The sequence below is a fragment of the Actinomycetospora aurantiaca genome (assembly GCF_037401875.1).
GTDB classification, from domain to species: Bacteria; Actinomycetota; Actinomycetes; order Mycobacteriales; family Pseudonocardiaceae; genus Actinomycetospora; species Actinomycetospora aurantiaca.
The window spans coordinates 794,773-908,018 of sequence record NZ_JBBEGN010000001.1 but is presented as its reverse complement, the minus strand read 5'-3'; the positions used below and the strand labels follow the sequence as shown (position 1 = coordinate 908,018).

Genomic DNA, 113,246 nt, shown 5'->3' with positions numbered 1-113,246 from the left:
GGACCCGTGGCGCAGGACCTGCCACAGCGTGAAGTCCTGCAGGTTGTACGGCCCGATCTTCTCCTGGCTGGACTGCACCGGGGCGTCCTCGGTCGCCGGCACCAGCTCCGGGGTGATCTCGGTGTCCAGCACCGACTGCAGGACCTCGCCGACCTCGTCGTCGAACTGCTCCGAGGAGATCACCCAGCGGATCAGGTGCTGCACGAGCGTCTTCGGCACCCCGCCGTTGACGTTGTAGTGCGACATCTGGTCGCCGACGCCGTACGTGGACCAGCCCAGGGCGATCTCCGAGAGGTCCCCGGTGCCCAGGACGATCCCGTTCCGCTGGTTCGCGGCCCGGAACAGGTAGTCGGTGCGCAGCCCGGCCTGGACGTTCTCGAAGGTGACGTCGTAGACGGGCTCGCCGGAGGAGAACGGGTGGTCCAGGTTCGCCAGCATCAGGCGGGCGGTCTCGGTGATGTCGATCTCGGCGAACGTCACGCCGAGGGCCTCGCACAGCCGCTGCGCGTTGCCCTTGGTGCGCTCGCCGGTGGCGAAGCCGGGCAGGGTGAAGGCCAGGATGTCGCTGCGCGGACGCCCCGCCCGGTCGAGCGCGCGGGCCGCGACGATCAGGGCGTGCGTGGAGTCCAGCCCGCCGGACACACCGATGACGATCTTCGGCTGGCCGATCGCGCGGAGCCGCTGCTCCAACCCGGACACCTGGATCGAGTAGGCCTCGTAGCAGTCCTGCGCGAGCCGCGAGGGGTCGGCGGGCACGAACGGGAATCGCTCGACCTCCCGCCGCAGGCCCAGGTCGCCGTCCGGCGGGTCGAGGGTGAACTCGATGGTGCGCCACCGGTCCAGCCGCTCCGCGTGGTGGCGCCGGTTGTCGTCGAACGTGCCCATCCGCAGCCGCTCGGAGGCCAGCAGGTCGAGATCGACGTCGGCGACGCAGTGCCGCTGGCCGTCCGGGAACCGCTCGGTGTCGGCGAGCAGCCGGCCGTTCTCGTGGATCGAGGTCTGGCCGTCCCAGGCGAGGTCGGTGGTCGACTCGCCCTCGCCGGCGGCGGCGTAGACGTACGCGGCGGCGCACCGCGCCGAGGAGGACTGCGTGAGCAGCTGCCGGTCGTCCGCGCGGGCCACGGTGATCGGGCTGCCGGACAGGTTCGCCAGCACGGTGGCGCCGGCCAGGGCGGCCTCGGCGCTCGGCGGGACCGGGACGAACATGTCCTCGCAGATCTCCGCGTGCAGCACGAGGCCGGGCACGTCGGTGGCGGCGAAGAGGAGGTCCGGCCCGAACGGGACGTCGGCGCCCTGCAGCCGGATCGTGCCGTGCTGGTCGTCGCCCGCGGCGGCCTGCCGGCGCTCGTAGAACTCGCGGTAGGTGGGCAGGTACGACTTCGGCGCCACCCCCAGGACCCGCCCCCGGTGGACCACGACCGCGCAGTTGTACATGCGGTGCCGGTGGCGCAGCGGGGCCCCGACGACGAGCACCGGGGTGAGACCGGCGGTGCGCTCCACCAGGTCGGCCAGCGCGGTCTCGACGGCGTCGAGCAGCGTGTCCTGCAGCAGGAGGTCCTCGATCGAGTACCCGGAGAGCGTCAGCTCCGGGAACACGACCAGCGCCGCGCCCTCGTCGTGGCAGGTGTGCGCCATCTCCACGACGGCGTCGGCGTTGGCGGGCGGGTCGGCCAGGGACGTGCGCAGCGTCGCGGCCGCCACCCGCGCGAAGCCGTGGCGGTAGGCGTTCGTGAAGTCGTACGAGCCGATCGCGGACACGGGCCCTCCCGGTGATCACTGCGCGTGCGACCGCAGTGTGCCCGACCGGTCCGACATCGACGCCCGTGATCGAACGGGACCGGACCGGGGCCCCGACTCCCCGGCCCGGCGCGGGGTCAGCGGCGCTTCGCGGGACGCCGACGTCGCGTGCCGTAGCCCGCCATCACGTCGAACACGCCCAGCACGCGCTCGAACGCACGTCCGGCCCTACGCAACCTGCTCATCGCGGATCTGCCCTTCCATGACGACGTCGGTGCGGCGCCGACGGTCGCAGACTCACATCCGTGTGAAGCGGACGGGGGGTCAGACCCAGGCCATCGCGCGGCGGTGGGTCCAGTACTCGTCGGAGGGCCGGGCGAGCGCGGCCAGGTCCTCGAGCTCGGCGTCGGACAGGGAGACCGGGGCGAGGTTCGCGGCGAGCTGCGCCGGGCCGGCCGCCCCGGAGAGCACGACGTCGACGAACGGCTGCGCCGCGATCGCGGCGAGCGCCACCGCGTCCGGGCCGACCCCGTGGGTGGCGGCGACCCGGGACAGCGTCGCGGGCGGGTCGACGACGAGCCGGCCGTTGGCCACGCCCTCCTTGACCAGCACCAGCACCCCGTCGTCGTGAGCCGCCGTCAGCGCCGGCCCGACCGAGGTCTCCAGCAGGTTCCACGTCGACTGCACCGCGGTGAACAGCGGTGCGCCGCCGACCCGCAGGGCGAGGCCGCGGCGCACCGCGTCGGCCTGGTCGGGACCCGACGTCGAGAACCCGAGCCGGATCCCGTCGTCGCGCAGGTCCCCGAGCGCGTCGAGCAGCGCACGGTCGTCGAACAGCGGGGAGTCCGTGGTCAGCGAGTGCACCTGGTAGAGGTCGGGCGGGCCGAGCACGTCGCGGGTCTCCGCCCACTGCGTGCGGAAGTGCCCGAGCGTGTGCTCCTTGACCTCGTGCACCTCCGCGTCCGGGTCCCAGTCCGCGGTGTAGCGGTAGCCCCACTTGCTCGAGACGCGGCACTCCCGACGACGGGTCGGGTGCGCCGCGAACCACGTGCCGAGGAACTCCTCCGCGCGGCCGTAGGAACGGGCGGCGTCGAAGGACCGGATCCCGGCGTCCCACGCGGCGTCGAGCGTGGCGTGCGCGAGCGTGCGCAGCTCCTCGACCGACCGGTGCACGCCGTCGCGGCCGAGGTTGACGTAGGTCGGCCGGCCGAGCGCGGCGAGGCCCAGCGCGAACTCACCCATCGCCTCATCGTATCCATCGGTGCTGGTCAGGGCCGCCACGGCACGATGTCGGGGGGCACGTCTAGACTCGCGGCCAACGCCCGGGCGGGTGTCGACGTCGAGGCCCCTGACGGGTCACCGTCGTACACCCCCGGTCGCGATCGAGGAGTCCCGCCCGGAGGAGAACGAGCTGTGAAGTCCACCGTCGAGCACCTGTCGCCGACGCGCGTCCGTCTCGCCGTCGAGGTGCCGTTCGACGAGCTCAAGCCGACCTTCGACCAGGCGTACAAGAAGATCGCCGGACAGGTCCGCATCCCCGGCTTCCGCCCGGGGAAGGCTCCCGCCCGCATCCTCGACCAGCGCCTCGGCCGGGGTGTCGTGCTCGAGGAGGTCGTCAACACCGCCGTGCCGCAGAAGTACGGCGAGGCGGTCGGCGAGAACGAGCTCAACCCGCTGGGGCAGCCGGAGATCGAGGTCACCTCGATCGACGACGGCGACAAGATCGCCTTCACCGCCGAGGTCGACGTCCGGCCGACCATCGAGCTGCCGGAGTTCTCGACGATCTCGGTGTCGGTCGACTCGGCCGAGGTCACCGACGAGGACGTGGACGACCAGCTGAAGGGTCTGCAGGCGCGCTTCGGCACGCTGTCCGGGGTCCAGCGCCCCGCGCAGGACGACGACTTCGTGGTCATCGACCTCTCGGCCACCGTCGACGGCGAGGCCCTCGAGGAGGCCCAGGCCTCCGGCATGAGCCACCAGGTCGGCTCCGGCCAGCTGATCGAGGGGCTCGACGAGGCCCTCGTCGGGATGTCCGCCGACGACACCAAGACCTTCACGACGAAGCTCGTCGCGGGCGACCACGCCGGCGAGGAGGCCGAGGTCACGGTCACCGTCTCGCAGGTCAAGGAGCGTCAGCTCCCCGAGGCCGACGACGAGTTCGCCCAGCTGGCGAGCGAGTTCGACACCCTCGACGAGCTCAAGGCCGACCTGCGCGAGCGCCACGGCCGGGTCAAGAAGATGGAGCAGGCCGGGCAGGCGCGGGACAAGGTGCTCGAGGCGCTGCTCGAGGCCGCCGACATCCCCGCCCCCGAGGGCGTCGTCGCCTCCGAGGTCGAGGTGCGCGCCCACGAGGCCGTGCACGAGTTCGACCACGACGAGGCCGCGCTCACCAAGTACGTCGAGTCCCAGGGGCAGACCCGCGAGGAGTTCGACGCCGAGCTGCGCACCACGGCCGAGCAGGCCGTGAAGACCCAGCTGCTGCTGGACGAGATCGCCGAGAAGGGCGAGGTCCAGGTCGACCAGCAGGAGCTGATGGAGCGCATCTTCATGCAGGCCCAGCGCTTCGGCATCAGCCCCGAGCAGTACATCCAGCAGGCCCAGGAGGCCAACCAGCTGGGTGCGATCTTCGCCGACGTGCGCCGCGGCAAGGCGCTGGCGTCGGTGGTGCAGGCCGCGACGGTCCTCGGCCCCGACGGCGAGGAGGTCGACCTCTCCGAGCTGTTCGGCACCGCCACGCCGGAGGACGGCGAGGAGGCGGCCGAGGTCGCCGACGAGACCGCGACGGTCGCGTCCGGCACCGACGAGGACTCCGACGCCGTCGTCGTCGAGGGCGCCGAGGCCGACGAGACCGCCGACGCCTCCGCGCCGAAGGCCTGAGTCCCCGCGTCCGGTCCCGGGCGCGTGTGCCCACAGCGAACACGCGCCCGTGACGGACGATCGCGGCCGCCGCGATCGTTAGTGTCGTCAGCAGCGCTGCGTCAGAACCCCAACACCCAAGGAAAGCAGGGACAGGTGAGCCAGCACCTCTCCGACCCGTCCGGGGCGGTCATGCGGTCCGCCGGCGGGTCGATGACGCTCAACGACTCGGTCTACGAGCGCCTCCTGCGGGAACGGATCATCGTTCTCGGCCAGGAGGTCAACGACTCGATCGCGAACCAGATCTCCGCCCAGCTCCTCCTGCTGTCCGCGGAGGACCCGAACACCGACATCACGCTCTACATCAACTCGCCGGGCGGCTCCGTCTCGGCGGGCATGGCGATCTACGACACCATGCAGTGGATCGAGCCCGACGTCTCCACCGTGGCCATGGGCCTCGCGGCCTCCATGGGGCAGTTCCTGCTCTCGGCGGGTGCCCCGGGCAAGCGGCTGGCCCTGCCGCACGCGCAGATCATGATGCACCAGCCCTCCGGCGGCCTCGGCGGCACGGAAACCGACATCACGATCCGCGCGGAGTCGCTGCGCAAGCTCAAGCGCCAGCTCGCCGAGCTGATCGCCGAGCACACCGGGCAGACCTTCGAGCAGATCACGGCCGACTCCGACCGCGACCGCTGGTTCGACCCGTACGAGGCGCAGGAGTACGGCTTCATCGACCACGTCGTCACCCGGGCGAGCGAGACCCGCTCGAACGGCAACGGCACCAGCGCCTGAGGAGACGCACCATGAGTGAGCTTCACGTTCCGGGTGGGCGTGCCGCGGCGTCGCCGGAGGCCCGCTACATCCTGCCGTCGTTCGTCGAGCGGACGAGCTACGGCGTGAAGGAGTCGAACCCCTACAACAAGCTCTTCGAGGAACGCATCATCTTCCTCGGGGTGCAGATCGACGACGCGTCCGCGAACGACGTCATGGCGCAGTTGCTGTTCCTGGAGTCCAACGACCCGGACCGCGACATCACCATGTACATCAACTCGCCGGGCGGCTCGTTCACCGCGCTCATGGCGATCTACGACACCATGCAGTACGTCCGGCCGGACATCGCGACGGTCTGCCTCGGGCAGGCCGCCTCGGCGGCGGCGGTCGTGCTGGCGGCCGGTGCGCCGGGCAAGCGCCTGGCGGTGCCGAACGCGCGGGTGATGATCCACCAGCCGGCCACCGAGGGCTTCTACGGGCAGGCCTCCGACCTGGAGATCCAGGCCAACGAGATCACCCGCATGCGCCGGCTGCTCGAGACGACGCTCGCGAACCACACCAACCGCACCGCGGAGCAGGTTCGCGACGACATCGAGCGCGACAAGATCCTCACGGCCGACGAGGCCAAGGACTACGGGATCATCGACGACGTCGTGGCCAGCCGGAAGCTCTCGGCGAACCGGTAGCCGCCCGCGGTGGGTGGTCGTCCCCGACCGCCCACCGCGTCGCCCGGCCGGGACGGCGCGTCGTCGCCCCGTCCGGCGGTACGACCAGCAGGATCGCCGCACCCCGAAGCCTCCCGCCCCGGCGGATCCGACGGGTACGGTCAATCACGACAGCGCGCACCGTCCGGGTGCGCCGGATGGGACACGAGGTCTGCTGCGATGGCACGCATCGGTGACGGCGGGGACCTGCTGAAGTGCTCGTTCTGCGGGAAGAGCCAGAAGCAGGTCAAGAAGCTCATCGCCGGCCCCGGCGTGTACATCTGCGACGAGTGCATCGACCTCTGCAACGAGATCATCGAGGAGGAGCTCGCCGAGGCCGGTGAGGTCAAGCTCGACGAGCTCCCGAAGCCCACCGAGATCCACGAGTTCCTCGACCAGTACGTCATCGGTCAGGACGACACGAAGAAGACGCTCTCGGTCGCCGTCTACAACCACTACAAGCGGGTGCAGGCGGGGGAGAAGAACCGGGAGAACTCCCGGGCGGACGACACCGTCGAGCTGGCGAAGTCGAACATCCTCATGCTCGGCCCGACCGGGTGCGGGAAGACCTACCTCGCGCAGACGCTCGCGAAGCTGCTGAACGTCCCGTTCGCGATCGCCGACGCCACGGCGCTCACCGAGGCCGGCTACGTCGGCGAGGACGTCGAGAACATCCTGCTGAAGCTGATCCAGGCCGCGGACTACGACGTCAAGCGCGCCGAGACCGGCATCATCTACATCGACGAGGTCGACAAGATCGCGCGGAAGTCGGAGAACCCGTCGATCACGCGCGACGTCTCCGGCGAGGGCGTCCAGCAGGCCCTCCTGAAGATCCTCGAGGGCACGACGGCGAGCGTGCCCCCGCAGGGCGGGCGCAAGCACCCGCACCAGGAGTTCATCCAGATCGACACGACGAACGTCCTGTTCATCGTGGCCGGGGCCTTCGCGGGCCTCGAGAAGATCATCGCAGAGCGGGTCGGCAAGGGCGGTCTCGGCTTCGGCGCGGACATCCGGTCGAAGGCCGAGATGGAGTCCGCGGAGTCCTTCGCCGACACCATGCCCGAGGACCTGATCAAGTTCGGCCTGATCCCCGAGTTCATCGGCCGCGTGCCGGTGATGGCGTCGGTGTCGAACCTCGACAAGCCCAGCCTGGTGCAGATCCTCACCGAGCCGCGCAACGCGCTCGTGAAGCAGTACCAGAAGCTGTTCGAGATGGACGGGGTCGAGCTCGAGTTCTCCCCGGAGGCCCTCGAGGCGATCGCCGACCAGGCCATCCTGCGCGGTACCGGCGCGCGCGGCCTGCGGGCGATCATGGAAGAGGTCCTCAACCCCGTCATGTACGACATCCCCAGCCGCGACGACGTCGCGAAGGTGGTCGTCACCGAGCAGACGGTCAAGGACAACGTCAACCCGACGATCGTCCCGCGCCAGCCGTCCCGGCGGGAGCGCCGCGACAAGTCGGCCTGAGCCGCACCGCCCCGAATCCCACGAGCGGGCCGTTCGTCACCTTCTTGCGTGACGGGCGGCCCGTTCGTCGTTGCGGGAGGTCACTCTCCTCCGCCGAGTGCGACGTGGCGCAGGTTCCGGGGCCGTTCGGCATGCCTCATGTCGCACTCGGGTGCGAGGGGCGGGCCGGTGCCGTGGGCCGCCTCGCCGAGTGCGACATGGCGCAGGTTCCCGGGCCGTTCGGCATGCCTCATGTCGCACTCGGGTGCGAGGGCGGCCTCGCCTACAGGTGCGGGTACGTCCGCGACGACGACGCCGGGCCGAACGGCAGCGTCGTCGGCGCGACGTGCTGGCCCAGGAACGCGATGACCTGCGGCAGGATCGTGGCGTAGTACGAGCCGGTGTGGCCGCCGGGGCTGATCCGCGAGTACTGCGGGCGGGCCAGCTCGACGTAGCGACGCACGGCCGGGGCGAACGCGTCGCGGTCGCCGCACCACATCCCCGTCGGGGTGCCGGCGAGCTCCGGGTAGAAGCGCAGCGGGTCGTTCGCCGCCCAGTCGGCGGGCCCGGCGAACGGCCGCCGCACGGCCACCGCCCAGTCGAGGAACAGGCCCGGCGACATCGCCGCGACCGCCTTGACCGGGGCCTGCCGCTGCGCCCGCGCCCGCGCGTACATCAGCGCGCCGGCCCCGCCCATCGACACGCCGCTCGCGAGGACCGGGACGCCCGCGGTGTCGCGGGCCATGCCGCGCTCGCCCAGCCAGACCGGCAGCTCGTCGAGCAGCATCCGCATCGGGTCGTCGCCGAGGCGGAACGGGTGCCAGTAGTTGTCCCCGCCGTCCAGGGCGGCCACGGCGAAGCGCGGCACCCCGGAGGCCCACGCGGTGCCGAGGGCACGGCGCATGCCGGGGTCGCCCCACCAGAGGGCGTTGCCGCCGAGGCCGTGCAGGCCGACCGCCACCGGCAGCGTGGTGCGGTCGACGCCGGCCGGCGAGGTGATCACGAGGCGCACCGAGCGGTTCCGGGCGCCTGAGGTCTCCCACTCCACGGTGGACACGGCGTCGGGTGCGCGGGGCGGGCGCGGGGCCGCGGGGACGCGCTGGGGGATGGGCGCCGGGGTGCCGAACGCGCCCGCCAGTGCCGTGGCCCCGGCGGCCAGGGCTCCCGCCCCGACGACCGCGCCACCCCCGGCGAGGAGCCGACGACGGCTCAGCCGCTGCTGCCCCGACACACCTCTCCCCTCGCCCGGACCCGTCGTCACGACGCGGTATCGGTCCCGGCGCCGGACGGTGTTACCCAGGATCCCCGTCGACCCCGGTGACGCGGGAGGCGCCAGCGTAGATGTTCATCGACCGTCCACGCAGGAAGCCGACCAGCGTCATGCCCGCGTCCTCGGCCATCTCGGCCGCGAGCGACGACGGTGCCGACACCGCGGCCAGCGCGGGGATCCCGGCCATGACGGCCTTCTGGGTCAGCTCGAACGACGCCCGGCCCGAGACCATCAGCACCGTACCGGCGGCCGGCACCGCCCCCGAGAGCAGGGCGTGCCCGACGACCTTGTCCACCGCGTTGTGCCGGCCCACGTCCTCGCGCACGGCGAGCAGCGTGCCGTCGGCGCGGAACAGCCCGGCACCGTGCAGCCCGCCGGTCGAGTCGAACACCTTCTGGGCGGCCCGGAGGGAGTCGGGGAGGGAGAACAGGACCTCGGCGGGGATCGAGACCGGGTCGTCGGCGGGGGAGAAGGCGGTGCGGGTCCGGACGGCGTCCAGCGACGCCTTGCCGCACACCCCGCAGCTGGAGGTCGTGTAGAAGCGTCGCTCCACCGAGTCGTCGGGCGGGGCGACGCCGGGTGCCAGGGCGAGGTCGAGGACGTTGTAGGTGTTCCGGCCGGTGTCGTCGACGGAGTCGCAGTAGCGGGCCGTGGCGATGTCGTCCGCCGAGGTGATGACGCCCTCGGTGAGCAGGAAACCGTGGGCGAGCTCGACGTCGTGGCCCGGGGTCCGCATCGTCACCGCCAGCGGCTTCCCGTCGATGCGGATCTCCAGCGGTTCCTCGGCGGCCAGGGCGTCCGGTCGCCGGGACACGCCCTGCTCGCGCACGCGCACGACCGGACGACGCACCGTCACTCGGCCCACGGTGACCACCTCGCTCGCACTCGCTCGAATGGTGGGACTCGGACAGCGGTGACATAGTCGCCCGGTCACACGCCCGTCACACACGGTTGCGCCCGTAGGAGGACACGATGGGTTTCCTCGACCGCTCCGCCATCGTCGCACCGCCGGGCTGGAGTCGCTGGCTCGTCCCGCCGGCGGCCCTGGCCGTCCACCTCGCGATCGGGCAGGCCTACGCGTGGAGCGTGCTCAAGACCGGGCTCGGGAACGGCCTCGGGCTCTCGGGCACCGTGACCGCGCTCCCGTTCCAGCTCGCCATCATCATGCTGGGGCTCTCCGCCGCCATCGTGGGCACCACCGTGGAGCGCCGCGGGCCCCGGTGGGCGATGTTCATGTCCACGATCTTCTTCTCCGCGGGCTTCCTGGTCTCCGCCCTCGGCCTCGCGCTCGGGCAGTACTGGCTCGTCGTGGTGGGCTACGGCGCGCTCGGCGGCATCGGCCTGGGCATCGGCTACATCTCCCCGGTCTCGACCCTCATGAAGTGGTTCGCGGACCGGCCGGGCATGGCCACCGGCATCGCGATCATGGGCTTCGGCGGCGGGGCGCTGATCGCGTCGCCGATCGAGACGAACCTGCTCGCGGCCTTCGGCACGTCCTCCGGCGGGCTCGCCTCGACGTTCGCCGTGATGGGCGTCGGCTACGCGATCTTCATGTCGGTGGGCTGGCTGCTGGTCCGGGTGCCCGCGGACGACTGGACCCCGCCGAACGCCCCGCAGCAGGCCGCGCAGGCCGTCCGGGACGACCTCGCGGTCTCCGCGCAGACCGCGGTCAAGCTCCCGCAGTTCTGGCTGCTCTGGATCATCCTGTGCTTCAACGTGACGGCCGGGATCGGCCTGCTGGAGCGCGCGAACGACATCTACAAGGACTTCTTCGCGACGACGGGTCCGGCGCAGCTGGTCGCCGGGGCCGCCGCGGCGTTCGTGTCGATCCTGTCGCTGGCCAACATGCTGGGCCGGTTCATCTGGTCCTCGACGTCCGACGTGGTGGGCCGCAAGAACATCTACCGGCTCTACCTCGGGGTCGGCGCCCTGCTCTACCTGGTGATCCTCACGCTCGGCGAGGGCAACAAGGTCGTCTTCCTGATCGCCTCGCTGCTCATCCTGTCGTTCTACGGCGCCGGCTTCGCGACGATCCCCGCGTACCTGAAGGACCTCTTCGGCACCTACCAGGTCGGCGCGATCCACGGCCGGCTCCTGACGGCTTGGTCGGCGGCCGGCGTGCTCGGCCCGCTGGTGGTCAACGCGATCGTCGACGCCCGCAGTGACGTCCAGGGCCCCGCCAAGTACAGCGTGTCCTTCACGATCATGATCGCCCTGCTCGTGGTCGGCTTCATCGCCAACGAGCTCGTCCGGCCGGTCGACCCGAAGCACTACGTGGACAGCACCGAGACCCCGGTGCGGGAGGAGGCGGCGCGATGAGCCAGGCGACGAGCGGCGGCCGGACCGTACTCACGGTCGTGGCGTGGCTGTGGGTGCTGATCCCGTTCCTGTACGGGGTGTGGCAGCTGGTGATCAAGCTCCCCGCCCTGTTCTGACGCGGTGCCGCCGGGGTCGAGCTCCGCTGCGCTCCGTCTCCCGGTCGTAGGATCGAGGGCGATGCGCTACGAGCCCGACACCTTCGACACCGACGCCGCGGGCGACACCGACGCGGACGAACTCGCCCAGCTCCTCGCGGCCGCGGGGGGCGACACGACGGCGGGCGGTGGCGCCCTGGCGGACGCGATGGTCCGCACCGGGCCCGACCCGGACGCCGTGCCCGCCGCCGAGCACGACACCGCCGAGGACCTCGCGGCGCTGCGCGAGGTCGAGGCCGAGCTCGACCGGCGCTGGCCGGAGACGCGCATCGCGCCGTCGCTCGACCGGATCCGGGCCCTCTGCGACGTGCTGGGCGAGCCGCAGCGCTCCTACCCGATCGTGCACATCGCCGGGACCAACGGCAAGTCGTCGGTCACGCGCATGATCGACGCGCTGCTGACCCGCATCGGGCCGCGCACCGGCCGCTACACCAGCCCGCACCTGCAGCGCGTCACCGAGCGGATCGCCCTCGACGGGCACCCGATCTCCGCCCGGCGCTACATGGAGACCTGGCAGGAGATCGCGCCGTTCGTCGGGGTGGTCGACCGCGCCCGCGATGCGGTGGACGGCGTGCACTGCTCGAAGTTCGAGGTCCTGACGGCGATGGCGTTCGCGGCCTTCGCCGACGCCCCGGTCGACGTCGCGGTCGTCGAGACCGGCCTGGGCGGGTCGTGGGACGCGACCAACGTCGCGGACGGCGCGGTCGCCGCCATCACCCCGATCGGGCTGGACCACCAGGACTACCTGGGCTCGGACCTCGCCGGGATCGCGCGGGAGAAGGCCGGGATCATCAAGCCGGGCTCGGTGGCGCTGCTCGCGCAGCAGACCCCGGAGGTGGCCCAGGTGCTGCTCGAGCGCGCCGTGGAGGTCGACGCGGAGGTCGCCCGCTCCGGGGTCGAGTTCGGGGTGCTGGAGCGGTCGGTGGCGGTCGGGGGCCAGCAGCTGCGGCTGCAGGGCCTCGCCGGCGAGTACGACGACATCTACCTGCCGCTGTTCGGCGAGCACCAGGCCGGCAACGCCGCGCTGGCCCTCGCGGCGGTCGAGGCGTTCTTCGGGGCGGGGTCCTCGCGCAAGCTCGACCTCGAGGCGGTGCGCGACGCCTTCGCGGCCGTGCGCGTGCCCGGGCGGCTGGAGCGGCTGCGGTCGGCCCCGACGGTGGTGGTCGACGCGGCGCACAACCCGCACGGCGCGGCGGCGGCCGCGGCCGCGGTGAAGGAGGAGTTCTCGTTCCGGCGCCTCGTCGGCGTCGTCGCCGTCATGGCCGACAAGGACGCCGACGGGATCCTGGCCGCGCTCGAACCGATCCTCGACGAGATCGTGGTGACGGGCATGTCCTCGCCGCGGGCGATGGACCCCGACGAGCTGGGCGCGCTCGCCGTCGGGCGGTTCGGCTCGGAGCGGGTCGTGGTGGAGACGCGGATGGACGCCGCGCTCGAGACCGCGATCTCGATGTCCGAGGAGGTCTCCGACGACGGGGCCACCGCGGGCGGCGGGGTGCTCGTCATCGGTTCGGTGGTCGCGGCCGGCGAGGCGCGCACCCTGCTCGGGCGGGAGCCGTCGTGACCTCGGCGGAGGAGGAACCGGTCCGCCCGCCCGACCCGCGACGCGCCTTCCGCGGCCCGGCGTCCGCGTGCCTGGTCCTGGAGGCCATCGCGGTGCCGCTGGTGCTGCCGGTGATGAACTACGTAGAGGGCGGGATCACCGCGCCCAAGCTCGTGCTCGTCGTCGTGCTGACCGTCGGCATGGTCGTGGGCTGCGTCGTGATCCTGAAGCCGTGGGGGCTGCGCTTCGCCGTCGGGCTGCAGGTCCTGATGCTGCTCGGGTGGGTGCTCTCGCCGTCGCTCGGGCTCCTGGGGCTGATCTTCTGCCTGGTCTGGGGCCTGATGCTCTGGATGCGCCGCGAGGTGATTCGTCGGCAGGAGGCCTGGTTCGCCTCGCAGTGAGCTGCCATGGTATGGCGATGGGCTCCGACAACCGCGCCCGCCGCGCGCAGCGCTCGCGGGACAAGACACGGGAGAGCCGGCGTGCGCGCCGGACGTCGATCGACGTCGACGAGATCGACCTGGACGCGGGCGACCTGCTCGAGGAACGCATCGCGCCGCGCTGAGCCCGGCTCGACCCGCACCGGAGCGTGCGTCCCGGGTCTCAGTAGGCTCCTCCCGGTCCCCGAGGAATCGTGAACGGAGAGGAGCGCCGTGTCCGACGAGCGCACCCTGGTGCTGGTGAAGCCGGACGGCGTGCAGCGCGGTCTGATCGGTGAGGTCATCTCGCGCATCGAGCGCAAGGGGCTGCGGCTGGTCTCGCTGGAGCTGAAGAACGTCGAGCGGTCCGTGGCCGAGCAGCACTACGCGGAGCACGCGGAGCGGCCGTTCTTCGGCGAGCTGATCGAGTTCATCACCTCCGGCCCGGTGGCGGCGATGGTCGTCGAGGGCCCGCGCGCGATCGCGGCGTTCCGGCAGATCGCCGGCGGTACCGACCCGGTGGAGAAGGCGACGCCCGGCTCGCTGCGCGGCGACCTGGCGCTGGAGACGGGGTCGAACATCGTGCACGGCTCGGACTCCGCGGAGTCGGCCGAGCGCGAGATCAAGCTCTGGTTCGGCTGAGGGACTGGGGGAGGGGCCGGTGCACCCGGCCCCTTACCCTGGAGAACCATGTCCCTCGATGTCACGACCGCTCCGGAGTCGGTGTACGACCGGCTCGAGCCACTGCTGCCGCGGGTGCGCAAGCCCGTGCAGTACGTCGGCGGTGAGCGCAACGCGACGGTGACGCCGTGGGCGGACGCCGAGGTCCACTGGGCGCTCTGCTACCCGGACGCGTACGAGGTCGGGCTGCCGAACCAAGGCCTCATGATCCTCTACGAGGTCCTCAACGAGCGCGCGGACGCGCTGGCCGAGCGCACCTACGCCGTCTGGCCCGACCTCGCGGCCCTGATGCGCGAGCACGACGTCCCGCAGTTCACCGTCGACGCGCACCGTCCGGTCGCGGCGTTCGACGTCCTCGGGGTCTCGTTCGCGACGGAGCTCGGCTACACGAACCTGCTGGAGATCCTCGATCTCGCGGGCATCCCGCTGCACGCCGCGCAGCGCACCGCCGAGCACCCCTTCGTGCTCGCCGGCGGGCACGCGGCGTTCAACCCGGAGCCGATCGCGGACTTCGTCGACCTGGTCGCGCTCGGGGACGGCGAGGAGGTCGTCGGCGACATCACCGACGTCGTCAAGGCGGCCAAGGCCGAGGGCCTGTCGCGGTACGCGACGCTGGAACGGCTCGCCGGGGTGCCCGGGGTCTACGTCCCCGGCCTCTACGCGGTCGACTACCACGACGACGGGTCCATCGCGGCCGTGCGCCCGACCTCCCCGGCCGCGCCCGAGCGGATCCACAAGCGCACCACCAGCGACCTGGACGACTGGCCCTACCCGCGCAAGCCGCTGGTGCCGATGGCCGAGACCGTCCACGAGCGGATGAGCGTCGAGATCTTCCGGGGGTGCACCCGCGGCTGCCGCTTCTGCCAGGCCGGGATGATCACCCGGCCGGTGCGCGAGCGGTCCAAGAAGGGCGTCTCGGAGATGGTCGAGGCGGGCCTGGAGGCCTCCGGCTACTCCGAGGTCGGTCTGCTGTCGCTCTCCAGCGCGGACCACTCGGAGATCGGCGAGATCGCCAAGGGCCTCGCCGACCGCTACGAGGGCACCGGCACCGGCCTCTCGCTGCCCTCCACCCGCGTGGACGCGTTCAACGTCGACCTCGCCGAGGAGCTCACCCGCTCCGGGCGCCGCTCCGGGCTCACGTTCGCCCCGGAGGGCGGATCCGAACGGCTCCGCCGCGTGATCAACAAGATGGTCTCCGAGGAGGAGCTCATCCGCACCGTCGCCACCGCCTACGAGCACGGCTGGCGGCAGGTGAAGCTGTACTTCATGTGCGGGCTCCCGACCGAGACCGACGAGGACGTCCTGCAGATCGCCGCCATGGCGCACGAGGTCGTCCGCACCGGGCGCAAGGCGGCCGGGCGCGGGGACGTCCGGGCCACCGTGTCGATCGGCGCCTTCGTGCCGAAGCCGCACACCCCGTTCCAGTGGGCGGCGCAGACCGCGCCGGAGGTCGTCGACTCCCGGTTGCGACAGCTGCGCGAGGCGATCAACTCCGACCGGTCGCTGGGCCGCAACGTCGGCCTGCGCTACCACGACGGGCAGCCCTCACTGATCGAGGGACTGCTCTCCCGCGGCGACCGCCGGGTCGGCGCCGTGATCGAGGCGGTCTGGCGCGACGGCGGGCACTTCGACGGCTGGAGCGAGTACTTCTCCTTCGAGCGCTGGGAGTCCGCGGCGGCCCAGGAGCTGCCCCCGCGTGGCGTGGACCTCGCCTGGTTCACCACCCGCGAGCGCGACCAGCACGAGGTCCTGCCCTGGGACCACCTCGACTCCGGCCTGGACCGCGGCTGGCTCTGGGACGACTGGCAGGACGCGCTGGACTCCCGGGAGCAGGACGACTGCCGTTGGACGCCGTGCTTCGACTGCGGCGTCTGCCCGCAGATGGGCACCGAGATCCAGATCGGCCCGACGGCGGGCGACATGGTCGCGACCGGTCGGATGCTGTCGCTGACGCCGGTCGAGCACCGGACGTCGACGCCGGTGCACAACCCGCGGCTCTCGCCATGAGCTACCAGGGTCAGGCCGCGCACCCGTCCGCGCCGACGGTGGCCAAGGTCCGGATGCGCTTCGCCAAGCGCGGCCGGGCCCGGTTCAGCTCCCACCGCGACGTGGCGCGCGCCATGGAGTGGGCGCTGCGCCGTGCCGGGGTGCCGGTCTCGCTCTCCCAGGGCTTCAGCCCGCACCCGCGGCTGTCGTGGATCGGGGCCGCCCCCACCGGGGCGGCCAGCGAGGCCGAGTTCGTCGAGATCGGGCTGACGGCCGAGCTCGCGCCCGAGGACCTGGCGCGCGAGGTCGACGCCGTACTGCCGGAGGGCGTCGTCGTCCTCGACGTGGTCCGCGCGGGGCCCGGGGCGCTCGCGGACCGGATCGACGGCAGCGCATGGCGCATCGAGATGCCCGGGGTCGCCCCGGACGACCTCCGCGCCGCCGTCGCGGCCGTCCTCGCCCGCGAGGTCGTCGAGGTCGAGCGGATGACCAAGAACGGTCCGCGGACCCTGGACGTCCGGGCGGCGCTGGTCGACATCGGCGTCGTCCAGGACGTCATGGAAGCGGGCGCCGAGCGTCACCCGAACGATGACCGAACGGCGGATGACACGCGATCGACACGCCCGACCGCGATCACCGACCGCCGAACGCATGCGCGCTCGGCGGTGTGTGGGACACTGTCGGCGGTCGTACGGCACACCACGCCGGCTGTACGACCCGACGACGTGGTGAGCGCACTGCGGACCGTCGCCGGGCTGGAGCCGCCCGTCCCCGTCATGGCGACGAGGACGGCGCAGGGCCGGCTCGACGACACCGGAGCGCTGCTCGACCCGCTCGAGGCGGACCGCGACCCGACCGGTCGCTGACCCGCACCGGGCGGCACGTCCCGAGATCTCCGTGGCCGCCCGAGCTGTGGTGGACGGTCATCCAGGCGAGACCACGCGATGCCCTCGTGTGGCCGCGACCGCGAGGTCGCGCCCGGGGGCCGAAGGAGTTGCATGACCGAGAACGAGGCCCTCCCCGAGGCGTCCACCGCGTCGGAACCGACCCCGGGGTCGGGTCGCCCCGACGAGGCCGCCCTGGCCGCGCTTCCCGACAAGCTGCGGGTCCACGCGCTGGCGAGGCTGGTCGGTTCGTCCAGCCGTGAGGTGCTCGCGGTGCTCGCCCGCCTCGAGGTGGCCGCCCGCAGCGCCCAGTCCAGCGTTGACCGCCCGACCGTCTCGCGGGTGGTGGAGTACTTCTTCCCGAGCGCGACGCCGCCCGAGGAGCCGGCCGCCGCGGAGGAGCCCCCGGCGCTCCCGGACCTCCCGGTCATGCCCGACACCGCGGAGTCCGTGAACTCCCTGGACGGGTCGGACACCCAGGACACCACCGACACCACCGCCGCGGAGGCGCCGGTGACGGGCGCGATCTCGTCCGCCCCGGCCGCGCTCTTCCTGGCCCCGGACGTCACCACGCCCGCGGCGCCCGGCGGCGGGGAGGAGGGCGAGCCCACCGGTGGCGGCCGGCGTCGGCGCCGGGGCAGCCGGTCGTCCGGCGTGGTCACCCCGGACCGCACCGAGACCCCCGAGGAGCAGACCGCTCCGGCCGCCGACGAGGCGTCCGACGACGAGACCTCGGACACGTCCGGCCCGGCCACCGACGGCACCGACTCCGACGGTGACGACGAGTCCGGCCGCCGGCGCCGCCGTCGGGGCCGCCGCGGTCGTGGCCGCGGCCGGGGCGGGGACGACGGGCCCGACGACGAGTCGACCGACGACGACGCGTCGTCGGACGAGTCCGAGGACGCCGAGGACCAGACCTCCGAGGAGTCGGACGACGACTCCGACGACTCCGCCGACGACTCCGCGGAGTCCGGGTCCGGCTCGTCCCGTCGGCGTCGTCGGCGTCGCCGGCGCGGGTCGGACGACTCCGGCGACGCGTCCTCGACGCCGGACGACCCACCGAACACCGTCACCCACGTCCGCGAGAAGACCGAGCCGAAGCGCTCCAGCGACGACGAGGTCAAGGGCGTCAAGGGCTCGACCCGCCTCGAGGCGAAGCGCCAGCGGCGCCGCGACGGCCGCGAGGCCGGCCGCCGCCGTCCGTCGATCCTCTCCGAGTCGGAGTTCCTGGCCCGCCGCGAGGCCGTCGAGCGGACCATGGTCGTGCGCCAGCAGGCGGACCGCAGCCAGATCGGCGTCCTCGAGGACGGCGTGCTGGTCGAGCACTTCGTGGCGGGCATCGGGCAGAACTCGATGGTCGGCAACGTCTACCTCGGCCGCGTGCAGAACGTGCTGCCCTCGATGGAGGCGGCCTTCGTCGACATCGGGCGCGGCCGCAACGCGGTGCTCTACGCCGGCGAGGTCAACTGGGACGCCGCGGGGCTGGACGGCAAGCAGCGCAAGATCGAGCACGCGCTGTCGTCCGGCGACTCCGTGCTGGTGCAGGTCACCAAGGACCCGGTCGGCCACAAGGGCGCGCGCCTGACCACCCAGATCAGCCTGCCCGGCCGCTTCCTGGTCTACGTCCCCGGCGGCGGCGCCACCGGCATCAGCCGCAAGCTGCCCGAGCCGGAGCGCAAGCGCCTCAAGGACATCCTCAAGCGCATCGTCCCCGACGAGGCCGGGGTCATCATCCGCACCGCCGCGGAGGGGATCGAGGAGGCCGAGCTCGACGCCGACGTGCGCCGGCTCGCCGCGCAGTGGGAGGTCATCTCGAGCACCGGCCAGGACGCGGCCGAGGGCAAGGGCAAGAACAAGCCCAAGGTGCCCTCGCTCGTGCACGAGGAGCCGGACCTGCTGATCCGCGTCGTGCGCGACATGTTCAACGAGGACTTCTCGTCGCTGGTGATCTCCGGCGAGCAGGCCTGGGAGACCCTCGAGGGCTACATCTCGCACGTGGCGCCCGACCTCGTGCCCCGCCTGTCCCGCCACACCGGCCCCGAGGACGTGTTCGCCGCGTACCGCATCGACGAGCAGCTGGTGAAGGCGCTGGACCGCAAGGTCTGGCTGCCCTCCGGCGGCACCCTGGTGATCGACCGCACCGAGGCGATGACCGTGGTCGACGTCAACACCGGCAAGTTCACCGGCTCCGGGGGCAACCTCGAGGAGACGGTGACCCGCAACAATCTCGAGGCCGCCGAGGAGGTCGTGCGCCAGCTCCGGCTGCGCGACATCGGCGGCATGATCGTCATCGACTTCATCGACATGGTGCTGGAGTCGAACCGGGACCTCGTGCTGCGCCGGCTCACGGAGTGCCTCGGCCGCGACCGCACCCGCCACCAGGTCGCCGAGGTGACCTCGCTGGGCCTGGTGCAGATGACCCGCAAGCGCGTCGGGCAGGGCCTGCTGGACGAGTTCTCCACGGTCTGCGAGCACTGCAAGGGCCGGGGCGTCATCGTGTCCACCGAGCCGGTGATCGGCACGAACGGCGGCCACCAGCACGACACCGGGCGGGGCTCGACGAACGGCGCGTCCGCCGGCTCATCGAGCGGGTCGTCGAACGGGTCGTCGAACGGCTCCTCCGAGAGCTCCTCGAACGGCTCGTCCGGGTCGGGTCGCCGGCGTGGCCGCGGCCGGCGCGGCGCGTCGTCCGAGGGCGGCTCGCCGACGACGGTGACCGAGACCGCGAACGGCGTCGCCGGGCACGTCCCGAGCCCCGCCGAGTTCGCCGCCCGCCGCCCCGCGGAGACGGAGGAGGCCGCGGAGACCGAGGCTCCGGAGGTGGTGCTGGAGGCCGACCTCGCGGACGAGTCGACCGGCACGACCGAGCCGTCGGCCGCGGGGCCCGACCCGGCCGGGCCGGCCGCGGACGCGACGGCGGCCGAGGCCGAGGAGCCCGAGGTGGCCCTGGAGGTCGACCAGGCCAGGGAGTCGGAGGAGTCGGAGGAGTCGGAGGAGTCGGAGGAGTCGGAGGAGTCCGGGGAGGCCGAGGAGCCGGCCCCGGGGACGTCCGACGCCACGGTCGACGCGGCCGAGGACGCCGAGGAGACGGCCGCCGAGGCCGGCGAGGAGTCCGAGGTGGCCCTCGAGGCCGACCTGGCCGAGGAGTCCCCCGGGACGCCCGCGCCGGCGCCGGTGTCCGAGGAGCCCGACCAGCCCTTCATCACCGGACGCATCGGGGCGATGGTGGCGCCGACGCCCGTGGCCGAGCCGGACCCCGGCGACTCCGGAGCGCCCGAGGCGGCCGCACCCGCCGTCGGGAACGCGGAGCCGACGCCCAGGCGGCGCCGGCGCACCGCGTCGCGGCCGGCCGGCCCGCCGGTCGGGGCCGTCGGGAACTGACCCCGTCGCCCGTCGTCGGGAAGGCGGCGGGTATCGTGGAACGAGCAGTGCCGGGGTGGACCACGCCGGCACACGGTGAGGCGCCCCGATCGGGGCGCGCCTCCCGAACCAGACCGAACGTCCAGCACGACAGGAGCCTGCGTCCGAGATGTACGCGATCGTGAAGACCGGCGGCAAGCAGTACAAGGTCGCGGTCGGCGACGTCCTCGACGTGGAGCTGCTGGACGGCGACTCGGTCGACCTGCAGCCCGTGCTCGTGGTCGACGGGTCGACCGTGCTGTCCTCCGCCGACGACCTCGCCAAGGTCTCGATCACCGGGAGCATCCGCGGTGAGGCGAAGGGCCCGAAGATCAGGATCATGAAGTACAAGAACAAGACCGGCTACAAGCGGCGCGTCGGCCACCGCCAGCGCTACAGCCAGGTCGAGATCACCGGCATCTCGAAGTAGGGGAGCGGAACACATGGCTCACAAGAAGGGTGCATCCAGCTCCCGCAACGGTCGCGACTCCAACGCCCAGCGGCTCGGGGTCAAGCGCTTCGGCGGTCAGGTCGTGAAGGCCGGCGAGATCCTCGTCCGCCAGCGCGGCACCAAGTTCCACCCCGGCGTCGGCGTCGGCCGCGGCGGGGACGACACGCTGTTCGCCCTGATCCCGGGGGCTGTCACCTTCGGCACCAAGGCCGGGCGCAAGAACGTCAACATCGTGCCGGTCGAGGCCTGAGCCTCTTCCAGCAGCACAGCAGGCGAGGGGCGGGCCCGGTCGGGTCCGCCCCTTCGTCTGTGTCGAGGAAGGATCCACCATGGCGCGGTTCGTCGACCGCGTGACCCTGCACGTGACCGCCGGCTCCGGCGGGCACGGATGCACCTCGGTCCGTCGGGAGAAGTTCGTGCCGCTCGGCGGCCCGGACGGCGGCAACGGCGGGGGAGGCGGGGACGTCGTGCTCGTCGCCGACCCCGGCGTGCACACCCTCCTGGACTTCCACCACCGCCCGCACGCGGTCGCCGGCAACGGGCGGCCCGGCCAGGGCTCCTTCCGCAACGGCGCGAACGCCGACGACGTGGAGCTCGCCGTCCCCGAGGGCACCGTCGTGATGTCGCCCGACGGCGAGGTGCTCGGCGACCTCAGCGCCCCCGGCATGCGCTACGTCGCCGCCGAAGGTGGTCGCGGCGGGCTCGGCAACGCCGCCCTCGCGAGTCCGGCCCGCAAGGCGCCCGGCTTCGCGCTGCTCGGCGAACCGGGGGAGTCGCGTGACCTCGTGCTCGAGCTCCGCTCGATGGCCGACGTCGGGTTGCTCGGCTTCCCGTCGGCGGGCAAGTCGTCGCTGGTGAGCGCGCTGTCGGCGGCGAGACCGAAGATCGCGGACTATCCGTTCACCACGCTGACCCCGCACCTCGGGGTGGTCAGTGCGGGGGAGTCGACGTTCACGGTGGCCGACGTCCCGGGGCTCATCCCGGGGGCGTCCGGCGGCAAGGGGCTCGGCCTGGACTTCCTGCGGCACATCGAGCGGTGCTCGGTGCTGGTGCACGTCGTGGACTGCGCGACCTTCGAGACCGACCGCGACCCGGTCTCCGACATCCGGGCGCTCGAGGCCGAGCTGGCCGCCTACACCCCGGCCCTGGGCACGGACCTCTCCGAGCGGCCCCGCATCGTCGCCCTGAACAAGATGGACGTCCCGGACGCCGCCGATCTCGCCGAGCTGGTCCGTCCCGACGTCGAGGAGTTCGGGTGGCCGGTCGTGGAGATCTCGACCGCGGCCCACACCGGGCTGCGGGAGCTGACCTTTCTGATGGCCGGTGCGGTGTCCGAGGCCCGGGCGTCGGCGCTGGTCACGGTGCCGCCGCGGGTGGTGCTGCGGCCCAAGGCGGTCGACGACACCGGGTTCACGGTCGCGGCCGATCCCACGGTCGACGCGGACGAGGGCCCGGCGTGGGTCGTCCGCGGTGAGAAGCCCGAGCGGTGGGTGCGCCAGACCGACTTCAGCAACGACGAGGCCGTCGGCTACCTGGCCGACCGGCTCGCCAAGCTCGGTGTCGAGGAGGCCCTGGCCGAGGCCGGGGCGTCCGCGGGCGACATGGTGACGATCGGCGTGCACACCTTCGACTGGGAGCCGTCGACCCCGGCCGGCATCGCCGCCCTCGGCGGGCACGTCCGGGGCACGGACGTCCGGGTGGACGGCGCGGGCCGCGTGGACCGGGTGTCGGCGGCCGAGCGCAAGGCCGCGCGGGGTGAACGCCGCCGGCACCGCGACGACGCGGAACTCGGTGTCCCGTCCTGGGTCGACGGCGGAGACTCCTACGGGTGGGACGAGGAGTGATCCCGGGGGCGAGCACCGGGGCCCGCGCGACCGTGCAGGGCGCGCGGCGGCTCGTCGTCAAGATCGGGTCGTCGTCGTTGACGAGCGTCTCCGGCGGGCTCGAGGTCTCGCGGCTGGACGCCCTGGTGGACGCGGTCGCGGGCCGGGCCGCCGCCGGCACGCAGGTGATCCTGGTGTCCTCCGGCGCGATCGCGGCCGGGCTCGCCCCGCTCGGCCTGACCCGCCGCCCCCGGGACCTCGCGACCCAGCAGGCTGCCGCCTCGGTCGGGCAGCTGCACCTCACGCGGGCCTACGCCGATGCGTTCGCCCGGCACGACCGCGTCGTCGGGCAGGTCCTGCTCACCAGCCACGACGTCGTCCGCCGGGCGCCCTACCGGAACGCCCAGCGCACCTTCGAGCGCCTCCTCGGACTCGGGGTGGTGCCGGTGGTCAACGAGAACGACACCGTGGCCACGGACGAGATCCGCTTCGGCGACAACGACCGGCTCGCCGCCCTCGTCGCGCACATCGTCGGGGCGGAGGCGCTGGTGCTGCTCTCCGACGTCGACGGCGTGTACGACGACGACCCCCGCCTGCCCGGGGCGGCCATGCTCGACGAGGTGCACGGGATGGCCGACCTCGCCGCCGTGCGCGTCGCCCGGCCGGGCGCGGCGTCGGTCGGTACCGGTGGCATGGCCTCCAAGCTCGCGGCGGCCGACCTGGCCTCGGGTGCCGGCGTGCCGGTGCTCGTCGCGGGGGCGGCGGACGCGGCGCGGGCGCTGACGAGCGGGGAGGTCGGCACGGTGTTCGCCCCGACCGGCCCGCGGCTCTCGGCGCGCCGGTTCTGGTTGCGCCACATGGCCGGGTCGCGCGGGCGGCTCCACCTCGACGACGGGGCGGTGCGGGCGGTGGCCTCCGGCCCGGCGGCGAAGCGGCGGTCGTTGCTGGCGGCGGGGATCACCGGGTCCGACGGCGACTTCGAGGCCGGTGACGTCGTGGAGCTGGTGGGGCCGCACGGAGAGACGGTCGCCCGCGGCGTGGTGGCGTTCGACGCCGAGGAGATGCCGGAGCTCGTCGGCCGCAAGACCCGGGACCTGGCCCCGGAGTTCCGGCGGGAGGTCGTGCACGCCGACGACCTCGTGCCGGTCGGTCGGCGTCCGGCGCCGGTCTGAGGTCGCCGCCCCTCCGGTGTGTCAGCAATGGACCGTTGCTGACACCTGACGTCCGAGATGCGCCATTCACACATCACGGGCGGTCCGCCTCCGATGCGCGAGTGGCGCCGTTCGTGCACCTGACGTCAGCAACGGACCATTGCTGACGCACCGCCCGAGCCGACCCTCCAGGCGAGATCGGCATACTGGTCCGATGAGCACTCCCGCCGACATCGTCACCGACTGCGGCGAGCGGGCGGCCGCCGCCGCACCGGCGATGGCGGCGGCGGGCGAGGCGCAGATCGCCGCGGCGCTGCGCGGGATGGCCGACCTGCTCGTGTCGAAGGCGCCCACCCTCGCCGTCGCGAACACGGCCGACCTCGCCGCCGCCCGGGACGCGGGGATGACGGGGGCGCTGCTCGACCGGCTGCGCCTCGACGAGGACCGGCTCGCGGCGATGGCCGAGTCGCTGCGCGGCCTCGCCGAGGTCCCCGTGCCGCCGCGGGACACCGTCGTCGAGGAACGGCCGGACGGGCTGCGCCTGATCGAGCGCCGGCGGCCCGTCGGCGTGATCGGGGCGAACTTCGAGGCGCGACCGAACGTGGTTGTCGACGTCGCGTCGCAGCTGGTGAAGTCGCGCAACGCGGGGGTCCTGCGCACCGGCGGCGCGGCGCTGGCGTCGGCGAGTGCGCTGATGGCCGACGTGGTCGGGCCGGCGCTGGCCGCGGCCGGGCTGCCGGCGGACGCGGTGACGCTGGTGGGCGACGCGAGTCGCGAGTGCGCGGTCGAGCTGGTCCGCCGTCCCGGGCTGATCCCGCTGGTGATCCTGCGCGGCTCCGGGGAGACGACGCGGGCGCTCGGACTCGAGGCCGCGCAGCACGGCGTGCGCACCCTCGCCCACGCCGACGGCGGCGGCGTGCTCTACGTGGACCGCGCGGCCGACCCGGAGCTGGCCGCGAAGCTCGTGACGGAGTCGGTGGACCGGCTCGGCGTCTGCAACCGGCTGAACCTGCTCCTGGTCGACGCGCCGCAGTGGGACGCCGTGACGCCGATCCTGGTCAAGCTGCTCGCCGACGCCGGCGTGACCGCCTCGATGCCGCCCCACGACCACGCCCTGGGCCACGAGTGGGCCCTCGACGACGGGCACGAGGCGACGGTGACCCTCGCCCCCGCACAGGGCCCGGCGGACGCGGCTGCGATCGCCAACCGGGAGACCTCCGGGCTCGCCGCGACCGTGGTCACCGCCGACGAGGCCGCCGCCCGGACCTTCCTCGACACCTACGCCGGCACCGGCGCCTTCTGGAACGCCACCACGCGGCTGCTGGACGGCTTCAAGCTGCGCCGCGTGCCCGAGACCGGCATCAACGTGGACCACGTGCCCGGCCCACGCGGCCCGGTGGTCTTCACCGACCTGGTGCTGCGGCAGTTCGTGGTGGTCCCGGCCTCGACCGCCGTCGGGCTCGGCTAGGGAACACGACGTCCCGCCCGTGCGTTGAGGGAACCGTGCACGGGAGAGGTACGTACCTGGTGCGACGGCGGGTCATCGACCTGTGCCGTCGGATGAGTAGTGGGTGTCGACGCTGACGCGTCCACCCACCCGTCGTCATCCGTGAAGGAACTCCCGTTGTCTCTCGTCGTCCGCGCCGCCCGTGCCTGGAAGGCCCCGCGCGTGTTCGCCCTGCTCACCCTCGCCGGGCTCGTCCTCGGCGCCGTCCTCGGCATCGTCGCCCGCGTCACCGGCGCCGAGTGGCTCGCCGGGACCCTCGACACCATCGGCACGCTGTTCACGAACCTGCTGCAGTTCACGGTCGCCCCGCTGGTCTTCCTCGCGATCGTGGTCGGCATCGTCAGCCTCCGCGACCTCGGCGGCGGGCGGACCGCGGCCCGGCTCGGCGGCCGCACCGTCGCCTGGTTCGCGGGGACGTCGCTGATCGCGGTCCTCATCGGGCTCGCGATCGGCCTGGTGTTCCAGCCGGGCCAGGGCCTCTCGCTCACCGCCGACCCGGCCGACGTCGCGGAGGTCGACGCGAGGACCACCGGGTCGTGGAGTGCCTTCCTCACCGACCTGGTGCCCTCGAACCCGGTCGCCGCCTTCGCCGAGAACAACGTCCTGCAGGTGGTGGTGGCCGCGCTGCTCGTCGGGGCCGCCGCCTACGCGCTGGGCGAGAAGGCACAGCCCTTCGTGACGTTCTCCCGGTCGGCCTTCGAGGTGGTGCTCACGGTCATCCGCGGCATCATCGTGCTCGCGCCGGTCGGCGTGCTGGGTCTGATCGGCAACGCCTTCGCCACCTACGGGACCGGTGTGGTCGGCTCCCTGCTCGGGTTGATCGGCACGGTCTACCTCGGCTGCGCCCTGGTGCTGTTCGTCGTGTACCCGGTGCTGCTGCGCGTCGTCGCCGGGATCGGCCCGCGCCGCTTCTTCGGGGTCACGTGGCCGACGCTGCAGTTCGCGTTCGTGTCCCGTTCCTCGGGCGCGTCGCTGCCGTTCTCCCGCCAGGCCGCGATCGACCTGGGCGTCGAGCGCAACTACGCGGGCTTCGCCGTACCGCTGGGGTCCACGACCAAGATGGACGGCTGCGCGGCGGTCTACCCCGCGCTCGCGACGATCTTCGTCGCGCACCTGGCCGGCTTCCCGCTCGGGGTCTGGCAGTACGTCGTGATCGTCGGCGTGGCGGTCTTCGGGGCGCTCGCCACCGCGGGCACCACCGGGTGGTTCACGATGCTCACGCTGACCCTGGCCGCGGTGGGCATGCCGCCGCAGCTCATCGCGGCCGGCATCGCCGTGATCATCGGCATCGACCCGATCATGGACATGATGCGGACGGCGACGAACGTCGCCGGCCAGGTCGCGGTGCCGACCCTGGTGGCGGCGCAGGAGGGGCTGCTCGAGCGGGAGACCGACCGCGAGCAGACCGACCGCGAGCAGACCGACGAGCCGGTGTCGCAGCCCGCCTGACAACGGTGGGGCACGGCCGGGCACCGAGGTGCCCGGCCGCTCCCCCCGACGGCCGCGGCCGGACGACGCCGACCGCTCGGGTGACGGCCCGTCCCCCCTCGCACCGTCGGGGACAGGGATACCGAGAAGATCGGGTTGCTCGCCACCGGCCGCGAAAAGGTCGACACGAAGCCGCGTCCGACCAGGTATTTCTCCCGCGCCGCGAGGGAAGATGAGCAGCATGGGGGAGCAGGGACCGAGGTCGCGGCAAGGGGAACCGGGCCGGCGGCCGGCGCCGGTCGAGCGCAACGGGTCGCCGCGCCGCGAACTGGCGTACTGGCTGCGCGCAACGCTGAGCGAGCACGGCGAGCCGACCCTGGACACGATCCAGCGGCGGTTCCCCGACGACGTCCGCCTGAGTCGCTCGGCGCTCGCGAAGGCCCTGCGGGGCGAGACGTTCGCCGACCTCCCCCTCGTCCGCGCCGTCCTCCGGGCGGCCGAGGTCGGCGACGACGACCTCGCCGCGTGGAGCGCGTACTGGCGCCACCTCCACGACCTCGAGATCCGCCGCCGGCAGGGCGAGGAGGTCACCGCCGACCCGCCGCCGTGGGCCACCGTCCCGGAGACGGCCGACGCCCCCGCCGGGGTCGCCGGACCCGCACCCGCCTCGTCCCGACGACGGGTACCGGTCGCCCTCGTCGCGGTGGTGTCGCTGCTGCTGGGGGCGGCGCTGGCCCTGGGCGTCGTGGCCCTGGTGAACCGCCCGGGACCGACGGAGCCGGCGGCCGCGACGGTCCTCGACCCCGTCACCTCGGCCGTGCCGAAGACCTTCCGGCTCGCCGGCAACTACAACGGCCTGCCCGAGAGCACGCTGCTGTGGGCTACCACGTTCGACCCCGGCACCGGCCGGTTCTTCCCGCAGGACAAGCCCTGCGTCACCCGCACCGACGAGACGTTCGACTGCGGGCAGTACTACCTCGGTCGGCAGTTCGACCCGGACACCGACCCCTACCGCATCGACCTGTTCGTCGCCGACGCCGGCGCGAGCAACGCGCTCCTGCAGTACCAGATCGACAAGGGCGGACCGGACGGCCCGAATCCCGGGCTCGCGGCCCTGCCGGTCGGCGCCACCGTGATCGGTTCGCGGCTCTACCGGCGTTCGTGACGGCGGGTCACGCGCGGCGGCGGAAGCGCGCGGTCGCCCCGGCGAGGGCCGCGGCCAGGCCGGTGACACCCGCCGTCAGGAAGAGGTAGGAACCGAGCCAGACGTGCTTGGAGAGCTCGTAGTAGCCGTCGCCCGCGACCGCCAGGGTGACGATGCCGAGCCCGAGCACGGCAGTGGCACCCGCGACGCGGACGAGGCCGACGACCAGCGGGTCGCCGCGGCGGACGCGGGGGAGCAGGGTGGCGGCGGCCGCCCCGAGGGCCGCGACGAGGAGGGCGAGCGGCAGCCACCCGAGCGGGATCGCGTCGAGCCACCGGACGAGCAGCGTGGTCTGCGGGCCCGCCTCCGGGTAGACCGTCCGGCCCTCGAAGTGCTCCGGCGCGGTCCCGCGGGGTTCCGACGGCAGGTAGGTCAGCTGGGGCCGCAGCGTCGCGGTGAGGCCGCGGCCGACCATCGTCGCGAAGGCCTCCGGGTGCTCGAGCAGCAGCGACCGGGCGGTCGACCGGGCCTCGTCCGGGCGGTCGCCGACGGCGGTGGCCCACCCGGGGATCCCCATCCCGCCGGCGACGTAGAAGCCCTCGCCGGAGTGGGCGGCGGCGTCCGGCGGGAGCCCGACGGCGGGCACGACGACCTCCGGCCCGACCTCCGGCATCACCGCGGTGAACAGCAGGTTGTGCGCGTTGACGGCGGCGTAGCTGCGGTCCTGGCCCTCGAGCGCGGCGCTCACCGGGGAGGCGGCCCCGGCGAGCAGGGCGAGGGCGACGAGCGGGCCGGCGAGCCGCCACACCCGCCGTCGGGACCGGGAGCGCACGACGACGAGCGCGGCGGCGGCCGCCGCGACCAGCCCGATCGGGACGAAGCCGGGTTTCGCGGTCGCTCCCGCCAGCCCGCCGAGCCCGATCAGCGCGAGCGCGACGAGGCGTTGCGTGCGGTGCTCGGGGCGGGTGCCGACGACCACCAGCAGGCCCACGAGCAGCGCGGTGACCGCGACCAGCGCGGTCGGCTCCGCGTAGAGCGAGACCAGGAAGCGCGACCACCACGACACGCCGAGCAGCCCGACGAGCGGGACCACCACGAGCGCCACGCGCCACGGCCGGACGGTGGCCAGCGTGGCGGCGCCGATCCCGACCGCGAGCGCCACGATCCCCGCCAGCAGCCACGCGTAGGACGTCAGCGACCAGACCCCGGGGCCGTCCGGCACGACGAGTCGCAGCAGGAACGCGGACGACGTCGGCGCGGCGGTGCACGGGTCCGCGCCGGTGGTGAAGGACGTGACGACGACGCCGCGCCAGAGCGAGAACCCCGACGGGGTGTCCGGGGTCAGCCCGGCGGTGCAGAACAGCCGGTACGCGTCGCCGTTGTCGCCCACGCCGATGAGGCCCCCGCCGAGCCCGGGCACGGTGACGAGCCCGATCCGCAGGGCGAGCGCGAGCACCGTCGCGAGCGCCGCCGAGCACCCGACGGCCACGGGGACCACGACGGCGCGCGGGATCGCCAGGACGGCGTCGTGGAGATCGCCCGCGGCGGTGCGGAGGCCGTGGCGGAGCGCAGCGCCCCGCCGGCCCCGGGCGGGGAGAGTCGTGAGGTCGATCCCCCGACCGTACGAAACGCTCTCAGATGTCACTCATCCGGGTCACCCGCCGCGCGTGTCGGTCAGAGGACGACGCCGCGGTCGCGCACGCGGTCCCACACCTCGACGGGCAGGTCGACCCAGGTGAAGACGTCCTCCACGCCCGCGAACCGCCCCGCCGCCTGCCGGGCCTGGACGATGCGCCCGGCCTGCTCCGGGGAGAGGTCGCACACCGACGCCAGCGCCGGTGCGGGTGCGGAGTTCAGGTCGACCAGCCCGCCGTCGTCGTAGTCCCGGGGTTGGTCGGGCCGGCCGATCCGCAGCTCCCGCGCCAGCAGCGGGTCCTCGGCGACGATCCGCCGCGCCTCCTGGCGGCGCTGCCGGGCCGCGAGGGCCCGCGTGACGGCGGGGTCGGGTCCGGAGGGCGGGGCCGGTCGGGCCGGCGCGTGCCGGCCGTAGACCTGTCCCCGGACGACGACGAGCGCGACGAGGCCGCCGAAGAACAGCCCGGTGAGGAGGACCGTCGCGATGGCGTCCAGGGGGCCGGTCCGCCTCCCCGCCGCGTCCACCGGCGCGAGGGTCACCAGGGTGAACATGGTGACCGTCAGGACGGCCACCGCCCCGGCCAGCCAGAGGTGCGCCCGGCGTCGGGACACCGCCGCCGCCGCGCCGAAGGGGATCACCGCCAGCACCCCGAAGCTCAGCAGGTGGACGAGGAACCACCAGCCGCCGCGGGTGAACCAGTTCCCGCGCGTCGGAGCGTCCGGGGTGCTCATACTGCTCATACCTTGTCCCGCAGCACCCGCTTGAGCAGCTTGCCGGACTGGTTGCGGGGCAGCTCCTCGATCAGGTGCACCGCCTTCGGCACCTTGAACTTCGCGAGCCGCGCCTTCGCGTGCTCGATGAGCTGCGCGGTGTCGAAGGCCGCGTCGGGCTCGCGGAGCACGACGAACGCCGTCACCGCCTCGATCCAGCGCTCGTCCGGGGTGCCGATGACCGCGACCTCGGCGACCGCCTCGTGGGTGTACAGCGCGTCCTCGACCTCCCGGGAGGCCACCAGGATGCCGCCGGTGTTGATGACGTCCTTGATCCGGTCGACGACGGTGATGTAGCCCTGCTCGTCGATCCGGACCAGGTCCCCGGAGTGGAACCAGCCGTCGGAGAACGCCTCGGCGGTCTCCTCGGGCTTGTCCCAGTAGCCCTCGCAGAGCTGCGGGGACCGGTAGACGACCTCGCCGGCCTCGCCCGGCCCGACGTCGTCACCCTGGTCGTCGATCACCCGCAGCTCGACGAACAGCACCGGGCGCCCGCACGAGTCGGGACGCTCGTCGTGCTCCTCGGGCTGCAGCACGGTGGCGAGCGGGCCGATCTCGGACTGCCCGAAGCAGTTGTAGACGCCGAGCTCGGGCAGCCGCTCGCGCAGCCGGGCGAGGATCGGGCCGGGCATGATCGACGCGCCGTAGAATGCCTTGCGCAGGGTCGTGAGGTCGCGGGTGCCGAAGTCGGCGTGGTTCACCAGCGGCACCCACACCGTGGGGGCGAGGAACATCGCGCCGATCCGGTCGGCCTCGACCCGGCGGAGGATCTCCGGGACGTCGGGCGCCTCCATCAGGTGGTTCGTCGCCCCGACCGCCAGGTACGGCAGCATGAACAGCTGCATCCCGGCCGAGTGGTAGAGCGGCATCGCGTGCAGCGGCTCGTCGTGCTCGCTCATCGACAGCGCGTGAATGCCCGAGACGTACTCGTGCACGAGACCGCGGTGGGTCATCATCGCGCCCTTGGGCCTCGACGTGGTGCCGCTGGTGTAGAGCAGCTGGACCAGGTCGGTGTCCTCGACGGTGACGTCGAGCTCGGGCACCTCGCCCGTGCGAGCGGCGTCGAGCAGGCTGCCGGGGGCGTCGCGCATCGGGACGACCTGGTCGGGCCGCTGGGCGAGCGCCTCGACGTTCCCGGCGAGCGCGGGGTCGACGACGAGCACCTTCGAGCCGGACTGGTCGAGCAGGTAGGCGAGCTCCTCACCCGTGAGCGCGTAGTTGATCGGCACGTGGACCGCGCCGATCCGGGCCGCGCCCAGGAAGCTCAGCAGGTAGGCGTCGGAGTTCCGGCCGTACGTCGCGACCCGGTCGCCCTGCGCCACGCCGAGCGAGCGCAGCCACCCGGCGGTGCGGCTGGTCGCCTCGTCGAGCTCGCGGTAGGTCCAGGAGCGGTCGGCGAAGAGCAGCGCCGTGCGGTCGGGCGTGCGGCGGGCGCTGCGGCGCAGGACGCCGTCGACGGTGTTCGCGCGGGTGTCCACTTCGTCCCCTGTCCAGAGCCGGTCGGTGTCGTCACTCTCGCCGAGTGATCGGGTCCCGTCCAGGTGCCTCGCGCTGCGAGTGCCGCGTCAGGCAGGTCCGCCGGGCGCGGGACCTGCATCACGTCGCACTCGGCGGGCCGACACCAGCCCGCCCGCCGCGGCCAGCAGAGTCCCTCCGCTGACGACGAGCGCGTACGACCCGAGCCACACGTGCTTCGCGAGCTCGCAGTACCCGTCGCCCAGCACCGCCACGACGACGACGCCGACGCCGGTGACGGCGAGCAGCGCCGAGACGCGGGCGAGGCCGGACGCGGTCGGCGCGAGGCGGCGCCGTGCCGCGGGGAGGAGGGTCAGGGCCCCTGCCAGCAGCGCCAGGGCGACGACCGTCGGCGGTACCCACCGACCGGGCAGCCCGTCGAGGTAGACGAAGGTCGGGCCCATCGTCTGGGACCCCTCGGGGACCGGCGGCACGTCCGCGACCACCCCGTCGACGGTGCGCGCACCGCCGGTGGCGGAGGCCAAGTACGGGATCTGCGGACGCAGGGTGGCGACGAGGCCGCGGTGCACCATCCGGGCGAGCACCCTCGGGTGCTCGGCGACGAACCGGACGGCGTCCGCCCGCAGCTCGTCGGGCCGGTCGCCGACCGTCGCCTGCCAGTCCGGCACGCTGCGCCCGCCGTCGAGATAGAAGTGCTGGCCGGACTGCCCCCACGCCTCCGGTCGCAGCCCGAGCGGCCCGGTGGCGGACGGGCCGGCCTCGGGAAGCACCGCCGTGAACGCGAGGTTGTGGGCGTTGACCCACGCGTACGCCTCGTCCTGGGCCCGCAGCGAGGACAGGACCGGCAGGACCGAGACCGCGACGACCAGCCCGGCGGCCAGGATCCCCGGCGCGCGGCGTCGCCACGGCGCCGTACCGACCGTGACCAGCAGGCACGCGACGACGACGGCGGCGCCGACGGGCAGGAAGCCCGGCTTGGCGGTCGTCGCCACGACCCCGCCGAGAGCGACCAGGGCGAGGGCGATCACGCGGGCGCCGCGGTCGGCGGGGCGGGTGACCGCCAGGGCCAGCAGCCCCCAGGCCGCCCACACCGTCCCGAGGAGCCCGGCCGGTTCGCTGAACGCCGAGACCAGGAACCGCGACCACCACGGCACGAGCAGCAGCGGCGCCGCCGGGATGCCGACCACGGCGGACGCGACGAGCCATCGGGCGCGACCGGCCGTGGCCGCGAACGTCGCGGCACCGGCCCCGACGGCCAGCAGGGCGACGTAGGCCGCGGCGAGCCACTCGAGGGTGAAGCGCGTGGAGCCGTCCGGGGCGACCGGGGTGGGGTCCAGGGCGGTCGCGATCGTGACGGTCGCCTGCAGCACGAGGCCGGCCGAGGTGGTCGGGGCGTCGCGCGTGCAGCCTGGTCCTCCGGTCCGGTACTCCGTGATCGCCACCCCGTGTCCGGGCGCGGTCCCGTCGGTGGTGTCGGGGACGAGCTGCGCGACGCAGGTGAGCCGGACGGTGTCGCCGTTGTCCGCCGCGCCGATCGCGTCCCCGCCGATCAGACCGAGGCGCAGCGTCAGCAGGACCCCGAGCAGCAGCGCGACCGCGACCGCGGCGAGCAGGCGCGCGCCGACCGCCGGGGAGGGACGTTCCGCGACGTCGGGCGGCGGGCCGAGGACGCCCGGAGCCGTCGGCGCGCCCCGTGCGGTCATGCGTCCCCCGGGTGTTCCTCGCAGACTCCGGACGGCCCGGCCGGCGATGCGGCGTCAGCCTGCCAGACGGGACGCCCGACTCAGTTCGTGGTGGGAACGTCAGGTGCACAGGCGCGGCCGCATCTGGTCGGGCGTCTTGTCACGGGCCGCGTCCCCTGCCCCGACGTCCCGTCGTGGGGACTCACAGCGACAGGACGGCGCAGCGGGCGACGCAAGTCCCGACACGGCGATCGACACCCGCTGGGCCCTCCGGAGGTGTTCCAAGAGGGTGAAGCGTCTACGACGGACGCAACGCATGAGGCCTTTCCCGCGAGAAGAGATCGACGACCAACGAGATCGGGGGCTCGCATGCACGACGACCGAGACGACGTGATACCCAGGTTGGACGACGACGGCCTCGCGGTCGTCGAACTCCTCGAGCTGCGCATGATGACGAGCGACGTCGACCGCGAACGGTCCGGCGAGGTGCGCGCGCGCAAGCTCGAGACACGAGGTGAGACCGCCAACCGGCTCGCTTCGCTCCTGTCCTCATCCGTCGCTGGTGCCTCGAGCTGGCGTCTGGAGCTGGCGGAAAGCCTGCGGGACACGACCACCACGACGGCGGCGCGTGAGGTCCTGGCGCAGTGTGGTGCACAGGCCTGCGATCACATCAAGGGTCGAGAGAACGCGCTGTGCGTCCTGGTCGCCCTCGCGACGAGCTCGCCGTGGCCGGACGGGCTGAAGTGGGTGCCCGCCTCGCGCACCCGGGTCCTCCAGGATGTCGCGTCCGAGCTCGACGACGCGGGACAGGACGACGTCGAGGAGATCGAGCGCGAGCTCGGCAAGCTGCTCCGGACGATCAAGCGGGATCAGGTCCGGTGGGGACGCGTGGCCGCTGCAGGCGCTGCGGGGATCGTCCTCGGCGCCGTGACGATGGGCTACGCGGCTCCGGCGGTGGGTGCAGCGCTCGGCGGAGCGATGGGGCTGAGTGGAGCCGCGGCGACGTCGGCCGGACTCGCCGCACTCGGCGGTGGCTCGCTGGCCGCGGGCGGGTTCGGCATGGCAGGCGGTGCCGCCTTCGTTGCGGGAGCAGGAGGCGTGCTCGGCGCGGGGCTGGGAGCCGGCGGCATGCGCATCGCGGGGTGCCCGACTCAGTCGCCCGTCCAGGACGTCGTTCGCGCAGAACTCCTGGCCAAGCTGTTGTTCGACCAGGGTCGTGCCGACGACGAGGCTCTGCGCAGGGTCGTCCTCGTCATGGAGCAGAAGCTCGTCGAGGTCCAGGAGAAGGTCGTCCTCCTCGCCCAGCAGGTGCGAGAACTCGACGAGGAGAAGCGTGGGCTCCAGGAGGAGATCGACCGTCTGCGTCGGGCCGACGACGAGGACCCTGACGGCAGGACGGCGGCGGACCTGGACGACGAGCTTCGTCGTGTGGGCCGGCATCGCGCCGAGAAGCGGACGGTGGCGCAGGAACTGGCTCTGCTGATCGTGGTCATCAAGGCGGCGCTCCGGCGTCTTCGCCGTCGGCTCCCGGGTGAGGGGGAATGAGGGTGACTCGTGAGGACACTGCGATGGTCCTCGATACACAGCGACGCAGGCTGGCCGAACTCGAGGGCGCTGTCGACGCGGTCCTGGCGGGGAGGGCGGTGGAACTCGGTTCAGCGCCTGCGGCGGTCTCCTACGACGGAATCGTCGCCGCTGCGCGCACGCTGCGGTCGGACCGCTGCTGGGAGGGCCTGCTGCCCCTGCCGGACTGCTCGCGTCTCGAGTGGACCCCCGAGGACCTGGCCGTCGCGGGTCTGGCCGGTGCCGTCGGTTTCGCGGCGGCGTGGTTCGACGCGCCGATCGAGGGAGCGGTGCGGGATCGCCTGAAGAAGGTTGCTGACACCGATCTGATCAAGCAGTGGGAACGGGAAGCCAAGCTGCCGATCGACTACATGGGCAAGGGCTTCGGTGGGCCCAACCACCGGGTGCGCAGCGCCGGTCACGACCTTCTCCGTGCGGCCTCGGGCCTACGTCAGATCAAGCGGGGCGAATTCGAGGGCGTCCGGTGGCGGAGCGGCCAGCGGATCAGGGAGGTGATCCCGCGCGGTCCGGGCGTCGCGTCCACGGCGGAGGCCCTCCTGCTCTGGAGCAAGCATCTCGTGACCGACGCGGTGACGGATCGGAGCATTCCGCTTCCCGGATGGACCTATCTCAACGAGCTGCCCTGGGAGGGAGCGCAGACATTCGCCCGCTACGTCTACATGGGAGAGCGGGACGGTGCACCCGGTCTCACGCTGCGTACCGCCGCACTCCAGCCGTTACCGGTGCTTGCGGTGGAGACCATCGTGCGGGTGCACCTCCACGCGCGTGCCGTCCATGAGCGTGGGACGCCTGCTCTGCTGCCGGCGGAGAGGTCACTCCGCGACGAGATGCTCCTCGCCGGACACGCCCTCACTGCGGCGGGCTCCCTCGGGCGCGCTCTTGCTACTGCCTACACGACGAGCGGTCCACTGGCGCTGAGACACGTCAACGTGCCGTGCCTCGTGCGTACCGGCCGGCTCGCGCACCACGTGGTGAAGGCCCGTCGCGACGAGCCCGTCCCGGAGTGGTCGGAACTCGTCGCACGGCTCGAGAAGCCGTGGCGGTCCGATCTCGTGACCGACATCGACATGGCAGCGCGACGCGACTCCGAACGCTAGTTCGTGGTGGTCAGCGTAAACGGCAGCACCGCGGGGGCGCCCGCCCGGCGCAGGAGCATCGCAGCGACCGTGAGGGTCCAGCCGGAGTCCGACACGTCGTCGATCAGGAGGATCGGTCCGGACGACAGGTCGAGGCTGCTCGGCACCGACAGGCGCCGGTACACCTCGGCGAGACGCTGGGCGGAGTTCGGCGGCTCGGGCTCGCTGTCGTCCTCGGGGTCGGAGTAGACCGGGGGAGCGCTGTCGGCGAGCGCCCCGAGCAGCGGGAGCCGACCGATCGAGGCGATGCGCTGGGCGAAGCTCTCGACCAGCGCCGGCCGCGTCCGGCTCGGCAGCCACACGATCCCGGTCGGCCGCTCCGACCAGCCCCAGCCCTTGAGGACCTGGACGGCGGCGTCGACCACCGCGTCGGGCACGAGGTCGTCGGAGCGCAGGAGCGGACGCAGCCGCGGGCCCCACCCGACGTCGGTGAGCCGCCCGATGGCCCGGCCCTCCTCGGCGGCCTCCTCGGGCTTGATCTTGCCCTTGAGTGGCACGTCGAGGGCGTCCATCCCGCTCGGCCACTGCTTGCGCGGCGCGAGCGGCACGCCCGGGCGGTCGAGCACCTCCTGGGCCTGCACCCGGACGTCCTCCCCGACGGTCGGGTCGTAGTGCTGCCCGGTGCAGTTGTCGCAGCGCCCGCACGGCGCCGCACCCGGGTCGTCGAGCTGGCGGCGCAGGAACTCCATCCGGCAGCCCGCGGTGTCGATGTAGTCGAGCATCGCCTGCTGCTCGGCGCGCCGCGCCTTCGCGAGCCCGGTGTAGCGCGCCCCGTCGTACTCCCAGGGCTGCCCGGTCGCTTCCCAGCCGCCCTTGACCCGCTTCACCGCACCGTCGGTGTCGAGGACCTTGAGCATCATCTCCAGACGCCCGCGCGAGAGCTCGACGCGCGGCTCGAGGGCGGCGGTCGACATCGGCCGGCCCGCGTCGCCCAGCACCGAGAGCGCCACCCGCACCTGCGGTTCCCCCGGGAAGGCCAGCGAGGCGAAGTAGGCCCAGATGTCGCGGTCCTCCGGCCCCGGCAGCAGCAGCACCTCGGCGCGCTCGACGCCACGGCCGGCACGCCCGATCTGCTGGTAGTAGGCCACGGGGGACTGCGGCGCCCCGAGGTGGACGACGAACCCGAGGTCGGGCTTGTCGAACCCCATGCCGAGCGCGCTCGTCGCGACGAGAGCCTTGACCCGGTTGGCCAGCAGGTCGTCCTCGGCGCGCTCGCGGTCGGCCGGGTCGGTCTTGCCGGTGTAGGCCGCGACGGCGTGCCCGCGCTCGCGCAGGAACGCCGCCAGCTCGTCGGCCGCACTGACCGTCAGCGTGTAGACGATGCCCGACCCCGGCAGCTCGTCCAGGTGCTGCGCGAGCCACGCGAACCGGTCGGCGCCCCTGGGCAGCGGCAGGACGTTCAGCCGCAGGGACTCGCGGTCGAGCTCCCCGCGCAGGACGAGGGCCCCGTCACCCTGACCGGACACCCCAAGCTGGTCGGCGACGTCGGTGGTCACGCGGTCGTTCGCCGTGGCCGTGGTCGCCAGGACCGGCACGCCCTCGGGCAGCTCGGAGATGAGGGTGCGCAGCCGGCGGTAGTCGGGCCGGAAGTCGTGCCCCCAGTCGGAGATGCAGTGCGCCTCGTCGACCACGAGCAGCCCCGCCGTCCGCGAGAGCTCGGGGAGCACCTGGTCACGGAACTCCGGGTTGTTCAACCGCTCCGGGCTGACCAGCAGCACGTCGACCTGGCCGGCGCGGACCTCGCCGTAGACGGCCCCCCAGTCGTCCGTGTTCGCCGAGTTCACCGTCACCGCGCGGATGCCGGCCCGCTCGGCCGCCTCGATCTGGTTGCGCATCAGCGCGAGCAGGGGGCTGACGATCACCGTCGGGCCCTTCCCGCGCGCCCGCAGCAGCGCCGTGGCCACGAAGTAGACCGCGGACTTGCCCCACCCGGTGCGCTGCACCACCAGCGCGCGCCGACCGTGCGCGACCAGCGCCTCGATCGCCCGCCACTGGTCCTCACGCAGCGCGGCGTCCGGCCCCGCCAGGCGCTGCAGGGTGGCCTCGGCGTCGGCCCGCAGGTCGGTCGCAACCGTCATGGACCCACGAAAGCACAGGGGTCCGACACCGTGGGGCGGCGCGGGGTGATCCGCCGGGACCGGTTCACCGAGTGCGACGTGAGGCAGATCCCGAGCCGCCCCGACCTGCACCACGTCGCACTCGGCGCACCACCCCGAGACCGCGGCGCCCTCACGTCGGGTGTTCCGCCCCGCCTCCTTCTTAGGTTAGGTTGCCCTTACTTCGATCGGGAGGGCAGCTGTGCCGGACTGGACCGTGATCACCGACGAGGCCGCGCTGCGCGAGGTCGTCGCGGAGCCGCCCCGGGCGATCGCCGAGAAGGCGATCGACCGCGTCGACGACGAGACGGCGCGCTTCCTCGCGGCGTCGCCGTTCTTCCTGCTCGCGACGACGGCGGCCGACGGCTCCGTGGACGTCTCGCCCCGCGGGGACCCGCCGGGCTCGGTGATCGTGCTCGAGGAGGGCCGCTGCATCGCGTTCGGCGACCGCAAGGGGAACCGCCGGCTCGACTCGCTGCGCAACGTCCTGCAGCGCCCGCAGGTCGGGATGCTGTTCCTGGTGCCGGGCAGCAACGACACGCTGCGCGTCAACGGCACCGCGCAGATCGTGCGCGACCCGCCGTTCGCCCACCGCCTCGCGGTCGGCCGGTCGGTGCCCGACCTCGCCGTCGTCGTCGAGATCGACGAGCTGTTCCTGCACTGCGCGAAGGCGTTCCTGCGCTCCACGCTGTGGGATCCGCAGAGCTGGCCCGACACCGCCGACGTCCCGTCCGCAGGCCGGATGGCCCGCAGCCAGTTCGGCACGAAGGTGCCCGCCGGGGTCATCGACGCCGCGCTGCGCGTCGGCAACCGTTTCACGAAGTACTGAGCCCGATGACGACGAACCCGACCGTCCCGGACGCCGGCGTCGACGACCGCCGCGCCATCTCCGCGCTGGTGTTCGGGCACATGGCCGCCCAGACCCTGGCCGCGGCGGTCCGCCTGGGTGTCCCCGACCGCCTCGACGACACCGGTCGTCCCGCGGGCGACGTGGCGGGCGACCTCGGCACCGACCCGGCCGCCACCCTGCGGCTGCTGCGCGCCCTCGCCGCCCTGGGGCTGGCGGGCGAGCCGGAGCCCGGGATCTTCGCCGCCACCGCCCGCGGCGCGCTCCTGCGCCGCGACCGTCCGGACTCGCTCGCGGCCTTCGTCGAGATGTTCCTCGACCCGGCGATGGTCGCGGCCTGGGCGAAGCTCGACGACAGCGTGCGCACCGGGCGCACCACCTTCGACGAGGTCTTCGGCGTCGACTTCTTCGGCCACCTCGCGGCGCACCCGCACCTCTCGCGCACCTTCAACGCCTCGATGCGCCAGGCGACGGCGGCGGTGTCCGCGGTGCTGCCGGGTGCCGTCGACCTCCGTCGCTTCGACTCGCTCATGGACGTCGGCGGTGGCGACGGGACCCTGCTCGCGTCGATCCTGGCCGGCCACCCGCACCTGCGCGGCGTGCTGTTCGACTCCGCGGCCGGCGCGGCGGAGTCCGCGATCGCGCTGGCGGACTTCCCGTACCGGGTGGAGGTCGTCACCGGCGACTTCTTCGTCGGCGTGCCCGGTGGCTGCGAGGCCTATCTCATGAAGAGCATCGTCCACGACTGGGACGACGCCGCCGTGACGACGATCCTGCGCCACCTGCACGCGGTCGTGCCCGACCACGGCCGGCTGTTCGTCGTGGAACCGGTCCTACCGGGCACCGCGGACGGGTCCGCGCACCCGATCACCTACCTGTCCGACCTGAACATGATGGTCAACGTGGGTGGGCGGGAGCGCACGGAAGAGGAGTTCCGCGCGCTGCTCGCGGCGGGCGGGTTCGAGCTCGTGAGCGCCGAGCCGCTCCCCGCGCCCGCCGTCTTCACCGTGCTGGAGGCGGCCCCGACGTGAGCCGGCGCCGCCGCATCCCGGGACAAGGCGACGATCAACGGGCAGGATGCGGTGCGTGGGCAGCGACTCGACCGGACGGGCGACACTCTTCGACTCGGTCGACGACGTCGTCGCCAGGCTGGCGGGCGTCGGGTACCTCGCCTCCACGGCGGTCGCGACGACCGTGTTCCTGGCCGACCGTCTGGGCAAGCCGCTGCTGGTGGAGGGCCCGGCCGGCGTCGGGAAGACCGAGCTGGCGCGGGCGGTCGCCGAGGCGACGGGCTCCGGGCTGGTGCGGCTGCAGTGCTACGAGGGGATCGACGAGGCCCGCGCCCTCTACGAGTGGAACCACGCCAAGCAGCTGCTGCGCATCCAGGCCAGCCAGGGGCAGGCGTGGGACGAGGCCCGCGACGACGTCTTCTCCGAGGAGTTCCTGCTCACCCGCCCGCTGCTCACCGCGATCCGGCGAGACGAGCCGACGGTGCTGCTGGTCGACGAGACCGACAAGGCCGACGTCGAGGTCGAGGGCCTGCTGCTCGAGGTGCTCGGGGACTTCCAGGTCACCGTGCCCGAGCTCGGGACCATCACGGCCACCCAGCGGCCCTTCACGCTGCTCACCTCGAACGCGACCCGCGAGCTCTCCGAGGCCCTCAAGCGCCGCTGCCTGTTCCTGCACCTCGACTTCCCCGACGCCGAGCTCGAGCGGCGGATCGTCGCGGCGCGCGTCCCGCAGCTGCCCGAGGCGCTCGCGGAGGAGCTCGTGCGCATCGTCGGCGTGCTGCGGGGGCTGGAGCTGCGCAAGGCGCCGTCGGTGTCCGAGACGATCGACTGGGCGCGCACCGTGGTCGCGCTCGGCCTCGACACCGTGGACGACGACGCGGTGCGGGCCAGCCTCAACGTGGTCCTCAAGCACCGCGCCGACCTCGTGAAGGCGTCCGCGGAACTGCGGCTGAACTGATGTCCGGCCTCCCCGCGCACCTCGTCGACTTCGTCCAGGCGCTGCGCGCCCACCACGTCGACGTCGGCCCGGGCGAGACCGTCGACGCCGCGGCGGTGGTGGCCGAGCTGGACCTGCTCCGGCGCGAGCAGCTGCGCGAGGGGCTCGCCGCGGCCCTGCTGCGCCGCAGCGGCCAGCGCCAGACCTTCGACGCGCTGTTCGAGCTGTGGTTCCCGCTCGGGCAGGGGGCGGCGCTGGGGGAGGTCGCGCTGCCCTACAGCGACGACGGGTCGGTCGACGTCGACGCCCTGCGTGACCTGCTCGCCCAGCTGCTCACCGACGGCGACACCGCCGCGCTGTCCGAGCTCGCCCGCGCGGTGGTCGACGGGCTGGGCGCCCTCGGCGCCGGCCAGGGCCCCGCGTCGGGCGGGGGTGGGGGACGGGACGGGCAGGGGACGCCCGCCGGGTTCTCCTCCTACCAGGCCCTGAACCGCGTCAAGCCCGAGACGCTGCTGGCGCGCGTGCTCGCCGAGCTGCGCACCCGACGTCAGGAGGCCGACGCGGACAGCCCCTTCGCCGAGGAGGTCGCGCGCCGCGAGACCCGCGCGCGCATCGCCGGGTTCCGACGCCTCGTGCAGGCCGAGACGACGCGGCGCGGCAGCGAGATCCGCGGCCGCGAGGCGGCGGCGCGCACCGGCGTGCGGCGTCAGGCCGAGCAGACGGACTTCCTCTCCGCGGGCGCGGACACCCTCGCCGACCTGCGACGACGGGTCGCGCCGCTGGGCCGCCACCTCGCCACCCGCCTCGCCGCCCGCCGTCGCCGGGCCCACCGCGGGGCGATCGACATGCGCCGCACGCTGCGCCGGTCGATGTCCACCGGCGGGGTGCCGGTGAACCTCGTGCACCGCCGCCCGCGTCCGGGGCGACCGGAGCTGGTGCTGCTCTGCGACGTCTCCGGCTCCGTGGCCGGGTTCAGCCACTTCACGATGATGCTGGTCCAGGCGCTGCGCGAGCAGTTCTCCCGCATCCGGATCTTCTGCTTCGTCGACGGGTGCGTGGAGGTCACCGACCTGTTCACCCCCGGCGCCGACCTGGGCGGCATCCTCACCGAGGTGCACTCGCGGCGCGGACTGGTCGCGTGGAGCGGGCACTCCGACTACGGCCGGGCCTTCGAGCGGTTCGCCGAGCGCTGGCCGGACGCGGTCACCTCGCGCAGCGCCCTACTGGTCCTCGGCGACGCCCGGACCAACCACCAGGACCCCGGGCTGGGGGTGCTCGCCACCGTCGTCGGGAAGGCCCGCCACGCGCACTGGTTGAATCCCGAACCGCAGCGGCAGTGGGGAACCGGCGACTCGGCCGCGCCGGAGTACGCCCGGGTGCTGCCGATGCACGAGTGCCGCACGGCCGCGCAGCTGGCGGGCGTCGTCGGCGGCCTGTTGCCGGTGTGAACCGAAGGGAGCGGTGACGATGCGCGTCGGCGTCATGGGCGGCACGTTCGACCCGATCCACCACGGCCACCTGGTGGCCGCGAGCGAGGCCGCCCTGCGCTTCGACCTCGACGAGGTCGTGTTCGTGCCGACCGGGCAGCCCTGGCAGAAGTCGAAGACCGACGTCACCGCGGCCGAGGACCGCTACCTGATGACGGTGGTGGCGACGGCGTCGAACCCGCGTTTCACGGTCAGTCGCGTCGACGTCGACCGCGACGGCCCGACCTACACCGTCGACACCCTGCGCGACCTCGCCGCGATCTTCCCCGACGACGAGCTGTACTTCATCACCGGCGCGGACGCCCTGGAGCAGATCCTCTCCTGGCACCGCGCGCACGAGATGTTCGAGCTCGCGCACTTCGTCGGCGTCACCCGGCCCGGTTTCGAGCTGGTCTCCGACCACCTGCCCCGCGGCGCGGTCACCGTGATCGAGGTGCCGGCGATGGCGATCTCGTCGACCGACTGCCGCGCGCGCGTCGGGAAGGGCGAACCGGTCTGGTACCTCGTGCCGGACGGCGTGGTGCAGTACATCGCCAAGCGCGGGCTCTATCGCGACGGCGGCTCCCCGTCCCGGTTGGAGCACCTCGGGTGAGCGTGCAGCAGCCGGAGCTCGTCGTGGCCGACGCGGAGGCGTGGCGGGCCTGGCTGGGGGTGAACCACGACGACCCGGTCGGGGTGTGGCTGGTGCTGGCCAAGAAGGCCGGACTGGCGGTCCCGGAGCCGGAGACGACGCTGACCTACGCGCAGGCCCTCGACGAGGCGCTGTGCTTCGGCTGGATCGACGGGCAGGCGAAGCGGCGGGACGACCTCACCTCGTTCCAGCGCTTCACCCCGCGCCGGGCGCGCTCGCCGTGGTCGGCGCGCAACGTCTCCCACGTCGCGCGGCTCGCCGACGAGGGCCGGATGCACGCGGCCGGGCTGGCCGAGGTGGAGCGGGCGAAGACCGACGGCCGGTGGGACGCCGCCTACGCGGGCCCGGCGAGCGCGACGGTGCCCGACGACCTCGCGGTCGCGCTCGCGGCCTCGCCCTCCGCCGGGAGCATGTTCGAGTCCCTGAGCAGTCAGAACCGGTACGCGATCCTCCACCGGCTCGGGCAGCTCAAGACCACCCGGACCCGCGACCGGCGGGTGGCCGAGTACGTGGCGATGCTCGAGCGCGGCGAGACGATCTACCCCCAGCGCTGACCGAACGCCAGCACGGACGCGGTGAAGCCGTGGAGGTGGTTCCGCGCGGCCACCGGGCCGATCTCGCCGTCGGCGAAGAAGCCGGCGACGTGCGGTGCGAGGCCCCGCCGGATCGCCCGGACGTCGTGCGACGGCCCGCCGTGCGCGGACCCCTCCTCGCCGAACATCACGCGACCCCGGCCGGTGCACGAGAACAGCAGCGCGCCGCCGGTCGGGGCGTCCTCGGCCGCGAGCGTCATGAGGGCGTCGAGGTCCTCGCCGGCGGTCGTGGCGTCGCGCACGTGGAACCGGACGCTGCGCCCGACCTCCACGACGTCGCCGACGGTGACCGTCCCGGCCTCCTCGTCGGCGCCCATCACCCCGCGGATCAGGAAGTCGCCCCGGCCGTGGGCGTCGGCGTACTCGTCCATGGCGATGCCCAGGTGCAGGCCCCGCATCACCAGCTCGGCGTCGTCCTGGTCGAGCTCGCGCAGGATCTCCTCCAGCTTGCGGTAGGCCGGCATCCCGGCGAGGCCGGTCAGCTCGGAGCCCGACGAGCCGGTGACGGTCATCGTCGGGCCGATCGGACGGCAGCCCTGGCTGACGAGCGTGCGCACCGCCACGTCGCCGCCGAGCAGCACCCCGACCGCCCCGCGCTCGTGCACCTCGCCGTCGAGGAACAGCCGGGCCCCACCGGGCCCCGGGCGGGCGGGGCCGAGGGCCGAGGTGCCGACCGGCGCCGTCGCGAGCCCGCCGACCAGCGGCAACCCGGGCAGTGCCTGGCCGGACTGTTCGACGAAGCCCTGGGCGGGGAAGGTGAACGGGTCGGCCAGGATCACCGCGACCGCGTCGTCCTCGGCCGGCACCGGCATCCCGCCGATCGAGATGCCGCCCTCGTGGCGGGCGGCCTGCAGGTGGAACGGCGTGACCCGCACCCCCGGCAGCGACGCCGCCCACACCGACACCGCGGGGGCGTCCTCCACCCCGCGACCGTCGCCGATCACCCCGGACGCCCGGCACCCGAGCGTCGTGGTCGCTCCGGCGATCTGCATGGCCTGCCGACCGACGTCGGCGGCGACGTCCGGGTCGGGGTGCGCGACGAACACCGACATCAGGTCGGGCCGGCGGCCGTGCAGCGGGGCCGTGGCGGCCGCGACCGCGGCCTCCGCGGCGGCCTCCAGGTCGGGGCCCTGGGCGAGCCCGTCCCCGAACGCGGAGGTCTGCGTCGTCGCGGCGTCGTGCATGTCCGGAGTATGAACGCCGCCACCGACAACCAAACCCGGGCGACGGTAGGCTGCTCCTCGATGGCCGCCACCGATCACGCGCGTCGCCTGGCCGAGGTCGCGGCCCTGGCCGCCGCCGACAAGCTCGCCCACGACGTGGTCGCGATCGACGTCTCCGAACGGCTCCCGCTCACCGACTGCTTCGTCATCGCCTCCGCGCCGAACGAGCGCCAGGTGCAGGCGGTCGTCGACAGCGTCGAGGAGAAGCTGCGCGACTCCGACGTCAAGCCGGTGCGGCGCGAGGGCACGCAGGAGGCCCGCTGGGTGCTGCTCGACTTCGGGGACGTGGTGGTGCACGTGTTCCACTCCGACGAGCGCGACTTCTACGGCCTGGAGCGGCTCTGGAAGGACTGCCCGCACCTCGAGCTGCCCGCCGAGGTCTCGCTGCCCCGCTCCGCGGAGTGATCGACCGCATCGTCCTGCTCCGGCACGGGCGCACCGCCTTCAACGCCGAGCGCCGGATGCAGGGTCGTCTCGACCCGCCCCTGGACGGGACCGGACAGGCGCAGGCCGCGGCCGTGACGCCCGCGGTCACGGAGCTCGCGCCCGCCGTCGTCGTCAGCTCCGACCAGCAGCGCGCGTGGCAGACCGCCCTGGCCGCGACCGAGGGGCTGGACCTCGAGCCGCGGAAGGAGCCGCGCCTGCGCGAGACCGACGTCGGGGGCTGGCAGGGCCTCGTCGACGACGAGGTGGAGGCGGCCTGGCCGGGCGGGCTCGACGCCTGGCGGGACGACCCGCACCACCGCCCGCCGGACGGCGAGTCCCGGTACGACGCCTCGCTGCGGGCGGTGCCGGTGCTGCACGAGCTCGCCGACGCCGACCTCACGGGGTCGGCGCTGGTGGTGGCGCACGGCGGCGTGATCATCGCGATGACCTTCGGGTTCCTGGGGCTGCCGGTCGAGCACTGGGGCGCGTTCGGTGCCCTCGGGAACTGCCGCACGGCGGTGCTGGAGCGCCGCCTCGGTCGCTGGCGCCTGGCGCGCTGGGGCGCCGCGGCGTGAGCGTGCTGGTGCTGGGGGACTCGCTGAGCTTCCACGGCCCACGCACCGCCCACCCCGTCGACGAGCCGCGGCTGTGGCCGCACGTCGCCGCCGCGTGCCTCGGCGTGCGCGCGGACTTGCACGTGGGGCTCGGGTGGACCGCCCGGCACGCGTGGACCGCGGTGCGCACCGACCCCCGGGTGTGGGCGTCCGTGCGCACGGCGGACGCGCTCGTACTGGGCATCGGCGGCATGGACTCGCTGCCCTCGCCGCTGCCGACCGCGGTGCGCGAGCTGATCCCGGTGCTGCGTCCGCCCTCGCTGGCGGCGCGGGCGCGGCGGCTGTACCGCTCCCGCCACGCGGGGCTCGTGCGGGCGACCGGCGGGCGCCCGACGGCGCTGCCCCCGGCGGAGACGGTGCGGTGCCTGGAGGAGATCCGGGTGGCGGTGACGACGTTGCGCCCGCACGCGCCCGTGGTGCTGCTGCTGCCGGCGGTGCACCGGTCGGGCCTGTACGGCGGGGTGCACTCCGGGCGGTCGGCGCACGCGGCGGCGATGCGGGCGTGGGCCGCCGTCTCCGGGGTCGTGGCGCTGGAGGTCGCACCGCTGGTGGCCGAGCACGTGCTCGGCGGGCACGGCAACCCCGACGGCATCCATTGGGGCTGGCCGGCCCATCGGCTGGTCGGGGAGGCGGTGGCCGGGCTGCTCCGGGCGGGGGAGCCGGTTGTCCCCAGTGGCAGTGCCGACGTGGGTTGTCCCCAGGGCAGGGCGCTGACCTGGGAGGACGCGGTGTCGCGGCCCTAGCGTCGGTCGGGTGATCTCCGATCCCCGGTCGCGGCTGCGGTCCGTCGTTCCCGACGACGGGTCCGTGCGGCAGGGCTGGCCGACCGCGCCCACCGGGACACCGGGGGCCGGGCTGGTGTACGAGGAGCCGGAGCCCCGGGAACCGCCGTCGCCTCCCGTGTCGGGTAGCGCGTGGGACCGGCCGCGGGGGCCCGGACGCTGGCTGCCGGCGTCGTGGGTGGGAGCCCGCTGGGATCCGGGGGCCCGCGGCGCCGTGGCCCTGGCCGCGGTGGTGGTGCTCGCGGCCGTGGTGGCGGTCGTCGTGGTGTTCTCCGGGCGGCCGGTGGCCGAACCGGTGCCGGCGCTGCCCGAGGTGGCGGGTGCCGCCTCGTCACCGGAGGTGGCGCCGCCGGCCGGGCCGGTCGTGGTGCACGTGGCGGGGAAGGTCCGCCGGCCGGGCCTGGTCACGCTGCCCGACGGGGCGCGCGTGGGGGAGGCGGTCGACAGGGCGGGCGGGCCGCTGCCGAAGGTCGACCTGACGCCGCTGAACCTGGCGGCCCGGGTGGTGGACGGCCAGCAGATCGTGGTGGGGGTGGCCGCCGCGCCGGCGCCCGGTCCGGCCGCGGCTCCGGGCGGAGCGCCCGCCCCGGCCGGTGACGGGAAGGTCGACCTCAACGCGGCCACGCTGGAGCAGCTCGACGGGTTGCCGGGGGTCGGGCCGGTCACCGCGAAGAAGATCCTGGACTGGCGCACGCAGAACGGGCGCTTCTCCGCGGTCGAGCAGCTGCGGGAGATCCCCGGGATCGGCGAGGCCCGGTTCGGGACGCTGCGTGAACTGGTGCGGGTGTGACCCCGGACCCCGAGCGGCCCCGGCTCGACGCCCGGCTCGTGCCCGCGGCGCTCGCGGCGTGGGCGGCGGCGCTGGTCGCGCTCGGGCTCGGGTGGGGGCCGGGCGCGGTGGTGGTCGTCGTGGCCCTGGTCGCGGTGGGGGTGGGCGTGCTGCGGCGGGACCGTCGCTGGGCTGCGGGGGTGCTGGCGGCCGGCGCGTGCGCGGCGGCCGTGGGTGGGCTGTCGTCCTCGGCGGCCTGGCAGGTCGCCGACCACCCGCTGCGCGCCGCGGCGGCCTCCGGTTCGGCGGCCACGCTCACGGTGGTCCTCACCGACGACCCGGCGCCGGTGCGCTCGAGCGGCCTCGGCGGTCCGAGGGTGGTGGTCCGGGCAGACCTGGTGTCGGCGCAGGGCGGCGGCGGGCGGTGGGTGGGCGAGGGCGACGTCGTCCTGCTCGCGCCGGCCGAGGGGTGGGTGGGACTGCTGCCCGGGCAGCGGGCGACGGCGAGCGGGGCGCTCGCGGCGTCCACCCGGGGCGATCTCACCGTCGCGGTGCTGCGCACCCGTGGTGCGCCGCGGGAGGTGACCCCGCCGCCGGGCGTGCAGGTGGCGGCGGGCGACCTGCGCGCCGGGCTGCGCGACGCTGCCCGGGCCGTGCTCGACGACGACCCGGCCGGCCTCCTGCCGGGCCTGGTCGTGGGCGACACCTCCGGGGTCGCGCCGGACCTCGCGGACGACTTCCGGACGGCGGGTCTCACCCACCTGACGGCCGTCAGCGGCGCCAACGTGGCCTACGTGCTGGGTGCGGTCCTCCTGCTGGTCCGCCTGGCCCGGCTCGGCCCGCGGACGGCGGCGGTGCTGGGACTGGTCGCCCTGGTCGGGTTCGTGGTCCTCGCGCGGCCCTCGCCGAGCGTGCTGCGGGCGGGTGCGATGGGAGCCGTGGTCGTCCTGGCGCTGGCCCTGGGACGGCGGCGGTCGGTGCTGCCCGCGCTCGCCGCGACGGTCGTCGTCCTGCTGCTCGTCGACCCGGCCCTCGCCGTCGACGCCGGGTTCGCGCTCTCCGTGCTGGCCACCGGCGCGCTGGTGCTGCTCGCCCCGCCGCTCGTGGCGCGGATGCGGGAGCGCGGGGTGCCGCCGGGGATCGCGGAGGCCCTCGCGGTGCCGGTGGCCGCGCACGTGGTCACGGCGCCGGTGGTGGCCGGGCTGTCGGGGGAGGTCAGCCTCGTCGCCGTGCTGGCCAACCTGCTGGTGGCCCCGGTCGTCGCCCCGGCGACCGTGCTGGGGGTGCTCGCCGCGGTGCTCGCGCCGTGGTGGACCGGGGGTGCGCACGCCGCGGTGTGGCTCGCGGGCCCCGAGGTGTCGTGGCTGGTGTGGGTGGCGCGGCGCTGCGCCGGGGTCGACGGGGCGACCGTGAGCTGGCCGGGCGGCACGGTGGGCGGGCTCGCACTGGCCGGGCTGGTGGTGCTGGGTGCGGTCGCGCTGCGGTGGCGGCGGGTCCGGCTGGTGGCCCTCGCGGCGGCGGTCGGGCTGCTCCTGGTGTTCGTCCCGACCCGAATCGTCCCGGTCGGCTGGCCGCCACCGGGCTGGGCGGTGGTGGCGTGCGACGTCGGGCAGGGTGACGCGCTCGTGCTCGCGACCGGGGAGCCCGGGCGGGCGGTGCTGATCGACGCGGGACCGGACCCGGGGCCGGTCGACCGCTGCCTCGCGCGCCTGGGCGTGCGCTCGCTTGCGCTCGTCGTGCTCTCGCACCTGCACGTCGACCACGTCGGCGGGCTCGCCGGTGCCCTGCGGGGGCGCCCGACCGGGGCGGTCGCGGTGGGTCCCGTGCGCGAGCCGCTCGACACGTTCGCCCAGGTCCAGGGGCGGGTCCGGGCCGCGGGAGCACCCGTCGTCGGGATGGAGCGGGGAGTGGTGCTGCGGTGGCCGGGGCTCGCGCTGGAGGTGCTCGGGCCGGTGCACCCGAGCACGCACGTCGACGGGGAGGACGGGTCGGAGGTGAACGACACGTCGTTGGTGCTGCGCGCGACGACACCGCTCGGCCGGGTGCTGCTGCCCGGCGACGCGGAGCGGTCGTCGCAGGACGCGCTGCTCGCGTCCGGGACGGACCTGCGCGCCGAGGTGCTCAAGGTGCCCCACCACGGGTCGCGGTCGTCGCTGCCCGGGTTCCTGGTGGCCCCCGGCTCGCGGTTGGCCCTGGTCAGCGTCGGGCGGGGCAACAGCTACGGGCACCCGAACCCGTCGATCACGGGCCTGCTCGCCGGGACGGGTGCGCTGGTGCGCCGCACCGACGAGAGCGGGGACCTCGCGCTCGTCCCGGGGTCGCGGGGCCCGGCGGTGGTCGCGCGGGGCGACCCGCTGCCGGACCCGCGACGCCGTTAGAGGCCGAGCGCCTCGCGGACGGCCTTCGACGTGGACGGCACGGTCGCCTTCGGCCCCACCTGGTGCTCGATGGCGTCCAGGGTCTTGAGGCCGTCGCCGGTGATGAGCAGGACCGTGTCGGCGTCCGGGTCGAGCTGCCCGGACTCGACGAGCTTCTTCGCGTTCGCGACGGTCACGCCGCCGGCGGTCTCGGCGAAGATGCCCTCGGTGCGGGCGAGCAGCCGGATGCCGTCGCGGACCTCGTCGTCGGTGACGTCGGTGACCGCGCCGCCGGTCCGGCGGACCGTGTCGAGCACGTAGGGGCCGTCGGCCGGGTTCCCGATCGCGAGCGAGCGGGCGATGGTGTCCGGGCGCTGCGGCCGGACGACGTCGGTGCCCTCGCGGAACGCGGTCGACACGGGGGAGCAGCCGGCCGCCTGCGCGCCGAAGATTCGCCAGTCGGCCTCGTCGACCAGCCCGAGCGAGACGAGCTCGCCGTACGCCTTGTCGATCTTCGTGAGCTGCGAGCCGGAGGCCACCGGGATCACGGTCTGCGCGGGGATGCGCCACCCGAGCTGTTCGGAGATCTCGTAGCCCAGGCTCTTCGAGCCCTCCGCGTAGTACGGGCGGACGTTGACGTTGACGAACGCCCAGTCCTCCTGCTCGAAGGCGAGCTCGGTGGCCAGCCGGTTCACGTCGTCGTAGGTGCCCTCGACGGCGAGCAGGTTCGTGTCGTACACGGCGGTCATGAGGACCTTGGCCCGCTCCAGCGAGGAGGGGATGAGCACGACCGACTCCCATCCGGCGCGGGCGGCGGCCGCGGCGGTGGCGTTCGCGAGGTTCCCGGTGGACGGGCAGGCCAGCACGGTGAAGCCGAGCTCCCGGGCGGCGGCGAGCGCCACGGCGACGACGCGGTCCTTGAAGGAGTGCGTCGGGTTGCCGGTGTCGTCCTTGACCCAGAGGTTCCGGATGCCGAGCTCGGCGCCGAGCCGGTCGGCGCGGATCAGGCGCGTGAAGCCCGGGTCCATGTTGGGGTGGTCCTCGACGGTGGTGGGCACCGGGAGGAGCTTCTTGTAGCGCCAGATCGACTTCGGGCCGCGCTCGATCTCCTCCCGGGTGACCGCCGGGAAGTCGTACGCGATCTCCAGGGGCCCGAAACACTGCGGACAGGCGAACTCGGGGGCGAGCGGAGTGCGGTGTCCGCAGGCGCGACACGACAGGGCGGACGCCGGGCCGAGGTCGTAGCCGGTCGCCGCCTGGGCGGGCGCAGTCACAGTCATGGAAGAGTGTTCTCCTCATCTTCCCCGCCGTGCGGCGGGTCGGAATTGGCACCGGTCTTGCGCACAGGAATGCGCCGCCGGTTGCCGGGGTGTCGTCGGGCCGTTCCCTCTACCCCTCTGGATGAGCCGTATTCGGTTGTCGGCGTCTCCGGGGCGGGGCCCGCGATCGCGCTACGGGCACGTTACGGCACCCGGAGCACGGACGGCCACCGGTGGACACGTTGCCCACGCCACGCTGTCGGTGCCCGGTGCGAGGATGGGGACGTGCCACCCCGCGCTCGGAGCAAGCCGGCGGACGAGCTCGCCCCGGTCCGGCTCGTCGTCGGAGACGAGGGCCTGCTCGTGGAACGGGCCGTGTCGACGGCGATCGCCGCGGCCGGCCGTCAGGACCCGGACGTCGAGGTCCGCACCCTGAAGGCGAACGAGATCACCGCGGGCGTGCTCGCCGAGCTGGTCAGCCCGTCGCTGTTCGCGGAGTCGCGGGTGGTGATCCTCGAGGCGGCGCAGGACGCGAACGCCGAGGTCACCACGGTGCTCGTCGAGTACGCGAAGGCACCGACCGACGGGGTCGCGCTCGTCGTCGTGCACCCCGGGGGCGCGAAGGGCAAGGCGCTGGTCGACGGGTTGAAGAAGGCCGGCGCGGCGGTCACCGAGGCGGCGAAGTTCAAGCCCTGGGAGAACGACCGGCGGGCCGACTTCGTGCGCACCGAGGTCCGCCAGGCCGGCGGCGGTATCACCGGCGAGGCGCTGTCGCTGCTCATGGAGGCGGTGGGCGCCGACCTGCGCGAGCTCGCCGCCGCGGCCTCGCAGCTGGTCAGCGACTCGGGCGGCCAGGTCGACGCCGACGACGTGCGCCGGTTCCACCGCGGGCGCGCCGACGTCACCGGCTTCGCGGTCGCCGAGAAGGCCGTCTCGGGCGACCGGGCGGGTGCGCTGGAGGCCCTGCGCTACGCCCTCGACACCGGGGTGCCGCACGTCCTGGTGGCCGACGCCCTGGCCGACGCGGTCCGCACGATCGCGCGCGTGTCCGCCGCCGGCCGTGGCGACCCGGGCGCGCTGGCGTCGCGGTTGAGGATGCCGCCGTTCAAGGTCAAGAAGGCGATGGGCCAGGCCCGCGGCTGGGACGCGCCCGGCCTCACGCGGGCGATGGCGCTGGTCGCGGACGTGAACGCCGACGTCAAGGGCGTCGCGGCCGACCCGTCGTACGCCCTCGAGCGGGCGACCGTGGAGCTGGCGGGCCTCGCCGGGCAGGCCCGCCGCCGCTGAGTGCCACGCCACGCAGGTCCCGGCGCCCCGGGACCTGCGCCATGTCGCACTCGCGGACGTCGCTCGGTCGGCCCGGCCCGCCAGAGCGACACCTCGCAGGTTCGGACGCCTCGGAACCTGCGCCATGTCGCACTCGCGTAAGCGCACGACACCGACCCGGCCCCGGACACACGACGACGGGCGCCCCCGAAATTCGGGGACGCCCGTCGTCGGGAAGAGCCTCAGGCCGGGGTCTTGCCCGCCTTCGCGTCCACCGTGAACGCGGCCGCGCGGTGCGCCATGCGCGACTTCTTGTTCGCGGCCTGGTTCTTGTGGATGACGCCCTTGCTCACGGCCTTGTCGAGCAGGCGCGCGGCGTGGCGGCGGCGCTCGTCGGCCGCGGCGGCGTCGCCGGACTCGACGGTCTCGCGGTAGCGACGGATCGCGGTCTTGATCTCCGACTTGGTCGCCTTGTTCCGCTGACGAGCTTCCTCGTTCTTGCGGTTACGCTTGACCTGCTGCTTGATGTTCGCCACGGGGCTTTCGAACCTCTTGATCGCTGGGGTGTCTTCGTGCGGGCGCGCACCTGGGCGTCCAGCCCGCACGGCGCAGTGGCGTCCAGGTTACCAATCGCCCTCGCCCGCCAGGACCGTCGGGGTCTCGTGGGACGATGGAGCAGCACCCGGCCCGACAGGAAGGCGAGACCTCGTTGACCGAGACCACCACCCAGCAGTCGACCGACAAGGCCGGCAGGCCGGGCACCGTGGGCTACGCCGACGAGACGTTCACGCCCCCGGACCGGATCCGCAACTTCTGCATCATCGCGCACATCGACCACGGCAAGTCCACCCTGGCCGACCGGATGCTGCAGCTCACCGGCGTGCTCGGTGACCGGGCCTACCGCGCGCAGTACCTCGACCGCATGGACATCGAGCGCGAGCGCGGCATCACCATCAAGGCGCAGAACGTCCGCCTGCCCTGGTACGCCGCCGGCCCCGACGGCGAGATGCGCGACCACGTGCTGCACCTCATCGACACCCCGGGCCACGTCGACTTCACCTACGAGGTGAGCCGCTCGCTGGCCGCGTGCGAGGGCGCGATCCTGCTGGTCGACGCCGCCCAGGGCATCGAGGCGCAGACCCTGGCGAACCTGTACCTGGCGCTCGACCACGACCTCGAGATCATCCCGATCCTCAACAAGATCGACCTCCCGGCCGCGGAGCCGGACCGGTACGCCGCCGAGATCGCCCACCTCATCGGCTGCGAGCCCGACGACGTCCTGCGCATCTCCGCCAAGACCGGCGACGGCGTCGGGGCGGTGCTCGACGAGGTCGTGCGGCGCGTGCCCGCCCCCGTCGGCGACGCCGACGCTCCCGCCCGGGCCATGATCTTCGACTCGGTCTACGACACCTACCGCGGCGTGGTCACCTACATCCGCGTGGTCGACGGCAAGATCACTCCGCGCGAGCGCATCCGCATGATGAGCACGAACGCCGTCCACGAGCTGCTCGAGGTCGGCATCATCTCGCCGGACCAGAAGCCGTCGCAGGGGCTCGGGGTCGGCGAGGTCGGCTACCTGATGACCGGCGTGAAGGACGTCCGCCAGTCCCGCGTCGGCGACACCGTCACCACCGAGCGCAAGGGCGCCCAGCAGGCCCTCGGGGGCTACCAGGACCCGCAGCCCATGGTCTTCTCCGGGCTCTATCCGATCGACGGCAGCGACTACCCGTTGCTGCGCGACGCCCTGGACAAGCTGCGCCTCAACGACGCCGCGCTCTCCTACGAGCCGGAGACGTCGGCGGCGCTGGGCTTCGGGTTCCGCTGCGGCTTCCTCGGCCTGCTGCACCTGGAGATCACCCGCGACCGCCTCGAGCGCGAGTACGGCCTGGACCTCATCTCCACCGCGCCGAACACCGTCTACCGGGTCGAACTCGACGACGGCGGCGAGGTCGAGGTCACCAACCCCGCGGAGTGGCCCGAGGGCAAGGTCGGCGCCGTCTACGAGCCGATCACGAAGGTCTCGGTGCTCGCACCCGCCGACTTCGTGGGCGCGATCATGGAGCTCTGCCAGTCGCGCCGCGGCTCGCTCGAGGGCATGGACTACCTGTCCGACAGCCGCGTCGAGCTGCGCTACACGATGCCGCTGGCCGAGATCATCTTCGACTTCTTCGACGTGCTGAAGTCCAAGACCCGCGGCTACGCCTCGCTGAACTACGAGCCGGCGGGGGAGCAGCCCGCCGACCTGGTGAAGGTCGACATCCTGCTGCAGGGCGAACCGGTCGACGCGTTCTCCGCGGTCGTGCACAAGGACGCCGCGTACGCCTACGGCAACTCGATGGCCGGCAAGCTGCGCGAGCTGATCCCTCGCCAGCAGTTCGAGGTGCCGATCCAGGCCGCCATCGGGTCGCGGATCATCGCCCGCGAGACCATCCGGGCGATCCGCAAGGACGTCCTCTCCAAGTGCTACGGCGGCGACATCACCCGCAAGCGCAAGCTGCTGGAGAAGCAGAAGGAGGGCAAGAAGCGGATGAAGACGATCGGCCGGGTCGACGTCCCGCAGGAGGCCTTCGTCGCCGCGCTGTCCACCGACCAGAACGCCGTCGACAAGGCCAAGTCCGGCAAGAAGTGACGCAGCCCCCGCCGTCGGTAACGCCCTTCCCGACGGCGGGTCGGTGCCGGTCGCGTAGAGTGGCGATCGAGGTGCCGAGCTGTCGGCCTGGGATGGACCGCGCGTGTGTCGGGTCCGCGGACAGCTCTCACCGTCCGACGATTCCCCTCTGCGAAAGAGTTCTGTGACCGACGCTGCTGTCCTGTCCGATGCTGATCTTCCTCTGGACCCCTTCCTGACCGACGAGGTCGGGTCCACCGACGACGAGCCCGCCAACGGCTTCGCCAAGCTGGGGCTCGACGAGCGCCTGCTGGCCACGCTGGTCGAGCAGGGCTTCGCCACGCCCACGCCGATCCAGACCGAGACGATCCCGCTGCTGCTCGACGGCCGCGACGTCCTCGGCCTGGCGCAGACCGGCACGGGCAAGACGGCCGCGTTCGCGCTGCCGCTGCTGTCCCGCCTCGACGCGAGCGTGCGCGCCCCGCAGGCGCTGATCCTCACCCCGACCCGCGAGCTCGCGATCCAGGTCGCGGAGGCCGTCGAGTCGTTCTCGGCCGCCCTGCCGCACGTGCACGTGGTGCAGCTCTACGGCGGCGCCCCGTACGGCCCGCAGCTGTCGGGCCTGCGCCGCGGCGCCCAGATCGTCGTCGGGACGCCGGGTCGCGTCGCCGACCACCTCGAGAAGGGCACCCTCGACCTCACCGACGTCGGGTACTTCGTGCTCGACGAGGCCGACGAGATGCTCAACATGGGCTTCCTCGAGGAGGTCGAGAACATCTTCGGCCTGCTCCCGGCCGACCGTCAGGTGGCCCTGTTCTCGGCGACCATGCCGGCGGCGATCCGCGAGGTCAGCCGCAAGCACCTGAACGCGCCCGCCGAGGTGTCGATCAAGGGCAAGACGACGACGGCGGCGAACACCCGCCAGCGCTACGTCGTCGTCCCGGAGCGGCAGAAGGCCGACGCTCTGGCCCGCATCCTGCAGGTCGAGGACTTCGACGCCGCCCTGGTGTTCGTCCGCACGCGGCAGAACACCACCGACGTCACCGAGGCCCTCAACCGGCGCGGGTTCGCGTCCGTCGCGATCTCCGGGGACCTGTCGCAGGCGCAGCGCGAGAAGACGATCGCCGACCTGCGCTCCGGGAAGATCGACGTCCTGGTCGCCACCGACGTCGCCGCCCGCGGGCTCGACGTCGAGCGCATCAGCCTCGTCGTGAACCACGACCTGCCGACCGACCCCGAGTCCTACGTGCACCGCATCGGGCGCACCGGGCGCGCGGGCCGCTCCGGCGAGGCGATCTCGTTCGTCACCCGCGGCCAGATCCGGCTGATGCGGGCGATCGAGAACACCACCCGGCAGAAGGCCGAGGAGATGTCGGTGCCGGGCACCGACGAGGTCAACGCCCGTCGTCGGGCCCGCTTCGCCGAGCGCATCACCTCCGCGCTCGAGGGGCAGGACGACGGCGGCGACGGCATCGAGGTCTTCCGTCGGGTGATCGACGAGTACGTCGCGGAGCACGACGTCGACCCGCTGGCGCTCGCCGCGGCCCTGGCCAAGATGGTCCAGGGCGGCAAGCCGCTGCTGGTCGAGGACCTGCCGGCCCCGCCGGCCCGCGGGGAGAAGCGGCCCCGCGAGGACAAGCCGGGTCGCGGGCAGGGCAAGCGCCCGACGTCGGCGCCGTCGTGGACGGTCGGCTCCGGCACGGACACCTACCGCATCGAGGTCGGGCACAACCAGCGCGTGAAGCCCGGCGCGATCGTGGGGGCCATCGCCAACGAGGCGGGCCTCGACTCGGCGCACATCGGCCACATCGACATCCGCACCGACCACACGCTGGTCGAGCTGCCCGCCGACGTGCCCGGTGCCGTCGTCAAGCGGCTCCAGCGTGCCCGGGTCGCCGGGCGTCCGATGGGCCTGCGTCGCGCCTCCGAGGCGGGCGGCTCCAGCTCCGGCCCCCGCCCCGACAAGCGCGGCCCGCGCCGGGAGCGGCCGACCCGCTAGCCCTGTTTCGACCGAAGGGCCCCTCCGCTCGAGTAGATCGAGCGGAGGGGCCCTTCGGTCGTTCCGGCTCCGGACCGCCGGGATGTGCGAGTGGCGCCGTTCTGACGTCAGACGTCAGCGATGGACCATTGCTGACCCGGAGGCACGACGGCCCGACCGCACCACATCGGGTGGCCGCACCCCGACCACGCGCCTACCGTCGATGACATGGGGCGCTCGGTCGTGATCGTCGGTGGCGGACCACGCGGGACCGGTGTGCTGGAGCGGATCGTCGCCGGCGCGCCCGGCCACGGGATCGACGCGGAGCACCCGCTCGACGTCCACGTCGTCGATCCCTACCCGGCCGGCGCGGGACGCATCTGGCGCTCGAAGCAGTCCGAGCTGCTGTGGATGAACTCCATGGCCGCCGACGTGACGATGTGGACCGACGACTCGGTCGTCTGCACCGGCCCGATCGTCCCCGGTCCGAGCCTGTACGAGTGGGCCGAGCTGACCCGGGACGCGCGCGCGGAGCCCGACGGCCGGGTCGGCGAGGAGGTCCGAGCGCTGCGCCCCGACACCTTCCCCACGCGCCAGCTGCAGAGCCACTACCTCGCCGACACCCTGCAGCGCGTCCTCGACGCCGCGCCCCCCGGTGTCCGCATCCACCTCCACGAGCAGCGGGCGGCGGGGCTCGACGACGGCGACGCCCGCCGGGTCCGCCTGGAGGACGGCGAGGTCCTCGACGCGGACGCCGTGATCCTCGCGTCCGGTCACCTGGACGCCGCCCCGACCGACGACGAGGCCGCGCTCGTGCGCTGCTCGCAGCGGCTCGGGCTGCGCTACTTCCCGCCGGAGCAGACCACCGACTCCGACCTGGACGCCATCCCGCCGGGCGAGACGGTCGTCGCACGTGGGATGGGCCTGGCGTTCATCGACCTCATGGTGCTGCTCTACGAGGGGCGCGGCGGCCGCTTCGAGGAGGACCCCGACGGTCCCGACGACGGGTCCGGGCGCGGCCGGCTGCGGTACGTCCCGTCCGGGCGCGAGGTGTTCCTGCACGTCGGGTCCGGGCGCGGGGTGCCCTACCACGCGAAGACCGAGTACGGGCTGATCGGCCCGCGCCCGCCGCTGCCGCGGTTCTTCGGCCCGGAGCAGGTCGACGAGCTCGCGAGTCGGCAGGGCGGGGCGAGCCTGCGCGACGACGCCTGGCCGCTGATCGCCAAGGAGGCCGGCTGGGGCTGGTACCACGAGCTCTTCCACGGCCACCCGGACCGCGTGGCCGGCGACTGGGACACCTTCGCCGCGGCCTACGCGGGCCTCGACTGGTACTCCGCGGAGCGCGAGCGGCTGGTGGAGCGCCACGTCCCCGACGAGGCCGACCGCCTCGACTTCGAGCAGCTCGACCGACCGCTCGACGGGATCCGGACCGACTCGGAGACCCTGCAGAAGTTCCTGCGCGGCTACATCAGCGACGACCTCGCCCGGCACGTCGACCCGGCCCACACCGAGGAGCTGGGCGCGTTCACCGCGCTGCTGACGGCGTTCATGATGTCGGTCGAGCTGGCGAGCCGGGGCGGGCTGACCGCGAAGTCCCGGGCCCGCGACCTGAACTGGTGGCAGAATCTGTTCTCGTCGATGGCCAGCGGCCCGCCCGGTCCGCGGCTGCGGCAGCTGCTCGCGCTGAACCGGGACGGGTTCGTGACGTTCCTCGGGGCGGGCGTCAGCGTGGAGATCGACGAGAGCCGGGAGGCCTTCGTCGCGATCAGCGCCGCGCTGGACGCCCCGCCGACGGTCGCGACCACGTTCGTCGACGCGCGCCTGGCCTCGCCCAGTGTGCGCCGCAGCTCGGACCCGATGCTCCGATCGCTGATGCGCGCCGGACTCCTCGACGAGGAGACGCTGAGCTGGAACGCGTGCACCCGGGGCGACGACTACTCCGGCGTCGTGGAGCACTCCACCGGGCTGATCCCGGTGAGCGCCGCGGACTACCGCGTGCTCACCGGGCCGGGGTACGACGAGCCCGCCGACCGGCTCTTCGCGATCGGACCGCACACGACGGTGCGGCTGCCGGGCGCGTTCACCCGGCCGAACACCAACAACCTGAGCTTCCGCGCCAACGACGCGCTGGCTCAGGCCGTCCTGGCCACCGTCGCGGGCGGCTGAGCGGTCGCCGCGTCGCGGACCCGGGCCCGCTCGCGCAGGCGCTCCAGGGTCTGTGACAGCAGCCGGGAGACGTGCATCTGCGAGATCCCGAGCTTCTCCGCGATCTCGGACTGCGTCTTCTCGTGGATGAAGCGCAGCACGAGGATCGTCCGCTCGCGCTCGGGCAGCGTGCCGACCAGGTCCCGCACGAGCGCTCGTGACTCCACGTGCGCGAGGTCCGGGTCGTCGTGGCCGAGGACGTCGGAGACGGTGGTGTCCGTGCCCTGGCTCAACGTCGAGTCCAGCGAGTCCGGGCGGTACGAGTGGTGGGCCGAGATCGCCTCGATGACCTCCTCGCGGTCGATCCCGAGGTGCTCGGCGAGCTCGGTGGCCGTGGGGGCGCGGCCCAGCTGCTGGCCGAGTGTGGTGGACGCGGTGCCGACCTGCAGGTAGCGGTCCTTCACCCCGCGCGGGGTGCGAATCGCCCAGGCGGCGTCGCGGAAGTGGCGCCGGACCTCGCCCATCATGGTGGGGACGGCATACGACAGGAAGTCGCGCCCCTGGTCGGGGTCGAAGCGCCGCAGGGCGTGCAGCAGACCGATGGCCGCCACCTGCTCGAGGTCGTCGACGGACTCGCCGCGCCGGGAGAAGCGCCGCGCGATGTTGCGGGCGACCGGCCGGAAGGCGTCGGTCAGCTCCGCGGTCAACTGGTCGCGACGGGGATCGTCGGCGGCCAGGGAGGCGAGTTCCTCGAGCTGGGGGGCGTACTGGTCGTAGGCAGAAGTGCGTTCGGACACGGGCAGACCTCGCAGACGCACGCGAGCGTTTCCGTCTGGCTGCGGGGTGAACCACGACGGGGGAGCAGACGGGACACGTCACGTGCGTCCCGGACAGGGACTGTCGGCTCAACCCCTCACGACCGGGGTGCCCCGGACGCCAAACGTGAAACCTGGCCCGACGGCGAGTGGCCCCACCCGCCGTCGGGAACGCGGTCAGCGGGTGAAGACGATCTTGCCGGCGGTCTCGCCCTCGAGCATCGACCGGAAGCCCTCGGCGGCCTCCGTCATCGGCAGTTCCTGCCCGATCTCGGGGGAGATGCCGGTGGTGGCGACGAAGTCGAGCAGGTCGCGCAGCTCGTCCAGGGTGCCCATGGTGGAACCGACGAGGTTCTTCTGCAGGAAGAACATCTGGGCGAGCTCGGCGGGCGGCTGGTTGCCGGAGGTGGCGCCGGAGCAGACGATCGTGCCGCCGGGCACCAGCGAGCGCACCGAGTGCTTCCAGGTGGCCTCGCCGACGGTCTCGAAGACCGCCTGGACCTTGCCGGGGAGCTTCGCGTTCGACTCGAAGACCTGGTGGGCGCCCAGGCGCAGCGCCAGCTCGCGCTTCTCCTCGGAGCGTCCGGTCACCCACACCTGCATGCCGGCCGCGCGGCCGAGGGCGATCAGGGCGGTCGAGACGCCGCCGGAGGCGCCCTGCACCAGCATGGTCTGGCCGCCCCGCAGGCCGGACTTGGTGAACAGCATCCGGTAGGCGGTCAGCCAGGCCGTGCCCATGACCGCGCCCGCGACCGCCGTCATGCCCTCGGGCCGGGGGAGGGCGTTGCGCTTCGGGACGACCACGTAGTCGCCGAAGCTGCCCTGCGCCCACTCGGTGAGCATCTTGCGCGCCGGGTCGAGCGTCTCGTCGCCCTTCCAGTCCGGGTCGCCCATCAGCGAGTGCAGGACGACCGGGGTCCCGTCGTCGAGCGTGCCGGCGCCGTCGCAGCCCAGGATCATCGGGAACTGGTCGGGCTTGATGCCGACGCCGCGCAGCGTCCACAGGTCGTGCATGTTGAGGCTCGCGGCCTCGACCTTGACCCGGACCCATCCGTCGGGGACCTCGGGGTCGGGACGCTCACCCACGACGAGGGCGGCGAGCGGGTCGTCGGCGTTGGGCTCGGAGGCGTAGACGGCGAACATGGCCCGAACCTATCGGGGCGCGTCTCCCGGTGCCCGCTACTGTGGCGGGCGTGCTCCGCGCGGTCGCGACCTGGTGGGACGGCGTCGAGCTGTGGCTGACCCAGCTCGACTTCACGCTGCAGGTGATCATCGTGATCGGCGTGGTCGGCCCCGCCTGCTGGGCGCTCGCCGCGCTGGTGGACACCCTGGTCGAGCGCACGGTCGCCTGGCGCCTCGCGGCGATCGAGCGGCGCGGCGGCTCGGACGGGTAGATGGACCGCCGCTACGCCCGCCTCTGGGTCTCGGGCACCCTCGTCGCACTGATCGTCCTGGTCATCGTCCTCAACGTGCGCTGAGCGGTCACGACGACGGGGTCGCTGACGCCGCCCAGCGCGGCGTCCGCTTCTCCGCGAACGCCGCCATGCCCTCCTGGCCCTCGTCGGAGGCGAAGAACTCCGCGGAGAGCGCCAGCATCGCGTCGAGGTCCTCGCCCATGTCGTCGGAGGGGGTACGCCGCAGCATGGCCTTCGTCGCCGCCAGCGCGGACGGGGCGCCGAGGGTGAGCATGTCGACGTAGCGGTCGACGGTGCCGTCCAGCTCGCCGGGGTCGACGGCGGCGTTGAGCAGGCCGACGGCGGCCGCGCGGTCGGCGTCGAACACCTCGCCGGTGAGCATCAGCTCGTGCGCGGCGCGGGGGAGCAGGCGCGGCAGCACCGTCACCGAGATGACGGCGGGAACGACGCCGATGCGCACCTCGCTGAACGCGAACGTCGCGCCCTTCGCCTCGCCGCCCGCGCGGGACGCGACCGCGATGTCGCAGGCCGCCACGAGCCCGACGCCGCCCGCCCGCGCCGGCCCCGCGAGCCGGGCCACGACCGGTTTCGGCGAGTCCCACAGCATCTGCAGGATCGCCGGGAACTCGCGGACACCCTGGTCGCCCGACCCGGCCCCGCGCGACTCCCGCAGGTCCATGCCGGAGCAGAACACGGGGCCGGTGTGGGTCAGCACGACCACCCGGACCGCGTCGTCGGCTAGCGCCGCCTCCAGGTGGCCGCGCAGCTCGCGGCGCAGCTGGGCCGACAGCGCGTTGCGGTTGGCCGGCGAGTCCAGGGTGACGGTGGCGCGGCCCGCGGAGACGTCGAGGTGCACGAGGTCGGTCACGACCCCGCACCGTAGCTAGCGCACGACCCCCGCGCGCATCGCCAGCGCGACCATCTGGGCGCGGTCGCCGGTGCCGAGCTTGCGGCCGATGCGCGACAGGTGCGACTTCACGGTCAGGGCGGACAGCCCCAGCTCGGTCCCGATCTCGGAGTTCGAGTGGCCGTCGGCGACCTGCTGGAGCACCTGCACCTCGCGCTGGGAGAGCTCCCGCGGGGCGCCGTCCACCGCGGCGACGCGGGTGCCCGAGCCGGTCAGCGGGGTGACCGTCGGGTCCGGCTCCACCACACGGCAGATGCCCGACGACGACGTCAGGTACGCGAGCGCCCCGGCGGTGAAGGCGGCCTGGGCCGCGGTGTGGTCGTCCGGGCCGACCGCGACGGTGCGCCAGCCGTCGGCCCGCAGCTCGGCGAGCAGCCCGAGCGCCCCGCCGTCGGGAAGGGAGAGGTCCACGACGGCGAGCTCGCACGGCGGCCCGGAGAAGGCGCGACGGCGGGCGTCGTCGGCCGAGGAGGCCTCGTGGACGGTGCCGGCGCCGGCCTCGGCGAGCGAGCGGGCGAGGGACTCGCGGCGCCGGTCGTCGCCGTCGACGACGAGCACCGACAGGCGCACGCCGCTCTCCGGGAAGGGCTGCGGGGCCGGGGCGAACAGCGAGCCCGGCACCGTGCGCTCCGAGAGCGGCGCCCGGGCGGCCGGGATCGACGCCCGACGGGTGTCACCCGAGGGAGCGGCAGCCTCCGGACGGACGAAGGACTGGTGATCGATGAGCGGGAACACACCACTCCATCGGCGGACCCTCGATCGGGCTTGAGCGGCCCGGGTCGAGAGCTCGACGGGGGCGGACACGGGGCGTCCGCACCGACCGGGCGCACTCGGGGGCCGGACTCACTCGTTCAGTGCAGGGGTGCTCGCGGTGCGCCTGCCGCCGGGCCCCGGAGCTGCAGTGCGCTGCACCACACGGCCCAGTAGGGCCTGTGACTCAGCTCACGCTACAGCTCGATCGGTGGCCCTCGCCACGCGCGATTGCCGTCGGTCCTGAGCGGTGATGGGGTCGGTCGGGTGCCTCGGAGAATCCGCTTCAACGCGTTCGACATGAACTGTGTCGCCCACCAGTCGCCCGGCCTGTGGCGGCACCCGGCCGACCGCTCGGCGGACTACAAGGACATCCGCTACTGGACGGGGCTCGCGCAGCTCCTCGAGCGCGGGGTCTTCGACGGCATCTTCGTCGCCGACGTGCTCGGCACCTACGACGTGTACGGCGGCACGGACACCGCCGCCGTGCGGCAGGCGGCGCAGATCCCGGTGAACGACCCGATGATGCTGGTGTCGGCGATGGCCGCCGTCACCGAGCACCTCGGCTTCGGCGTCACCGCCGCGACCGGCTTCGAGCACCCCTACCCCTTCGCTCGCCGCGCCTCCACGCTGGACCACCTCACCGACGGCCGGTTCGGGTGGAACGTCGTCACCGGCTACCTGCCCGCGGCGGCGCGGGCGATGGGCGAGGCGGACCAGCTGCCCCACGACCAGCGCTACGACCACGCCGACGAGTACCTCGAGGTCCTCTACCGGCTGTGGGAGGGCTCGTGGGAGGACGACGCCGTCGTCCGGGACGCCGAGCGCGGGGTGTTCACCGACCCGGAGAAGATCCACCACGTCCACCACCACGGGACGTACTTCGACGTCGACGGCGTGCACCTGTGCGAGCCGTCGCCGCAGCGCACACCGGTGATCTACCAGGCGGGGGCGTCGCCGCGCGGGCAGCGCTTCGCGGCCGAGAACGCGGAGGCGATCTTCACCGGGGCGCCGACGAAGGAGGGCCTCGCCCGGACGGTCTCCGACATCCGCAAGCAGCTCGCCGACGTCGGCCGCGACCCCTACAGCGCGAAGATCTACACGATGCTGACGGTCATCACCGACGAGACGTCCGAGGCCGCGCACGCCAAGCACGCCGAGCTCGCCTCGTACTCCAGCGACGAGGGCGCCCTCGTGTTCATGTCCGGGTGGATGGGGGTCGACCTCTCGCGCTACGACCTGGACGACCCGATCGGCGAGGTCGAGTCCAACGCCATCCAGTCCGCGGTCGCCTCGTTCCAGCAGGCCGACCCGTCGGGGAAGGAGTGGACCGTCCGCGACATCGCCCGCTGGGGCGGGATCGGCGGCATGGGCCCGCGGGTGGTCGGGTCGCCGACCGAGGTGGCCGACGAGCTGCAGAGCTGGGTCGAGGAGACCGACGTCGACGGGTTCAACCTGCCGTACGCGGTGACCCCGGGGACGTTCTCCGACGTGGTGGAGCACCTGGTGCCCGAGCTCCAGCGCCGCGGGGTGTACCCGACGTCGTACGAGCCCGGGACGCTGCGCCGGAAGCTCTTCGGCCGCGGCGACCGCCTGCCCGACGAGCACCGCGGGGCGTCGTACCGGCGCCGCTGAGATTCCTTCCCGACGGCGGGTGCCCGCCCATGATCATGTCGACGGGACCGTCATGGCTGTCCGGGAGATCGACATCGGCCATGAGCGTCCCGCCGACATGATCATGAAGGCGCGGGAGGCGCAGGAACGCCGGGTGCGCCGGCGCTCAGGAGGCGCCTACGACCCCGCGATCGGCGTAGGGGCGGGCCGGGTCGACGACTCGAGCACCACGTCGTGGCGCGTCCCGCCGACGCCGATCGTCACCGTTTCCGCCCGCGGGGCGTACCCGGACGCGGAGCAGATGAGCAGGGCCGTCCCGGGGCGGGCGCGGAGGGTGAAGGCTCCCTCCGAGTCGGTGCGCGCCCGCCCGATCTGGGTGCCGCCGGAGTCGGTCGCGGTCAGCGTGGCGCCGACCGGGCGGCCGTCGGCGGTGCTCACGCGGCCGGTGAGGACGGCGGCCGCCCCGGTGTCGCCGCCGCGCGGGCCGCCCGGACCCGCCGTCGAGAATGCGCCTTCCGTGTCACTGGACGACAGCATGGCCGCAGTGCTGACACCGGAGGGAGCCGTCGTCGGGGCTTCCGACACGGTCGGTGCGGGCAGCGCGAGCGTGGCCGGGTCGCCCTCGGCCGGCTCGACCGCGTCCTGGCCGTGCACGTACTTGGCGCCGCGGAACAGCGAGGCAACGGCGCCGACCAGCGACACCGCGATCGCGACGGCGAACACCACGACCAGGCCGTCGTGGAAGGCGCCGGTGACGAGGTCCGGGAAGAACTGCTTCCCGACGAGGGTCGCGGCGTTCTCGGGCGGGAGCGCGCCGAGCACCGTGGGTCCGAGGATCTCCGCCATCGGGTTGTAGCCCAGGAAGGCGGCGAACAGGGTGCCGACCGGGGGCAGGGCGGCCACCTGCTCGGCCACCGGGGCCGGGACGTTCTGCGCCGTGAGCCCGCCGAGCAGCGCCGTGGGCATGGACGAGGCGAGCCCGGCGATGAGCATCGAGAAGAAGATGCCGATGGACAGGGCCATGCCGGAGTTCTGCAGCGTCGACATCATGCCGCTGCCGGCGCCGCGCTGGTCGGCGGGCAGCGAGTTCATGATCCCGGTCATGTTCGGGGAGATGAACAGACCCGAGCCGATGCCGTTGACCAGCAGGATCGCCGCGAACCACCAGTAGCTGAAGTCGGTCGGCAGGATCAGCAGCCCGACGAAGGTCAGCGCCACGATCACCAGCCCGCCGGTGGCGAACAGCCGGGCGCCGAAGCGGTCCGAGAGCACGCCGGAGATGGGCGCGGAGACGAGGAAGCCGATCGTCAGGGGCAGCATGTAGATCGCGGACCACAGCGGCGTCTGCTCGTACTCGTAGCCGTGCAGCGGCAGCCAGATGCCCTGCAGCCAGATGATCAGCATGAACTGCAGGCCGCCGCGGGAGAGCGCGCTCATCAGGGTCGCGACGAGGCCGAACGTGAACGCCCGGATGCGGAACAGCTCCAGGTGGAACATCGGCTGGGTCACCCGGGTCTCGACCACGCAGAAGATCGCCAGCACGACGACACCGCCGATCAGGCAGCCGAGGACGAACGGGTTCGTCCAGCCCTCGGCGTGACCGCCGTAGGGCTGGATCGCGTAGATGACGCCGACGAGCAGCAGGATCAGGCCGAGGCCGAACGTCAGGTTGCCCCACCAGTCGATCTTGTGTTCCCGACGACCGGCGGGGTCGCGCAGGGTCTTGTACGCCCAGATCGTGCCGAGCACGCCGAACGGGACGCTCACCCAGAAGACCAGGCGCCAGTCGACCTCGGAGAGCACGCCGCCGACCAGCAGGCCGATGAACGAGCCGCCGATGGCCGCCACCGAGTTCGTCCCGATCGCGAAGCCGCGGCGCTCGGCGGGGAACGCGTCGGTGAGGATCGCGGTCGCGTTGGCCATGAGCATCGCGCCGCCCACGCCCTGCACCACGCGGATGAGGATCAGCCACAGGGCGCCGGCGCCCCCGGAGAACGGGTCGAGGGCCAGCGCGACCGAGGCGACCGTGAACACGGCGAAGCCCGCGTTGTAGATCCTCGCGCGGCCGTACATGTCGCCGAAGCGGCCCAGCGTGACCACCAGCACCGCGGTGACCAGCATGTAGCCCATGATCATCCACAGCAGGTAGCTGATGTTGCCGGGCTCGAGCGGGTTGATGCCGATGCCCCGGAAGATCGCCGGCAGCGAGATCAGGACGATCGACGAGTTCATCGTTGCCATGAGCACGCCGAGCGTGGTGTTCGACAGGGCGAGCCACTTGTACCCGGGGTGGTCCGGGTGGGCGCGGGAGGTGGGCGCGGCCGGAGCGACGGTCGTCATGGGCGGTCCCGGGATCGTTAGGGAGAGCAAGGGAACCGTTGCATTGTGCACCTATACGCGGCCGGGGGCACCTGTGACGTGCGACCGCGGTTGGGTCTAGCTTGACGGTGCAACTGTTTGCTCGGGAAACGGAGTTCTCGTGAAGATCGGGATGGCCGTGCTGCGGCTCGTCGTGGGCCTGCTGTTCGTCGGGCACGGCATGCAGAAGCTCGCCGGCTGGTTCGGCGGCGGCGGGGTGCAGGGCACGGCGCAGGGATTCGAGGGCATGGGCATCCGGCCGGGCCGGGACAACGCGATCGCCGCCGGCGTCTCCGAGGCGGGCGGGGGAGCCCTGCTCGCGGCCGGCCTCGCGACGCCGCTGGCCGCGACGATGATCTCGGGCGCGATGGGCTCGGCGGTCTACCACGTGCACAAGGACAACGGCCCGTGGGTGACGCAGGGCGGCTGGGAGTACAACGCCGTGCTCACCTCGGTGGTCTTCGCGGTCGCGGCGGCGGGCCCGGGGGAGCTGTCGCTGGACCACGCGCTGGGCATCGAGCGCTCCGGCCCCGCGATCGCCCTGGCCGCGATCGGCGCCGGGCTGCTCGGGTCGGCCGGCGTGGCGGCGCGGGCGAAGGCGCTGGCCTAGGGTCCGGCGAGGCCCGTCGTCGATTCCCGCGGGAGGGAACGTGCAGCTGTTCGACCTGACCGGCACCGTCGCCGTCGTCACCGGGGGCACCCGCGGGATCGGGCTGATGATCGGCCGCGGACTGCTGGACGCCGGCGCGAAGGTCTACATCAGCTCGCGCAAGGCCGCGGCCGGCGACGACGCGGTCGGCGAGCTGGCGCCGCACGGCGACGTGGTCTCGATCCCCGCGGACGTCTCCACCGAGGCGGAGTGCGTCCGCCTCGCGCAGGAGGTGGGGGACCGCGAGTCCGCGGTGCACGTGCTGGTCAACAACGCCGGCGCCACCTGGGGCGCCCCGCTGGAGGAGTTCCCCGCCGAGGCCTGGGACAAGGTGCTCGACCTCAACCTCAAGGCGCCGTTCTTCCTCACCCGGGCGTTCCTGCCGCTCCTTGAGGCAGCGGGCACGCCCGGGCGGACCGCCTCGGTGATCAACGTCGGCAGCATCGACGGGCTGCGGGTCACCCCGCTGCCGACCTACCCGTACTCGGCGAGCAAGGCCGGCGTGCACCAGCTGACCCGGGTCCTGGCCGCCGAGCTCGGCCCGCGGAACGTCCGCGTCAACGCGATCGCCCCGGGGCCGTTCGAGTCGAAGATGATGGCGCAGACGCTGGCCGAGCGCGGCGACGAGATCGCGGCGAACTCCGTGCTGGGCCGCATCGGGGAGCCGGACGACATGGCCGGCGCCGCGGTCTTCCTCGCGTCCCGGGCCAGTGCCTACGTCACGGGGGCCGTCCTGCCGGTCGACGGCGGAATCTGGGCCGCGCACTGAGGAGCGCTGCCTCCAGTTCGAGCGAAGGGCACCTTCGGTCGGCTAGATGGGCCGTGGGTGCCCACCGCCATCCCGGCCCTCGCCGGGCGAAGGGGCCCCTCGCTCGATCTGTGCGACCGAAGGGACCCTTCGCCCAGCAGCGGGTCGGCCGACCGGCGGGCACCCTGGACGTGTGGGAGCGGCGACGACCTACCGCGAGGTCCTGGCGCAACCGGGGCTCCGCGGGCTGTACGCGATCGGGTTCGCGGCGCGGCTCCCGCTCACCGCGACCGGGGTGGTGCTCACCCTGCACGTCGCCGTCGGGCTCGACCGCGGGTTCGCGGCCGCGGGACTCGTCGGCGGTGCGGTCACGCTCGGCACCGCCGTCGGCGCGCCGGGGCTGGGGCGGCTGATCGACCGGTTCGGTCTCCGGCCGGTCCTGCTGCTCTGCGGCCTCTCGGAGGTCGTGTTCTGGTCCCTGGCCCCGTTCCTCGACGTCGTCGTGCTCACGGTGACCGCGTTCGTCGCGGGCGCGCTCGCCCTGCCCGCCTTCTCGGTCGTCCGGCAGTCGCTCGGCGCCGTGGTGTCGGAGGACCGGCGCCGTCCGGCCTTCGCGTTGGACGCGATGTCGGCCGAGGTGTCGTTCATCGTCGGCCCGGCCCTCGGGACGGGGGCCGTGCTCGCCCTGCCCCCGACGACCGCGCTGTGGCTGGTGGGCGCGGGCTTCGTCCTCGCGACCGCGGCCCTCTGGGGGTTGGACCCGCCGACGCGCGGCGACGGGCAGCCGCCGGGGGAGGAGGCGCCGTCGATGCGCCACTGGCTCGGCGCGCCGATGGTCGTCGCGCTGCTCGGCGCGGTCGCGGCGGTCCTGCTCCTCTCCGCCACCGAGCTCGCGGTCGTCGCGGCGCTGACGGCCCGCGGGGAGACGGGGTGGTTCGCGCTGGCGAACACGGTCTGGTGCCTCACGTCGCTGGTCGGCGGCTTCCTCTACGGGGTCGCGGCGCGCCCGCCCGCGCTCCCGACGCTGCTCGCGGCCCTCGCGGTGGGCACCGTCCCGGTCGCCTTCGGCGGGCCGTGGTGGCTGGTCACCGTGCTCGTCGTCCCCGCGGGAGCGTTCTGCGCGCCGGCCCTCTCGTCGGCGGCCGAGGCGGTCGGGCGGCTGGCGCCCGACGGGGCGCGCGGGGTCGCGACGGGCCTGCACGGCTCGGCGATCATGCTCGGCGCCGCGCTCGCCCAACCGCTGACCGGGCTGCTGATCGACCGGGTGTCCCCGACGGCGGCCCTGCTCGCCGCGGTCGGCATCTGCCTGCTCGCCGCGGCGGGCGCCGCCGTCGGGCTGCGGTCCGAGCGTCAGACCGCGTCGCCGTAGATCCGCTCGACAGTCATCGTCATCAGGACGCGGCGGTCGGCGACCATCGTCGCGCGGTAGTCGTCCCAGTCGGGGTGCTCGCCCGCGGCGGCGCGGTAGTAGGCGACGAGGGCCTCGACCTCGGGGCCGTGCGGGTCCGTGCCGGGCCCGGTCAGCGTCACCGGGCCCTCGGCGGTGGCCCAGGAGCGGCCGTCGGGCGCCGTCACCTCGACCGCCGCCCGCGGGTCACGGCGGAGGTTGGCCGTCTTGGCCCTGCCCTCGGTCATCGAGACCTGCAGCGTGCCGGCCGCGTCGTCGTAGAACGGCTGGACGGGGGAGAGCTGGGGGAGCCCGTCGCGCTTGATCGTGGCGAGGACGCCGAGACGGCTGGCGGCGAGGAGGGCGCGGTGGTCGGCCATGGGGCCGATCCTGCCGGTTCCGCGGATCGTCGGAACGGGCAATCCTCCCGGTCATGCCCCTCCTCGACCGCGAGCGCTGCGACACGCTGGTGCTGGCCGCCCTCGAGTCGGCCGCCCGCAACGGCGACGAGATCCTCGACCACCTCGGACGCACCACCGGACGGCTGCCCACCCCCTCGGTCCGTCAGGTGTACACGACGCTGCACCGGTTGGAACGGAACCGGCTGATCGCCCGAGCGAGCGGTGACGGGCGGCGTCGTCGCCTCACCGACACGGGCCGCCGGGTGCTGCGCGCCCGGGTGTCCGCGGCCCAGGCGTACGGGTCGGCGTTGAAGGTCCTCACCGCCTCCTGACCCCGTTCCCGACGGCGGGTCGCGCGCGTCGAGTGCGGCGTGAGGCAGCTTCGCGGGCTCCCTTTCCTGCGTGGTGTCACTCTCGCTGCAGGTGCCCCCGGCCGACCGCGTGCGGGCCGCAACGGGGCCTCGCGGAGGCGCGAGAGGTCACAGCGAACCGTGTCCTCCGGACGCGGTCTCCGGGCTGTCGTCCTCGAGCGACGGTGCGCGACGCGACGCCCGTGGTGGGCAGGGCGGCCGGTTCGGGCCGTGTGCGCGGCGCAGCGCCCGTGGTCGGGGGGGGAGACCGGATCGGCCCGTGTGCACCGAGTGCGACATGAGGCAGCTTCGCGGGCTCTGTTTCCTGCGTGCTGTCACTCTCGCCGCGGGTGGTTCCCGCTCAGGGCCTCGTCGAGCGTCCGGAAGACGTAGCTCGGAGGAGCGGTCGGGTCCGGTGTCCACGCCGGCGGCCCCGGAGCGCGCTCGCTCGGCGCCACGCTCTCCGGCCCGTACTCGAAGAGCCACCACAGCGTGTCCCACGGGTCGCGGAGGCGGGCGAGGCGCTGCCCGCCGTGGAAGGGCGTGGGCTCGGTGATCACCTCGGCGCCCCGCGACCGGGCCAGCGCCACCGGGCCGTCCAGGTCCGCCAGGTACACCTGCAGCAACGCCGGCACCGATCCCCAGTGCGGCTTCGTGTCGGCGAGCATGATCGTCGAATCGCCCACCCGCACCTCGGCGTGGATGAGGAGGCCGTCCGCGTCCGGGGTCCGGGCCGCCGCGGTCTCGACCCCGCCGAACACCTCGCCCAGGAACCGGATGTACCCGTCCGCTCCACGAACCAGGACGAACGGGTTCACCGTGCCGTAGCCGGGTGGGAGCGCGGTGCCGGTGAGGAGGCTCATGAGCCCAGCCTCCCGCCCGACCCGGCCACCTCCTGTCCTGCTGGGTGATCACATCGATCTTGACCGGGTCCGGTCGGGGTGGTTCTGTCCCAGGTATGGCACCCGGGGGCACGCTCGTCACGCGCGAGCACGTCGACCTGTGCCGCGTCTGCTCCTCCGCCTGTCGCTGAGCGCGCGCCCGGCCGGCCACGCCGCGGGAGTCACCCCGAGTCGGGTTCTCCGCCCCGTGTCGACGGCCGACGGCCCGCACGCCCGCGGCCCCGCTGAGCACGGCACCTCGCCGTCCGCGCCGCGCACCTCCAGGTCGACCCCTCCCTGAGCACTCTCCTTCCCACGTCCCGGAGACACCTGTGCCCTTCACCCCTCGTGGCGCCGCCGTCGCCACGTTCCTGACGCATCTCGACGCCGTCGTCCAGCGCGAGGTGTCGGCCGTCGACGCCGGCGCCGGGCGCTGGGAGATCGAGGCCGAGCGCATCGCGGCCGAGGTCGCCGGCTCGCTCGCACTCCTGCGCACCGAGCTCCAGCGCCACCGCACCGCCTTCGCCGAGTAACCACCACCACCCGACGTCAGGAAGGCATCACCATGACCGGTCTGGGCGACCTTCCCGAAGTTCGTCCTGGGTTTCCTCGCGGTCGCGGCGCTCGGGACGATCGGGTTCTTCTCCGGCGCCGACAAGACGAGCCTCGGCAACCTGTCCAAGTGGGCGTTCCTGCTCTGTTTCGCCGGGGTGGCGCTGAACTTCGACCTGCGGGCAGGTCCCGCAGCGGTTGGCGCCCGCTGATCGTGGCGGTCGCGGGTCTCGTCGTCGTCGCCGCCTGCTCGCTGGGGCTCGTCCTGATCGCCTCGCCCGCGCTCGGGGCCGCGCCGTGACCTGCCCGGCGGCACTGGTCCGTGTGGGTCACCCGCGTCACGTCGGTGGCCGACACGGACGGGTCATGGCAGGCTCATCACCCGTGACCGCTGCCGCCGATGTGCGCCTCGTGGCCCGCCGCCACGTGGACTTCGGCCGCGTGTACAGCTGCGCCTGTCTCTCCTCCTGACACCCCCGCCCGACCTGCCGTCCCGTTCACGGACGGCAGGTCGAACGCGGGTGGGACGCGCCCGGATCACCCCGTCAGCCGACCCCGCCACCTCCGCGCGGGGCCTCCTCAGGAGAACCACCACCCGTGACCCGTCATAGTCGGCGCACCCTGCCTGCCGTCGCCATCGCCCTGCTCGCCGCGCTGCTGGTGCTCTCCGGCTGCTCCCGCGCGCAGGAGTCCTCCACCACGCCCGCCGCGGACGCCGGCCCCGCCCCGGAGCTGCGCCTCGGCTACTTCCCGAACATCACGCACGCCGGCGCCCTGATCGGCGTGCAGAACGGGCTCTTCGCCCAGCAGCTCGGCCAGACCAAGCTGTCGACGCAGACCTTCAACGCCGGGCCGGAGGAGACCAGCGCCCTCTTCGGCAACTCGATCGACCTCGGGTTCATCGGCTCCGGGCCCGCGATCAACGCCTACAAGCAGAACCCCGAGGGCGTGCGCGTCATCGCTGGCGCGACGTCGGGTGGGGCCCAGCTGGTCGTCCGCCCGGGCATCACGAACCCGCAGCAGCTGCTCGGGAAGAAGATCGCCACCCCGCAGCTCGCGAACACCCAGGACATCGCGCTGAAGAAGTGGCTCAAGGACAACAACCTGCCGGCCGGCACCGGCCCGGGTGCCGTCGAGGTCGTCAACATCGACAACGCCCGCGCGCTCGACGCGTACAGGACCGGTCAGCTCGACGGCGGGTGGCTCCCGGAGCCGTTCGCGTCGCGCTTCGTGCTCGAGGGCGGCGCCACGGCGCTGCTCGACGAGAAGACCCTGTGGCCGAACGGGCAGTTCCCGACGACGGTCGTCATCGCACGCACCGACTACGTGTCCCAGCACCCGAGCACCGTCGCCGCGTTCCTCAAGGGCCTCGTCGCCGCCGAGGACCTCGCGCGGACCGACCCGAACGCCGCCAAGACCGCCGCGAACGCCGGACTCGGCGCCGCGGGCAGCAAGCCGCTCGCGCAGAACGTGCTCGACCGCGCGTGGGACGACGTGCAGCTCAACCCCGACCCCCTGGCGGGCACCTTCCCGACCCTGGCGCAGAACGCCGTCGCGGCCGGGACGGCGCAGTCGGCCACCGACGTCAAGGGCCTCTTCGCCCTCGGCCCGCTCAACGAAGCGCTGCAGGCCGCCGGACGACCGACCGTCGACCCGGCCGGTCTCGACACCAAGTAGTCCTTCCTCGAGGAGCATCACCATGACCGCCACGCTCGAGCGCTCCGCGCCAGGGCCGCGCACCGGTCCCCCCGTCCTGGACGTCAAGGGGGTCTCGAAGGTCTTCGGCACCGGGAACGACGCCGTCGTCGCCCTCGACGGCGTCGACCTCTCGGTCGCGTCGGGGGAGTTCGTCTGCCTGCTCGGGGCCTCGGGGTGCGGCAAGTCGACGCTGCTCAACCTGGTCGCGGGCCTCGACCGGCCGACGAGCGGCACGGTCGAGACGTCCGCGGCACGGCCGGCGGTGATGTTCCAGGAGGCGGCGCTGCTGCCGTGGCTCACGGCGGGGAAGAACGTCGAGCTTCCGCTGCGTCTGTCCGGTGTCGGCCGGTCGGCACGGCGGGAGCGCGCCCACGAGCTGCTCGCCCTCGTGCGGCTGGAGGGTCAGGCGGACAAGCGTCCGCACGAGCTGTCCGGCGGCATGCGGCAGCGCGTCGCGCTGGCGCGCGCCCTGGCGGCCGCGACCGGGCTGGGGGAGGGCGGCACGACCCGCCACGAGCCCGGCGTCCTGCTCATGGACGAGCCGTTCGGCGCGCTCGACGCCATCACGCGCGACGTCCTGCAGGCCGAGCTGCTGCGGGTGTGGGAGGCGACCGGCACGACCGTGCTGTTCGTGACCCACGACGTGCGTGAGTCGGTCCGCCTCGCCGAGCGGGTCGTCCTGCTCTCGTCGCGGCCCGGCCGGGTCGTCCGGGAGTGGGCCACCGCCTCGGACAGCGACCCCGAGGAGCTGCACGGGGACATCACCGGTGAGCTCCGCGAGGTGATCTCGGCCCATGCCCGCTGACACGACCACCGACGAACAACGGCCGGGCACACCCGACGACGCCGCCGAGGTCGGACGGGGTCTGGATGCCCTCGACACCCCCACCGAGCAGCGCACCCCGCTGTGGAAGCGGCTGCTCACCGGAATCGTGCCGCCGATCGTCGCTGTGGTGCTGTTCGTCGTCGTCTGGCAGATCCTGTGGGCCTCGGCGATCTGGCCGGAGTTCAAACTGCCCTCGCCGGAATCGGTGTTCGGCACCATCGGCACCGACATCGCCGACGGCCGGGCGCTCGCGATCGTCTGGACGTCGATCAGCCGCGCCGTCCTCGGCTTCCTGCTCGCCGTGGTGATCGCGACCCCGATCGGCCTGCTCGTCGCGACCGTGCCGTTGGTGCGGTCGGCGATCGGACCGATCCTCACCGGCCTGCAGAACCTGCCGTCGGTGGCGTGGGTGCCCGCAGCGGTGCTCTGGTTCGGCCTGAACGACCAGACGATCTACTTCGTGGTCCTCATGGGCGCCGTTCCCTCGATCGCGAACGGGCTGGTCTCGGGCATCGACCAGGTGCCGCCGCTGCTGCCGCGGGTCGGGTTCGCGATGGGCGCCAGCCGCTCCCAGTCCGCGCGACTGATCATGCTGCCCGCCGCACTGCCGGGCTTCCTCGGCGGACTCAAGCAGGGCTGGGCCTTCTCCTGGCGGTCGCTGATGGCGGCGGAGATCATCGCCACGTCGCCGAGTCTGGGCTTCGGTCTCGGGGCGTACCTCAACGAGGGGCAGTCCCTGTCGGACATGCCGTCGGTGATCGCGGCGATCCTCCTGATCCTCGTCGTCGGGATCGGGGTCGAACTGCTCTTCTTCCGACCGGCCGAGCTGCGCGTCCTGCGGGCGCGGGGCCTGGCGACGGGGCCGTGAGCACGGTGACGGGCCTGACCCGGCGACGGCACGTGGACCACGGGTGGGTGGGCAGCGCGCTCTGTCGCTGACGGCACCGGAGAGTCCGTCCCCCTGACGAGGAGCCGTCGTGTCCACCATCGTCCACCCGTCCTCCGTGCCCTGCGCCGGTGGCGCCACCGTCTGGTTGACCGGCCTGCCCAGCGCCGGGAAGTCCACCGTCGCGATCGGCGTCGCGGAGCAGCTGCGGGTCGAGCGCTGCGGCGTCGAGGTCCTCGACGGGGACGTCATCCGCACCAACCTCTCCAAGGGCCTCGGCTACAGCCGCGAGGACCGGGCGGTCAACATCCGCCGCATCGGCTTCGTGTCCGGCCTGCTGGCCCGCAACGGGGTGGTGGTGCTGGTGGCCTCCATCGCGCCGCACGCCGACGTCCGCGACCAGGTCCGCGCCGACCACGACGACCTCGGCGTCCCCTACGTCGAGGTGCACCTCTCGACCCCGGTGGAGGTCACCGCGCAGCGGGACGTCAAGGGCCTCTACGCCAAGCACCGTGCGGGCGAGATCACCGGGCTGACCGGCGTCGACGACGCCTACGAGGTCCCTCGGGACCCGGACCTCGTCCTGCCCACCCACGAGCAGACGGTGCAGGAGTCGGTGACCGCCCTGCTCGACCACCTGGCCGGGCGGGGAATCCTGTCGCGCGAACCCGACCGCCAGACGAAGGAGTCCGCGTGAGCCACCTCGACCCCACCGGTGCCCCGCTGCCCGACGGCGCGGCCGCCGCCGTCGTCGTGCCCCCGCCGGACGGCCGGCCCGGCACGTGGGCGGGGGCGCCCTGCGCGCTGCGCCACGACGGCGCGGTGTACCTCGCCTACCGGCTGCGCCGGCCCGAGGGCGAGGGCCGGGGCTACGCCAACGTGGTGGCGCGCTCGGCGGACGGCGTGTCCTTCGAGGTCCTCGCGATCGTCGAGAAGGAGCGCTTCGGGGCGGAGTCGCTGGAGCGTCCGGCGCTCGTCGTGACGCCGGCCGGGCGCTGGCGGCTCTACGTCAGCTGTGCGACGCCCGGCACGAAGCACTGGTGGGTCGAGCTGCTCGAGGCCGACACCCCGGAGGGCCTCGCGACCGCGCCGTCGGTGACGGTGCTGCCCGGCTCGGACTCCCTCGCCGTCAAGGACCCCGTGGTGCAGTCGCACGGCGGGCTCTGGCACCTGTGGGCGTCGGTCCACCCGCTCGACGACCCGGACGCCACCGACCGCATGACCACCGAGCACGCCACGAGCCCCGACGGCGTCGTCTGGACCTGGCAGGGCACCGCGCTGGCGCCGCGGCCGGGGCAGTGGGACGCCCGCGGCGTGCGGGTCTCCACCGTCGTCGACCTCGGCGACCGGCTCGTCGCTCTCTACGACGGCCGCGCGAGCGCGGGGGAGAACTGGGAGGAGCGGACCGGGGTCGCCGTCGCGGCCGACGGCTTCGGGCGTTTCCGGGCGGAGGGCGACGGTCCTGCCGCGGAGGCGGACTCGCCCGGCCGGGGGCTGCGCTACGTCCACGTGCTGCCGCTGCCCGGCGGGGACTACCGGCTGTACTACGAGGCCACCCGCTCCGACGGGGCGCACGAGCTGCGCACCGAGCTCGTCCCCTCGCTCGTGGGGGTCACGTAGTGGCCCTGCCGGACTTCCTGCTCCTCGGCGCCCCGAAGTGCGGCACGTCCGCGCTGCACAAGGCCCTGCAGAGCCACCCGCAGCTGTTCCTGCCCGAGGTCAAGGAGCCGAAGTTCTTCCTGACCGACGGGCCGCCGCCCACCAGCGGCGGCGGGCCGGGCGACATACCGACGTGGGACGAGCACGTCTGGCGCCGGGAGGACTACGAGGCGCTGTTCGACCCCGCCCCAGCCGGTGCGCTGACCGGCGAGGGCACCGTCTTCTACCTCTACGACACCGAGGCGCAGCGGCGGATCGCAGAGGCGGTGCCGCGGGCGAAGCTCATCGCGGTGCTGCGCGACCCCGTGGAGCGGGCGCACTCGAACTGGTCGCACCTGCGCGACGCCGGCCTCGAGCCGGAGACCGACTTCCTCACGGCGTGCCGACTCGAACCCGAGCGCCGGGCGGCGGGGTGGGCGCACTTCTGGCACTACGTGGCCGCCGGCCGCTACGGCGAGCAGGTCGAGGCGCTCTACTCGCGGTTCGACCCGGAGCAGGTGCTGCTGCTGCGCTACCGCTCCCTGCGGGACTCGCCGATCTGCACGGCCGACCGCGTCTGCGCGTTCCTGGGTGTGGAGACCGGCGTGGTCCGCGGGGTGCCGCGCCACCACGTGCGTCCCGACGTGCACGGACGCTCGTCCGGGCTCTCCGCGGAGGGGCGGGCGGCGGCGCTGGAGTGGTTCGCCGACGACGTGGCGCACCTCGAGAAGCTGACGGGCTGGGACCTCACCGACTGGCGGCGGTGATGCCCGACCTCCGGTGGTTCCTCGCCCGGGAGCGCACGGTGCTGTCGCGGCTGCGGTTCTCGCTGGCGTTCTCGCTGGCCGCGATCGCGATCGCCGTGCTGGTTCCACCGCAGGTCCCGACGCCGGTCGTCGTCGTGTCGGGCGGACTCTGCGCGCTGGCCGGCCTCGCCACCGCCGTCTCGACCTTCCGGTCCTGACGGCGGGTCGGGCACGATCATGACGATCACTCCGTCCGACACCCAGGAGTCAGCCGTGCCGCGTCCGTACGCCAGTGGAGTCGTCGCCGCCCCCGTCGAGAAGGTCTGGGCCCAGCTGCGCGCCTTCAACGACCTGCCCTCGTGGCACCCGGCCCTGAGTCACAGCGAGCTCGTCGAGGGCGTCGACGGGCAGGTCGGGGCGGTGCGCCGGCTGACCATGGCGGCCGGCGGGGACCCGTTCGACGAGCGGCTGATCGCCCTCGACGACACCAGCCGCACCCTCACCTACACCTTCGCCGGCGCGAACCCGTTCGGGGTGCGCCGCTACCTGTCGACGGTGCGGGTCTGTCCGGTCACCGACACCGGCGAGACCTTCGTCGAGTGGTGGGCGGAGTACGACGCCGACGCGGGCCAGGAGGAGGAGCTGAACCGGACGTTCGCCGACGGCGTGTTCGGTACCGGCATCCGGGAGCTGCGCGAGGCGCTCGCCTGACGGCAGGTCACACGAGCGGCGGCCCCGGTGGATCGCCCGGTTCGTGGCGCAGGGGCGGTCCGACGGCGGTGCGGGCCCCCGGCGTGCGGCCGTGGCCCCACCCGAGGGCGGCGCGGTAGCTGCCGAGCGGCACGTCGTCCTCGGCAGGGGGCTCGGGCAGCGGGGTCCGGTCGGGTGCCACGAACAGGGCGTCGACCGGGCACCAGGCCTCGCACATGAAGCAGGTCTGGCAGTCACCCTGTCGCGCGATCACCGGGACCTCGCCCGGCACGCGGTCGAAGACGTCCGTGGGACACACGTCGACGCAGCGGTCGCAGCCGATGCACCGGGTCGGGGACAGCAGCTCGATCACGCGGCGGCCCCGATCGCGGCCGCCGACCGGGTCCACACGGCGTCGAGGCCGCCCACCTCGAGGCGGTGCTGCCAGGCGGGGTCGCTGCCCGGGCGGTCCTCGCGCTTGTGCATGCCGCGCGACTCCTCCCGGGCCAGCGCCGCGGTGTACATCCAGCGCGCGACCGCCGTCATCGCCGCCGCCTCCCGGACCCGCCACGACCCGCCGTCGAGACCCTCCCGGACGGAGTCCCACACGGCGTCGAGCCGGTCCAGCGCCGGGCGCAGCCGGTCGGCATGGCGCATCAGGTTCTTGTCGTACGGGAGCACCTCGGCCTGGACGGCCGCGACGACGTCCCGCGCGGCGGTCCGCCCGGTCCCCACCGTGCCCGCACCCGCCGTCGGGACGGGCCGGGGACCGGCGAGGGCGTGCGCGGCCGCGGCCCGCCCGGCCCAGCTGCCGGAGGACAGCGCCCAGGCGGCGTTGTGGCTGCCGCCGCCGGTGAAGCCGCCGCAGATGTACTCCCGGCTCGCGGCGTCGCCCGCCGCGTACAGCCCCGGCACGCCGGTGTCGCAGTGCGGGGACTCGAGCGCGATCCCGCCGGTGCCGCGGACCGTGCCCTCGGCGATCAGCGTGACCGGGAAGAGGTCGTGGAACGGGTCGATGCCGGCCCGGTCGAACGGCAGGAAGAAGTTCGGCTGCCCGCGGCGCATGGCGGCCTGCTCGACGGGCCCGGCGTGGTCGAGGCGGCAGAGCACCGGCTCCGTGAGCAGCGTCCGCGCGATCACCGACCGTCCCCGGGTGCTGCCCGCGCCCTCGAGCACCGAGCCGTCGGCGCGGTAGAACGTGGCGTAGCTGTAGTACGCGGTCTTCGTGACGGAGCCGTGCGCGGCCGCGATGGCGTAGGCGTTGGAGAACTCCATGCCCGAGAGGTGCGCGCCGACCTCGACGGCCGCGAGTGCGCCGTCGCCGGTGTCGACATCGCAGCCGAGGGCCCCGCTGGCGAACGCGCAGCCGCCGGTCGCGAGGACCACCGCCCCCGCCCGCACGCGGTAGTCGACCCCTTCCTGACGGCGGGTGCCCGCGGCTCCGGCGACGGTCCCGTCAGCGGCGGTGAGCAGTTCGGTGAGCGGGGAGTGGTCGAGGATCCGCACGCCGGCGCGGCGGACCAGCGTGCGCATCCGCCGCATGTACTCCGGGCCCTGGACTCCCCGGCGGACCTCGCGGCCCGCGTCGTCGCGCGGGAAGGGGTAGCGGGCGCGGTCGGCCAGCTCGTTCATCCCGGCGTAGGTCTCGTCGAGCACGCGGGTCATCCAGCCGCGGTCGGCGAGGTAACCGCCCAGGCCCTCCCGGGAGGCCATGGCGGTCTCGCGGGCGGCCGGGTCGGGCTCGACGTACCAGACGCCGGTGCCGGCCGCGGCGGTCGCGCCGCTCGCCCCGCACCAGCCCTTGTCCACCAGCACGACGTCGGCGCCGGCGTCCGCGGCGCGCAGCGCGGCCCAGGCGCCGGCGGGGCCGCCGCCCGCGACGAGGACGTCGGTCCGGAGCTCGAGCGGGTCAGCGTGCGTCATCGGCGTCTCCCGGCGCTGGTGGTGGCGGCCGCAGCGTGCGCAGCCGTTCGGTGAAGTACTGGTTGCGGTCCGCGAGGCTGCCGGGCCGCCGACCGTGTCCCCAGCCGATCCACCGGCGGTACTCCCCGAACCGGCCGTCCTCGGCGAGGGCCTCCTGGTCGCGGAACCGCGATCCCTCCGGGGCCGGGCCGGCGAGTGGGGAGACGAACAGCGCGTCGGTGGGGCAGTGCGCCTCGCACAGGAAGCACGTCTGGCAGTCGGACTGCCGCGCGATGCTCGGGCGCCCGCGCTCGTCGGCGTCGAAGACGTTCGTGGGGCACACGTCGACGCAGATCCCGCAGTCCACGCACCGGTCGGCGCTGATCACCTCGATCACGACGCGGCCTCCCGGACGACGGCGGCGGGGCGCACGTCGACGTCGTCGAGCCCGGTGACCCGCAGGCGGCGGGTCTGGGAGGGGTCGGTCCCGGGGTGGTCGTCGCGCAGGTGCATGGCCCGGGACTCGGTACGGGCGAGCGCGGCCCGGTACATCCAGCGCGCGTGCGCCACCATCGCCGCGGCCTCCCGGTGCCGGGTGCCCGGGCGCTCCGTCGGACCCAGCCCCGCGCGGACCTCCTCCCAGAGCGGGTCCAGGACGGCGAGCGACTCCCGCAGGCCCCGTCCGGTGCGGAAGCGGTTGAGCTCCAGCGGCAGGACCCGCTCCTGGACGGCCGCGACGACCGCGCCCGCGTCCCGGCTCCGGCCTCCGCGCGGACGGACGCCCGCACCACCGGCCGGGACCGCGACCGCCGTGCGCGATCGACGCGTGGCGGCGGAGCGCGCCGCCTCCCGCCCGGCCCAGGTGCCGGACGAGATCGCCCACGCCCCGTTGTGGCTGCCCCCGCCCGTGATGCCGCCGGTGATGTCCTCGCGGGACGCGGCATCTCCGGCCGCGTACAGGCCGGGCACGGTGGTGGCGCACCCGTGCCCGGGCACGGCGACCCCGCCGGTGCCGCGGACCGTGCCCTCGCACACCGCCCGCACCGGGAACGTCTCGTGGAACGGGTCCACGCCGGCCTTGTCGAACGGCAGGAAGAAGTTCGGCTGCGACCAGCGCATCGCCTCCCGCACGTCGGGCTCGGCGCGGTCGAGGCGGGCGTGGACCGGGCCCTCGAGCATCGCGCGCTGCAGCGCCGGACCCGCCATCGGCGGCAGGTCGAGCGGGGTGCCGTCGGCGCGGAAGTAGCTCGCGAACTGGTACATCAGGCCCTTGGTCTGCGCGCCGAACGCGGGCGCGGTGCCGTACTGGCTGGAGAACTCCATGCCCGACAGCTCCGCGCCGACCTCCACGGCCATGAGCGTCCCGTCCCCGGTGTCGACGTTGCAGCCGAGCGCCCCGGAGAGAAACGCGCACCCGCCCGTCGCCAGCACGACGGCCCCGGCCCGCACCGACCACGGCGCGTTGCCGGCCTGACGGTGCACGCCTGCCGCCCCGATCACGCCACCGTCGTCGTCGACGAGCAGCTCGACGGCGGGGGACTGGTCGGCGACGACGACACCGGCGCGCCGGACCCGCCGTCGTTGCAACCGCATGTACTCCGGCCCCTGGAGGCTGCCGAGGTGCCGGCCGCTGGTGCGCGACGGGGGGAAGGGGTAGCCGGCGTCGGCGAGCTCGCCGACCGCCTCCCACGTCCGCGCGAGGGCACCGGCCATCCGCACCGGGTCCGCGAGGTCGCCCCCCTCGCGCATACGGGCGGCGATCGCGCGCTCGCGGGCGTCCCCCTCCGGCGGGAGGAACCAGAGGTTGTTACCGCCGGCCGCGGCCGCGCCGCTCGTGCCGCACCAGCCCTTGTCCGCCAGCGCGACCCGGGCCCCGGCCTCCGCGGCGGCCAGCGCCGCCCACGTCCCGGCGGGTCCGCCCCCGAGGACGAGGACGTCGAGCCAGTCGGGCAGCCCGGCCGGACCCCGGTCGCGGCGGCTCACGCGCGGCCCCCGGGCGCCACCCAGGCGCCGACGTCGAACGGGCGGGCGGCGAGCTGCTGGGCGACGAGGAAGTCCAGGGTCGCGCGGGCGGTGTCGACGTCGGTCGGGGTGACGGCCGGGTTGCCGAACAGGGCCGCGGGATAGGACTGCTGGATCACCGGCAGCGGCAGGCCGGAGATGCGCGCGGCGAACGCGTGGTACGCGGACGGGTCGCGGGCGACAGAGGCGGAGGCCTCGGCGATCCCGGCGTTCCAGGCCTGGGCCAGCTGCGGGTACTTCGCCGCGGCGTCGCTCGCGATCGTGACGTAGCTGTTGCCGGGCAGGCCGGGGTGGGTGCTCGCGCGGTCGATCACCGCGTAGCCCTTGGACGCGAGCAGCGGCGCGACCGGGACGGGAGCGGCGTAGGCCGCGATGTCGCCCTTGTCCAGGGCCTGCTGGGCTGCATTCGTCAGCAGGAACGTGATCTTCACCGACGACGCCAGTCCGGCCTCGTCCAGCAGCCCGACGAGGTAGCGGTGCATGTAGGAGCCCTGCTGGGTCGCCACCGTCTTCCCGCGCAGCGCGTCCAGGTTCGTCACGCCCGGGCCGCCGATCAGCCACGCGTCCTGCCCGCGCTGGCTGACCCCGGAGAGCTGGGTCGGCAGGTCGGCGGCGCGCCCGGACACGGCCGGGGTGTCGCCGAGCACGCCGAGGTCCAGCGCGCCGCCCTTGAGGGCCTGGTTCAGGTTGGGGCCGTTCGGGAAGGACGAGAACTGCACGTCGGCGATGCCCGCGTCGCGGAGGTGGCGCTGCAGGACGCCCTGGTCGTAGGCCCAGCTGTCGATCCCGTAGCCCTGCTGGCTGCCGGTGACGATGATGCCGACACGCAGGGTGGCGTCGCCGCCCTGGCCGCCCCCGCCGCCGTCACCACCCGAGCCGCAGGCGGCCAGCGCGAGCAGGAGCAGGACCGGGAGGGCGAGCCGGCGGAGCAGGCGGGTCACGGGGAGGGCTCCTCGGTGGTGGGGGGTGCGGTGGCGGAGGGCGGCTCGGCGGCCGGGATCTCGACGCCCAGCCGGCGCAGCAGTTCGTCGCGCAGCGCGCCGAAGGCGACGCCGCTGGGGTCGCGGGGGCGGTCGAGGTCGATGTCGACCTGGTGGGCGAGCACGCCGTCGCGCAGGACGACGGCGCGGTCGGCGAGCGTGAGGGCCTCGTCGACGTCGTGGGTGACGAGCACCGCCGCGAGGCCGCGGCGCGCGCACAGGTCGGCGACGAGGCGCTGCATGCGCAGCCGCGTGAGGGCGTCGAGCGCGGCGAGCGGCTCGTCGAGCAGCAGCAGGTCCGGGTCGCGGACCAGTGCGCGGGCCAGGGCGACCCGCTGGGCCTCCCCGCCGGACAGGGTCTTGGGCCACTGGCCGGCGAGGTGGGCCAGGCCCACCTCGCGCAGCGCGTCGGTGGCGCGGGCCCGCACGTCGGCGCCCGTCAGGCCGAACGCGACGTTGCGCCACGCGCGCCGCCACGGGAGCAGCCGCGGCTCCTGGAAGGCCACCGAGACGCGCTCGGGGACCCGGGCGATCCCGTCGGCGCCGGGGTCCAGACCGCCGAGGATGCGCAGCAGTGTCGTCTTGCCGGAGCCGCTCGCGCCGAGCAGGGCCACGAACTCCCCGGGGCGGACGGCCAGGTCGATGCCCCGGAGGATCTCGCGGTCACCGAACCGGCGTCGGACGTCGCGGGCGTCGACGACGAGGCCCGTCCCCGGGTGCGCCACGGTGCTCATCGGGCCTCCAGCCCCTGGCGCCAGGTCAGCAGCAGCCGCTCGAGCCCTCGCACGACCAGATCGGAGAGCAGGCCCAGCAGGGCGTAGATGACGAGGCAGACGACGATCCGGTCGGTCCGCAGGTTGTCCTGGGCACGCAGCATCAGCGAGCCGATCCCGCCGTCGGAGCTGATCTGCTCGCCGACGACGAGGGCGAGCCAGGCGACGCCCAGCGCCAGGCGGAGCCCCACGAGGATGTTCGGCAGCGCTCCCGGGAGCACGACGGCGCGCACGACGTGCCACCGGCTCGCCCCGAAGGCCTGTGCGGCCTCGACGAGGCGGGCGTCGACGTTGCGGATCCCGACCAGCGTGTTGACGTAGACGGGGAAGCAGACGCCCAGGAACACCAGCGCGACCTTGGGGGTGTCGCCGATGCCGAACCAGAGGATCAGCAAGGGCGTGATCCCGAGGAAGGGCAGCGTCCGCAGCATCTGCATCGGACTGTCGACGAGGTCCTCCCCTGCGCGGAACAGCCCCGAGACGAGTGCGAGGGCGAGGCCGGCGGGAACGCCGAGGGCCAGCCCGGTGGCCGCGCGCTGCAGCGAGGTCAGCAGGGCCTCGTGCAGGTCGCCGGAGGCGGACATCTCGGCGGCCGTGCGCACCGTGTCCCACGGGGAGGACAGCGTGTCGGGTGAGAGCAGGCCGCTCGACGAGGCGATCTGCCAGATGACCAGCAGCCCGACCACCACGAGCACCCGCCGCAGGGGACGCGGGAGCCCGCGGCGGCGCCGTGACGCACGGAGCGGCAGATCGCGGAGGACCGGGGCGGTCGAGGTCGGGCGGGCGGTGGCGGCCGGGGGTGCGGACACGCGGGGACCCTTCGGTCGAGGGGGTGCAGGCGCGCGCCGACGCGCACGGCCGGACGCGGCCGTGGGGTGGAGGCGGTGCCGAGTGACGCGGGCGGCGGCCCGGAGGAGCAGAGGCGGAGGAGCGGGATGGCCCCGGTCAGGCGCGAGTGGATCGACAGGCCGCGCTGCGGACGCGCCCCAGGTCCACGTGCCGACGGCGGGTGAAGGCCGGACGACGCACGGGTCCCCGCCTTCCGTCGGTGGTGGTGCGACCGGGTCGAGCACCCTGATCGCGATCTCATCCTGTGACGGCGGTGGCGGGAGGGTCAAGACAGGTGCCGTGTCCGTGTGGCGGCGCTCTCACTCGTCGCCGAGCGGGCTCGTGATCTGACTCTGCGTGACAGGCGCGCCCGGGGTCGGGTCGCTCGTCGGTGTGATCACGGGGGTCGTCGTGAGCGTTGACATCTAACGCAGCGTCTCCCTACGGTCCCGTTCCGGAGATCGGCGCCGTCCGGCGCCGGCTCGGACACCACCACGAGGACGGCCATGGGCTCGGCGACACCGGCGGACGTGTGGCACGGCCACGGTCGCGCGACGCTGTCGTCCCGGCGGCACATCGACCTGGTCCGGGTGGGCAGCTCCCTCTGTCGGTGAGCGACGCGCTCCGGCCTCCGCGCGCCTGAGCCCACCGCCGTCCCCGTCCGCTCCCGCGGTCCGTCGCGCATCGGCGCGGCCGTCCCCGCGCGCCCGGAGTACTGTGTCTGGAGACCCCTGTGCGTCCCTCGAGCCCCACCGTCACGCCCGATCCGCCGGATGCGCCCGCGGCCGGGCCGGACCTCACCGCCCAGCGCGTGATCCCGCTGCGCCGCCCCGGCCGCTGGATCGTCACGGTGGTGGTGCTGGTGGTGTTCGCGCAGGTCGTGCACGGGCTCGTGACGAATCCCTACTACCAGTGGGACCGGTTCGCGTACTACTTCTTCCGGCCGGTGGTGCTCGACGGCCTGCTGATCACGCTGCAGGTGACGGCTGCGAGCGCGGTCCTCGCGCTCCTCGGCGGGATCGTTCTCGCACTCGCCCGGCAGTCGTCCAGCCCCGTCCTCCAGGTGCTCAGCTGGGCCTACGTCTGGCTGTTCCGCTCGGTGCCGCTGATCGTGCTGCTGCTGTTCCTCTACAACTTCAGCGCCCTCTACCGGGTGCTCGGGCTCGGGATCCCCTTCGGTCCGACGTTCGTCAGCTTCGGGGTGACCACGCTCGGCACCGACATGGTCATCGCGGTCGTCGGGCTGAGCCTGAACGCCGCGGCCTTCGCCGCCGAGGTGGTGCGGGCGGGCCTGCTGTCGGTCGACGCCGGCCAGCGCGAGGCCGCCGCCGCGCTCGGTCTGCCCCGCGGCTTCCAGTTCCGGCGGATCGTGCTGCCGCAGGCCCTCCGCACGATCGTCCCCTCCTACGTGAACGTGCTCATCGACCTCGTGAAGGGCTCCTCGCTGGTGTTCTACGTGTCGTTGCTGGACCTGTTCGGGTCGGTGCAGAGCCTCGGATCGACCTATCCCGGCGACATCGTCCCGCTGCTGGTGGTCGCCACCGTCTGGTACGTCGTGGTCACGAGCGTGATCTCGGTGGTCCAGTACTACGTCGAGCGCCGCTACGCCCGTGGCGCCGAGCGAGCGCTGCCCCCCACGCCGCTGCAGCGGGTCCGCGCCGCGCTCCGGTGGTCGCGATGACGGCGGGGGAGACGCAGCGGGACGCCGCGCGACACGTGGACGTCGACGTGCTCCCCGCCGCGGGGGTCGAGGTGCACGGGGCGTACAAGGCCTTCGGCGCGCTGACCGTGCTCGACGGCGTCGACCTCACCGTCGCGCCGGGCACCGTGACCGTGATCCTGGGTCCGTCCGGGTCGGGGAAGTCCACGCTGTTGCGCGCGATCAACCACCTGGAACCCCTGGACCGCGGTTACGTGAGCATCGACGGCGATCCGATCGGCGTGCGCCGGGTCGGTGACCGGCTCAAGGAACGGCCCGAGCGCGAGATCCTGGTCCAGCGACGACGCATCGGGTTCGTGTTCCAGGACTTCAACCTGTTCCCGCACCTCACGGCGGTGGAGAACGTCGCGGCCGCGCCCGTGGCCACGGGGGCCGCCACCCGGACCCGTGCGCTCGGCCTCGCCCGCGACCTGCTCGCCCGCGTGGGCCTGGCCGACAAGGCCGACGTCCATCCCCGCCGGCTCTCCGGTGGTCAGCAGCAGCGCGTCGCGATCGCGCGGGCGCTCGCCCTGCGCCCGAGCGTGATCCTCTGCGACGAACCCACCTCGGCGCTCGACCCCGAGCTCGTCGACGACGTCCTCGAGGTGATCGAGGACCTGGCGTCCACCGGCACCACGTTGATCGTGGTGACCCACGAGATCGGCTTCGCCCGCGAGGTGGCCGACCAGGTCGTGTTCCTCGACGGCGGCGTCGTGGTCGAGCAGGGCCCGCCGTCGCAGGTCCTCGACCATCCCGTCCACCCCCGGACCCGCGAATTCGTCGGCAGGGTCCTGTAGGCCCCGTAGGCAAGGAGAGAGATCGATGTCATCCGGTAGACGCCCACGAGCGACGGCGCTGATCGCGGCGGCTGCACTGTGCCTGCTCGCGGCCTGCGGCGGGGGCGGTGGCTCCGACGCCGCGGCCTCGGGGCCGATCCCCGTGGGCGCGCTGTCCAACGGCGCGGCGAAGGAGACCTCGATCTCCGTGCCCGTCGTGGAGCAGATCCGCGCCGAGCTCCCGCAGCAGTACCGCGACGCCGGGGTGCTGAACGTCGGCCTCGGGCTGCTGCCCGCGGGCTCGCCCCCGCTCGGCTTCGTCGGGACGGACGACAGGACCCTCACGGGTTCGGAGCCGGACCTGGCCCGTCTCGTCGGTGCGGTGCTGGGCCTGCGCGTGGAGCTGGGGAACGCCACCTGGGAGAACATGTTCGTCGGCATCGACAGCGGCCGGACCGACGTCGGGTTCTCCAACATCACCGTGACCGAGCAGCGCAAGCTCAAGTACGACTTCGCGAGCTACCGGCAGGACAACCTCGCCTTCGAGACGCTCGCCTCCGCGCCGTGGTCCTTCTCGGGTGACATCGCGGCCCTCGCGAACCAGCGGATCTCGGTCGCCCGCGGCACCAACCAGGAGCGCATCCTGCTCGCCTGGCAGGCCCAGCTCCGCGCCCAGGGCCAGGACTTCGCCGTCGAGTACTACCCGGACATCAACGCCGTCCAGTTGGCGCTCGAGTCGGGTCAGATCAACTCCTACCTCGGCCCGAACCCGGCCGTCGCGTACCAGGTCACCCAGAGCGCGGGCCGGCCCGTGCCGAAGAAGACCGCCGGGACCTTCTCCGGGGCGGGGGTCTCGCTGCAGGGCCTGATCGCGGCGACGACGAAGAAGGACAGCGGGCTGGCGAAGCCGGTCGCGGACGCGATCAACTACCTGATCCAGAACGGGCAGTACCAGCAGTGGCTGACCGCCTGGAACCTCGCCAACGAGGCCGTACCGAGCTCGCAGGTCAACCCGCCGGGGCTGCCGCCGAGCGACACGTGAGCCACGTCCTGGACAACCCGGCGCGGGCGTCACTGCTCGGGCCGCATGCGCACCTCGCGATCCACCAGGGATCGGTGGTGCGCTACCCGCCCGACGTGGCCTCGTTCATCGGGATGCCCGACGACCCCGGCCCGTCGGCGTGGGCGGACCTCGCCGCGCTCGTCGGGCCGGGGAACGCCGCCGCGATCTCCGGGATCGCCCTCGACGTCGCGGCGCCCCGTGGTTGGGAGGTCCTCCTGGACGGAGCCGGCGTCCAGCTCGTCGACGACGGGGTCCGGCCCGAGCCCGACGACGAGGCCGTCGTGCTCGGGCCGGCCGACGTCGGTGACATGCTCGAGCTGGTGGCGCGGACGCAGCCGGGGCCGTTCGCCCCACGGACCATCGAGATGGGGACCTACCTGGGCCTGCGCCGCGAGGGGGTCCTGGTCGCGATGGCGGGGGAGCGGTTGCACCCGCCCGGCTGGACCGAGATCAGCGCGGTCTGCACGGACGTCGCCCACCGCGGTCGCGGGTACGCGAGCCGGCTCGTCCGGGCGGTCGCGGCCGGAATCGTCGCCCGGGGGGAGACGCCGTTGCTGCACGCGGCCGCGACGAACACCCCGGCGATCGGGCTCTACGAGACGCTCGGGTTCCGGCTGCGCCGGCGGACCCGCTTCCTCCGGGTGCGTGTCCCGGAGGAATCGGGGGTCATTGTCTAATCGGCGCCGGTTCCGACGCGCTCGCGGCCGACGTCGGACTCGCGGATGCCGTCGACCTCCGCCAGCGGGCGGCCCGCCATGTCGCGCATGAGCAGCAGGACCGGGATGCCGGCCAGGATCACGACGGCGGTCGCGTAGATCGCCGGGGACAGCGCGAGCCCGGTGCCGGCGATGAGTCCGGTGGCGATCAGCGGCGACAACCCGCCGAAGAGCACCGTGGCCACGTTGTAGCCGACGGCCATGCCGGAGAAGCGCCCGATCGCGGTGAACTGCTCCGGGACCGTCGCGGCCGCGACCGCGCTCCACCCGGCGGCCGGGATCGCCAGGAACGCCGCCCCGAACACGGCGAGGCCGTTGTCGCCCGAGGACATCAGCAGGTACGCCGGGATCGTCGTCAGCACGATCACGACCGTGAGCAGCGTCAGGGACGCCCGCCGCCCCCAGCGGTCCGAGGCCAGCCCGATGAACGGCGTGACCACGATCGCGACGACGGCCGCGACCGTGCCGAGTGCCAGCGAGCCGGCGTTCTCGAGGTTCGCCACGTCCTCGAGGTAGGTCGGGACGTAGGTGATGTTGAGGAAGTAGCTCACCGAGCCGATCGTCGAGATCCCGAAGGCGATCAGGACGGCCCGCGGCTGCCCGAGGAGCACGGCCACCAGGGGCGAGCGCTGCGCCACCGTCGGGTCGACGTCGGGCACCGCATCCTGGGCCCGCTCGACGGTCTCGGTCTCCACCATCATCCGCCGCAGCGGGATCATGACCAGGGCGAGGAGCCCGCCCACCACGAACAGCACCCGCCAGCCCCACTGCTGCATGGCGTCCGGCGAGAGGTTCGCGGCCAGCGCCGCGGCGATCCCGACGGCGAGCAGGGCGCCGATCTCGGAGTTGGCGGCGGCCCAGGAGGCGGCGAACCCACGCCGGCGGGGCCCGGCCGACTCCATCAGGAACACCATGATCCCGGTGTACTCGGCGCCCACCGAGAAGCCCGCGAGGCAGCGCAGCAGCACCATCCCGACGCCGCCCCAGATCCCGACGACCTCGTACCCGGGCAGCGCCGCGGTGCCGAGCATCGCGATCGCCATGAGGACCGCGGAGATGACGAGCGCGGCCTTGCGTCCGGTCCGGTCGCCGATGTGCCCGAACACGATCGCGCCGAGCGGCCGGAAGAGGAAGCCGGCGGCCCCCACACCGAGGGTCAGGATGAGGGAGTTCGTGTCGGCGCCGAAGAACTCCCGCGTCAGGATCGTGGCGACGTAGAAGTAGATCGAGAAGTCGTACCACTCGATGATCGAGCCGAAGGCGGCCACGAACATCGAACGTCGACGTCCGGCCTGGTCCGGGACGTCGTCCGCGGGCGTGGTGGACATGGAAGTGGGCTCCCCCCGGGGCGGGGTCGCCGGCCGCGGCGGGTGCGGCCGGCGACGGCGGACGTCAGACCGTGGCCGGCGACTCGACGCGGGTCCAGACGTTGTCGAACTCCAGCCCGCTGCGCTTGAACAGCTGCGTCACGGGGCACCGGCGCTCGGTCTCCGACACGAGCTGCGCGAACTGCTCCTCGCTGGCGTCGGTCTCGATGGTGGCGCGCACCTCGACGCGGTCGAAGTTGGCGTTGCCCTCCGCGCCGCCCACGAGCACCGCGGTGTCGAGGTCGCCGACGATGTCGAAGTCCCACTTCGTGACGGTGATGCCCAGGTCCTTCGCGACGAGGCTGCCGGTCACCTGGTTGCACGAGGTCAGGGCGCCGAGCGCGTAGAACAGCGGGCTCGGGGCGGAGTCCTGGCCACCGAAGGCCGGGTAGGCGTCGGTGTGGAAGACGTGGCCGCCCTCGCCGCCGGCGGTGAGGGTCTGGTAGACGCCGGTGCCCTCGCCGTGGACGGCGAACGGGACGACGGTCTCCTTGGGCTTGATGGCCATGCTGGAACTCTCCTGGGAGGTGAGGACCCGGCGCGCAGGCTCGCGGGCCGGGGGACGACGCGCCCGACGTCCGCGCCGGGACGCGGCGCGGGTTCGCGGGATGTGACGGGGTCGCTCAGGCGGTGCGGGCGGGGCGACAGCCCATCGCCGGCACGCGGCACAGGTCGAGGTGCAGGCGTCGCACCAGGCCCGGTCCGGTCACGCGTCCAGTGTGATCGTTCGGGCGCCGCGCGCAACCCCACCGTCAGGACAGGAGCCCGACGAGTCCCTTCGCAGCGAGGTAGATCCCGAGGACGGCCAGCACGCCGGGCACCAGCAGCCGGCGGTGTCGCACCGCCCAGGCGCTGACGGTGTCGGTGAGCGCCCGGGCCTGCTGCGGACGGACGACGCACAGGACGAGGACCACGGCCGGGCCGCCCAGGCGCAGGACGGTGTAGACGACGACCTGCACGACCGCGTTCACCGGGCCGGCGCCGGTCTCGAGGATCGCGACCAGCCCGGCGAGGTAGAACAGGCCCGGGAGGTTGGTCACGGCACCCGCCGCGGCCCCGACCGGGATCGACGGCGTCCGCAGGCGTTCGAGCAGCGCGGCGGTTCGTCGAGGCCGCGCATCGTCCCCGCGTAGGGCGAGGCGCCCCGAGGCGTACCCGGCCGCGTAGGCCACCGCGCCGACGCCCAGCACCAGGTCGACGACCTGCCGTCCGGTCGAGGCGTCCGGGTCCGTCGGCTCGTCGGCACCGACGGCGGGTCCCAGCCACAGCACCACGGCGACGCCGACCGCGAGGCTCACCGCGAGTCCCGCGACGACGTAGGCGGCGATCGGCCGCCGCGGATCGCGGGTGAGCAGGAAACCCGAGACGATCGCCAGGGGTGTGGCGCGGAACGCGCTCAGCAGCCCCAGGACGGCCGCCTCGACGCTCACGGTCAGCAACCCTACGAGTTCGCCATCGCGCAACGGCCGCCTGGTCGGCCCAACTGTGATTACGCCCTGCGTCTCTTTTCGTGGGTGGCACCGCGCGGCCACGATGATCTCCGTGACGGACGCGCAGGACGGGACAGCCGCTGTCCGGCTCCCCCCGGCGGTCGTCCTGCTCGTCGGGGCCGCGGCCGCCGTCGTCGTCGCCCTGGGCGTGCGCGAACTGGCGTGGCTGATCGGGCCGGTCTTCCTGGCGCTCGTCGTCGTGATCACCGTGCGGCCGGTCGAAGGGGTGCTGCGCCGGCGCGGCGTGCCCCGGTGGGCGGCGGTGATCGCGCTCGTCGTGCTCGTCTACGCCGTCGTCCTCGTGCTCGCCGGCGTGATCGTCGGGGCGGTCGCGCGGCTGGTGACGATCCTGCCGAGCTACCGCGACGAGCTGGACGGGCTGCTCGGCGGGCTGTTCGCGCTGCTGCGCGAGTACGGCGTCGGCTCACTCGGGCTGAGCGAGATCGCCGCCTCGCTCGATCTCGCACGGGTGGTCGCGGTGCTGCAGGTGCTGCTGTCGTCGGTGGCCGGGCTGGCGGGCAACGTCGTCTTCCTGCTGTCGGTGCTGCTCTTCCTCGCGATCGAGTCCGGCGGGTTCACCGCGAAGCTGGACGCGGTGGCGGCCGCCCGGCCGCACGCCGCGCGGGCGCTGCGCGAGGTCGTCGGCAACACCCGCCGGTTCCTGGTCGTGACGTCCGTGTTCGGGCTGCTCACGGCCGTCGTCGACACGGTCGTGCTGCTCGCGCTCGGGGTGCCGCTCGCGGTGCTGTGGGGCCTGCTCGCCTTCATCACCAACTACATCCCCTACGTCGGGTTCTTCGTCGGCGTCGTCCCGCCGGCGGTGCTCGCGCTGCTGGAGGGCGGGTGGGGCCTCGCGACCGTGGTCGTGGCGATCTACGTCGTCGTGAACTTCGTGCTCTGCTCGCTCGTCCAGCCGCGCTACATCGGTGACGCCGTCGGGCTGTCGCTGACCGTGGTGTTCCTCTCGCTCGGCTTCTGGGCCTGGATGCTCGGGCCGCTCGGGGCCGTGCTCGCGGTGCCGCTGACGTTGCTCGTCAAGGCCGTGCTGGTCGACGCCGACGCGCGGGCGGCCTGGGTGTCGACCCTGCTCGCCGCCCGGCCGTCCCGTCCAGGAAGGCCTCGTGACCCCGTCCACGACGACGGCGAGCTGCACGCAGCCGACGCGAGCAGGTCGCCATCGTCGGGTCAGCGCAGCAGCGGCAGCACGCCCTCGCCGAACTGGTAGGCCTCCTCGAGGTGCGGATAGCCGGACATGACGAACTCGTCGATCCCGAGGTCGTGGTACTCCGCGATCCGCTCCGCGACCTGCTCGTGGCTCCCGACGAGGGCCGTGCCCGCGCCCCCGCGGACCAGGCCGATCCCGGCCCACAGGTTCGGGCTGATCTCGAGGGAGTCCGTGGACCCGCCGTGCAGGGCGAGCATCCGCTGCTGGCCGACCGACTGACTCGTGCGCAGCGTGGCCTGCGCCCGCTCGATCGCCGCCGGATCGAGGGCGTCCAGCATGCGCTGCGCCTCGGCCCAGGCCTGCTCGGCGGTGTCGCGGGTGATGACGTGCAGCCGGATGCCGAAGCGGATCGACCGTTCGAGTTCGTCGGCGAGCTTGCGGACCCGCCCGATCTTCTCCGCGACCCCGGCGGGCGGCTCGCCCCAGGTCAGGTAGACGTCCGCGTGCCGGGCGGCGACGGGCAGCGCGGCGTCGGAGGAACCGCCGAAGTAGATCGGCGGCGTGGGGTCCGGCGGGGCGTAGGTGGAGGCGCCGACGACGCGGTAGTGCTCGCCCTCGACGTCGAACGGCTCCGCGCCCCAGGCGCCCCGCAGCACCGTCAGGAACTCGTCGGTGCGGGCGTAGCGGGCGTCGTGGTCGGCCCAGTCGCCGAAGCGCTGCTGCTCGACGGCGTCGCCTCCGGTGACGATGTTGAGCATCAGCCGACCGTCGGAGATGCGCTGGTAGGTCGAGGCCTGCTGGGCGGCGAGGGTGGGGGAGATGACGCCCGGGCGGAACGCGACGAGGTAGCGCAGCCGGCGGGTCTCGCGCAGCAGCGCCGCCGTCGTGATCCAGGCGTCCTCGCAGAACGAGCCGGTCGGCGTCAGGACCCCCTCGAACCCGAGGTGCTCGGCGGCCCGGGCCACCTGGGCGAGGTAGTCGATGTCGGCGCCGCGCGAGGCGTCGCCGATGTCGCCGCGGTCGGCGTGGCGGCGCGCGACGATGCCGCGCGCGTCCCCGGATGTCGGCAGGAACCAGTGCGGGACGATGGTCATGGTGTGCGCTCCGCGCTCGTGAGCACTGTTGGTCGCCATAGCGGCCTTTTCTGCTCACATGGGCGAAGCCCACCTCCTTCCCGAGTCGAATCGGCGGTCGATCACGTCGGCGAAGCGGACCCGGCCGGGGATCACCCCGGCGTCGGAGAACGCGTCGGCCAGGTCCTGCTGCGAGGCGACGAGCCTCTCGTCCATGGGCACCGGGAGGTCCGGGCCGCGGTCGGTCGCGATCGTCGTGACGGCGAGTGGCAGCTTCGTCTCCGCGCTCCACGACTGCGCGCGTTCCGGGCGGTGGGTGTCGGAGAAGCGCATGGCGGCGTCGACGCGGCGGAGGTAGTCGTCCAGCGCGGCCTGGGTCCGCGGGTCGGCGAGGGTCTGGTTGCTCGCCACCTGGAACGAGTAGCCGTTGGCGGTGCCGGTGCCGTCGGCGACGACCCGCGCACCCGTCTCGAGCTGGGCCTGCGCGGTGTAGGGGTCCCACACCGCCCACGCGTCGATCTGGCCCTGCTTGAACGCCCCGTACGCGTCGGCCGGGGAGAGATAGGTCGGGTCGACGTCGTCGATGGTCAACCCGGCCGAGCGCAGGGTGAGCAGCAGCTGTCCGTGCGCCGAGGTGCCCTTCCCGACGGCGATCCGCGCGTCGCGCAGGTCGTTCACCGTGCGGATCGGGGAGTCCCGCGGCACCAGGATCGCGTCGCTGACCACGTTGCCCTGCGCGGCGGCCACCAGCTGCACCCGGGCCTTCGCCGCCGCCGCGAAGATCACCGGTGTGTTCCCCGTGTACCCGACGTCGATCGCCCCGGCGCGCGCCGCCTCGATCAGCGGCGGACCGGCGCTGAAGGTCGTCCACTCCACCCGGTAGGGCGCGCCCGCCAGCCCGTTCGCGGCCTTCAGCAGGGACTGGATGCCGCCCTTCTGGTCGCCGACGCGCAGCACGACCCCGGTCGGGTCGGCGGGCGGCTGCACCGGCGGGCGCGAGATCGGCACGGACGAGCAGCCCGCCAGGACGGCCGTCGCCCCGAGCCCGAGCAGGAAGGACCTACGCCGCACCGTCGACCACCCCGAGCTCGGACAGGACGGTCGCACGCAGCGCGCCCACGTCGGTCCGGGGACGCGGGCCCGGTGCGTGGTCGGCGACGATCCGGCCCTCGTCGAGCACGAGCACCCGGTCGGCCAGTGCGATCGCCTCGTCGACGTCGTGGGTGACCAGCAGGATCCCGGGGAGGTGGCGTTCCCACAGGCCGAGCACGAGGTCGTGCATCGCGATCCGGGTCAGCGCGTCGAGGGCGCCGAACGGCTCGTCCAGCAGCAGCAGTCCGGGTTCCCGGACGAGGGCCCGGGCCAGCGACGCGCGCTGCGCCTCGCCGCCGGAGAGCGTCAGCGGCCAGGCCCCGGCGCGCTCGGTGAGCCCGACCTCGCCCAGCACGTGGTCGACGTCCGCGTCGGTCCGCAGCCCCAGCGCGACGTTGTCCCGCACGCTGCGCCACGGCAGCAGGCGCGGCTCCTGGAACGCGACCGCCACCGACCCCGGGACCGACACCGACCCGCCGTCGGGAACGTCCAGGCCGGCCAGGACCCGCAGCAACGTCGACTTCCCGGACCCGCTGCGCCCGAGCAGGGCGACGAACTCGCCCGCGTCGACGGTGAGGTCGAGACCGTCGAGGACCCGCCGTCCGGAGAACTCCCGGACCAGCCCGCGGACCTCCGCGGCGCTCACGACCGCCACCGCAGCGCTCGCTTCTCGATGCGCCGCACGAGCGCGTCCGTCCCGAGGCCGAGCAGGGCGTAGACGACGAGCCCGACCACGATCACGTCGGTCCGCAGGAACTCCCGCGCGTCCATGATGAGGTAGCCGAGCCCGGAGTCGGCGGAGACCGTCTCCGCCACCACCAGCGAGAGCCACGCGATGCCGAGCGAGAGCCGCAGTCCGGTCAGGGCCGAGGGCAGGGCGCCGGGGATCACGACGTGGCGCAGCACCTCGCGGCGGTCGTACCCGGAGACCTGGGCCATCTCGAGCAGCTTCGGGTCGACGCCGCGGACGCCCGCGTGGACGTTGAGGTAGATCGGGAACAGCACGCCGAGCGCGACCAGCAGGATCTTCGGCGTCTCCTGCACCCCGAACCACAGGATGAACAGCGGGACCAGGGCCAGGTGCGGCAGGGTGCGGAGCATCTGCACCGGCGGGTCGATGATCAGGCCGCCCCAGCGGGAGAGCCCGGACCAGACGCCGAGCACGACGCCGAGGAGCGCGCCGAGGGCGAAGCCCACGATGACGCGCCCGAGCGAGACGAGCAGGCCCTCGGGCAGTTCGCCGGAGACGGTGACGTCCCACGCGGCCTGCACCACGCGCAGCGGGGACGCGAGCTCGTCCTCGGCGAGCAGGCCGGTGCTCGAGGCGACCTGCCAGATCACGAGGATCGCGATGGGCGAGATCCACCGTTGCCAGGCCTTGCTCGGTTCCCGACGACGGGGCGGTGCGGGCTTCTCGACGGCGCGCGCGGGCGCGTCCGGGAGGGTGGTGGACACACGGGCTCCGGGGGTGTCGCGGGTCTCGGGCAGCGAGGGTCGGCGTGTCCTACCGACAGGTCGCGGCGTCGAGGCGCATGAGGTCGACGTGGCGACGCCACGCGAACCGCCAGCCCCGGAGCATTCCCCGATCGTGCGGAACCGGGCGCGGTGTCGCAAGTGGAGGGTGGCGCCGCCCACGACCTCAGCGGTGCGCGCTCGCCGGACGCGACGATGCCCGGCTCCGCCGGGTGGCGGAGCCGGGCATCGCGGTGGTGCGGGATCAGCTCTCGGTGGCCTCCGAGGTGGTCTCGGCGCCGGACTCCGAGGAGCTGCTGCTCTCCGGGGTGCTGCTGCTCTGCGCACCGGACGCCTCGGTGCCGGTGGCGGTCGGGGCGGTCGCCGTGCCGGTGCCGGTGGCGGCCTTCTGGGCCGAGCCGGCGGCGGGGCAGATCGGAGCCTGCGGGGCGTCGGCGGTGGCGACCGTCGTGCAGGCCTCGGTCACGGGGGCGCCGGGCGTCTCGCCGGCGACGGCCGGGGTGCCCTGAGCGGGGGTCTCGCCCTCGGGCGCCTGGCCCGGCTCGGTGCCCGGTTCGGTGCCCGGCCCGGTCGCCGGCTTCGTGGCGGGCTTCGCCGAGGCCTCGGCGGCCTCCTTCGCCTTCTTCGCGGCCTCCTCGGCGGCCTTGGCGACGTTCTCGTCGTTGCGGGCCTTGGACTCGGCGTTCTTCAGCTGGCTCTCGGCGGTGTCGGCCTCCCGATCGGCACGGTCCGCGGCGTCCCGTGCCGCGTGGCGCGCGTCCTCCGCCTGGGCCTTGGCCTTGCCTGCGGCGTTGAAGGCATCCTGGAGGCGAGCGATGAGGTCCGGGTCCGGCGGGGTCTGGTCCCTGGCGGTGGCGAGGTCCTGGGCGGCCTTGTTGAAGGCGCGGTTCGCTTCGCCCTGGGCTGCGAAGGCGTCCCGGGCGGCCTGCTCCAGCCGGTCGGCCTCACTCCGGAAGACCCGGGCGTTGATCGAGAGGCTGTCCGCGCGCTCCCGCGACTCGGTGGCGTCCTTGCGGGCCTGGTCGGCGAGCTTCTGGGCCTCCTCGGCCTTCGCCCCGAGCACGGGGTCCGGCTTCGCCGGGGTGGTCGTCGGGGGCTTGTTCGGGCCGGGGACCGGCTTCGGGTCCGGCTTGCCCGGGACCACGACGACGCGGGAGTTGTCGATGCTCGTGAAGCGGAAGTTGGTGATGACCCGGGTGGTGGGGTTGATGGTGACGGCGCCCGCAGTGGCCTGGCCGGCGGTCAGCGGGTTGCCGTTGAAGCACTTGACGGTGGGCTCGCCGTAGGAGTTGACGAGGACCGCGGTGCCGGCGGCGAGGACGACGGGCTCCTCGACGAACGCGCCCTCGCGGAACGGGTGGTCGGTGACGGCGGTGGCGGCGCGCAGCACGGCGGGGGACAGGGAGTCGACGAACGCGGGGACGTCGGCGGCCTGCAGGCCGTAGACGCCGCCCCAGGCCGCGAGCTTGGCCGGGTCGGCCTGCAGCTGCGCCAGGAACGCGGCGTTGTCGCAGGCGGGCGGGGTGGTCGCGGCGTAGAGACCGGCGGTGTCGCCGCTCTGCTCGCCCGAGGCGGCGACGGTGGCGACCTCGGCGTGGTCGGTGCCGAACGGGTCGGTGGTCGGGTTGGCGCCCGCGAAGCTGGTGGCCTGCACGGCCGGCGAGCCGGAGCCGGACAGGGCGACCCAGGCACCCGCGCCGCCGATGACCAGGCCGGCGGCGACCAGCCCGGCGATGATCTTGCCGGCGATCGGGCGCTTCTTCGGGACCGGCGCCGCGGGCGGGACCGGGCCGGGGAACTGCTGCCCGGGGAAGCCCTGCGGGCCGAACTGCTGCGGCCCGAACTGCTGCGGGCCGAACTGCTGCGGGCCGCGGAACTGCTGCTGGTGGTGGTGGACGGTGCGGGGGTCGAAGTACGTGGTCATCGCGGGGCTCCTGGTGTGTTCCGGGGCCTCGGCGACCCCGTCTCGGTGATGGGAGAAGCCTGTCGCGATCGGAGCTCCGCAACGATCGTGCGAACCCCCGAGCCCGCCGGGGACGACCCTCCGCCGCGAGGGGGGACAGCCCTACCCGCGCCGCCACGGAGGAGCACGATGGTGAGCATGCGCAAGCTCATCACCCTCGAGGAGCACCTGGCCGTCCCGGAGGTCGCGGAGGCCTGGACGGACGCCCCGACGTCGCAGCGCGACCGCGACGACGTGGCGATGATGATGGAGTCGCGCGGCGACGCCCTGCTCGAGTGGGGCGAGCGCCGGCTCGCCGCGATGGACGACCAGGGCGTGGACGTCCAGGTTCTCTCGCTCACGGCTCCCGGCGTGCAGAACCTCGACGTCGAGCGCGCCGTGCCGCTCGCGGCCCGGGCCAACGACACCATCGCCGCGGCGGTCGCCGCCCACCCCGACCGCTTCGACGGGTTCGCGACGCTGCCCACCCCGGACCCGCAGGCCGCGGCCGTCGAACTGCGTCGCGCCGTCGTCGACCTCGGGCTGGCCGGCGCCATGGTCCACGGCCGGACCGGGCCGGTGCGGCTCGACGACCCGCGCAACGAGCCCATCTGGGCGGCTGCCGCGGAGCTCGGGGCCCCGATCTACGTCCACCCGCAGCAGCCCGTCGACGAGGTCCGCGACGTCTACTACTCCGGCTTCGACCCGGCCACCGACGCCGCACTCGCGAGCGCCGGGATCGGCTGGCACTACGAGACCGGGATGCAGGTCCTGCGCCTGGTCCTGTCCGGGGCCTTCGACCGCCATCCCGATCTGCAGCTCGTCGTCGGGCACTGGGGCGAGGTCGTGCTGTTCTACCTGGACCGGATCTCCGACGTGTCCCCGCGGTTCGGCACCGGGCTGCGTCGCCCCGTGGCGGACTACTTCCGCGAGAACATCTCCTACACCGGCAGCGGCATGACGGTGCCGCGGCTGCTGCGGTGGACGATCGAGATGGTCGGTGTCGAGCGCATCCTCTCCGCGACCGACTACCCCTTCATCGACAACTCCGGCGGCGCCGCCCGCCGCTTCCTCGACGAGGCGCAGCTGACCGACGCCGAGAAGGACGCGATCGGCTCCGGCAACTGGGAGCGGCTGCGCCCCGCCCGCTAACCCAGCGCGGCGGTCAGGTCGGCGACGAGGTCGTCCGGGTCCTCCAGCCCGACCGAGAGCCGCAGGTGCCCGTACCGCCGGAACTCGTCGGGCCAGTGCGCCGCCCGCGGACCGTCCGGCCCGACGTGCACGATCAGTGACTCGTCGTGCCCCACCGACACCGCCGAGGTGATCACCCGGAGGTCGGCGACGAACCGGTTCTGCGTGTCCGCGTCGCCGTCCAGCGCGAACGCCATGACCGCGCCCGGCGGCTCGCCGTCGAACAGGCGCGCCGCGAGCTCGTGCTGCGGGTGCGACGCCAGGCCGGGGTAGGCGACGTACGCGACCTCCGGCCGGCCCGCCAGGAACTCCGCGACCCGCTGCGCCGACGCCAGGTGCTGCCGGAGCCGCAGCGGCAGGGTGATCGCCCCGCGCGAGATCAGCCACGCGTTGAACGGCGAGATCACGCCACCGACGTCGATCATGACGTCGGCCCGGATCGGGTCCAGCAGCTCCGTCGACCCCAGGACCGCCCCGCCCATCGCGTCCCCGTGCCCGTTGACGAACTTCGTCAGCGAGTGCACGACGAGGTCCGCGCCGTGCTCCAGCGGCCGGTAGAGCGGGGGCGGGGTGAACGTCGAGTCGACCGAGAGCAGCGCCCCGGCCTCGTGCGCGATCGCGGCCACGGCGGGGATGTCGCAGACCCGCGTCGTCGGGTTCGCGACCACCTCGGTGTGCACCAGCTTCGTCTCCGGCCGGATCGCGGCGCGCACGGCGTCGAGGTCGGAGGTGTCCACGAACGTCGCCTCCACGCCGTAGCGCTCGGGCAGGATGTCCCTGAACAGCCGGAACACCGCCTCGTAGGTCACGTCGGAGATCACCGCGTGGTCGCCGGTGCGCAGCAGGCTGAAGAACACCCCGTGCAGCGCCGCGACCCCGGAGGCCAGCACGACGGCGTCCTCGGCGTGCTCCAGCGCGGCCAGCTTGCGCTGCAGCGCGATCTGGTTGACCCCGGAGTTCCGCGTGTACAGCGGTGTGTCGAACCCCGACCACGACAGCGACGACGGGTCCTCCGGCAACGCGTAGGAGTTGGCCATCACCAACGGCGTGCGGATCGCCCGCGTGCCGGGGTCCACGGCGTTCCCGCCGTGCACCGCCTGCGTCTCCAGCCGGCACGACGACGGGTCGTGCTTGTCCGGCCGCTGTTCCTCGGTCACGGACGGGGAACGTACGGCCCGTCGACCAAGATCACCGGAACGAAGAGGATCCGGACGCCCAGGCATCGGATCCTCCTGGTTCCGGTGATCTTGGTGCGGAGCCGATCCGTAGATGTCGCGGATCCGGACGCCCTGCCCTCGGATCCGCTACATCTGTCGACGGCGACACGCGCGACGAGGCCCGACACCGATGGCGGCGCCGGGCCTCGTCGTCAGGGGCAGATCACCGGTGAGCCCTGGCCAGCCTCTCCATGCGGTCCGCCTTCTTGTCCGCCCGGAGAGCGACGGCCTCACTCCCCTTGTAGGTGGCGTAGGCGTCGGAGTAGCGGGCGATGCTGTCCTTCCACGCCTTGTGCGCGAGTCCGATCCGGTTGGCTTGGCCCTGCGAGGGGTTCGGGTCGGCCTTGAGGCGGTCGAACTCCGCCTTCAGCGCCTGCATCTCGGCGTTGGCCCCCCGGAGCCCGTCCCGTGCCTCGGCCAGCCTGCCCTGCGCCCGGTCGGAGTCGGCGCGGGCCTTCTCGGCCTTGATCTCCCGTACGTTCCTGCCGGCCTCGGGTTCCGTCGTCGCGGGCTCGGCGGCCTCGGGCTCGGCGGCCTCGGGCTCGGTGGTCCCCGCCTCGGTGGCCTCGGCCCCGATGGTCGCGGGCTCGGTCGCCTCAGGTGCGGTGGCCTCAGATTCGGTCTCGGTCTCGGTCTCGGTCTCGGTCTCGGTCCCGGTCTCGCCCGGCTCGGTGCTCTCGGTGCTCTCAGGGGTCTCGGTCTCAGCGCTCGCGGTCTCGTCGGTCGAGCCGCTCTGGTCGGTCGCGACGGCGGCCGCGGCCTGCACGTGCGACGCGACAGGGGACCCGACGGCGACACCGATGCCGCCGAGCAGCACGGTGGCGACCAGCACCCCGGTCACGACCTTCGTCGCCATCGGACGCCTGTGCTTCTGCCCGCTCGGCGGCGGAACGGGCCCCCGGAACTCCGGGGCGAACGGCGCGGCCGGGCGGTGGGGGTGGAGGTGGGATCGGTCGGCGTTCATCGAAGTCTCCTCGGGGTGTTCCGGGAGCCTCGTGTCCGGTTCCCGGTGGTGACGAGGAGCCTCGTGCGCGCCACGGCTCGCGGAGATCGGGTGGACCCTCGTGCCGCGGTGGGCGGTCCCTACGCCCCGGGAGGGTCTGCCACCTCCCGTCAGGACGACGGCATGCACCACACACGCCACTCGCAGACCTACCGCGACGACAGGTCCGCCCGGGTCACGAGCCCGGCCAGGCGGCCGTCGCGCACGAGGTGCGCCACCTCGCCGTCGGGAAAGCGTTCCAGGGCATCGGCCACCGACTCGCCGACGCCCAGGCCCACGGGCGCCACCGCCGCCGGCCCCACCGTGCCGTCCCCGCGAAGATCGGCCGCCGTCACCAGCGCCAGCACCTCACCGGCGGCCGGCGGGAACCGGTCCGAGCGCCCGGGCAGCACCACGGGAAGCGCGGGTTGCCCCGACTCCAGCACCCGCCGCGCCTCCGCGACCGGCGTCCCCACCGGCACGCACACCACCGGCGACACGAAACCGGAGAGCTCCCCGTCCACGAAGCCCTGCCGCCGCACCCACGTGTCCGAGTGGTACTTCGTCAGGTACGCCCGCCCGGAGTCCGGGAGCAGCACCACGACGCAGTCACCCGTCACCGACGAAGCCACCGCGTACGCCGTCCCCGACGAGCCGCCCACCAGCAGGCCCTCGGTCCGCGCCAGCGAGCGGCACGCCGTGATCGACTCCCGGTCGGACACCGAGACCACGCGGTCGACGACGTCGCGGTGGTAGGAGTCCGGCCACGGGTCGTCGACGGTCTGCGGGTGCACGTAGTGCCCGGCCGCCTCGATCGCGAACGGGGAGCCGTCGCCGCCGCCGTAGGACGAGGTCGTCGGATCGGCGCCGATCACCTGCACCCGGCCGCCCGAGGCCTCCTTGAGGAACCGGCCGGTGCCGGAGATCGTCCCGCCGGTGCCGATCGTCGCCACGAGGTGCGTGATCCGGCCGCCGGTCGCCTCCCAGATCTCCGGACCCGTCGTGCGGTGGTGCACCGCGGGGTTGGCCGGGTTCCCGTACTGGTCGGCCCACCACCCGCCGTCGGTCTCCCGCGCGATCCGGGCGGCCCACGCGACCACGTGGTTCGGGTGCTCCTTCGGCAGGGCGGACGGCGTCAGCACCACCTCCGCGCCGTAGGCCCGCAGGGCGTCGAGCTTCTCGACGGCGGTCTTGTCCGGCAGGACGCACACCATGCGATAGCCGCGCGCGGCCGCGACCTGCGCGAGCCCGAGCCCGGTGTTGCCCGACGTCCCCTCGACGATCGTCCCGCCGGGCCGCAACGCGCCGGACGCCTCGGCGTCGAGGACCATCGCCAGGGCGGCCCGGTCCTTCACCGAGCCGCCCGGGTTCAGGTACTCGAGCTTGGCGTGCACCCCGGAGCTCAGCTGTACCAGTGGAGTACCGCCGACGAGGTCCAGCAGGTTCACGACTGCGAGAGTGCCCGCACCGGCGAGAGCCCCAGGTTCTCCCGCAGCGTCGTGCCCTCGTAGGAGGTCCGGAACGAGCCACGCTCCTGCAGCAGCGGCACGACCTTCTCGACGAACGGGTCCATCCCGCCCGGCGTGATGTGCGGGACCAGCACGAAGCCGTCCGAGGCGTTCGACTGCACGAAGTCGTCGATCGTCTCCGCCACCCGGCCGGGGGTCCCGACGAACGTGTGCCGCCCGTTCTTCGCGATGACGACCTCGCGCAGCGACCAGCCGTTCGCCTCGCCCAGCTCACGCCACTCGTTCGCCGTCGCGACCGGGTCCCGGTACATCCGCACGCTGGCGCGGCCCTTGGAGAAGTGCTGCCCGGAGTCGACGTCGTTCTCGGTCACCGGGTCGAAGCTCGGAACCGGACCGTCCGGATCGACGTCGGAGAGGTCGCGGTTCCACACCTGCTCGGCGAACGCGATCGCCGTGGCGGGGGAGACCTGCTGGTACTGGACCTCGCGCGCGTTCTCGGCGGCCTCGTCCTCGGTGTCGCCCAGCACGAACGTCGCCGCCGGGAGGATCTTCAGGTCCTCCTCGCGGCGGCCGAACTTGGCCAGGCGGGCCTTCACATCGGCGTAGAACTCGATCCCGGCCTGCTTCTCCGCGTGCCGGGTGAAGATCGCGTCCGCGGACTCGGCGGCGAACTCGCGGCCCTCCTCGGAGTCGCCGGCCTGGATGATCACCGGATGGCCCTGCGGGCTGCGGGGCAGCGGGAACCGGCCGGTGATGTCGAACTGGTCGGTGTGGATGTCGAAGTCGCCGCCGTCGGTGTCCCAGAGCTGCTTCGCGACGTCGAGCATCTCCTTCGCCCGCAGATAGCGCTTCTCCTTGGGCAGGTAGCCGCCGCGGCGGAAGTTCTCGCCGGTGAACTCGTCCCAGCTGGTGACGACGTTCCAGGCCGCCCGTCCGTTCGACAGGAAGTCCAGCGAGGCGAGCTTGCGGGCCACGTCGAGCGGTTCGTTGAACGTCGAGTTGACCGTGCCAGCCAGCCCGATGTGCGAGGTGACGGCCGCCATCGCCTGCAGGATCGACACGTTGTCCGGCCGGCCCATGACGTCCAGGTCGTAGATCTTCCCACCCTGCTCGCGCAGGCGCAGGCCCTCGGCGAGGAAGAGGAAGTCGAAGAGCCCGCGCTCGGCCGACCGCGCGAAGTGCTCGAAGGACGAGAAGTCGATGTGGCTGCCCGACGCCGGGTCGCTCCAGACCGTCGTGTTGTTGACGCCCGGGAAGTGCGCGGCGAGGTGGATCTGCTTCTTGGTCATGACGAGGCTCCGGCGTAGCGGTCGGCGGGCTTCTCCAGGCCGAGCAGCCCGCGCAGGGTGTCGGCCTCGTACGCGGTGCGGGTCAGGCCGCGGCGGGCCAGTTCGGGGGCGAGGTCGCGCGTGATGCGGGGCAGGTCGTGCTCGGCGACCGCGGGACGCAGGCGCGCCCCGTCGAGGCCGGCGGCGGCCCATCCCTCCAGCCGGTTCGCGAGCTCGTCGACGGTGCCGGCGAAGACCGCCGCGTCCGAGCGCAGCGTGCGCTCGCCGTCGAGCCGGGTCCAGCGGGTGCTCGCGGCGGTGGCGTCGTCGTCGAGGAAGACGATCAAGTCGCCGAGGACCTGCGTGGGTTCCTCCGTGCGCCCGATCTCCGCCTCCGCCGACCGCACTCCCCGGAGGGTGGTCGCGGCGTCCCCCGTGGGCCCGTCGCGCCCGACCCCGTCCGGCGTCGTGAACACGACGTCCGCGCAGCGCGCCGCGAGCCGGTAGGCGGTGTCGACATGCGCGAGCGCGGTGACGATCGGCTGCCCCTGCGGCGGGCGCGGCGTGATCGACGGGCCGCGCACCGCGAAGTGCGAGCCGACGAAGTCGACGTAGTGCAGCTTGTCGCGGTCGACGAACCGATTGGTCGCCGCGTCGCGGATCTCGGCGTCGTCCTCCCACGAGTCCCAGAGGCGCCGCTGCACCTCGACGTGGTCGGCGGCCTCGTCGAACAGCGACTCGCGGCTCTCGGCGGCCGCGTCGCGGCGCCCGAACAGGGCCGTCTCTGCGGGGTCGGCCGAGACCTTGATCCGCTCGCCGGCGCGCCCACGGGTGACCCAGTCCAGCGTCGCGATCTGGGTGGAGACGTGGAACGGCTCGGTGTGCGTCGCGATCACGGTCGGCACGAGCCCGACGTGCGAGGTGGCCGGCCCCGCGCGCAGCGCGATCAGCACCGAGTCCAGCCCGCGGCGGGCGAAGCCGTCCTCGAGGGTCACGAGCGTGGCGAGGCCCCGCTCGGCCTCCTGGGTCTGGGCGACCCAGAAGTCCGGCTCCAGCGTGTCGCCGGGTGGGGCGGCCGGGTGCCAGCCCGTGTCGTTCAGGGCGAGCGCGAGGTGGAAGGTCATGTCTGCTCCGGTGCTCGGACGGCCACGAACGACGGCTCGGCGCGCAGCTCGAAGCCGAGCTGCGCGTAGAGCCGGATGGCCGTCGTGTTGTCGGCGGCGGCGTGCAGGAACGGGGTCTCGCCGCGGGTCCGGATGCCGGCGGCGACGGCGAGCACGAGGCGGGTCGCGAGCCCCCGCCCCCGGGCCGACGGATCGGTGCACACGGCACTGATCTCGCACGCCCCGGGCACGTGCATGCGCTCGCCGGCCATCGCGACGAGCCCGAGGACGTCGTCGCGGATGCCCAGGTAGGTGCCCAGCTCATGCGTCCGGCGCGCGAACGGCCCGGGCTTCGTGCGTCCGACCAGCGCCAGCATCTCGTCGACGTCGGACGCCCCGAGTCGGACGAGGTCGGGGTCGCCCGCGACCGGCACCGGCCGGTCGTCGGGAAGGACCATCTGGACGCCGGGCAGGTCGCGCTCCAGGGTCCAGTCCGGCGGCAGGTCGACCGGCCCGGGCGCGCGGATGACGACGACGCCGCCGGGTCGGGCCAGGTGTGCGGCGTCGGCCCACTCGGCCGCGTCGCGCGCTGGCGCGAGGAACGGTGCGACGTCCGGGTGGTAGCGCACCGCGTCGCCGCGCCGGACCGCGAGCGCGGCCTGGGGGCCGTCGAGTGCGGCGCGGAGCGGGTCGTCGAGCGCGCTCGTGGTGGGGGCGTCCACCGGTGTCCTCCCTGTCGGTCCTCGTGCGGGCACGCCGAGGACCTACAGCCCGGTCGGCGAACCCCGACCGTCGAGCCAACGGCGCGACACGAGCACGATCACGGCCCCACCGTAACCACGCGGAGGCCGTTCGGGCAGGTGAGCAACGTCCGTGCCCCGACCGGGAATATCAGTCGTCCCCGCCCTTGCCCTTCCCCTTGCCCTTCTCCCCGCCCCCGTCCTTGCCGGACCCCTCGTCCTCGCCCCTGTCCTTGTCCTTGCCCCTGTCCTTGTCGCCGTCGTCCCCGCGCGGCCTGTCCTCCTCCTCCTCCTCCTCCCTCCCGACGGCGGGTCGAGGAGCGTCGCGCGTGCCGGCGGCGGCCCGGGTGGCCGGCGCCGCGGTGCGGGTCTCGGCGACCGGGGACGGGACGTCGGCCGACGGAGCGCCGGTGGAGGTCCGGCCCGGCGAGGGCGGTGCGACCAGGGCCGGAGCCGCGCCGGCCGGCACGATCGGCGCTGCCGCCACGGGGAGCGCGGGCGCCGCCTCCGGACCGGTCGTCGGGAGCCCGACGAGCGCCACCGTCGCCGCCCCCGCGATCACGAACAGGCTACCGGCGGATGCCGCGAGCCGTGGCCAGGTCCAGTCCATGAGGTCAGGTAACCACAGGCGTCGCGTGCGACACCCCCGTCGTGCTCGCGGACGCGCGGTCCGGGCTCACGCGGCGCACACTGCGCGGCCATGACGGACACCGCTCCCGCGTCCGAGGTCGAGGCCGAGGAGGGCCGCCTGCGCCGGCACCTCGGCGTGGGCGGGCTGTCCGCCATCGGGTTCTCGAACATCGTCGGCTCCGGCTGGTTGTTCGCCGCTCTGTACGCCGCGCAGATCGCCGGGCCGGCCGCGCTGGTGGCGTGGCTGGTGGCCGGGGTGCTGGTCACGCTCGTCGCACTGGTGATGGTCGAGCTGGGCGCGACGCGACCCGAGGGCGGCGGGACCGTGCGCTGGCCGCTCTATGCGAGCGGCCGGCTCACCGGCACCGTCGTCGGGTTCTCGGTGCTGCTCTCGGTCGGCGCCACGTCCGCCGAGCTCACCGCGATCGTCCAGTACGCGGGCTACTACCTGCCCTGGCTCTACGCCGACGATGCCCTGACCGGCGCCGGCGTCGTGTTCGCGATCGTGCTCTCGGTGGTGCTCACGGCCCTGAACTGGTTCGGCGTGAAGCTGTTCGGGCGGGTGAACACGGCGGTGACGGTCGTGAAGGTCGCGGTGCCGCTGCTGACGGTGGTGCTGCTGCTCGCGTCCGGGTTCGACTCGGCACGGCTCACCGACCACGGCGGCTTCGCGCCCTACGGGTGGGGCGCCGTGCTCTCCGCGCTGGCCGGCGGCGGCATCGTCTACTCGCTCAACGGGTTCCAGGCGCCGGTCGACTTCTCCGGCGAGGCCCGGAACCCGCAGCGCACCGTGCCGCTCGCGGTGCTCGGCTCGATCGGCCTCGCGCTGCTGCTCTACCTCGGGCTGCAGCTCGCGTTCCTCGGGGCCGTGCCCGCCGACGCCCTCGGGTCCGGCTGGCAGGGCGTGAACTTCGAGTCGCCGTTCGGGCAGCTCGCGGTGGCGCTCAACCTCGGGTTCCTGGCCGCGGTGCTCTACGGCGACGCGGTCGTCTCACCGGGCGGGTCCGCCTTCGTCGGGGTGGCCGTCGACGCGCGGCACACCTACGCGCTCGCCAAGAACCGGCTGCTGCCCCGGGCCCTGATGGCCGTGCACCCGTCGTCGGGCATCCCGCGCCGCGCCCTGCTGCTCAACCTCGCCGTCATCGTCGTCTACCTGCTGCCGTTCTCCGGCTGGCAGTCGATCGTCTCGGTGATGGGCACGCTGTACCTGCTGCTCTACCTCGCGGCGGCCGTCGCCGCCGAGGTGTTCCGGCGGCGGGAGCCCGAGCGGCTCTCGGGGTGGGTGCCCGGGCTGCGGATCATCACGCCGGTGTCGTTCGTGCTCGCGACCCTGTTCGTCTACTGGTCCGGGTTCTCCGACCTGCGCCTGGCGCTGCCGCTGACGCTGATCGGCGTGCCGCTGTTCGTGGTCCTGTGGCGGCGCGACCGGGAGGGCTCGCTGGTCGACGAGCTCCGACGCGGCGCATGGCTGGTCGTGCACCTGCTGGTCCTGACGCTGCTCTCGGGTCTCGGCTCCTTCGACGGGGCCGGGGTGCTGCCGGCGCCGTGGGACACCGTGATCGTGGCGGTGTGGGCGGTGATCGTGTTCCCCGTCGCGGTCCGGTCCGGGGTGCGGGAGCCCGTGTTAGCGTCCTGACCCAGGTCACGAGTACTAGCGCCAAGCCCCGGCTCGCTGGTCGGCAACCCTCCTCCGCGGCGGGGTGCTCCGGGTGATGACCAGGCCGACGCGACACCCGCCGTCGGCAAGCGCGGATCCGGCCTCCGGATCCCCGAGGGTCCGGAGACCCCCATGACCGCTGTGCTGAGCCCTGCCCTGCCGCTGACCGTCGGCGCGGACCTCGAGGTCCCGCTGGTCGACGGCCGCCGCGTCCGGTACGCCGACCTCGACGCCGCCGCGAGCGCGCCGCCGCTGCAGGACGTCGCCGACCACGTCGCCGCGGTGCTGCCCTACTACGCGAGCGTCCACCGCGGCGCCGGCTACACCTCGCGGGTCTGCACGTCGCTGCTGGAGTCGGCCCGGGAGACCGTCGGCCGGTTCGTCGGGGCGAGGACCGACGACGTCGTCGTGTTCACCCGCAACACCACCGACGCCCTGGCCCTGCTCGCCCGCGCCGTGCCGGGCCCGGTGCTCACGCTGGACCTCGAGCACCACGCGACGCTGCTGGCCTGGCGGCACGCGGAGCACCACGTCGTCCCCGCCGCGACCACGGTCGCCGCCACGCTGGACGCCCTGCGTGACGGCGTCCGTGCCCACCGGCCGGCCCTCGTCGCCGTCACCGGCGCCTCCAACGTCACGGGCGAGACGCTGCCGCTCACGGCCGTCGTCGAGCTGGCGCACGCCGCCGGGGCCCGGGTCGCGGTCGACGCCGCGCAGCTCGCGCCGCATCGCCGGGTCGACCTGGCCGCGCTCGGCGCCGACTACCTCGCGCTGTCCGGGCACAAGCTCTACGCGCCGTACGGGGCCGGCGTGCTCGTCGGGCGCCGGGACTGGCTGGACGCCGCGCCCGCGCACCTGGCCGGCGGGGGAGCGGTGCGCGCGGTCGCGGTGACCGGCGGCGCGACCGACACCGCCTGGCTCCCTGCCCCGCAGCGCCACGAGGGCGGCACCCCGAACCTGCTCGGCGCCGTGGCGCTGGCCGCGGCGTGCCGGGCGCTCGAGCCCGTCGTCGACGCCGTGATCCCGGCCCACGAGCGCGTGCTCGCGACCCGGCTGCGCGAGGGCCTGTCCGAGGTCCCCGGTGTACGGCTGCTCGAGTGCTTCGACGACGCGCCGGACCAGGTCGCGGTGGTGTCGTTCGAGGTCGACGCCCTGCCGGCCGGCCTGGTCGCGGCGGCACTCTCGGCGGAGTTCGGGATCGGCGTGCGCGACGGCCGGTTCTGCGCGCACCCGCTGCTCGACCGCCTCACGGGTGGCCGCGACGCCGTGCGGGCGAGCCTCGGGCTGGCGACGGTCCGCGAGGACGTCGAGCGCCTGATCGCCGCCGTCGCGCGTCTCGTCGAGCGCGGCCCGGGCTGGACCTACGCGCAGCGCGAGGGTCGCTGGGTGCCGACCCCGGACCCGCGCGACCTCGACCCGCTCCACGTCGGTGCCCGCGACGGCCTGCCGGGCTGCGACCGGTAGGCGGTTGACACCCGGTCGCGCAACGGTTGACGCTCGAACCGTGCTGCGCCCCGAGCTGACGCGCCGCCGTCACGTGGATCTCCTCCGCGTGACGGCGCAGGGCTGTCGCCGAGGAGACCCACCTCAGCGTCCAGCCCCGTCGTCGTGAAGGCACACCCATGCGATTCCAGGTCCTCGACATCGTCCCGCACGCCCCGCACCCCGTGACGGGGGAGATCCTCTCGGTCCACGAGCGCCTGACGCGCGTCGTCGAGACCGCCGTCCGCGCCGAGGCACTCGGCTTCGACTCCTACGCCGTGGGGGAGCGGCACGCGGGCGAGTTCGTGTCCTCGGCGCCGACGGTGCTGCTGGGGGCGCTCGCCCAGGCCACCTCGCGCATCCTGCTGTCCACCGGCGTCACGGTGCTCTCGCTGCTCGACCCGGTGCGCGTCGCCGAGGACTACGCGACGATCGACCAGCTCTCCGGCGGCCGGCTCGAGATCGTCATCGGCAAGGGCAACGAGGACCGGCACTTCGGCATGTTCGGCCTCGAGCTCGGCCGGCAGTACGAGTACCTCACCGAGAACTACGAGCTGCTGCGGCGCCTCATCCGCGAGGAGCACGTGGACTGGGCGGGCACGCACCACGCCGACCTCCACGACGTGACGACGTTCCCGCGCCCCTTCGACGGCCCGTTCCGCATCTGGCACGGGTCCGCGACCTCGACCGACGCCGTCGACCTCGCGGCGAAGTGGGGCGACCCGCTGTTCTCCGCGAACGCCCTGCAGCCCCGCGAGGCCTACCTCGTCCTGATCGACCGGTACCGGGAGAAGCTCGTCGAGCACGGGCACGACCCGTCGGTCGGCTACGTGGGCTCCGGCTCCGGCGGGCTCTTCCTCGCCGAGAGCGACGAGGAGGCGGTGCGCCAGTACCGCCCGATCTACGAGGCGATGGCGGCCAAGCTCGCCGCCGCGCACGCGGGCGACACCCGCAAGGGCAAGACGATGTCGTTCACGACGATCGAGGACGCCGTCGCCCACGGCCCGGCGCTGGTCGGGACCCCGGAGCGGGTCGCGGAGAAGATCCTCGAGTACCACAAGGCCTACCGCCACGACGTCCAGTCGGTGTCGATCAACCCGGTGCTGTCCTACGGCCGGCAGCAGGAGGTTCTCGCGAGCTTCGCCGAGGAGGTGATCCCGCTGGTGCGCCGCGAGGTGTCGACGACGCTGTGGGGTCCCGACGACGCTGCGCGAGCGGCCGGTCTGCGGGTCTGACCCCCCACCGAGTGCGACGTGACGCAGGTCCGGCGGCCCCGGAACCTGCGCCACGTCGCACTCGGTGGCCCGCCTACGCGGCGCTCAGCGTGTCGATCCCGCGCGGCCGCCCCTCGGCCTCGCGGCGCGCGACCTCGGAGCGCACGAGCGGGATGACCTCCCGCCCGAACTCCTCGGCGTCCGCGAGCAGGTCGTAGCCGCGGGCCGAGAGGATGTCGACGCCGAGGTCCCAGTAGTCCACGAGCGCCGCCGCGACCGTCTCCGGCGTCCCGACGAGCGCGTTCGAGTTCCCGCCACCCCCGGTTGCCTTCGCGGTCACGGTCCACAGCGCACGGTCGAACCGCTCACCCCGCTCCGCGACCGCGAGCAGGCGCTGCGACCCGGCGTTCTCCGGGTTCTGCAAGCGGTGGCGGTTCGTCAGCGGGACCGCGCCGCCCTGCGTGCGCTCCTCGATCCGCGCGACCGTCGCGTACGCCTTCTCCCACGCCGCGGACTCGGTGACCCCGAGGATCGGCCGGAACGCGACCTGGATGCGCGGCATCGTCGTCCGCCCCGCCGCGCGGGCGGCGGCGTGCACGGTGCGGATCTGCTCCGCGGTGTCGGCCAGCGGCTCGCCCCACAGCGCGTAGATGTCGGCCTCGGCGCCGCCGGTCGCGTAGGCCGCGGCCGACGACCCGCCGAACGACAGGTTCGGGCGCGGCGACTGCAGCGGGCGGACGTCGGCGACGAAGTCCTCGAACGCGTAGTGCTCGCCCGCATAGTCCCAGGCCTCGGTGCGGGTCCAGGCCTGCTTGAGAATCTGCATGTACTCGCGCGTGCGGCCGTAGCGCTGGTCCTTGGAAAGGCGGTCGCCCTCGCGGGCCTGCTCGTGGTCGCTGCCGCCGGTGATGACGTGGACCGTCACGCGCCCGCCGCTGATCGCGTCCATCGTCGCGAACGTCTTCGCCGCGAACGTGGGGATCGAGAGGTTCGGCCGGTGCGCGACCAGCAACTGCAGGTCGTCGACGTGGTCGAGGATGTAGGTGGCGGCCTGCGCGGGGTCAGGGCTGCCCGACGAGTAGGCCGTGAGCACCCGGTCCCAGCCGTGGTCGCGGTGGGCACGGGCCAGGCGCAGGGTGTAGTCGGGGTCGAAGGCGGGGCCACTGCGGGCCCCGGTCTCCGATCCGTCGTTGGTGGCGGCGATACCGAGGAACTCGACGGGCACGGCTCTACTCCTGGGGTGATGACGACGAGGTGGGCACGAGGGCCCACCTCAGGTCGCGGAGCAGACCCGCTCGAGGTCGATGTGACGCCGACGCGTCAGGAGCGGCACGTCCTCCACCGTCCTCCGCGGGCGGTGACAGGTCAACGCCGCCCGCGGAGCCGCGGTCACTTCGTGTCGGTGAGCGCGAAGCCGACCTTGAGGGTGACCTGGACGTGGCCGATCTCGCCGCCCTCGACGTGCCCGCGGATCTCGGTGACCTCGAACCAGTCGATCTCCTGCAGGGTCTGCGAGGCCCGGGAGATGGCGCCGCGGATGGCGTCGTCGACGCCCTTCTCCGAGGTGCCGACGATCTCGGTCTTGCTGTAGGTCGTGTCCGCCATGGCGAGCTCCTGGTGTCGGGGGATGGTCAG

105 protein-coding genes, 1 pseudogene and 2 riboswitches (1 of these 108 running past the window's edge) are annotated in these 113,246 nt (G+C 73.7%); of the genes and pseudogenes, 63 read left to right on the top strand and 43 right to left on the bottom strand.

Translation table 11 applies throughout. The annotated features are described in order from the left end of the window. Together WCD74_RS04205 and WCD74_RS04200 are read right to left on the bottom strand one after the other, a co-directional pair. Positions 1–1,758: the 5' portion of an NAD(+) synthase gene (locus tag WCD74_RS04205; RefSeq protein WP_337693561.1), read on the bottom strand. It extends 312 nt beyond the left edge of the window; the window shows 1,758 of its 2,070 coding nt (coding positions 1–1,758); the start codon lies at positions 1,756–1,758; its stop codon lies off the left edge, out of view. A 303-nt stretch (positions 1,759–2,061) separates the two neighbouring features. Continuing rightward, on the bottom strand, positions 2,062–2,979 hold the full coding sequence (locus WCD74_RS04200) for an aldo/keto reductase (protein WP_337693560.1): 918 nt from the start codon (positions 2,977–2,979) through the stop codon (positions 2,062–2,064). 171 nt (positions 2,980–3,150) lie between these two features. Here WCD74_RS04200 and tig point away from each other — a divergent pair, with 171 nt between their 5' ends. From tig to clpX, 4 genes are all read left to right on the top strand, one after another. Further along, positions 3,151–4,614, top strand: coding sequence for a trigger factor (tig, locus tag WCD74_RS04195; protein WP_337693559.1), 1,464 nt, complete (start codon positions 3,151–3,153; stop codon positions 4,612–4,614). Between the two features lie 171 nt (positions 4,615–4,785). Further along, positions 4,786–5,385 (top strand): ATP-dependent Clp protease proteolytic subunit, encoded by a 600-nt coding sequence (locus tag WCD74_RS04190; RefSeq protein WP_337693641.1) that lies wholly within the window; start codon positions 4,786–4,788, stop codon positions 5,383–5,385. Between the two features lie 11 nt (positions 5,386–5,396). After that, positions 5,397–6,050: an ATP-dependent Clp protease proteolytic subunit gene (locus WCD74_RS04185; protein ID WP_337693558.1), complete on the top strand. Its 654-nt coding sequence runs from the start codon at positions 5,397–5,399 to the stop codon at positions 6,048–6,050. Positions 6,051–6,248: 198 nt separating this feature from the next. Beyond that, positions 6,249–7,535 carry an ATP-dependent Clp protease ATP-binding subunit ClpX gene (gene clpX / locus WCD74_RS04180; protein WP_337693557.1) on the top strand — a complete coding sequence of 429 codons (1,287 nt, stop codon included), beginning with the start codon at positions 6,249–6,251 and terminating at the stop codon, positions 7,533–7,535. Between the two features lie 262 nt (positions 7,536–7,797). On the opposite strand, the gene WCD74_RS04175 is transcribed toward clpX, so the two are convergent. Then, positions 7,798–8,745 (bottom strand): alpha/beta hydrolase, encoded by a 948-nt coding sequence (locus tag WCD74_RS04175; protein ID WP_337693556.1) that lies wholly within the window; start codon positions 8,743–8,745, stop codon positions 7,798–7,800. A gap of 61 nt (positions 8,746–8,806) precedes the next feature. After that, positions 8,807–9,649: a formate dehydrogenase accessory sulfurtransferase FdhD gene (gene fdhD, locus WCD74_RS04170; RefSeq protein WP_337693555.1), complete on the bottom strand. Its 843-nt coding sequence runs from the start codon at positions 9,647–9,649 to the stop codon at positions 8,807–8,809. A 107-nt stretch (positions 9,650–9,756) separates the two neighbouring features. Between fdhD and WCD74_RS04165 the strand changes: the two genes are divergently transcribed. The 16 genes from WCD74_RS04165 (at position 9,757) to WCD74_RS04095 (ending at position 27,695) form a co-directional block, all read left to right on the top strand. Continuing rightward, positions 9,757–11,103, top strand: coding sequence for an OFA family MFS transporter (locus tag WCD74_RS04165; protein WP_337693554.1), 1,347 nt, complete (start codon positions 9,757–9,759; stop codon positions 11,101–11,103). Next, positions 11,100–11,219 (top strand): MFS transporter small subunit, encoded by a 120-nt coding sequence (locus tag WCD74_RS30030; RefSeq protein ID WP_425604925.1) that lies wholly within the window; start codon positions 11,100–11,102, stop codon positions 11,217–11,219. Before WCD74_RS04165 ends, WCD74_RS30030 begins: the two co-directional genes overlap by 4 nt. A gap of 61 nt (positions 11,220–11,280) precedes the next feature. After that, a complete protein-coding gene (gene folC, locus WCD74_RS04160; protein ID WP_337693553.1) occupies positions 11,281–12,822 on the top strand; it encodes a bifunctional tetrahydrofolate synthase/dihydrofolate synthase in 1,542 nt (513 codons plus the stop codon). Then, the gene (locus WCD74_RS04155; RefSeq protein WP_337693552.1) at positions 12,819–13,202 is read left to right on the top strand and encodes a DUF4233 domain-containing protein; all 384 of its coding nucleotides are present in this window, start codon (positions 12,819–12,821) and stop codon (positions 13,200–13,202) included. The genes folC and WCD74_RS04155 overlap by 4 nt, the downstream gene beginning before the upstream one ends. A 17-nt stretch (positions 13,203–13,219) precedes the next feature. Further along, positions 13,220–13,366: a hypothetical protein gene (locus tag WCD74_RS04150; RefSeq protein ID WP_337693551.1), complete on the top strand. Its 147-nt coding sequence runs from the start codon at positions 13,220–13,222 to the stop codon at positions 13,364–13,366. Between the two features lie 88 nt (positions 13,367–13,454). Continuing rightward, on the top strand, positions 13,455–13,862 hold the full coding sequence (gene ndk, locus WCD74_RS04145) for a nucleoside-diphosphate kinase (protein WP_337693550.1): 408 nt from the start codon (positions 13,455–13,457) through the stop codon (positions 13,860–13,862). Positions 13,863–13,910: 48 nt separating this feature from the next. Continuing rightward, complete coding sequence (locus WCD74_RS04140) at positions 13,911–15,908, top strand: TIGR03960 family B12-binding radical SAM protein (RefSeq protein ID WP_337693549.1); 1,998 nt, start codon at positions 13,911–13,913, stop codon at positions 15,906–15,908. Next, positions 15,905–16,753, top strand: coding sequence for a TIGR03936 family radical SAM-associated protein (locus WCD74_RS04135; protein WP_337693548.1), 849 nt, complete (start codon positions 15,905–15,907; stop codon positions 16,751–16,753). The genes WCD74_RS04140 and WCD74_RS04135 overlap by 4 nt, the downstream gene beginning before the upstream one ends. A 132-nt stretch (positions 16,754–16,885) precedes the next feature. Further along, positions 16,886–20,152 (top strand): Rne/Rng family ribonuclease, encoded by a 3,267-nt coding sequence (locus tag WCD74_RS04130; RefSeq protein WP_337693547.1) that lies wholly within the window; start codon positions 16,886–16,888, stop codon positions 20,150–20,152. A gap of 148 nt (positions 20,153–20,300) precedes the next feature. After that, on the top strand, positions 20,301–20,600 hold the full coding sequence (rplU, locus tag WCD74_RS04125) for a 50S ribosomal protein L21 (protein ID WP_337693546.1): 300 nt from the start codon (positions 20,301–20,303) through the stop codon (positions 20,598–20,600). A 13-nt stretch (positions 20,601–20,613) separates the two neighbouring features. Then, positions 20,614–20,871, top strand: coding sequence for a 50S ribosomal protein L27 (gene rpmA, locus WCD74_RS04120; RefSeq protein WP_018335422.1), 258 nt, complete (start codon positions 20,614–20,616; stop codon positions 20,869–20,871). A gap of 79 nt (positions 20,872–20,950) precedes the next feature. After that, complete coding sequence (obgE, locus tag WCD74_RS04115; protein ID WP_337693545.1) at positions 20,951–22,465, top strand: GTPase ObgE; 1,515 nt, start codon at positions 20,951–20,953, stop codon at positions 22,463–22,465. Then, entirely contained in the window at positions 22,450–23,616 is a 1,167-nt protein-coding gene (proB, locus tag WCD74_RS04110) for a glutamate 5-kinase (protein WP_337693544.1), read from the top strand. The genes obgE and proB overlap by 16 nt, the downstream gene beginning before the upstream one ends. A gap of 193 nt (positions 23,617–23,809) precedes the next feature. After that, entirely contained in the window at positions 23,810–25,063 is a 1,254-nt protein-coding gene (locus WCD74_RS04105) for an aldehyde dehydrogenase family protein (RefSeq protein WP_337693543.1), read from the top strand. 156 nt (positions 25,064–25,219) lie between these two features. Beyond that, the gene (locus WCD74_RS04100; RefSeq protein WP_337693542.1) at positions 25,220–26,551 is read left to right on the top strand and encodes a dicarboxylate/amino acid:cation symporter; all 1,332 of its coding nucleotides are present in this window, start codon (positions 25,220–25,222) and stop codon (positions 26,549–26,551) included. Between the two features lie 211 nt (positions 26,552–26,762). Beyond that, positions 26,763–27,695, top strand: a complete 933-nt coding sequence (locus WCD74_RS04095; RefSeq protein ID WP_337693541.1) for a hypothetical protein — start codon at positions 26,763–26,765, stop codon at positions 27,693–27,695. Between the two features lie 7 nt (positions 27,696–27,702). On the opposite strand, the gene wsfD (WCD74_RS04090) is transcribed toward WCD74_RS04095, so the two are convergent. The 4 genes from wsfD (WCD74_RS04090) to wsfD (WCD74_RS04075) all read right to left on the bottom strand — a co-directional run bounded on the left by wsfD (WCD74_RS04090) (position 27,703) and on the right by wsfD (WCD74_RS04075) (position 33,259). Then, positions 27,703–29,319: a glycan biosynthesis hexose transferase WsfD gene (gene wsfD, locus WCD74_RS04090; protein WP_337693540.1), complete on the bottom strand. Its 1,617-nt coding sequence runs from the start codon at positions 29,317–29,319 to the stop codon at positions 27,703–27,705. 29 nt (positions 29,320–29,348) lie between these two features. Then, positions 29,349–30,041, bottom strand: coding sequence for a ComEA family DNA-binding protein (locus WCD74_RS04085; protein WP_337693539.1), 693 nt, complete (start codon positions 30,039–30,041; stop codon positions 29,349–29,351). Positions 30,042–30,046: 5 nt separating this feature from the next. Beyond that, positions 30,047–31,558 (bottom strand): acyl-CoA synthetase, encoded by a 1,512-nt coding sequence (locus WCD74_RS04080; RefSeq protein WP_337693538.1) that lies wholly within the window; start codon positions 31,556–31,558, stop codon positions 30,047–30,049. Between the two features lie 87 nt (positions 31,559–31,645). After that, entirely contained in the window at positions 31,646–33,259 is a 1,614-nt protein-coding gene (wsfD, locus tag WCD74_RS04075) for a glycan biosynthesis hexose transferase WsfD (protein ID WP_337693537.1), read from the bottom strand. Positions 33,260–33,607: 348 nt separating this feature from the next. Here wsfD (WCD74_RS04075) and WCD74_RS04070 point away from each other — a divergent pair, with 348 nt between their 5' ends. After that, the gene (locus tag WCD74_RS04070; RefSeq protein WP_337693536.1) at positions 33,608–34,783 is read left to right on the top strand and encodes a hypothetical protein; all 1,176 of its coding nucleotides are present in this window, start codon (positions 33,608–33,610) and stop codon (positions 34,781–34,783) included. A gap of 23 nt (positions 34,784–34,806) precedes the next feature. Then, the gene (locus WCD74_RS04065) at positions 34,807–35,919 is read left to right on the top strand and encodes a hypothetical protein (RefSeq protein WP_337693535.1); all 1,113 of its coding nucleotides are present in this window, start codon (positions 34,807–34,809) and stop codon (positions 35,917–35,919) included. On the opposite strand, the gene WCD74_RS04060 is transcribed toward WCD74_RS04065, so the two are convergent. Continuing rightward, entirely contained in the window at positions 35,916–38,036 is a 2,121-nt protein-coding gene (locus WCD74_RS04060) for a RecQ family ATP-dependent DNA helicase (RefSeq protein ID WP_337693534.1), read from the bottom strand. The two genes, WCD74_RS04065 and WCD74_RS04060, sit on opposite strands and share 4 nt — an antisense overlap. 220 nt (positions 38,037–38,256) lie before the next feature. On the opposite strand from WCD74_RS04060, the gene WCD74_RS04055 reads away from it, so the two are divergent. The 6 genes from WCD74_RS04055 to WCD74_RS04030 are packed head-to-tail and all read left to right on the top strand — an operon-like array spanning position 38,257 to position 43,520. Beyond that, positions 38,257–38,883 (top strand): MSMEG_1061 family FMN-dependent PPOX-type flavoprotein, encoded by a 627-nt coding sequence (locus WCD74_RS04055; protein ID WP_337693533.1) that lies wholly within the window; start codon positions 38,257–38,259, stop codon positions 38,881–38,883. A 5-nt stretch (positions 38,884–38,888) separates the two neighbouring features. Further along, entirely contained in the window at positions 38,889–39,932 is a 1,044-nt protein-coding gene (locus WCD74_RS04050; protein ID WP_337693532.1) for a methyltransferase, read from the top strand. 55 nt (positions 39,933–39,987) lie between these two features. Beyond that, the gene (locus WCD74_RS04045) at positions 39,988–40,869 is read left to right on the top strand and encodes an AAA family ATPase (RefSeq protein ID WP_337693531.1); all 882 of its coding nucleotides are present in this window, start codon (positions 39,988–39,990) and stop codon (positions 40,867–40,869) included. Continuing rightward, positions 40,869–42,296 carry a VWA domain-containing protein gene (locus WCD74_RS04040; RefSeq protein ID WP_337693530.1) on the top strand — a complete coding sequence of 476 codons (1,428 nt, stop codon included), beginning with the start codon at positions 40,869–40,871 and terminating at the stop codon, positions 42,294–42,296. Before WCD74_RS04045 ends, WCD74_RS04040 begins: the two co-directional genes overlap by 1 nt. Before the next feature lie 19 nt (positions 42,297–42,315). Continuing rightward, positions 42,316–42,927 carry a nicotinate-nucleotide adenylyltransferase gene (gene nadD / locus WCD74_RS04035; RefSeq protein WP_337693639.1) on the top strand — a complete coding sequence of 204 codons (612 nt, stop codon included), beginning with the start codon at positions 42,316–42,318 and terminating at the stop codon, positions 42,925–42,927. Then, positions 42,924–43,520 carry a YdeI/OmpD-associated family protein gene (locus WCD74_RS04030; protein WP_337693529.1) on the top strand — a complete coding sequence of 199 codons (597 nt, stop codon included), beginning with the start codon at positions 42,924–42,926 and terminating at the stop codon, positions 43,518–43,520. Before nadD ends, WCD74_RS04030 begins: the two co-directional genes overlap by 4 nt. Here WCD74_RS04030 and WCD74_RS04025 read toward each other — a convergent pair. Continuing rightward, positions 43,505–44,743, bottom strand: a complete 1,239-nt coding sequence (locus WCD74_RS04025; protein WP_337693528.1) for an FIST signal transduction protein — start codon at positions 44,741–44,743, stop codon at positions 43,505–43,507. The two genes, WCD74_RS04030 and WCD74_RS04025, sit on opposite strands and share 16 nt — an antisense overlap. A 60-nt stretch (positions 44,744–44,803) precedes the next feature. On the opposite strand from WCD74_RS04025, the gene rsfS reads away from it, so the two are divergent. From rsfS to WCD74_RS04000, 5 genes are read left to right on the top strand one after another with little or no spacing between them, the layout of a single operon-like run. Beyond that, positions 44,804–45,187, top strand: coding sequence for a ribosome silencing factor (gene rsfS / locus WCD74_RS04020; protein WP_337693527.1), 384 nt, complete (start codon positions 44,804–44,806; stop codon positions 45,185–45,187). Beyond that, complete coding sequence (locus tag WCD74_RS04015) at positions 45,184–45,783, top strand: histidine phosphatase family protein (protein WP_337693526.1); 600 nt, start codon at positions 45,184–45,186, stop codon at positions 45,781–45,783. The genes rsfS and WCD74_RS04015 overlap by 4 nt, the downstream gene beginning before the upstream one ends. Next, on the top strand, positions 45,780–46,565 hold the full coding sequence (octT, locus tag WCD74_RS04010; RefSeq protein WP_337693525.1) for a diglucosylglycerate octanoyltransferase: 786 nt from the start codon (positions 45,780–45,782) through the stop codon (positions 46,563–46,565). The genes WCD74_RS04015 and octT overlap by 4 nt, the downstream gene beginning before the upstream one ends. 10 nt (positions 46,566–46,575) lie before the next feature. Beyond that, complete coding sequence (locus WCD74_RS04005) at positions 46,576–47,394, top strand: ComEA family DNA-binding protein (RefSeq protein ID WP_337693524.1); 819 nt, start codon at positions 46,576–46,578, stop codon at positions 47,392–47,394. Next, entirely contained in the window at positions 47,391–49,751 is a 2,361-nt protein-coding gene (locus WCD74_RS04000; protein WP_337693523.1) for a ComEC/Rec2 family competence protein, read from the top strand. Before WCD74_RS04005 ends, WCD74_RS04000 begins: the two co-directional genes overlap by 4 nt. Here the strand turns inward: WCD74_RS04000 and thrC are convergent. Then, a complete protein-coding gene (thrC, locus tag WCD74_RS03995) occupies positions 49,748–51,010 on the bottom strand; it encodes a threonine synthase (RefSeq protein WP_337693522.1) in 1,263 nt (420 codons plus the stop codon). The two genes, WCD74_RS04000 and thrC, sit on opposite strands and share 4 nt — an antisense overlap. A 12-nt stretch (positions 51,011–51,022) precedes the next feature. After that, a riboswitch (SAM riboswitch) is annotated at positions 51,023–51,138 on the bottom strand. 136 nt (positions 51,139–51,274) lie between these two features. Here thrC and holA point away from each other — a divergent pair. Continuing rightward, a complete protein-coding gene (holA, locus tag WCD74_RS03990; protein ID WP_337693521.1) occupies positions 51,275–52,276 on the top strand; it encodes a DNA polymerase III subunit delta in 1,002 nt (333 codons plus the stop codon). Positions 52,277–52,497: 221 nt separating this feature from the next. On the opposite strand, the gene rpsT is transcribed toward holA, so the two are convergent. Continuing rightward, positions 52,498–52,791, bottom strand: a complete 294-nt coding sequence (rpsT, locus tag WCD74_RS03985) for a 30S ribosomal protein S20 (protein WP_337693520.1) — start codon at positions 52,789–52,791, stop codon at positions 52,498–52,500. Between the two features lie 134 nt (positions 52,792–52,925). Here rpsT and lepA point away from each other — a divergent pair, with 134 nt between their 5' ends. The 3 genes from lepA (at position 52,926) to WCD74_RS03970 (ending at position 59,007) form a co-directional block, all read left to right on the top strand. After that, positions 52,926–54,884, top strand: coding sequence for a translation elongation factor 4 (gene lepA / locus WCD74_RS03980; RefSeq protein WP_337693519.1), 1,959 nt, complete (start codon positions 52,926–52,928; stop codon positions 54,882–54,884). A 163-nt stretch (positions 54,885–55,047) separates the two neighbouring features. Further along, the gene (locus WCD74_RS03975; protein ID WP_337693518.1) at positions 55,048–56,862 is read left to right on the top strand and encodes a DEAD/DEAH box helicase; all 1,815 of its coding nucleotides are present in this window, start codon (positions 55,048–55,050) and stop codon (positions 56,860–56,862) included. A 207-nt stretch (positions 56,863–57,069) separates the two neighbouring features. Further along, positions 57,070–59,007, top strand: a complete 1,938-nt coding sequence (locus tag WCD74_RS03970; protein WP_337693517.1) for an FAD/NAD(P)-binding protein — start codon at positions 57,070–57,072, stop codon at positions 59,005–59,007. Here WCD74_RS03970 and WCD74_RS03965 read toward each other — a convergent pair. Together WCD74_RS03965 and WCD74_RS03960 are read right to left on the bottom strand one after the other, a co-directional pair. Then, complete coding sequence (locus WCD74_RS03965) at positions 58,974–59,783, bottom strand: SigB/SigF/SigG family RNA polymerase sigma factor (RefSeq protein WP_337693516.1); 810 nt, start codon at positions 59,781–59,783, stop codon at positions 58,974–58,976. The two genes, WCD74_RS03970 and WCD74_RS03965, sit on opposite strands and share 34 nt — an antisense overlap. Before the next feature lie 195 nt (positions 59,784–59,978). After that, a complete protein-coding gene (locus WCD74_RS03960; protein WP_337693515.1) occupies positions 59,979–60,944 on the bottom strand; it encodes a quinone oxidoreductase family protein in 966 nt (321 codons plus the stop codon). 50 nt (positions 60,945–60,994) lie between these two features. On the opposite strand from WCD74_RS03960, the gene WCD74_RS03955 reads away from it, so the two are divergent. Continuing rightward, positions 60,995–61,195 carry a hypothetical protein gene (locus tag WCD74_RS03955; RefSeq protein ID WP_337693514.1) on the top strand — a complete coding sequence of 67 codons (201 nt, stop codon included), beginning with the start codon at positions 60,995–60,997 and terminating at the stop codon, positions 61,193–61,195. A gap of 88 nt (positions 61,196–61,283) precedes the next feature. Here WCD74_RS03955 and WCD74_RS03950 read toward each other — a convergent pair whose 3' ends face one another. Beyond that, positions 61,284–62,084 (bottom strand): enoyl-CoA hydratase-related protein, encoded by an 801-nt coding sequence (locus WCD74_RS03950; RefSeq protein WP_337693513.1) that lies wholly within the window; start codon positions 62,082–62,084, stop codon positions 61,284–61,286. Between the two features lie 15 nt (positions 62,085–62,099). Next, positions 62,100–62,780: a response regulator transcription factor gene (locus WCD74_RS03945; protein ID WP_444876340.1), complete on the bottom strand. Its 681-nt coding sequence runs from the start codon at positions 62,778–62,780 to the stop codon at positions 62,100–62,102. A gap of 360 nt (positions 62,781–63,140) precedes the next feature. Between WCD74_RS03945 and WCD74_RS03940 the strand changes: the two genes are divergently transcribed. Beyond that, positions 63,141–64,508, top strand: a complete 1,368-nt coding sequence (locus WCD74_RS03940) for an LLM class flavin-dependent oxidoreductase (protein WP_337693512.1) — start codon at positions 63,141–63,143, stop codon at positions 64,506–64,508. Positions 64,509–64,664: 156 nt separating this feature from the next. On the opposite strand, the gene WCD74_RS03935 is transcribed toward WCD74_RS03940, so the two are convergent. Next, the gene (locus WCD74_RS03935) at positions 64,665–66,827 is read right to left on the bottom strand and encodes an MFS transporter (RefSeq protein WP_337693511.1); all 2,163 of its coding nucleotides are present in this window, start codon (positions 66,825–66,827) and stop codon (positions 64,665–64,667) included. A 139-nt stretch (positions 66,828–66,966) separates the two neighbouring features. On the opposite strand from WCD74_RS03935, the gene WCD74_RS03930 reads away from it, so the two are divergent. From WCD74_RS03930 to WCD74_RS03920, 3 genes are all read left to right on the top strand, one after another. Continuing rightward, on the top strand, positions 66,967–67,455 hold the full coding sequence (locus tag WCD74_RS03930) for a DoxX family protein (protein WP_337693510.1): 489 nt from the start codon (positions 66,967–66,969) through the stop codon (positions 67,453–67,455). 40 nt (positions 67,456–67,495) lie between these two features. Further along, positions 67,496–68,263 carry an SDR family oxidoreductase gene (locus WCD74_RS03925; RefSeq protein ID WP_337693509.1) on the top strand — a complete coding sequence of 256 codons (768 nt, stop codon included), beginning with the start codon at positions 67,496–67,498 and terminating at the stop codon, positions 68,261–68,263. A gap of 172 nt (positions 68,264–68,435) precedes the next feature. Further along, the gene (locus WCD74_RS03920) at positions 68,436–69,611 is read left to right on the top strand and encodes an MFS transporter (protein ID WP_337693508.1); all 1,176 of its coding nucleotides are present in this window, start codon (positions 68,436–68,438) and stop codon (positions 69,609–69,611) included. On the opposite strand, the gene WCD74_RS03915 is transcribed toward WCD74_RS03920, so the two are convergent. Next, positions 69,593–70,009: a PPOX class F420-dependent oxidoreductase gene (locus WCD74_RS03915; RefSeq protein ID WP_337693507.1), complete on the bottom strand. Its 417-nt coding sequence runs from the start codon at positions 70,007–70,009 to the stop codon at positions 69,593–69,595. The genes WCD74_RS03920 and WCD74_RS03915 overlap by 19 nt on opposite strands. Before the next feature lie 53 nt (positions 70,010–70,062). Here WCD74_RS03915 and WCD74_RS03910 point away from each other — a divergent pair, with 53 nt between their 5' ends. Continuing rightward, entirely contained in the window at positions 70,063–70,362 is a 300-nt protein-coding gene (locus WCD74_RS03910; RefSeq protein WP_337693506.1) for a PadR family transcriptional regulator, read from the top strand. Positions 70,363–70,715: 353 nt separating this feature from the next. Here WCD74_RS03910 and WCD74_RS03905 read toward each other — a convergent pair whose 3' ends face one another. Beyond that, positions 70,716–71,243, bottom strand: a complete 528-nt coding sequence (locus WCD74_RS03905; RefSeq protein ID WP_337693505.1) for a VOC family protein — start codon at positions 71,241–71,243, stop codon at positions 70,716–70,718. Between the two features lie 350 nt (positions 71,244–71,593). Between WCD74_RS03905 and WCD74_RS03900 the strand changes: the two genes are divergently transcribed. From WCD74_RS03900 to WCD74_RS03860, 10 genes and pseudogenes are all read left to right on the top strand, one after another. Next, positions 71,594–71,794 (top strand): hypothetical protein, encoded by a 201-nt coding sequence (locus WCD74_RS03900; protein ID WP_018335484.1) that lies wholly within the window; start codon positions 71,594–71,596, stop codon positions 71,792–71,794. Between the two features lie 57 nt (positions 71,795–71,851). Next, positions 71,852–72,025 (top strand): annotated as a pseudogene (locus WCD74_RS29925) (hypothetical protein); the annotation flags it as partial. Positions 72,026–72,410: 385 nt separating this feature from the next. Next, positions 72,411–73,490, top strand: coding sequence for an ABC transporter substrate-binding protein (locus tag WCD74_RS03895; protein ID WP_337693504.1), 1,080 nt, complete (start codon positions 72,411–72,413; stop codon positions 73,488–73,490). Positions 73,491–73,512: 22 nt separating this feature from the next. Beyond that, positions 73,513–74,316, top strand: a complete 804-nt coding sequence (locus WCD74_RS03890) for an ABC transporter ATP-binding protein (protein WP_337693503.1) — start codon at positions 73,513–73,515, stop codon at positions 74,314–74,316. After that, positions 74,306–75,205, top strand: a complete 900-nt coding sequence (locus WCD74_RS03885) for an ABC transporter permease (RefSeq protein ID WP_337693502.1) — start codon at positions 74,306–74,308, stop codon at positions 75,203–75,205. Before WCD74_RS03890 ends, WCD74_RS03885 begins: the two co-directional genes overlap by 11 nt. 109 nt (positions 75,206–75,314) lie before the next feature. Then, positions 75,315–75,920 (top strand): adenylyl-sulfate kinase, encoded by a 606-nt coding sequence (gene cysC, locus WCD74_RS03880; RefSeq protein ID WP_337693501.1) that lies wholly within the window; start codon positions 75,315–75,317, stop codon positions 75,918–75,920. Then, entirely contained in the window at positions 75,917–76,843 is a 927-nt protein-coding gene (locus WCD74_RS03875; protein WP_337693500.1) for a glycoside hydrolase family protein, read from the top strand. Before cysC ends, WCD74_RS03875 begins: the two co-directional genes overlap by 4 nt. Next, positions 76,843–77,628, top strand: coding sequence for a sulfotransferase family protein (locus WCD74_RS03870; protein WP_337693499.1), 786 nt, complete (start codon positions 76,843–76,845; stop codon positions 77,626–77,628). The genes WCD74_RS03875 and WCD74_RS03870 overlap by 1 nt, the downstream gene beginning before the upstream one ends. Beyond that, positions 77,628–77,825, top strand: a complete 198-nt coding sequence (locus WCD74_RS03865) for a DUF202 domain-containing protein (RefSeq protein ID WP_337693498.1) — start codon at positions 77,628–77,630, stop codon at positions 77,823–77,825. The genes WCD74_RS03870 and WCD74_RS03865 overlap by 1 nt, the downstream gene beginning before the upstream one ends. A gap of 55 nt (positions 77,826–77,880) precedes the next feature. Continuing rightward, entirely contained in the window at positions 77,881–78,318 is a 438-nt protein-coding gene (locus WCD74_RS03860) for an SRPBCC family protein (protein WP_337693497.1), read from the top strand. 7 nt (positions 78,319–78,325) lie between these two features. On the opposite strand, the gene WCD74_RS03855 is transcribed toward WCD74_RS03860, so the two are convergent. Genes WCD74_RS03855 through WCD74_RS03825 form a run of 7 tightly spaced genes read right to left on the bottom strand, consistent with a single transcriptional unit; the run spans position 78,326 to position 84,783 of the window. Next, on the bottom strand, positions 78,326–78,670 hold the full coding sequence (locus WCD74_RS03855) for a 4Fe-4S dicluster domain-containing protein (RefSeq protein WP_337693496.1): 345 nt from the start codon (positions 78,668–78,670) through the stop codon (positions 78,326–78,328). Further along, entirely contained in the window at positions 78,667–80,220 is a 1,554-nt protein-coding gene (locus WCD74_RS03850; protein WP_337693495.1) for an FAD-dependent oxidoreductase, read from the bottom strand. The genes WCD74_RS03855 and WCD74_RS03850 overlap by 4 nt, the downstream gene beginning before the upstream one ends. Then, the gene (locus WCD74_RS03845; RefSeq protein ID WP_337693494.1) at positions 80,207–80,596 is read right to left on the bottom strand and encodes a 4Fe-4S binding protein; all 390 of its coding nucleotides are present in this window, start codon (positions 80,594–80,596) and stop codon (positions 80,207–80,209) included. Before WCD74_RS03845 ends, WCD74_RS03850 begins: the two co-directional genes overlap by 14 nt. Then, entirely contained in the window at positions 80,593–82,182 is a 1,590-nt protein-coding gene (locus WCD74_RS03840; protein ID WP_337693493.1) for an FAD-binding protein, read from the bottom strand. The genes WCD74_RS03845 and WCD74_RS03840 overlap by 4 nt, the downstream gene beginning before the upstream one ends. Further along, on the bottom strand, positions 82,179–83,162 hold the full coding sequence (locus WCD74_RS03835; protein WP_337693492.1) for an ABC transporter substrate-binding protein: 984 nt from the start codon (positions 83,160–83,162) through the stop codon (positions 82,179–82,181). The genes WCD74_RS03840 and WCD74_RS03835 overlap by 4 nt, the downstream gene beginning before the upstream one ends. Continuing rightward, positions 83,159–83,935 (bottom strand): ABC transporter ATP-binding protein, encoded by a 777-nt coding sequence (locus tag WCD74_RS03830; protein ID WP_337693491.1) that lies wholly within the window; start codon positions 83,933–83,935, stop codon positions 83,159–83,161. The genes WCD74_RS03835 and WCD74_RS03830 overlap by 4 nt, the downstream gene beginning before the upstream one ends. Continuing rightward, on the bottom strand, positions 83,932–84,783 hold the full coding sequence (locus WCD74_RS03825; protein ID WP_337693490.1) for an ABC transporter permease: 852 nt from the start codon (positions 84,781–84,783) through the stop codon (positions 83,932–83,934). The genes WCD74_RS03830 and WCD74_RS03825 overlap by 4 nt, the downstream gene beginning before the upstream one ends. A 525-nt stretch (positions 84,784–85,308) precedes the next feature. Between WCD74_RS03825 and WCD74_RS29920 the strand changes: the two genes are divergently transcribed. The 5 genes from WCD74_RS29920 to WCD74_RS03805 all read left to right on the top strand — a co-directional run bounded on the left by WCD74_RS29920 (position 85,309) and on the right by WCD74_RS03805 (position 89,017). After that, positions 85,309–85,416 (top strand): putative leader peptide, encoded by a 108-nt coding sequence (locus WCD74_RS29920; RefSeq protein ID WP_373696026.1) that lies wholly within the window; start codon positions 85,309–85,311, stop codon positions 85,414–85,416. 119 nt (positions 85,417–85,535) lie between these two features. After that, positions 85,536–86,483 carry an amino acid ABC transporter permease gene (locus WCD74_RS03820; RefSeq protein ID WP_337693489.1) on the top strand — a complete coding sequence of 316 codons (948 nt, stop codon included), beginning with the start codon at positions 85,536–85,538 and terminating at the stop codon, positions 86,481–86,483. Continuing rightward, a complete protein-coding gene (locus WCD74_RS03815) occupies positions 86,480–87,298 on the top strand; it encodes an amino acid ABC transporter ATP-binding protein (RefSeq protein WP_337693488.1) in 819 nt (272 codons plus the stop codon). Before WCD74_RS03820 ends, WCD74_RS03815 begins: the two co-directional genes overlap by 4 nt. Positions 87,299–87,323: 25 nt before the next feature. Then, the gene (locus WCD74_RS03810) at positions 87,324–88,319 is read left to right on the top strand and encodes a transporter substrate-binding domain-containing protein (protein ID WP_337693487.1); all 996 of its coding nucleotides are present in this window, start codon (positions 87,324–87,326) and stop codon (positions 88,317–88,319) included. Further along, positions 88,316–89,017 carry a GNAT family N-acetyltransferase gene (locus tag WCD74_RS03805; RefSeq protein ID WP_337693486.1) on the top strand — a complete coding sequence of 234 codons (702 nt, stop codon included), beginning with the start codon at positions 88,316–88,318 and terminating at the stop codon, positions 89,015–89,017. Before WCD74_RS03810 ends, WCD74_RS03805 begins: the two co-directional genes overlap by 4 nt. On the opposite strand, the gene WCD74_RS03800 is transcribed toward WCD74_RS03805, so the two are convergent. From WCD74_RS03800 to WCD74_RS03790, 3 genes are all read right to left on the bottom strand, one after another. Next, positions 89,014–90,384 (bottom strand): MFS transporter, encoded by a 1,371-nt coding sequence (locus WCD74_RS03800; RefSeq protein ID WP_337693485.1) that lies wholly within the window; start codon positions 90,382–90,384, stop codon positions 89,014–89,016. The genes WCD74_RS03805 and WCD74_RS03800 overlap by 4 nt on opposite strands. Positions 90,385–90,448: 64 nt before the next feature. Further along, complete coding sequence (locus tag WCD74_RS03795; RefSeq protein WP_337693484.1) at positions 90,449–90,931, bottom strand: OsmC family protein; 483 nt, start codon at positions 90,929–90,931, stop codon at positions 90,449–90,451. A gap of 244 nt (positions 90,932–91,175) precedes the next feature. Next, positions 91,176–91,853 (bottom strand): GAP family protein, encoded by a 678-nt coding sequence (locus WCD74_RS03790; RefSeq protein WP_337693483.1) that lies wholly within the window; start codon positions 91,851–91,853, stop codon positions 91,176–91,178. Positions 91,854–91,965: 112 nt separating this feature from the next. On the opposite strand from WCD74_RS03790, the gene WCD74_RS03785 reads away from it, so the two are divergent. Then, entirely contained in the window at positions 91,966–93,138 is a 1,173-nt protein-coding gene (locus tag WCD74_RS03785; protein WP_337693482.1) for an AI-2E family transporter, read from the top strand. On the opposite strand, the gene WCD74_RS03780 is transcribed toward WCD74_RS03785, so the two are convergent. The 5 genes from WCD74_RS03780 to WCD74_RS03760 form a co-directional block, all read right to left on the bottom strand. Next, on the bottom strand, positions 93,099–94,172 hold the full coding sequence (locus tag WCD74_RS03780) for an LLM class flavin-dependent oxidoreductase (protein WP_337693481.1): 1,074 nt from the start codon (positions 94,170–94,172) through the stop codon (positions 93,099–93,101). The genes WCD74_RS03785 and WCD74_RS03780 overlap by 40 nt on opposite strands. Positions 94,173–94,226: 54 nt before the next feature. Then, positions 94,227–95,222, bottom strand: coding sequence for an aliphatic sulfonate ABC transporter substrate-binding protein (locus tag WCD74_RS03775; protein WP_337693480.1), 996 nt, complete (start codon positions 95,220–95,222; stop codon positions 94,227–94,229). Continuing rightward, positions 95,212–95,898 carry an ABC transporter ATP-binding protein gene (locus tag WCD74_RS03770; RefSeq protein WP_373696025.1) on the bottom strand — a complete coding sequence of 229 codons (687 nt, stop codon included), beginning with the start codon at positions 95,896–95,898 and terminating at the stop codon, positions 95,212–95,214. Before WCD74_RS03770 ends, WCD74_RS03775 begins: the two co-directional genes overlap by 11 nt. Further along, positions 95,886–96,698, bottom strand: coding sequence for an ABC transporter permease (locus WCD74_RS03765; RefSeq protein ID WP_337693478.1), 813 nt, complete (start codon positions 96,696–96,698; stop codon positions 95,886–95,888). The genes WCD74_RS03770 and WCD74_RS03765 overlap by 13 nt, the downstream gene beginning before the upstream one ends. A gap of 262 nt (positions 96,699–96,960) precedes the next feature. Continuing rightward, positions 96,961–98,640, bottom strand: a complete 1,680-nt coding sequence (locus WCD74_RS03760; protein ID WP_337693477.1) for a DUF6777 domain-containing protein — start codon at positions 98,638–98,640, stop codon at positions 96,961–96,963. Positions 98,641–98,817: 177 nt separating this feature from the next. Between WCD74_RS03760 and WCD74_RS03755 the strand changes: the two genes are divergently transcribed. Next, on the top strand, positions 98,818–99,810 hold the full coding sequence (locus tag WCD74_RS03755; protein ID WP_337693476.1) for an amidohydrolase family protein: 993 nt from the start codon (positions 98,818–98,820) through the stop codon (positions 99,808–99,810). Here WCD74_RS03755 and WCD74_RS03750 read toward each other — a convergent pair. From WCD74_RS03750 to WCD74_RS03720, 7 genes are all read right to left on the bottom strand, one after another. Next, positions 99,807–101,006 (bottom strand): trans-sulfuration enzyme family protein, encoded by a 1,200-nt coding sequence (locus WCD74_RS03750; protein WP_337693475.1) that lies wholly within the window; start codon positions 101,004–101,006, stop codon positions 99,807–99,809. The genes WCD74_RS03755 and WCD74_RS03750 overlap by 4 nt on opposite strands. Before the next feature lie 223 nt (positions 101,007–101,229). Further along, on the bottom strand, positions 101,230–102,030 hold the full coding sequence (locus WCD74_RS03745; RefSeq protein ID WP_337693474.1) for a hypothetical protein: 801 nt from the start codon (positions 102,028–102,030) through the stop codon (positions 101,230–101,232). 188 nt (positions 102,031–102,218) lie between these two features. Continuing rightward, positions 102,219–103,496, bottom strand: a complete 1,278-nt coding sequence (locus WCD74_RS03740) for a pyridoxal-phosphate dependent enzyme (RefSeq protein WP_337693473.1) — start codon at positions 103,494–103,496, stop codon at positions 102,219–102,221. Then, on the bottom strand, positions 103,493–104,806 hold the full coding sequence (locus WCD74_RS03735; protein WP_337693472.1) for an LLM class flavin-dependent oxidoreductase: 1,314 nt from the start codon (positions 104,804–104,806) through the stop codon (positions 103,493–103,495). The genes WCD74_RS03740 and WCD74_RS03735 overlap by 4 nt, the downstream gene beginning before the upstream one ends. Next, positions 104,803–105,909 carry an LLM class flavin-dependent oxidoreductase gene (locus tag WCD74_RS03730; RefSeq protein WP_337693471.1) on the bottom strand — a complete coding sequence of 369 codons (1,107 nt, stop codon included), beginning with the start codon at positions 105,907–105,909 and terminating at the stop codon, positions 104,803–104,805. The genes WCD74_RS03735 and WCD74_RS03730 overlap by 4 nt, the downstream gene beginning before the upstream one ends. Continuing rightward, on the bottom strand, positions 105,906–106,610 hold the full coding sequence (locus tag WCD74_RS03725) for a GNAT family N-acetyltransferase (RefSeq protein ID WP_337693470.1): 705 nt from the start codon (positions 106,608–106,610) through the stop codon (positions 105,906–105,908). The genes WCD74_RS03730 and WCD74_RS03725 overlap by 4 nt, the downstream gene beginning before the upstream one ends. Before the next feature lie 169 nt (positions 106,611–106,779). Next, the gene (locus WCD74_RS03720; RefSeq protein WP_337693469.1) at positions 106,780–107,238 is read right to left on the bottom strand and encodes a hypothetical protein; all 459 of its coding nucleotides are present in this window, start codon (positions 107,236–107,238) and stop codon (positions 106,780–106,782) included. A 90-nt stretch (positions 107,239–107,328) separates the two neighbouring features. Here WCD74_RS03720 and WCD74_RS03715 point away from each other — a divergent pair, with 90 nt between their 5' ends. The 3 genes from WCD74_RS03715 (at position 107,329) to WCD74_RS03705 (ending at position 111,632) form a co-directional block, all read left to right on the top strand. Beyond that, positions 107,329–108,894 (top strand): APC family permease, encoded by a 1,566-nt coding sequence (locus WCD74_RS03715; RefSeq protein WP_337693468.1) that lies wholly within the window; start codon positions 107,329–107,331, stop codon positions 108,892–108,894. Between the two features lie 4 nt (positions 108,895–108,898). Then, positions 108,899–109,013, top strand: a riboswitch (SAM riboswitch). Positions 109,014–109,047: 34 nt separating this feature from the next. Further along, entirely contained in the window at positions 109,048–110,379 is a 1,332-nt protein-coding gene (locus WCD74_RS03710; protein WP_337693467.1) for an aminotransferase class V-fold PLP-dependent enzyme, read from the top strand. A gap of 158 nt (positions 110,380–110,537) precedes the next feature. Continuing rightward, entirely contained in the window at positions 110,538–111,632 is a 1,095-nt protein-coding gene (locus tag WCD74_RS03705; RefSeq protein ID WP_337693466.1) for an LLM class flavin-dependent oxidoreductase, read from the top strand. Between the two features lie 73 nt (positions 111,633–111,705). Here WCD74_RS03705 and WCD74_RS03700 read toward each other — a convergent pair whose 3' ends face one another. Both WCD74_RS03700 and WCD74_RS03695 read right to left on the bottom strand, forming a co-directional pair. Beyond that, positions 111,706–112,836: an LLM class flavin-dependent oxidoreductase gene (locus tag WCD74_RS03700; protein WP_337693465.1), complete on the bottom strand. Its 1,131-nt coding sequence runs from the start codon at positions 112,834–112,836 to the stop codon at positions 111,706–111,708. Positions 112,837–113,000: 164 nt separating this feature from the next. After that, positions 113,001–113,216, bottom strand: coding sequence for a dodecin (locus tag WCD74_RS03695; protein WP_337693464.1), 216 nt, complete (start codon positions 113,214–113,216; stop codon positions 113,001–113,003). Positions 113,217–113,246: the final 30 nt, after the last annotated feature.

Bases quoted from the DNA above. Each gene is read 5' to 3' on its own strand.
- WCD74_RS03755 (WP_337693476.1), top strand. From the start codon at position 98,818: ATGCGCAAGCTCATCACCCTCGAGGAGCACCTGGCCGTCCCGGAGGTC.
- WCD74_RS03745 (WP_337693474.1), bottom strand. From the start codon at position 102,030: ATGAACGCCGACCGATCCCACCTCCACCCCCACCGCCCGGCCGCGCCG.
- WCD74_RS04025 (WP_337693528.1), bottom strand. From the start codon at position 44,743: ATGCACGACGCCGCGACGACGCAGACCTCCGCGTTCGGGGACGGGCTC.
- WCD74_RS03800 (WP_337693485.1), bottom strand. From the start codon at position 90,384: ATGTCCACCACGCCCGCGGACGACGTCCCGGACCAGGCCGGACGTCGA.
- WCD74_RS04040 (WP_337693530.1), top strand. From the start codon at position 40,869: ATGTCCGGCCTCCCCGCGCACCTCGTCGACTTCGTCCAGGCGCTGCGC.
- WCD74_RS03885 (WP_337693502.1), top strand. From the start codon at position 74,306: ATGCCCGCTGACACGACCACCGACGAACAACGGCCGGGCACACCCGAC.
- WCD74_RS03815 (WP_337693488.1), top strand. From the start codon at position 86,480: ATGACGGCGGGGGAGACGCAGCGGGACGCCGCGCGACACGTGGACGTC.
- WCD74_RS04085 (WP_337693539.1), bottom strand. From the start codon at position 30,041: ATGAGCACCCCGGACGCTCCGACGCGCGGGAACTGGTTCACCCGCGGC.
- WCD74_RS04065 (WP_337693535.1), top strand. From the start codon at position 34,807: ATGGTCCTCGATACACAGCGACGCAGGCTGGCCGAACTCGAGGGCGCT.
- WCD74_RS03850 (WP_337693495.1), bottom strand. From the start codon at position 80,220: ATGACGCACGCTGACCCGCTCGAGCTCCGGACCGACGTCCTCGTCGCG.
- rpmA (WP_018335422.1), top strand. From the start codon at position 20,614: ATGGCTCACAAGAAGGGTGCATCCAGCTCCCGCAACGGTCGCGACTCC.
- WCD74_RS04140 (WP_337693549.1), top strand. From the start codon at position 13,911: ATGTCCCTCGATGTCACGACCGCTCCGGAGTCGGTGTACGACCGGCTC.
- clpX (WP_337693557.1), top strand. From the start codon at position 6,249: ATGGCACGCATCGGTGACGGCGGGGACCTGCTGAAGTGCTCGTTCTGC.
- WCD74_RS03730 (WP_337693471.1), bottom strand. From the start codon at position 105,909: ATGACCTTCCACCTCGCGCTCGCCCTGAACGACACGGGCTGGCACCCG.
- WCD74_RS03720 (WP_337693469.1), bottom strand. From the start codon at position 107,238: ATGGACTGGACCTGGCCACGGCTCGCGGCATCCGCCGGTAGCCTGTTC.
- WCD74_RS03705 (WP_337693466.1), top strand. From the start codon at position 110,538: ATGCGATTCCAGGTCCTCGACATCGTCCCGCACGCCCCGCACCCCGTG.
- rplU (WP_337693546.1), top strand. From the start codon at position 20,301: ATGTACGCGATCGTGAAGACCGGCGGCAAGCAGTACAAGGTCGCGGTC.
- WCD74_RS30030 (WP_425604925.1), top strand. From the start codon at position 11,100: ATGAGCCAGGCGACGAGCGGCGGCCGGACCGTACTCACGGTCGTGGCG.
- WCD74_RS03890 (WP_337693503.1), top strand. From the start codon at position 73,513: ATGACCGCCACGCTCGAGCGCTCCGCGCCAGGGCCGCGCACCGGTCCC.
- WCD74_RS03780 (WP_337693481.1), bottom strand. From the start codon at position 94,172: ATGACCATCGTCCCGCACTGGTTCCTGCCGACATCCGGGGACGCGCGC.
- obgE (WP_337693545.1), top strand. From the start codon at position 20,951: ATGGCGCGGTTCGTCGACCGCGTGACCCTGCACGTGACCGCCGGCTCC.
- WCD74_RS04130 (WP_337693547.1), top strand. From the start codon at position 16,886: ATGACCGAGAACGAGGCCCTCCCCGAGGCGTCCACCGCGTCGGAACCG.
- wsfD (WP_337693537.1), bottom strand. From the start codon at position 33,259: ATGACCGCACGGGGCGCGCCGACGGCTCCGGGCGTCCTCGGCCCGCCG.
- WCD74_RS04070 (WP_337693536.1), top strand. From the start codon at position 33,608: ATGCACGACGACCGAGACGACGTGATACCCAGGTTGGACGACGACGGC.
- WCD74_RS03795 (WP_337693484.1), bottom strand. From the start codon at position 90,931: ATGGCCATCAAGCCCAAGGAGACCGTCGTCCCGTTCGCCGTCCACGGC.
- WCD74_RS29920 (WP_373696026.1), top strand. From the start codon at position 85,309: ATGGGCTCGGCGACACCGGCGGACGTGTGGCACGGCCACGGTCGCGCG.
- thrC (WP_337693522.1), bottom strand. From the start codon at position 51,010: ATGACTGTGACTGCGCCCGCCCAGGCGGCGACCGGCTACGACCTCGGC.
- WCD74_RS04165 (WP_337693554.1), top strand. From the start codon at position 9,757: ATGGGTTTCCTCGACCGCTCCGCCATCGTCGCACCGCCGGGCTGGAGT.
- WCD74_RS04135 (WP_337693548.1), top strand. From the start codon at position 15,905: ATGAGCTACCAGGGTCAGGCCGCGCACCCGTCCGCGCCGACGGTGGCC.
- WCD74_RS03915 (WP_337693507.1), bottom strand. From the start codon at position 70,009: ATGGCCGACCACCGCGCCCTCCTCGCCGCCAGCCGTCTCGGCGTCCTC.
- WCD74_RS04185 (WP_337693558.1), top strand. From the start codon at position 5,397: ATGAGTGAGCTTCACGTTCCGGGTGGGCGTGCCGCGGCGTCGCCGGAG.
- WCD74_RS03830 (WP_337693491.1), bottom strand. From the start codon at position 83,935: ATGAGCACCGTGGCGCACCCGGGGACGGGCCTCGTCGTCGACGCCCGC.
- rsfS (WP_337693527.1), top strand. From the start codon at position 44,804: ATGGCCGCCACCGATCACGCGCGTCGCCTGGCCGAGGTCGCGGCCCTG.
- WCD74_RS03710 (WP_337693467.1), top strand. From the start codon at position 109,048: ATGACCGCTGTGCTGAGCCCTGCCCTGCCGCTGACCGTCGGCGCGGAC.
- WCD74_RS03910 (WP_337693506.1), top strand. From the start codon at position 70,063: ATGCCCCTCCTCGACCGCGAGCGCTGCGACACGCTGGTGCTGGCCGCC.
- WCD74_RS03935 (WP_337693511.1), bottom strand. From the start codon at position 66,827: ATGACGACCGTCGCTCCGGCCGCGCCCACCTCCCGCGCCCACCCGGAC.
- WCD74_RS04190 (WP_337693641.1), top strand. From the start codon at position 4,786: ATGCGGTCCGCCGGCGGGTCGATGACGCTCAACGACTCGGTCTACGAG.
- WCD74_RS03735 (WP_337693472.1), bottom strand. From the start codon at position 104,806: ATGACCAAGAAGCAGATCCACCTCGCCGCGCACTTCCCGGGCGTCAAC.
- WCD74_RS03970 (WP_337693517.1), top strand. From the start codon at position 57,070: ATGGGGCGCTCGGTCGTGATCGTCGGTGGCGGACCACGCGGGACCGGT.
- lepA (WP_337693519.1), top strand. From the start codon at position 52,926: ATGGAGCAGCACCCGGCCCGACAGGAAGGCGAGACCTCGTTGACCGAG.
- WCD74_RS03760 (WP_337693477.1), bottom strand. From the start codon at position 98,640: ATGACCACGTACTTCGACCCCCGCACCGTCCACCACCACCAGCAGCAG.
- folC (WP_337693553.1), top strand. From the start codon at position 11,281: ATGCGCTACGAGCCCGACACCTTCGACACCGACGCCGCGGGCGACACC.
- WCD74_RS03810 (WP_337693487.1), top strand. From the start codon at position 87,324: ATGTCATCCGGTAGACGCCCACGAGCGACGGCGCTGATCGCGGCGGCT.
- WCD74_RS04200 (WP_337693560.1), bottom strand. From the start codon at position 2,979: ATGGGTGAGTTCGCGCTGGGCCTCGCCGCGCTCGGCCGGCCGACCTAC.
- WCD74_RS03960 (WP_337693515.1), bottom strand. From the start codon at position 60,944: ATGTTCGCCGTCTACGCCTCCGAGCCCAACGCCGACGACCCGCTCGCC.
- WCD74_RS04105 (WP_337693543.1), top strand. From the start codon at position 23,810: ATGAGCACTCCCGCCGACATCGTCACCGACTGCGGCGAGCGGGCGGCC.
- WCD74_RS04095 (WP_337693541.1), top strand. From the start codon at position 26,763: ATGAGCAGCATGGGGGAGCAGGGACCGAGGTCGCGGCAAGGGGAACCG.
- WCD74_RS03695 (WP_337693464.1), bottom strand. From the start codon at position 113,216: ATGGCGGACACGACCTACAGCAAGACCGAGATCGTCGGCACCTCGGAG.
- WCD74_RS04150 (WP_337693551.1), top strand. From the start codon at position 13,220: ATGGGCTCCGACAACCGCGCCCGCCGCGCGCAGCGCTCGCGGGACAAG.
- WCD74_RS03905 (WP_337693505.1), bottom strand. From the start codon at position 71,243: ATGAGCCTCCTCACCGGCACCGCGCTCCCACCCGGCTACGGCACGGTG.
- WCD74_RS04050 (WP_337693532.1), top strand. From the start codon at position 38,889: ATGACGACGAACCCGACCGTCCCGGACGCCGGCGTCGACGACCGCCGC.
- WCD74_RS03865 (WP_337693498.1), top strand. From the start codon at position 77,628: ATGCCCGACCTCCGGTGGTTCCTCGCCCGGGAGCGCACGGTGCTGTCG.
- WCD74_RS04060 (WP_337693534.1), bottom strand. From the start codon at position 38,036: ATGACGGTTGCGACCGACCTGCGGGCCGACGCCGAGGCCACCCTGCAG.
- WCD74_RS03715 (WP_337693468.1), top strand. From the start codon at position 107,329: ATGACGGACACCGCTCCCGCGTCCGAGGTCGAGGCCGAGGAGGGCCGC.
- nadD (WP_337693639.1), top strand. From the start codon at position 42,316: ATGCGCGTCGGCGTCATGGGCGGCACGTTCGACCCGATCCACCACGGC.